Origin of the sequence: Streptomyces sp. NPDC126503 (assembly GCF_040302405.1) — a bacterium.
Taxonomy (GTDB): domain Bacteria; phylum Actinomycetota; class Actinomycetes; order Streptomycetales; family Streptomycetaceae; genus Streptomyces; species Streptomyces gulbargensis.
Genome location: NZ_JBEORS010000006.1, coordinates 113,075 through 224,478 on the forward strand (window position 1 = coordinate 113,075; position 111,404 = coordinate 224,478).

105 protein-coding genes and 1 tRNA gene (1 of these 106 cut by a window edge) are annotated in these 111,404 nt (G+C 74.1%); 45 read left to right on the forward strand and 61 right to left on the reverse strand.

Annotation, left to right across the window (positions count from 1 at the left end):
- The first annotated feature begins 144 nt into the window (after positions 1–144).
- Positions 145–1,119, forward strand: coding sequence for an acyl-ACP desaturase (locus tag ABTY40_RS10570; protein ID WP_352059156.1), 975 nt, complete (start codon positions 145–147; stop codon positions 1,117–1,119).
- Positions 1,120–1,181: 62 nt separating this feature from the next.
- Here ABTY40_RS10570 and ABTY40_RS10575 read toward each other — a convergent pair whose 3' ends face one another.
- Entirely contained in the window at positions 1,182–1,439 is a 258-nt protein-coding gene (locus ABTY40_RS10575) for a WhiB family transcriptional regulator (RefSeq protein ID WP_386333206.1), read from the reverse strand.
- Positions 1,440–1,563: 124 nt separating this feature from the next.
- Here ABTY40_RS10575 and ABTY40_RS10580 point away from each other — a divergent pair, with 124 nt between their 5' ends.
- Positions 1,564–2,211, forward strand: coding sequence for a TetR/AcrR family transcriptional regulator (locus tag ABTY40_RS10580; RefSeq protein ID WP_352059157.1), 648 nt, complete (start codon positions 1,564–1,566; stop codon positions 2,209–2,211).
- A gap of 102 nt (positions 2,212–2,313) precedes the next feature.
- On the opposite strand, the gene ABTY40_RS10585 is transcribed toward ABTY40_RS10580, so the two are convergent.
- Both ABTY40_RS10585 and ligD read right to left on the reverse strand, forming a co-directional pair.
- Complete coding sequence (locus ABTY40_RS10585) at positions 2,314–3,213, reverse strand: alpha/beta hydrolase (protein ID WP_352059158.1); 900 nt, start codon at positions 3,211–3,213, stop codon at positions 2,314–2,316.
- 120 nt (positions 3,214–3,333) lie between these two features.
- Positions 3,334–4,431, reverse strand: coding sequence for a non-homologous end-joining DNA ligase (ligD, locus tag ABTY40_RS10590; RefSeq protein WP_352059159.1), 1,098 nt, complete (start codon positions 4,429–4,431; stop codon positions 3,334–3,336).
- A gap of 52 nt (positions 4,432–4,483) precedes the next feature.
- On the opposite strand from ligD, the gene ABTY40_RS10595 reads away from it, so the two are divergent.
- The 3 genes from ABTY40_RS10595 to ABTY40_RS10605 all read left to right on the forward strand — a co-directional run bounded on the left by ABTY40_RS10595 (position 4,484) and on the right by ABTY40_RS10605 (position 8,439).
- Complete coding sequence (locus tag ABTY40_RS10595; protein WP_352059160.1) at positions 4,484–5,542, forward strand: ATP-dependent DNA ligase; 1,059 nt, start codon at positions 4,484–4,486, stop codon at positions 5,540–5,542.
- Between the two features lie 488 nt (positions 5,543–6,030).
- Positions 6,031–6,225, forward strand: coding sequence for a hypothetical protein (locus ABTY40_RS10600; protein WP_345284144.1), 195 nt, complete (start codon positions 6,031–6,033; stop codon positions 6,223–6,225).
- A gap of 114 nt (positions 6,226–6,339) precedes the next feature.
- Positions 6,340–8,439 carry an MDR family MFS transporter gene (locus ABTY40_RS10605; protein WP_352059161.1) on the forward strand — a complete coding sequence of 700 codons (2,100 nt, stop codon included), beginning with the start codon at positions 6,340–6,342 and terminating at the stop codon, positions 8,437–8,439.
- Between the two features lie 60 nt (positions 8,440–8,499).
- Here ABTY40_RS10605 and ABTY40_RS10610 read toward each other — a convergent pair whose 3' ends face one another.
- The gene (locus tag ABTY40_RS10610) at positions 8,500–8,955 is read right to left on the reverse strand and encodes a YchJ family protein (RefSeq protein ID WP_352059162.1); all 456 of its coding nucleotides are present in this window, start codon (positions 8,953–8,955) and stop codon (positions 8,500–8,502) included.
- Between the two features lie 100 nt (positions 8,956–9,055).
- On the opposite strand from ABTY40_RS10610, the gene ABTY40_RS10615 reads away from it, so the two are divergent.
- Both ABTY40_RS10615 and ABTY40_RS10620 read left to right on the forward strand, forming a co-directional pair.
- Entirely contained in the window at positions 9,056–10,402 is a 1,347-nt protein-coding gene (locus tag ABTY40_RS10615; RefSeq protein WP_352059163.1) for a 6-phospho-beta-glucosidase, read from the forward strand.
- Between the two features lie 105 nt (positions 10,403–10,507).
- On the forward strand, positions 10,508–12,403 hold the full coding sequence (locus ABTY40_RS10620) for a M64 family metallopeptidase (RefSeq protein WP_352059164.1): 1,896 nt from the start codon (positions 10,508–10,510) through the stop codon (positions 12,401–12,403).
- Between the two features lie 60 nt (positions 12,404–12,463).
- On the opposite strand, the gene ABTY40_RS10625 is transcribed toward ABTY40_RS10620, so the two are convergent.
- From ABTY40_RS10625 to ABTY40_RS10635, 3 genes are all read right to left on the reverse strand, one after another.
- On the reverse strand, positions 12,464–13,282 hold the full coding sequence (locus tag ABTY40_RS10625; protein WP_352059165.1) for an SAM-dependent methyltransferase: 819 nt from the start codon (positions 13,280–13,282) through the stop codon (positions 12,464–12,466).
- A gap of 72 nt (positions 13,283–13,354) precedes the next feature.
- A complete protein-coding gene (locus tag ABTY40_RS10630; RefSeq protein WP_352059166.1) occupies positions 13,355–13,591 on the reverse strand; it encodes a DUF397 domain-containing protein in 237 nt (78 codons plus the stop codon).
- A complete protein-coding gene (locus ABTY40_RS10635; protein ID WP_345283957.1) occupies positions 13,592–14,464 on the reverse strand; it encodes a Sco1979 family transcriptional regulator in 873 nt (290 codons plus the stop codon).
- Between the two features lie 262 nt (positions 14,465–14,726).
- On the opposite strand from ABTY40_RS10635, the gene ABTY40_RS10640 reads away from it, so the two are divergent.
- The 3 genes from ABTY40_RS10640 to ABTY40_RS10650 are packed head-to-tail and all read left to right on the forward strand — an operon-like array spanning position 14,727 to position 16,291.
- Positions 14,727–15,158, forward strand: a complete 432-nt coding sequence (locus ABTY40_RS10640) for an ATP-binding protein (protein WP_345284146.1) — start codon at positions 14,727–14,729, stop codon at positions 15,156–15,158.
- Positions 15,152–15,571 carry a hypothetical protein gene (locus ABTY40_RS10645; protein WP_502990546.1) on the forward strand — a complete coding sequence of 140 codons (420 nt, stop codon included), beginning with the start codon at positions 15,152–15,154 and terminating at the stop codon, positions 15,569–15,571. The genes ABTY40_RS10640 and ABTY40_RS10645 overlap by 7 nt, the downstream gene beginning before the upstream one ends.
- A 9-nt stretch (positions 15,572–15,580) precedes the next feature.
- Entirely contained in the window at positions 15,581–16,291 is a 711-nt protein-coding gene (locus ABTY40_RS10650) for a class I SAM-dependent methyltransferase (protein ID WP_352059167.1), read from the forward strand.
- Between the two features lie 13 nt (positions 16,292–16,304).
- Here the strand turns inward: ABTY40_RS10650 and ABTY40_RS10655 are convergent, their stop codons facing one another.
- From ABTY40_RS10655 to ABTY40_RS10675, 5 genes are all read right to left on the reverse strand, one after another.
- On the reverse strand, positions 16,305–16,961 hold the full coding sequence (locus tag ABTY40_RS10655; RefSeq protein WP_352059168.1) for a hypothetical protein: 657 nt from the start codon (positions 16,959–16,961) through the stop codon (positions 16,305–16,307).
- 135 nt (positions 16,962–17,096) lie between these two features.
- Positions 17,097–17,184, reverse strand: a tRNA-Leu gene (locus ABTY40_RS10660).
- Positions 17,185–17,509: 325 nt separating this feature from the next.
- Positions 17,510–18,178: a class F sortase gene (locus tag ABTY40_RS10665; protein WP_352059319.1), complete on the reverse strand. Its 669-nt coding sequence runs from the start codon at positions 18,176–18,178 to the stop codon at positions 17,510–17,512.
- A gap of 139 nt (positions 18,179–18,317) precedes the next feature.
- On the reverse strand, positions 18,318–19,061 hold the full coding sequence (locus ABTY40_RS10670) for a hypothetical protein (RefSeq protein ID WP_352059169.1): 744 nt from the start codon (positions 19,059–19,061) through the stop codon (positions 18,318–18,320).
- Positions 19,062–19,206: 145 nt separating this feature from the next.
- Complete coding sequence (locus ABTY40_RS10675; RefSeq protein WP_352059170.1) at positions 19,207–20,151, reverse strand: beta-ketoacyl-ACP synthase III; 945 nt, start codon at positions 20,149–20,151, stop codon at positions 19,207–19,209.
- A 232-nt stretch (positions 20,152–20,383) separates the two neighbouring features.
- Between ABTY40_RS10675 and fdhD the strand changes: the two genes are divergently transcribed.
- Positions 20,384–21,211, forward strand: a complete 828-nt coding sequence (gene fdhD, locus ABTY40_RS10680; RefSeq protein ID WP_352059171.1) for a formate dehydrogenase accessory sulfurtransferase FdhD — start codon at positions 20,384–20,386, stop codon at positions 21,209–21,211.
- Between the two features lie 144 nt (positions 21,212–21,355).
- Here fdhD and ABTY40_RS10685 read toward each other — a convergent pair whose 3' ends face one another.
- From ABTY40_RS10685 to ABTY40_RS10695, 3 genes are all read right to left on the reverse strand, one after another.
- Complete coding sequence (locus ABTY40_RS10685) at positions 21,356–21,739, reverse strand: (2Fe-2S) ferredoxin domain-containing protein (protein ID WP_352059172.1); 384 nt, start codon at positions 21,737–21,739, stop codon at positions 21,356–21,358.
- Positions 21,736–22,257 carry an isochorismatase family protein gene (locus tag ABTY40_RS10690; protein ID WP_352059173.1) on the reverse strand — a complete coding sequence of 174 codons (522 nt, stop codon included), beginning with the start codon at positions 22,255–22,257 and terminating at the stop codon, positions 21,736–21,738. The genes ABTY40_RS10685 and ABTY40_RS10690 overlap by 4 nt, the downstream gene beginning before the upstream one ends.
- A 124-nt stretch (positions 22,258–22,381) precedes the next feature.
- Positions 22,382–23,362 carry a bile acid:sodium symporter family protein gene (locus ABTY40_RS10695; protein ID WP_352059320.1) on the reverse strand — a complete coding sequence of 327 codons (981 nt, stop codon included), beginning with the start codon at positions 23,360–23,362 and terminating at the stop codon, positions 22,382–22,384.
- 491 nt (positions 23,363–23,853) lie between these two features.
- Here ABTY40_RS10695 and ABTY40_RS10700 point away from each other — a divergent pair, with 491 nt between their 5' ends.
- The 3 genes from ABTY40_RS10700 (at position 23,854) to ABTY40_RS10710 (ending at position 27,309) form a co-directional block, all read left to right on the forward strand.
- A complete protein-coding gene (locus ABTY40_RS10700) occupies positions 23,854–25,683 on the forward strand; it encodes an AMP-dependent synthetase/ligase (RefSeq protein WP_352059174.1) in 1,830 nt (609 codons plus the stop codon).
- Between the two features lie 189 nt (positions 25,684–25,872).
- Positions 25,873–26,667, forward strand: coding sequence for an aldo/keto reductase (locus tag ABTY40_RS10705; RefSeq protein WP_352059321.1), 795 nt, complete (start codon positions 25,873–25,875; stop codon positions 26,665–26,667).
- A 177-nt stretch (positions 26,668–26,844) separates the two neighbouring features.
- A complete protein-coding gene (locus ABTY40_RS10710; protein ID WP_352059322.1) occupies positions 26,845–27,309 on the forward strand; it encodes an RICIN domain-containing protein in 465 nt (154 codons plus the stop codon).
- Positions 27,310–27,335: 26 nt separating this feature from the next.
- Here the strand turns inward: ABTY40_RS10710 and ABTY40_RS10715 are convergent, their stop codons facing one another.
- The 3 genes from ABTY40_RS10715 to ABTY40_RS10725 all read right to left on the reverse strand — a co-directional run bounded on the left by ABTY40_RS10715 (position 27,336) and on the right by ABTY40_RS10725 (position 29,505).
- Positions 27,336–28,265, reverse strand: a complete 930-nt coding sequence (locus ABTY40_RS10715; RefSeq protein WP_352059175.1) for a class I SAM-dependent methyltransferase — start codon at positions 28,263–28,265, stop codon at positions 27,336–27,338.
- Positions 28,266–28,431: 166 nt separating this feature from the next.
- Complete coding sequence (locus ABTY40_RS10720; RefSeq protein WP_352059176.1) at positions 28,432–29,178, reverse strand: class I SAM-dependent methyltransferase; 747 nt, start codon at positions 29,176–29,178, stop codon at positions 28,432–28,434.
- A 21-nt stretch (positions 29,179–29,199) separates the two neighbouring features.
- Positions 29,200–29,505 carry a 4a-hydroxytetrahydrobiopterin dehydratase gene (locus ABTY40_RS10725; protein WP_345283979.1) on the reverse strand — a complete coding sequence of 102 codons (306 nt, stop codon included), beginning with the start codon at positions 29,503–29,505 and terminating at the stop codon, positions 29,200–29,202.
- A gap of 91 nt (positions 29,506–29,596) precedes the next feature.
- On the opposite strand from ABTY40_RS10725, the gene ABTY40_RS10730 reads away from it, so the two are divergent.
- Positions 29,597–30,406: a helix-turn-helix domain-containing protein gene (locus tag ABTY40_RS10730; RefSeq protein ID WP_352059177.1), complete on the forward strand. Its 810-nt coding sequence runs from the start codon at positions 29,597–29,599 to the stop codon at positions 30,404–30,406.
- Here ABTY40_RS10730 and ABTY40_RS10735 read toward each other — a convergent pair.
- The 6 genes from ABTY40_RS10735 to ABTY40_RS10760 form a co-directional block, all read right to left on the reverse strand.
- Positions 30,396–30,812 carry a hypothetical protein gene (locus tag ABTY40_RS10735; protein ID WP_352059178.1) on the reverse strand — a complete coding sequence of 139 codons (417 nt, stop codon included), beginning with the start codon at positions 30,810–30,812 and terminating at the stop codon, positions 30,396–30,398. The genes ABTY40_RS10730 and ABTY40_RS10735 overlap by 11 nt on opposite strands.
- A gap of 160 nt (positions 30,813–30,972) precedes the next feature.
- A complete protein-coding gene (locus ABTY40_RS10740) occupies positions 30,973–31,197 on the reverse strand; it encodes a hypothetical protein (protein WP_352059179.1) in 225 nt (74 codons plus the stop codon).
- A gap of 52 nt (positions 31,198–31,249) precedes the next feature.
- On the reverse strand, positions 31,250–31,645 hold the full coding sequence (locus ABTY40_RS10745; RefSeq protein WP_352059180.1) for a hypothetical protein: 396 nt from the start codon (positions 31,643–31,645) through the stop codon (positions 31,250–31,252).
- A 66-nt stretch (positions 31,646–31,711) separates the two neighbouring features.
- Positions 31,712–33,115, reverse strand: coding sequence for an amino acid permease (locus ABTY40_RS10750; protein ID WP_352059181.1), 1,404 nt, complete (start codon positions 33,113–33,115; stop codon positions 31,712–31,714).
- A gap of 64 nt (positions 33,116–33,179) precedes the next feature.
- Positions 33,180–35,336 (reverse strand): alkaline phosphatase family protein, encoded by a 2,157-nt coding sequence (locus tag ABTY40_RS10755; protein ID WP_352059182.1) that lies wholly within the window; start codon positions 35,334–35,336, stop codon positions 33,180–33,182.
- A gap of 89 nt (positions 35,337–35,425) precedes the next feature.
- Positions 35,426–35,830, reverse strand: a complete 405-nt coding sequence (locus tag ABTY40_RS10760; protein ID WP_345283990.1) for a recombinase family protein — start codon at positions 35,828–35,830, stop codon at positions 35,426–35,428.
- Positions 35,831–36,010: 180 nt separating this feature from the next.
- Here ABTY40_RS10760 and ABTY40_RS10765 point away from each other — a divergent pair, with 180 nt between their 5' ends.
- Together ABTY40_RS10765 and ABTY40_RS10770 are read left to right on the forward strand one after the other, a co-directional pair.
- Complete coding sequence (locus ABTY40_RS10765; RefSeq protein WP_352059183.1) at positions 36,011–36,793, forward strand: MBL fold metallo-hydrolase; 783 nt, start codon at positions 36,011–36,013, stop codon at positions 36,791–36,793.
- Entirely contained in the window at positions 36,790–37,422 is a 633-nt protein-coding gene (locus tag ABTY40_RS10770) for a DedA family protein (RefSeq protein ID WP_352059184.1), read from the forward strand. The genes ABTY40_RS10765 and ABTY40_RS10770 overlap by 4 nt, the downstream gene beginning before the upstream one ends.
- Before the next feature lie 14 nt (positions 37,423–37,436).
- Here ABTY40_RS10770 and ABTY40_RS10775 read toward each other — a convergent pair whose 3' ends face one another.
- Positions 37,437–38,507 (reverse strand): MBL fold metallo-hydrolase, encoded by a 1,071-nt coding sequence (locus ABTY40_RS10775; protein WP_352059185.1) that lies wholly within the window; start codon positions 38,505–38,507, stop codon positions 37,437–37,439.
- Positions 38,508–38,571: 64 nt separating this feature from the next.
- The gene (locus ABTY40_RS10780) at positions 38,572–39,804 is read right to left on the reverse strand and encodes an aminotransferase class I/II-fold pyridoxal phosphate-dependent enzyme (protein WP_352059186.1); all 1,233 of its coding nucleotides are present in this window, start codon (positions 39,802–39,804) and stop codon (positions 38,572–38,574) included.
- Positions 39,805–40,426: 622 nt separating this feature from the next.
- On the opposite strand from ABTY40_RS10780, the gene ABTY40_RS10785 reads away from it, so the two are divergent.
- From ABTY40_RS10785 to ABTY40_RS10800, 4 genes are all read left to right on the forward strand, one after another.
- Positions 40,427–41,209 (forward strand): serine hydrolase domain-containing protein, encoded by a 783-nt coding sequence (locus ABTY40_RS10785; RefSeq protein WP_352059187.1) that lies wholly within the window; start codon positions 40,427–40,429, stop codon positions 41,207–41,209.
- A 73-nt stretch (positions 41,210–41,282) separates the two neighbouring features.
- On the forward strand, positions 41,283–41,801 hold the full coding sequence (locus ABTY40_RS10790) for a GNAT family N-acetyltransferase (protein WP_352059188.1): 519 nt from the start codon (positions 41,283–41,285) through the stop codon (positions 41,799–41,801).
- Between the two features lie 100 nt (positions 41,802–41,901).
- On the forward strand, positions 41,902–42,738 hold the full coding sequence (locus tag ABTY40_RS10795; RefSeq protein ID WP_352059189.1) for a methyltransferase domain-containing protein: 837 nt from the start codon (positions 41,902–41,904) through the stop codon (positions 42,736–42,738).
- 167 nt (positions 42,739–42,905) lie between these two features.
- Entirely contained in the window at positions 42,906–43,238 is a 333-nt protein-coding gene (locus ABTY40_RS10800; RefSeq protein WP_352059190.1) for a DUF6204 family protein, read from the forward strand.
- Here the strand turns inward: ABTY40_RS10800 and ABTY40_RS10805 are convergent.
- Positions 43,222–43,764 (reverse strand): GNAT family N-acetyltransferase, encoded by a 543-nt coding sequence (locus tag ABTY40_RS10805; RefSeq protein ID WP_352059191.1) that lies wholly within the window; start codon positions 43,762–43,764, stop codon positions 43,222–43,224. The two genes, ABTY40_RS10800 and ABTY40_RS10805, sit on opposite strands and share 17 nt — an antisense overlap.
- Before the next feature lie 116 nt (positions 43,765–43,880).
- Between ABTY40_RS10805 and ABTY40_RS10810 the strand changes: the two genes are divergently transcribed.
- Complete coding sequence (locus tag ABTY40_RS10810) at positions 43,881–44,639, forward strand: GntR family transcriptional regulator (RefSeq protein WP_352059192.1); 759 nt, start codon at positions 43,881–43,883, stop codon at positions 44,637–44,639.
- A gap of 113 nt (positions 44,640–44,752) precedes the next feature.
- The gene (locus tag ABTY40_RS10815; protein WP_352059193.1) at positions 44,753–45,841 is read left to right on the forward strand and encodes an adenosine deaminase; all 1,089 of its coding nucleotides are present in this window, start codon (positions 44,753–44,755) and stop codon (positions 45,839–45,841) included.
- Between the two features lie 132 nt (positions 45,842–45,973).
- Here ABTY40_RS10815 and ABTY40_RS10820 read toward each other — a convergent pair whose 3' ends face one another.
- The 6 genes from ABTY40_RS10820 to ABTY40_RS10845 form a co-directional block, all read right to left on the reverse strand.
- Entirely contained in the window at positions 45,974–47,788 is a 1,815-nt protein-coding gene (locus tag ABTY40_RS10820; RefSeq protein ID WP_352059194.1) for a CocE/NonD family hydrolase, read from the reverse strand.
- A gap of 232 nt (positions 47,789–48,020) precedes the next feature.
- Positions 48,021–48,965 carry a S66 peptidase family protein gene (locus tag ABTY40_RS10825; RefSeq protein WP_352059195.1) on the reverse strand — a complete coding sequence of 315 codons (945 nt, stop codon included), beginning with the start codon at positions 48,963–48,965 and terminating at the stop codon, positions 48,021–48,023.
- Positions 48,962–50,980 carry a S9 family peptidase gene (locus tag ABTY40_RS10830; protein WP_352059323.1) on the reverse strand — a complete coding sequence of 673 codons (2,019 nt, stop codon included), beginning with the start codon at positions 50,978–50,980 and terminating at the stop codon, positions 48,962–48,964. Before ABTY40_RS10830 ends, ABTY40_RS10825 begins: the two co-directional genes overlap by 4 nt.
- A 101-nt stretch (positions 50,981–51,081) precedes the next feature.
- Positions 51,082–52,416 (reverse strand): M20/M25/M40 family metallo-hydrolase, encoded by a 1,335-nt coding sequence (locus ABTY40_RS10835; RefSeq protein WP_352059196.1) that lies wholly within the window; start codon positions 52,414–52,416, stop codon positions 51,082–51,084.
- Positions 52,409–53,242: a M55 family metallopeptidase gene (locus ABTY40_RS10840; RefSeq protein WP_352059197.1), complete on the reverse strand. Its 834-nt coding sequence runs from the start codon at positions 53,240–53,242 to the stop codon at positions 52,409–52,411. The genes ABTY40_RS10835 and ABTY40_RS10840 overlap by 8 nt, the downstream gene beginning before the upstream one ends.
- A 102-nt stretch (positions 53,243–53,344) precedes the next feature.
- Positions 53,345–53,737, reverse strand: a complete 393-nt coding sequence (locus ABTY40_RS10845; protein WP_352059198.1) for a hypothetical protein — start codon at positions 53,735–53,737, stop codon at positions 53,345–53,347.
- A gap of 389 nt (positions 53,738–54,126) precedes the next feature.
- Here ABTY40_RS10845 and ABTY40_RS10850 point away from each other — a divergent pair, with 389 nt between their 5' ends.
- Positions 54,127–55,323: a hypothetical protein gene (locus ABTY40_RS10850; RefSeq protein ID WP_352059199.1), complete on the forward strand. Its 1,197-nt coding sequence runs from the start codon at positions 54,127–54,129 to the stop codon at positions 55,321–55,323.
- A 30-nt stretch (positions 55,324–55,353) separates the two neighbouring features.
- Here the strand turns inward: ABTY40_RS10850 and ABTY40_RS10855 are convergent, their stop codons facing one another.
- Both ABTY40_RS10855 and ABTY40_RS10860 read right to left on the reverse strand, forming a co-directional pair.
- On the reverse strand, positions 55,354–57,885 hold the full coding sequence (locus tag ABTY40_RS10855) for an MFS transporter (RefSeq protein WP_352059324.1): 2,532 nt from the start codon (positions 57,883–57,885) through the stop codon (positions 55,354–55,356).
- 281 nt (positions 57,886–58,166) lie between these two features.
- The gene (locus ABTY40_RS10860; protein ID WP_352059200.1) at positions 58,167–58,610 is read right to left on the reverse strand and encodes an SRPBCC family protein; all 444 of its coding nucleotides are present in this window, start codon (positions 58,608–58,610) and stop codon (positions 58,167–58,169) included.
- A gap of 148 nt (positions 58,611–58,758) precedes the next feature.
- On the opposite strand from ABTY40_RS10860, the gene ABTY40_RS10865 reads away from it, so the two are divergent.
- The 3 genes from ABTY40_RS10865 to ABTY40_RS10875 all read left to right on the forward strand — a co-directional run bounded on the left by ABTY40_RS10865 (position 58,759) and on the right by ABTY40_RS10875 (position 62,161).
- Positions 58,759–59,799, forward strand: coding sequence for an Rv2578c family radical SAM protein (locus ABTY40_RS10865; protein ID WP_352059201.1), 1,041 nt, complete (start codon positions 58,759–58,761; stop codon positions 59,797–59,799).
- A gap of 82 nt (positions 59,800–59,881) precedes the next feature.
- Positions 59,882–61,609, forward strand: coding sequence for an alpha/beta hydrolase (locus ABTY40_RS10870; RefSeq protein ID WP_352059202.1), 1,728 nt, complete (start codon positions 59,882–59,884; stop codon positions 61,607–61,609).
- Between the two features lie 99 nt (positions 61,610–61,708).
- Positions 61,709–62,161, forward strand: coding sequence for a RidA family protein (locus ABTY40_RS10875; RefSeq protein WP_352059203.1), 453 nt, complete (start codon positions 61,709–61,711; stop codon positions 62,159–62,161).
- Between the two features lie 19 nt (positions 62,162–62,180).
- On the opposite strand, the gene ABTY40_RS10880 is transcribed toward ABTY40_RS10875, so the two are convergent.
- Positions 62,181–62,777, reverse strand: a complete 597-nt coding sequence (locus ABTY40_RS10880; protein WP_352059204.1) for a HEAT repeat domain-containing protein — start codon at positions 62,775–62,777, stop codon at positions 62,181–62,183.
- Positions 62,778–63,103: 326 nt separating this feature from the next.
- Between ABTY40_RS10880 and ABTY40_RS10885 the strand changes: the two genes are divergently transcribed.
- The 9 genes from ABTY40_RS10885 (at position 63,104) to pssA (ending at position 73,991) form a co-directional block, all read left to right on the forward strand.
- Positions 63,104–64,885: a 3-hydroxyacyl-CoA dehydrogenase family protein gene (locus ABTY40_RS10885; protein ID WP_352059205.1), complete on the forward strand. Its 1,782-nt coding sequence runs from the start codon at positions 63,104–63,106 to the stop codon at positions 64,883–64,885.
- A 112-nt stretch (positions 64,886–64,997) separates the two neighbouring features.
- Entirely contained in the window at positions 64,998–65,822 is an 825-nt protein-coding gene (locus tag ABTY40_RS10890) for a TetR family transcriptional regulator (protein WP_352059206.1), read from the forward strand.
- A 398-nt stretch (positions 65,823–66,220) separates the two neighbouring features.
- Entirely contained in the window at positions 66,221–67,558 is a 1,338-nt protein-coding gene (ccrA, locus tag ABTY40_RS10895; protein WP_352059207.1) for a crotonyl-CoA carboxylase/reductase, read from the forward strand.
- A gap of 10 nt (positions 67,559–67,568) precedes the next feature.
- On the forward strand, positions 67,569–69,596 hold the full coding sequence (locus ABTY40_RS10900) for an ethylmalonyl-CoA mutase (protein WP_352059208.1): 2,028 nt from the start codon (positions 67,569–67,571) through the stop codon (positions 69,594–69,596).
- Entirely contained in the window at positions 69,593–70,567 is a 975-nt protein-coding gene (locus ABTY40_RS10905; RefSeq protein WP_352059209.1) for an HpcH/HpaI aldolase/citrate lyase family protein, read from the forward strand. Before ABTY40_RS10900 ends, ABTY40_RS10905 begins: the two co-directional genes overlap by 4 nt.
- A gap of 5 nt (positions 70,568–70,572) precedes the next feature.
- Positions 70,573–71,085 (forward strand): MaoC family dehydratase, encoded by a 513-nt coding sequence (locus ABTY40_RS10910; RefSeq protein ID WP_086824721.1) that lies wholly within the window; start codon positions 70,573–70,575, stop codon positions 71,083–71,085.
- Between the two features lie 3 nt (positions 71,086–71,088).
- Positions 71,089–72,294 carry an acyl-CoA dehydrogenase family protein gene (locus tag ABTY40_RS10915; protein ID WP_352059210.1) on the forward strand — a complete coding sequence of 402 codons (1,206 nt, stop codon included), beginning with the start codon at positions 71,089–71,091 and terminating at the stop codon, positions 72,292–72,294.
- Between the two features lie 169 nt (positions 72,295–72,463).
- Complete coding sequence (locus ABTY40_RS10920; RefSeq protein ID WP_352059211.1) at positions 72,464–73,120, forward strand: phosphatidylserine decarboxylase; 657 nt, start codon at positions 72,464–72,466, stop codon at positions 73,118–73,120.
- Positions 73,113–73,991 carry a CDP-diacylglycerol--serine O-phosphatidyltransferase gene (gene pssA / locus ABTY40_RS10925; RefSeq protein WP_309049893.1) on the forward strand — a complete coding sequence of 293 codons (879 nt, stop codon included), beginning with the start codon at positions 73,113–73,115 and terminating at the stop codon, positions 73,989–73,991. The genes ABTY40_RS10920 and pssA overlap by 8 nt, the downstream gene beginning before the upstream one ends.
- A 74-nt stretch (positions 73,992–74,065) precedes the next feature.
- Here the strand turns inward: pssA and ABTY40_RS10930 are convergent, their stop codons facing one another.
- Positions 74,066–75,073 carry a GNAT family N-acetyltransferase gene (locus ABTY40_RS10930; protein WP_352059212.1) on the reverse strand — a complete coding sequence of 336 codons (1,008 nt, stop codon included), beginning with the start codon at positions 75,071–75,073 and terminating at the stop codon, positions 74,066–74,068.
- 58 nt (positions 75,074–75,131) lie between these two features.
- Here ABTY40_RS10930 and ABTY40_RS10935 point away from each other — a divergent pair, with 58 nt between their 5' ends.
- On the forward strand, positions 75,132–75,968 hold the full coding sequence (locus ABTY40_RS10935) for an NAD-dependent epimerase/dehydratase family protein (RefSeq protein ID WP_352059213.1): 837 nt from the start codon (positions 75,132–75,134) through the stop codon (positions 75,966–75,968).
- 7 nt (positions 75,969–75,975) lie between these two features.
- On the opposite strand, the gene ABTY40_RS10940 is transcribed toward ABTY40_RS10935, so the two are convergent.
- From ABTY40_RS10940 to ABTY40_RS10960, 5 genes are read right to left on the reverse strand one after another with little or no spacing between them, the layout of a single operon-like run.
- Positions 75,976–77,244: an ABC transporter substrate-binding protein gene (locus tag ABTY40_RS10940; RefSeq protein ID WP_352059214.1), complete on the reverse strand. Its 1,269-nt coding sequence runs from the start codon at positions 77,242–77,244 to the stop codon at positions 75,976–75,978.
- Entirely contained in the window at positions 77,241–78,308 is a 1,068-nt protein-coding gene (locus ABTY40_RS10945; protein WP_345284063.1) for a branched-chain amino acid ABC transporter permease, read from the reverse strand. The genes ABTY40_RS10940 and ABTY40_RS10945 overlap by 4 nt, the downstream gene beginning before the upstream one ends.
- Positions 78,301–79,191 (reverse strand): branched-chain amino acid ABC transporter permease, encoded by an 891-nt coding sequence (locus ABTY40_RS10950; RefSeq protein ID WP_352059215.1) that lies wholly within the window; start codon positions 79,189–79,191, stop codon positions 78,301–78,303. The genes ABTY40_RS10945 and ABTY40_RS10950 overlap by 8 nt, the downstream gene beginning before the upstream one ends.
- On the reverse strand, positions 79,188–80,075 hold the full coding sequence (locus ABTY40_RS10955) for an ABC transporter ATP-binding protein (RefSeq protein ID WP_352059216.1): 888 nt from the start codon (positions 80,073–80,075) through the stop codon (positions 79,188–79,190). Before ABTY40_RS10955 ends, ABTY40_RS10950 begins: the two co-directional genes overlap by 4 nt.
- Positions 80,072–80,929, reverse strand: coding sequence for an ABC transporter ATP-binding protein (locus ABTY40_RS10960; RefSeq protein WP_352059217.1), 858 nt, complete (start codon positions 80,927–80,929; stop codon positions 80,072–80,074). The genes ABTY40_RS10955 and ABTY40_RS10960 overlap by 4 nt, the downstream gene beginning before the upstream one ends.
- Before the next feature lie 208 nt (positions 80,930–81,137).
- On the opposite strand from ABTY40_RS10960, the gene ABTY40_RS10965 reads away from it, so the two are divergent.
- Positions 81,138–82,337 (forward strand): PucR family transcriptional regulator, encoded by a 1,200-nt coding sequence (locus ABTY40_RS10965; protein ID WP_352059218.1) that lies wholly within the window; start codon positions 81,138–81,140, stop codon positions 82,335–82,337.
- 95 nt (positions 82,338–82,432) lie between these two features.
- Entirely contained in the window at positions 82,433–82,825 is a 393-nt protein-coding gene (locus tag ABTY40_RS10970) for a VOC family protein (protein WP_352059219.1), read from the forward strand.
- 60 nt (positions 82,826–82,885) lie between these two features.
- On the opposite strand, the gene ABTY40_RS10975 is transcribed toward ABTY40_RS10970, so the two are convergent.
- Positions 82,886–84,037 (reverse strand): glycerate kinase, encoded by a 1,152-nt coding sequence (locus ABTY40_RS10975; RefSeq protein ID WP_352059220.1) that lies wholly within the window; start codon positions 84,035–84,037, stop codon positions 82,886–82,888.
- Between the two features lie 112 nt (positions 84,038–84,149).
- Between ABTY40_RS10975 and ABTY40_RS10980 the strand changes: the two genes are divergently transcribed.
- Both ABTY40_RS10980 and ABTY40_RS10985 read left to right on the forward strand, forming a co-directional pair.
- The gene (locus tag ABTY40_RS10980) at positions 84,150–85,853 is read left to right on the forward strand and encodes a BCCT family transporter (RefSeq protein ID WP_352059221.1); all 1,704 of its coding nucleotides are present in this window, start codon (positions 84,150–84,152) and stop codon (positions 85,851–85,853) included.
- A gap of 80 nt (positions 85,854–85,933) precedes the next feature.
- On the forward strand, positions 85,934–86,434 hold the full coding sequence (locus ABTY40_RS10985) for an NUDIX domain-containing protein (protein ID WP_352059222.1): 501 nt from the start codon (positions 85,934–85,936) through the stop codon (positions 86,432–86,434).
- 48 nt (positions 86,435–86,482) lie between these two features.
- Here the strand turns inward: ABTY40_RS10985 and ABTY40_RS10990 are convergent, their stop codons facing one another.
- Complete coding sequence (locus tag ABTY40_RS10990; RefSeq protein WP_352059223.1) at positions 86,483–86,686, reverse strand: type II toxin-antitoxin system VapB family antitoxin; 204 nt, start codon at positions 86,684–86,686, stop codon at positions 86,483–86,485.
- A gap of 64 nt (positions 86,687–86,750) precedes the next feature.
- Here ABTY40_RS10990 and ABTY40_RS10995 point away from each other — a divergent pair, with 64 nt between their 5' ends.
- Positions 86,751–87,467 (forward strand): SIR2 family NAD-dependent protein deacylase, encoded by a 717-nt coding sequence (locus ABTY40_RS10995; RefSeq protein WP_352059224.1) that lies wholly within the window; start codon positions 86,751–86,753, stop codon positions 87,465–87,467.
- 61 nt (positions 87,468–87,528) lie between these two features.
- On the opposite strand, the gene ABTY40_RS11000 is transcribed toward ABTY40_RS10995, so the two are convergent.
- The 6 genes from ABTY40_RS11000 to ABTY40_RS11025 form a co-directional block, all read right to left on the reverse strand.
- Complete coding sequence (locus ABTY40_RS11000; protein ID WP_352059225.1) at positions 87,529–88,035, reverse strand: methylated-DNA--[protein]-cysteine S-methyltransferase; 507 nt, start codon at positions 88,033–88,035, stop codon at positions 87,529–87,531.
- Positions 88,036–88,045: 10 nt separating this feature from the next.
- A complete protein-coding gene (locus ABTY40_RS11005) occupies positions 88,046–89,575 on the reverse strand; it encodes an AlkA N-terminal domain-containing protein (protein ID WP_352059226.1) in 1,530 nt (509 codons plus the stop codon).
- Between the two features lie 74 nt (positions 89,576–89,649).
- Positions 89,650–90,447, reverse strand: a complete 798-nt coding sequence (locus ABTY40_RS11010) for a metallophosphoesterase (protein WP_352059227.1) — start codon at positions 90,445–90,447, stop codon at positions 89,650–89,652.
- A 122-nt stretch (positions 90,448–90,569) separates the two neighbouring features.
- Positions 90,570–91,190, reverse strand: a complete 621-nt coding sequence (locus ABTY40_RS11015; protein WP_352059228.1) for an L-threonylcarbamoyladenylate synthase — start codon at positions 91,188–91,190, stop codon at positions 90,570–90,572.
- Positions 91,191–91,199: 9 nt separating this feature from the next.
- A complete protein-coding gene (locus ABTY40_RS11020; protein WP_352059229.1) occupies positions 91,200–92,612 on the reverse strand; it encodes a phytoene desaturase family protein in 1,413 nt (470 codons plus the stop codon).
- A 74-nt stretch (positions 92,613–92,686) separates the two neighbouring features.
- Complete coding sequence (locus tag ABTY40_RS11025) at positions 92,687–93,523, reverse strand: inositol monophosphatase family protein (protein ID WP_352059230.1); 837 nt, start codon at positions 93,521–93,523, stop codon at positions 92,687–92,689.
- A gap of 213 nt (positions 93,524–93,736) precedes the next feature.
- On the opposite strand from ABTY40_RS11025, the gene ABTY40_RS11030 reads away from it, so the two are divergent.
- Entirely contained in the window at positions 93,737–94,513 is a 777-nt protein-coding gene (locus ABTY40_RS11030) for a serine protease (RefSeq protein ID WP_352059231.1), read from the forward strand.
- Positions 94,514–94,549: 36 nt separating this feature from the next.
- Here ABTY40_RS11030 and ABTY40_RS11035 read toward each other — a convergent pair whose 3' ends face one another.
- From ABTY40_RS11035 to ABTY40_RS11075, 9 genes are all read right to left on the reverse strand, one after another.
- A complete protein-coding gene (locus ABTY40_RS11035) occupies positions 94,550–97,795 on the reverse strand; it encodes a tetratricopeptide repeat protein (protein WP_352059232.1) in 3,246 nt (1,081 codons plus the stop codon).
- 16 nt (positions 97,796–97,811) lie between these two features.
- Entirely contained in the window at positions 97,812–98,315 is a 504-nt protein-coding gene (locus tag ABTY40_RS11040) for a hypothetical protein (RefSeq protein ID WP_352059233.1), read from the reverse strand.
- 80 nt (positions 98,316–98,395) lie between these two features.
- On the reverse strand, positions 98,396–99,946 hold the full coding sequence (locus ABTY40_RS11045) for an NCS1 family nucleobase:cation symporter-1 (RefSeq protein WP_352059234.1): 1,551 nt from the start codon (positions 99,944–99,946) through the stop codon (positions 98,396–98,398).
- A 70-nt stretch (positions 99,947–100,016) separates the two neighbouring features.
- On the reverse strand, positions 100,017–101,018 hold the full coding sequence (locus ABTY40_RS11050) for a TIGR03842 family LLM class F420-dependent oxidoreductase (protein WP_352059235.1): 1,002 nt from the start codon (positions 101,016–101,018) through the stop codon (positions 100,017–100,019).
- Between the two features lie 11 nt (positions 101,019–101,029).
- A complete protein-coding gene (hydA, locus tag ABTY40_RS11055) occupies positions 101,030–102,439 on the reverse strand; it encodes a dihydropyrimidinase (protein WP_352059236.1) in 1,410 nt (469 codons plus the stop codon).
- A 132-nt stretch (positions 102,440–102,571) separates the two neighbouring features.
- Positions 102,572–103,852, reverse strand: coding sequence for an aspartate aminotransferase family protein (locus tag ABTY40_RS11060; protein WP_352059237.1), 1,281 nt, complete (start codon positions 103,850–103,852; stop codon positions 102,572–102,574).
- Entirely contained in the window at positions 103,849–104,691 is an 843-nt protein-coding gene (locus tag ABTY40_RS11065; protein WP_352059238.1) for a nitrilase-related carbon-nitrogen hydrolase, read from the reverse strand. The genes ABTY40_RS11060 and ABTY40_RS11065 overlap by 4 nt, the downstream gene beginning before the upstream one ends.
- A gap of 266 nt (positions 104,692–104,957) precedes the next feature.
- Entirely contained in the window at positions 104,958–105,338 is a 381-nt protein-coding gene (locus tag ABTY40_RS11070) for a PPOX class F420-dependent oxidoreductase (protein WP_352059239.1), read from the reverse strand.
- 62 nt (positions 105,339–105,400) lie between these two features.
- The gene (locus ABTY40_RS11075; protein WP_352059240.1) at positions 105,401–105,652 is read right to left on the reverse strand and encodes a helix-turn-helix domain-containing protein; all 252 of its coding nucleotides are present in this window, start codon (positions 105,650–105,652) and stop codon (positions 105,401–105,403) included.
- 32 nt (positions 105,653–105,684) lie between these two features.
- Here ABTY40_RS11075 and map point away from each other — a divergent pair, with 32 nt between their 5' ends.
- Positions 105,685–106,452: a type I methionyl aminopeptidase gene (gene map / locus ABTY40_RS11080; protein WP_352059241.1), complete on the forward strand. Its 768-nt coding sequence runs from the start codon at positions 105,685–105,687 to the stop codon at positions 106,450–106,452.
- Between the two features lie 222 nt (positions 106,453–106,674).
- Here the strand turns inward: map and ggt are convergent, their stop codons facing one another.
- Both ggt and ABTY40_RS11090 read right to left on the reverse strand, forming a co-directional pair.
- Positions 106,675–108,495: a gamma-glutamyltransferase gene (gene ggt / locus ABTY40_RS11085; RefSeq protein ID WP_352059242.1), complete on the reverse strand. Its 1,821-nt coding sequence runs from the start codon at positions 108,493–108,495 to the stop codon at positions 106,675–106,677.
- A gap of 280 nt (positions 108,496–108,775) precedes the next feature.
- On the reverse strand, positions 108,776–110,020 hold the full coding sequence (locus tag ABTY40_RS11090; RefSeq protein ID WP_352059243.1) for a cytochrome P450: 1,245 nt from the start codon (positions 110,018–110,020) through the stop codon (positions 108,776–108,778).
- 323 nt (positions 110,021–110,343) lie between these two features.
- On the opposite strand from ABTY40_RS11090, the gene ABTY40_RS11095 reads away from it, so the two are divergent.
- Positions 110,344–111,404 carry the 5' portion of a CocE/NonD family hydrolase gene (locus ABTY40_RS11095; RefSeq protein WP_352059325.1) on the forward strand. Its footprint extends 451 nt past the window's final position, so only the first 1,061 of its 1,512 coding nucleotides appear in the window; the start codon lies at positions 110,344–110,346; its stop codon lies off the right edge, out of view.

The window sequence follows — 111,404 nt, forward strand, 5'->3', positions numbered from 1 at the left end:
GCCAGCAGCGAACATAACGGAACGTAACCGGACATCGCAGGGACGGGCTTGGCCCGGGCCTTACGGGGCCTTAACCTACGGTTTCGTAACCTACGAAGCCGTAGGTAGTTCCGTATGCCCTCCCCTCCGTCCCCAGGAGTTCCCTTGACGCTCACCTCTCCCCATCTCGGCAGTTCGACAGAGTGGACCGACGCGCGGCTGCTCTACGCCTTGGAGGAGGTGGTGGAGAAGGAGCTCAACCGGCACCTGCAGGTCACGAAGGACTGGATGCCGCACGAGTACGTGCCCTGGTCCGACGCCCGGAACTTCCCCGGTCTCTTCGAGGACGGCGAGGCCTGGGAGCCCGCGCAGTCCAAGGTCACGGACATCGGCCGGATCGCCCTCGTCGTCAACCTGCTGACCGAGGACAACCTGCCCAGCTACCACCACGAGATCGCGACCCTCTTCGGCCGTGACGGCGCCTGGGGCACCTGGGTGCACCGCTGGACCGCGGAGGAGGGCCGGCACGGCATCGTGATGCGCGACTACCTGCTCGCCTCGCGCGCCGTGGACCCGGACAAGCTGGAGCAGTTCCGGATGGCGCACATGAGCGAGGGCTTCGAGTCCGACAACCGGCACTCGATGCTGCACTCGGTGGCGTACGTCGCCTTCCAGGAGCTCGCGACCCGCATCTCGCACCGCAACACCGGACACCAGTCCGGCGACCCGGTCTGCGACCGGATGCTGGCGCGCATCGCCCTCGACGAAAACCTGCACATGATCTTCTACCGCAACCTGCTGGGCGCGGCCTTCGAGATCGCCCCGGACCTGACGATGCAGGCCGTGCGCGACGTCGTGGTCAACTTCCGCATGCCGGGGCACGGCATGCCGGGCTTCGAGCGCGCCGCGGCCCAGATGGCGATCGGCGAGATCTACAACATGCGCATCCACCACGACGACGTGCTCCAGCCCGTCCTGCGCTTCCTCAAGGTGCTGCAGATCGAGGGGCTCGGCCCGGACGGGCTGCGCGCCCAGGAGGAGCTGGGCCTGTACATGGAGGGCCTGGACAGCGAGGCGAGCAAGTTCGACGAGCGGCTGGCCGCCCGCAAGGCCCGCATGGCGGCCCGCGCCGCCGGCTGAGCACGGCCGGCCGGCGCACGGCGCCGGGCGGGTCCGGCGCCGCCGCGCGGGCGGGCGGCGGGTCAGCGGCGCTGCTGCCGCTTGAGCCGTACGCGCTCCTTCTCCGAGAGCCCGCCCCACACCCCGAACCGCTCGTCGTGGGCGAGGGCGTACTCCAGGCACGCGAGGCGCCCCTCGCACGCCCCGCAGAGCTGCTTCGCCTCACGGGTCGACGAACCCGGGGCGGGGAAGAAGAACTCCGGTCCGGCCTGGGCGCACAGGGCGTTCTCGCGCCAGGAGAGGCCGGGGTCCGTCAGCACATCGGTGTCGGTCATCTGCATGCCTTTCACCGTGCCGGACCGCCGTAAACACGCCATCAACGTTCGATCAACGACCCGGCGCGGCAGCCGATTCCGGCGCGTCCGGCAGATGTCCGCACGGTCGTGCGTTCAGTACGATGGGGCCATGAGCGGCACCAAGACGGACGGGCGCGTCGAGCGCGGCAATCAGACGCGGCGCCTGGTGCTGGGCCGCACCATGGACATCGCCTCGGTGGAGGGTCTCGAGGGCCTTTCCCTGGGGCGGATCGCGACCGAGCTGAAGCTGAGCAAGAGCGGGGTCTTCGCTCTCTTCGGCTCCAAGGAGGAGCTGCAGCTCGCCACGGTCAGGGCCGCCGTCGCGGTCTTCGCCGAGCGGGTCGTGAAGCCCCTCGCCGACGTGCCGCCGGGTGCCCGCCGGGTGCGCGAGCTGTGCCGGGCCTGGCTCGCGTACTCCTCGGAGCGGGTCTTCACAGGGGGTTGTTTCTTCTACGCCGCCTCGGCGGAGTTCGACGCGCGCCCCGGGCCCGTCCACGACGCGATCGCGCGGGCCCGGCTCGACTGGTCCGCCTACATGGAGGGCGCGATCGCCGAGGCCCGCGCGGCGGGCGAGTTCGCCGCCGGTACGGACGTGGAGCAGCTCGCCTTCGAGATCATCGCCCTCATGGAGGCGGCCAACGCCCGGTCCGTGCTGCTGAGCGAGACCTCCGCGTACGACCGCGCCGAACGCGGCATCACGGCCCGCCTGCGGTCGGAGGCCACGGCCCTCGGCCGGGCGGCGCTCGACGCTCCGTAGATCCGCGCGGCCCGTACGAACGCCGCGGGCGGGGCCCCACCGGGAGCCCCGCCACGCCGGAACCGGACCGCCTCGGCGTGACGGGCGCCGCACCGCCACCGGTCAGGCGGCGCCCGCGTCCACCGGCGTGGCGGGCCGGGCGTCGGCCGGGGGTTCGCCGCCGGTGAGGAACGCGACCGCCTCGGCGACCACCGCCGGGTCCGTCAGGATGCGGCGGTGACCGAGGCCCCGGGTGATCACGAGCCGTGCCCGGTCGCCGTGGATCCGGGCGAGCAGCCGGGCGTGGGCGAGCGGGACCATGTCGTCGCCCTCGTCGTGGAAGAACAGGGCGGGGCCGTCGAGCGCGGCGGGGGCGCGGTCGGCGCCGAAGCGGTCCCAGACGCCCGGCTCGTCGGGGGCCAGGTGCCGCTCGACGTGCTCGCGCATGCGCAGGATCACCCGCTCGTCCACGCCGAGGCCCTGGCGGAAGCCGTCCGTGAGCAGGTCGAAGGAGCCGACCCCGCCCAGGCCGACGAAGCGGTCGGCACGCAGGCCGTCCCGCAGGGCGAAGAGGGAGGCGAGGACGCCGAAGGAGTGCGCGAGGACCGCGTCGAAACCTCCGTGCCGCTCGTGCAACTCCCGGATGACATCGCGGTATTCGAGGATGTTGCTGGCCCGCCCGGGGGCCGCGCCGTGGCCGGGGACGTCGAAGGTGACCGGGCTGTAGCCGCGCGCGAGCAGTTCCCCGGCGAAGGCGGCGAGCCGGGAGGCACGCGAGGACCAGCCGTGGACGAGGAGGACGGGCCGGCGGCCGTCCCCCCACGCGTAGGTGACGGCTTCCTTGCCGCGCACCCGGATCCGGCCGGTGCGGGCCGCGGCGAACAGGTCCCGTTCGGCGGGGCGCAGGGCCGCACGGCCGAGCGGGCGGACGAAGAGGTGGAAGGCCAAGCGGCCGGCGGGGCCCGGGGCGGCTCGGGCGGCGGTGTTCAGGACGGTACGGACGAGCGGAGCCATCGGGTACATGCCGGATCTCCTCGGTCGGCCTGGATACGTCAAAAATGTTAGCACGACCGTTCGTCTTGTTTTATGACCGAGGGAAGGCGGAGCGGAGCCCTCCCGGAAGGCACCGCCCCGCCGCACACCTCACGCCTCTCCGCCCCCGGAGGGCTCCTTCCGCGCGACCGCCTTCTTCACCGCCGCCTTCTTCGCCGGCGCCTTCTCCACCGGCGCCTTCTTCGCTCGACTCGGCTGCACGCGTTTCGGCTCGCCCGGCATCTTCGGGTACTCCGGTGGATACGGCAGGTCCCCGAGCCCGTGGTCCGCCTCGTCCCGCCGGGCCAGCTCCAGGAGCGATTCCAGGCCGAACCGCTCCGCGTCCATGTCCGCGTGGACGTCGCCGACCTCCGCGTACCGGGCCGGCATCGTCCGGATGTCGAAGTCCTCGGGGGCCACCTCGCCGACCTCCTCCCAGCGCAGCGGCGCCGACACGGGAGCGTGCGCCCGGGGCCGTACGGAGTAGGCGGAGGCGATGGTGCGGTCCCGGGCGGTCTGGTTGTAGTCCACGAAGATCCGCGAGCCCCGCTCCTCCTTCCACCAGCGGGTGGTCACCCGTTCCGGCATCCGCCGTTCCAGCTCACGGCCGCAGGCGATGGCCGCCCTCCGGACCTGGGTGAAGGTCCACCGGGGCGCGATCGGGACGAAGACGTGCAGCCCCCGGCCGCCGGAGGTCTTCGGCCAGCCGCGCAGGCCGTGCTCGTCGAGGACGGCCCGCAGTTCGTGGGCCGCGCGGACCGCGTCGGCGAAGTCCGTGCCGGGCTGGGGGTCGAGGTCCAGGCGCAGCTCGTCGGGATGATCGGTGTCGTCGCGCCGGACCGGCCAGGGGTGGAAGGTGACGGCGCCGAGGTTGGCCGCCCAGATCACGGCCGCCGGTTCGGTCGGGCACAGCTCGTCGGCGGAGCGGCCGCTCGGGAAGGTGATGTGGGCGGTCGGGATCCAGTCGGGCGTGTTCCGGGGCGCGCGCTTCTGGAAGAAGGACTCACCCGTCACCCCGTCGGGGTAGCGCTCCAGGGTCGTCGGCCGGTCCCGCAGGGCACGGGTGATGCCCTCCCCGACGGCCAGGTAGTAACGGACCATGTCCAGCTTGGTGTAGCCGGGTTCGGGGAAGTACACCTTGTCCGGATTGGAGACCCGCACGGTCCGGTCGCCGACTTCGAGTTCCACCGCTGCCGCCTTGCCTGCCATGCGGGCCAGCCTAGGCCGAGCGCACAAGTCACGCATACCGGACAATCGCCTCATGGATCTGCCGGTGATGCCGCCCGTGAAACCGATGCTCGCCAAGTCCGTCAAGAAGATCCCGCCCGGGATGCAGTACGAGGCGAAGTGGGACGGCTTCCGGGCCGTCGTCCACCGCGACGGGCCCGAACTGGTCATCGGCAGCCGCACCGGCAAGCCGCTCACCCGCTACTTCCCCGAACTGGCCGAGGCGCTGGCGGAGCGGCTGCCGGAGCGCTGCGTGGTCGACGGGGAGATCGTGATCGCGCACGACGGCCGGCTGGATTTCGACCGGCTCACGGAGCGCATCCATCCGGCCGCTTCCCGGGTCCGCATGCTCGCCGAGACCACCCCCGCCCGGTTCGTCGCCTTCGACCTGCTCGCCCTCGGGGACGAGTCCCTCCTCGACACCCCGCTGCACGAACGGCGCGCCGCTCTGGAGCGGATGTTCGCCGGGATCGGCGCGCCGGTGCACCTGGCTCCGGCCACGCGGGACGCCGCACTCGCGGCCCACTGGTTCGAACGGTACGAGGGCGCGGGGCTGGACGGAGTGATCGCGAAACCGCTCGACCTGCCGTACCGGCCGGACACCCGCCTGATGTACAAGATCAAGCACGAACGGACCGCCGACGTGGTCGTGGCCGGTTACCGCTTCCACAAGAGCGGCCCGGTGGTCGGCTCGCTGCTGCTCGGTCTGTACGACGACGGCGGCACCCTCCAGCACGTCGGTGTCTGCGCGGCCTTCACCGCCGCCCGGCGCGCCCAGCTCGTGGAGGAGCTGGAACCGCTGCGCATGGATCCGCCGACCGGGCATCCGTGGGCGGCGTGGACCGACGAGGCGGCCCACGAAGGGGCACGCCTGCCGGGGGCGCCGAGCCGCTGGTCGGGCAAGAAGGACCTGTCGTGGGTGGCGCTGCGGCCGGAGCGGGTCTGCGAGGTGGGGTACGACCACATGGAGGGCGACCGGTTCCGGCACACCGCGCAGTTCAAGCGGTGGCGCCCGGACCGCGCGCCGGAGTCCTGCGGCTACGCGCAGCTGGAGGAGCCGGTCTCGTACGACCTGTCGGAGGTCTTCGGATAGGGGCCGGGGCGCCGCTCCCCCGAATCCCGCGTCCGCGCCGGCGCCGGAACGAGGGCTTCGGGCGGCCCCGGACGGCCGGACGGGTGCACGCCGGAGCGTGAGATGCTTCACATTCGCCACCGGGTGCGCATGATCCCCAACAGCCCTGTCACGTACGCGGGTTCGAGGAACAGCCGCCCGGCTCCGGGAACACGTCCGGGCCCGCCCCGGCGCCGTCCCGCCCCGCACCTGCGGGAACGTCCCCGTCCGTGATCACCGCGCCGCCGCGCCCCCTCGGCCGGGGGCGGGCGCAGCGCCTCACCGTGCCCGCCGGAGCGGGGCCGTACCGTCGCGCGCCGGTGACGTCCCCGTACCGGAACCCGGACCGCGATCCGGTACGTATGGAGGTGAGACACCTTCCGTACCGCTCCCGGACCGACTAGGACTGACCCGTGATCGCCACCCCCTCCCCCCTCGTACCCGTCCCGATCCCCGACCGCGTGGCCGCGATGATCGGGTCCTGTCTGCCGCTGCACGTGCTCCAGGCGGAGGTCGACGCGGACTGCGCGGTGCGCGAGGTGTACCGGTTCCGCGGGCCGCTCTGCGCGGAGGACCGGGCCGACCGGGAACACGCCCTCGCCGCCCTGGCCCGCGCGAACAAGATCCTCGCCAAGCACCACCCCCAACTGCCCGTCACCCGCTGAGCGCCCGGCGGGCGCCTGACACCCCGTCGGCCGGCCCGAACCGCCGCCCCGCCGCGTACACCGGTTCGGCCGTCCCCGCATGCACCCGGGCGGGGGCGGTGTGAGGCTGCGAGAGTGACCACGACCAGTGACGCAGCCCCCGCGCCCCCGGCCGCCACCGAACCCCCGGTGCTCGACGGCCGCCGCCGCACCATCGTCTTCGGCACGATCATGCTGGGCGTCCTGCTCGCCGCCCTCGACCAGACCATCGTCGGCACGGCCCTGCCCACGATCGTCTCGGACCTCGGCGGCGCCGCCCACATGTCGTGGGTGGTCACCTCCTACCTCCTCGCCGAGACGGTCGCGACCGTCCTGGTCGGCAAGTTCGGCGATCTCTTCGGCCGCAAGCTGATCTTCCAGATCTCGGCGGTCGTCTTCATCACCGGCTCGTTCCTCTGCGGTCTCGCGACCGACATGACGCTGCTCATCGTCTGGCGGGGCCTCCAGGGCATCGGCGCCGGCGGCCTGATGGTCACCTCCATGGCGCTCATCGCGGATGTGATCCCGCTCCGGGAGCGCGGCAAGTACCAGGGCGCCATCGGGGCCGTCTTCGGGGTCTCCACCGTCATCGGCCCGCTGCTCGGCGGACTCTTCACCGACCACCTCAGCTGGCGCTGGGCGTTCTACGTCAACGTGCCCCTCGCGATCCTGGTGGTCGTGGCCGCCGCGCGGACCATCCCCTCCGTACGCTCCGCCCGGCGCCCGGTGATCGACTACGCGGGCATCGCGTTCGTCGCCGCCGGTTCCAGCGCCCTCATCCTGGCGACGAGCTGGGGCGGCAACGAGTACGCGTGGGGCTCCGGCGTCGTCATCGGGCTCTTCGCCGGGGGCCTGATCGCCCTCGCCCTGTTCTGCCTGGCCGAGATCCGGGCGGCCGAACCGATGCTGCCGATGCGGCTGTTCCGGAACCCCGTCTTCACCGTCTGCTCGGTCCTCAGTTTCGTGGTCGGCTTCGCCATGCTCGGCGCGATGACCTTCCTGCCGACCTACCTCCAGTACGTCGACGGGGACTCCGCCACCACCTCGGGCATCCGCACCCTGCCCATGGTCGTCGGCCTGCTCATCGCCTCCGTCTTCAGCGGAAACGTGGTCAGCCGCACCGGGCGCTACCGGATCTTCCCGATCGCGGGCTGCCTGGTCATGGGCGTCGGGCTCTACCTGCTCTCCCTGATGGGGCCGTCGACGGGCACCTGGCTGGAATCCCTGTACATGTTCGTGCTGGGGGCCGGGATCGGCCTGTGCATGCAGGTGCTGACCATCGCCGTGCAGAACACCGTGGACTACGCCGACCTGGGGACCGCCACCTCCGGTGTGACCTTCTTCCGCACGCTCGGCAGCTCGTTCGGCACCGCCGTCTTCGGCACGCTCTACGCCAACTCCCTCACGACCGATCTGTCGGCGGGCGTCCGGGAGGCCTCCGCCCGCGCGGCGGACGCGGGACTCGACCCGGCTGCCGTCGCACAGGCGGCGCAGAGCCCGGCCGGGGTACACGGGCTGCCCCCGGACGTGGCCGGTCCGGTCGTCGGCGCCTACGCCGACACCCTGCAGACCGTCTTCCTCTGGACGGTGCCGGTCGCCGCCGTCGGCCTCGTGGTCGCGCTGTTCCTCAAGCAGGTGACGCTGCGTGACTCGGTCCGCGCCGCCGCGCCCGACATGGGCGAGGGCTTCGCCTCACCCACCACCAGCGGCGACTCGGCGAAACTCCTCGAACTGGCCGTCGGCCGGATCCTGCGCCGCACCGACCTCGACACCGCCCGCCGGATCGTCGCCGCCTCGGACACCCGGCTCGACTCCGCGGGGGCGTGGGCGGTGATGCAGGTGGAACTCTTCACCCGGACCGTCGGGCACGCGAGCCTCGGGCTCATCGCGGCCGGGCGGCGCGTGCCGCCGGAAGTGCTGCTCCCGGTCTTCGACCGGATGGTCGACGAGGGCTTCCTCACCCGGGACGGCAACCTGCTGTCGCACACCCCGGCCGGCGAGCGGGAAGCGGCCGTCATCACACGGGCGTGGGGCGACTGGCTCGCCGGCCGCCTGGAGAAGGAGCGCGGCCGGCCCAGCGGACCGGAACTGCGGGCGGCGACGGACGCCATCGCCAAGAAGATCGTCGCCGAGGACCTCTCCGCCGGCCTCCCGGCCGGACGCCCCTCCGGCGCGGTCCTCGCCGCCCGGCGCTGACACCCGTCCGGCACGGTCCTCGCCGCCCCGGCGCCGGCCCGCCCCGGTCCCGTCCCCCGGTTACGCCAGGAACTCACCGTCGACGTACACCCACGCCCCGTCGTGGCGCGTGAACCGGCTCCGCTCGTGGAGCGCGCCCGGCTCGCCGTCGTGGACGTACCGGGCCACGAAGGTGACGGTGCCCCGCTGGTGGAAGGCGGTCCCGTCGGTGGTCTCCCGGATCTCCAGACCCGTCCAGCGCAGGGAGGGGTCGAAGTCGACCCCGGCGGGGCGGGTCTCCGGCGCCCAGGTGCGCAGCAGGTAGCCCTCGTCCCGCACCACGAAGGCGCTGTAGCGGGAACGCATGAGCAGCTCGGCGGTGGGCGCCGCGCCCGCCGTACCGTCGTGGAACCGGCCGCAGCACGCGCCGTACGCGGCGCCGCGCCCGCAGGGGCAGGGCGAAGCGGCGGTCACGGCGGGCGCCGAGGGGGCGGCGGGGCCTGTCGTCGGACGGGGACGGGTCTTGCGTCGGGACATGCCGTCATTCTCCCCCACCGGCGGGCGGCGGCCGCGCCCGGCACGGGGACGCGGCCGTGGAGGCCCGGACCGGAAATGAGGGGCCGAGTAGCGTACGGGCATGAGACTGACGATTCTCGGAGGCGGCGGATTCCGGGTGCCGCTGGTGTACGGCGCCCTCCTCGGCGACCACGCCGGGGGGCGGGTCACCCACGTCACCCTGTACGACCTCGACGCGGCGCGGCTCTCGACGATCGCCCGGGTCCTCGCCGAGCAGGGCGCGGGGGTGCCGGACGCGCCGGCCGTGACGGCCACGACCGATCTGGACGAGGCGCTGCGCGGGGCCGACTTCGTGTTCTCCGCGATCCGGGTGGGCGGCCTGGAGGGACGGGCCGCCGACGAGCGGATCGCCCTGGCCGAGGGGGTCCTCGGGCAGGAGACCGTCGGGGCGGGCGGGATCGCGTACGGCCTGCGGACGGTGCCCGTCGCCGTGCGCATCGCCCGGCGGATCGCCGCACTCGCCCCCGACGCCTGGGTCATCAACTTCACCAACCCGGCCGGCCTGGTCACCGAGGCGATGTCCCGGATCCTCGGCGGCCGGGTCGTCGGCATCTGCGACTCCCCCGTCGGGCTGGGCCGCCGGGTCGCCCGGGTGCTCGGCGCCGACCCGGACGAGGCGTGGATCGACTACGTGGGCCTCAACCACCTCGGGTGGCTTCGCGGGCTGCGTGTCGGCGGCCGGGACCAGCTGCCCCGGCTGCTGGCCGACGAGGAGGCCCTGGGCTCCTTCGAGGAGGGGAAGCTGTTCGGGCCCGAGTGGCTTCGCTCGCTCGGCGCGATCCCCAACGAGTACCTGCACTACTACTACTTCAACCGGGAGACGGTACGGGCCTACCGGTCCGCCGAACGCACCCGGGGCGCCTACCTGCAAGACCGGCAGGCGCGCTTCTACGAGGAGGCGGCCCGGCCGGGGACGCCGGCGCTCGAGGCCTGGCACCGTACCCTCGCGGACCGCGAGGCGACGTACATGGCGGCCAACCGGGAGGCCGCCGGGGCCGGCGGGCGGGCCGGGGAGGACCTGGAGTCCGGCGGCTACGAGAAGGTGGCGCTCGCCCTCATGCGGGCCATCGCCCGCGACGAACGCGCCACGCTGATCCTCAACGTGCGCAACGGGTCGACGCTGCCCGGGCTCGACGCGGACGCGGTGATCGAGGTGCCGTGCTTCGTCGACGCCAACGGCGCGCACCCGGTGGCCGTGGCGCCGCTCCCGGACCACGCCGCCGGGCTGGTGACGGCGGTCAAGGCCGTGGAGCGGGAGGTGCTGGCGGCGGCGGAGGCCGGTTCGCGGGCGGCGGCCGTGAAGGCGTTCGCGCTGCATCCCCTGGTCGACTCGGTGGGGGTGGCCCGCCGGCTCCTGGACGGGTACGTGGACGCCCACCCCGGTCTGGCGTACCTGCGGAACGCCTGACGGCGGCCCGCCCCCGTGACCATCCTTCAACGGCCCGGCTCCTTCCCGCCGTACGGCCGGTGAACGTCTTTACGCGGTCGGGGCCGCGCCCTAGGCTCGCGCCCCATGACTGGACTGCGACGCAACGGTGTGCGACGAGGAGTGGCCCGGCTCGCCGTCGGCTGCCTGCTGGTGGCGGGGCTGACGGGGACGGGGGCGGCCGCCGCCCGGACACCGGCGGCCGGCGAGGGGCCCGTCGTCGTCCCCGTGCAGACCACCGGTCCCGCCGAGAAGAGGTTCAACCTCGTCTTCCTCGGAGACGGTTACACCGCCGACGAGCTCCCGGTCTTCCGGGCCGACCTGGAACGGCACCTCAGCACCCTCTGGAGCATCGAGCCGTTCGCCTCCTACCGCTCGTACATCAACGTGTGGGCGGTCGAGTCGCCGTCCAAGGACTCGGGCGTGGACTGCGATCCGCACCTCGGCTCCCCGGACCGGGAGACCGTGCTGGACATGGGGTTCTGGGGCGGCTGCGACCCCGGCAGCGTGCAGCGGCTGCTGACCGTCGACGGCGCCAAGGCGGGGGCGCTCGCCGACCTGGTCCCCGGCACCGGCCGCGCCAACCGGCAGGTCGTGGCCCTCGCCCACAGCTCCACCTACGGCGGCGCGGGCGGCGGTTACGCCACCGCGTCCGGCGGCAACGCGCTGTCGGCGCTCATCACCCCGCACGAGATCGGCCATTCGCTCGGCGGCCTCCAGGACGAGTACGACTACTACGCCCGGGGTGTGCCCGGGGGCGCCTACGACGGTGAGGAGCCCGCCTCCGCCCACCACACGCTGCTGACGGAGGCGCAGATGCGGGAGCGGCGGGCCAAGTGGTGGCGCTGGCTGGGCGAGGAGAGCGAGTCGGGCGGGGTCATCGGCCGGTACGAGGGCGGCCTCTACAGCACGCGCGGGGTGTGGCGCCCGTCCCGCCACTCCCTGATGAAGACCCTCGGGTACGCCTTCGACCAGGTGGAGCGCGAGGTGATGGTGCGGGCGATCTCCGCGAAGGTGAACCTGGTCCAGGACCACACGCCGAACAAGGCCCCGATCGGCGCGGACCGCACCGTGTGGGTCGACACCCTCCACCCGGTGGGCGGCGCCCTCTCGGTGACCTGGCGGCTCGACGGGCGGGCCCTGCCGACCGGGGGCGCGCGCACGGTCGACCTGCGGAAGACGGCCCTCTCCCCCGGCACGCACACGCTGACGGCGACGGTGACGGACCCGACGCCGTTCGTGCGCGACCCGGCGATCCGGGCCTCGGCGGCGCTCACCCGGACGGTCACGTGGACCGTGGACCCCTCGCTCGTCACGGCGCCGGCGGCGGTCGCGCCCGCCTTCACCGGGCACACGCCCACCGGCGCGCCGGTGGGCGCCCGGACGGTCGTCCACGCGGAGACCACCCATCCCGTGGACCGCACGCCGGCGGTGCGCTGGCGGCTCGACGGCCGGCCGGTCCCGACCGGACCCGACGATCGCGCCCTGGACCTGCGGAAACTGGGGCTCGCGCCGGGCACGTACACGCTGACGGCCGCCATACCCGGCACGCGCGAGCACCTGCGCTGGACGGTCGACGCCCGGCCGGCCGCCGCCGCGTACGAGCTCTCGGCGCCGCTGCGTACGGTCCGGCGCCCGGGGAGCCCCGTGGAGTACGTGTACGACGGGCCGTTCACGATGCGGCTGACGGCCCGGGACGACCAGGAGGGCGCGGTCGTCACCCAGTTCCGGGTGAACGGCGACGGCTGGTACACGTACTACGGCTGGCCGACGGACGCGCGGGCGCCGTTCCTCTTCACGCCGGGCGGCACGGTGATCGACGGCCTCGTGTACGGGAAGCTGGGGCGGAGCCGGGCGGTGCCGTGGGACGACGCGACCCCCGACCACGGCACGCACACCGTGGAGTACCGGACCGTCGACGCGGCGGGCAACGTGAGCCGGCCGCGCGCCTTCCGGGTGACGCTGGTGGAGCCGGGGCGGTGAACGACGGGGGCCCGTGGACCGTCCGGGTCCACGGGCCCCGCCGCGCCTGCCGGGCGCCGCTCAGGGCTTGCGGGCGACGCCGGCCCAGCCCGGGATCGGGTCGTCGCCCTGCACCGGGACCGGCTCGCCCAGCTCGGGGTGCCACTCGGCGGTGAGGGAGACGCCGGGCTCGACCAGTTCGAGGCCCTCGAAGAACGCGGCCAGCTCGTCGCGCGAGCGGGGCCGCAGGGTCAGCCCGCGCGCCTTGTACAGGGCGCTGGCCTTCGCCGCGCCCTCGGGGTCGAAGTCCCCGGTGACGTGCGAGAGCACCAGGTAGCTGCCGGGCGCGAGCTTGTCGACGATCTTGGCGACCAGCTCGTACGCGCCGTCCTCGTCGCCCACGAAGTGCAGCAGGGCGAGCATCGACAGGGCGATGGGCCGGTCGAAGTCGAGGACTTTTCCGGCCCGTTCGAGGATGACCTCCGGCTCGCGGGCGTCCGCCTGGATGTACTCGGTGGCCCCCTCGGGGGTCGAGCGCAGCAGGGCGGCCGCGTGCGCCAGCACGATCGGGTCGTTGTCGCAGTAGACGACGCGGGACTCGGGCGCCGCCTCCTGCGCGATCTGGTGCAGGTTGGGCTCGGTGGGGATGCCGGTGCCGATGTCCAGGTACTGGCGGACACCGGCGGCGCTGAGCCAGCGGATGGCACGGTGCATGAAGGCGCGGTTGACCCGGGCCATGTCCCGCCCCCGGGCGTCGACCGTGAGGAGCTGGCGGGCCATCTCCTCGTCGACCGGGTAGTTGTCCTTGCCGCCCAGGAACCAGTCGTACATGCGCGCCGGGTGCGGCTTGCTGGTGTCGATGCGTGTCTCGCTCCGCGACGGTGCGGGGTCCTGGCTCATCGGCTCTCCTGGGGGTACGAACGGGTGGCGCTGCTACAAGAGTTACGCGATGGTAAGGGCGGGACGGAAGGGTCAGGTGAGCAGGAAGTCGGCCTGGCCGGATTTCGCGCCCCGGATGAAGGCCTCGATCTCTCCGTGGGTGTAGATGAGCGCCGGTCCCTCGGGGTCTGCGGACTGTCGCACGGCGATCCTGCCGTCGGCCAGCTTCATGGCCTCCACGCAGTTGCCCCCGTTCCCTCCGCTCCAGGGCTTGTGCCAGCCCTCGGTACCGAGCTCGGCGGCGGGCATGCCGTTGTATATGCGATCCATTCACAGCTCCTTGCGGAGGTCCCGGAGGATCTCCTTCGTGCGTGGTACAGACGCGGCCTGCGCCGCCATACGGTCCATGACCTCCAGGTGGGCCGCCACCTCGGGGCGCGCGTCGAGGTAGACGGCGCCGGTGAGGTACTCGCTGTAGACCATGTCCGGGAGTTCGGGCACGGCGAAGCGGAAGAGGACGAAGGGACCGTACGTGCCGGGGTGGTGGCCGGACGCGAACTCCGCGATCTGCAGGGTGACGTGCGGCCACTCGGAGACGTCGAGCAGCCGGTCGATCTGGTCGCGCATCACCTCGGGCCCGTCACCGACCGGTCGGCGGAACACCGTCTCGTCCATGATCACCCAGAACTTGGGGGCGTCCTCCCTGGTCAACAGGGACTGGCGCTCCATGCGCAGGGCTACGTGGCGTTCGAGCTCCTCGGTGTCCTCGGCGTTCCTCGCGCCGACCGCCCCGCTGCGCAGAATGGCGCGGGCGTACCCCTCGGTCTGCAGCAGACCGGGGACGAACTGGGGTTCGTACTCCCGGATGAGGCTCGCGGCCCCCTCCAGGCTGACGTACATGGAGAACCAGCCGGGCAGCACGTCGTGGAACCGCTGCCACCAGCCGGGGAGGTTGGCCTCCTCCGCGAGGGCGACGAAGCCCTCGGCCTCGGAGTCCGTGATCCCGTACGCCTTCAGCAGGAGCTGGACGTACGGGATCTTCAGCGCGACCTCGGCGGTCTCCATGCGGCGCACGGTGGCCGGGGCCACCCGGAGGATCCTGGCGGCCTCCTCGCGCTTCATGCCGGCCCGCTCCCGCAGATCCTGCAGGCGCCTGCCGAGCACGACCTGCCCGACCGTCGGGGCGGACCGCGGCTCGCTCACTCTCAGACCTCCCCGACGCGCTGTGTGCGACGAGTGTGCCACGAAGCCGGGACAGAGAGAACAGCGCACTCTGCAATTTTCAGAGTGCCACTTGCCAAGTGTCCGCGGCAGGAGGACAGTGTTCCGATGACCCGGTACACGCTGCCGTCCCGCGCCCGCGCGCGCCGGTGTCAGCGTGTACGGCACTCCTGCCCACTGTTGTGAGGAACCGGTCGTGGCTTCTGGTAACGCGCAGCCCTCAGGTCTCATGAGCCCTCGTGTCATGGCCCCGCGCCCGCAGCCACGGACCGACGCCGTCCGCCGCTTCGCCTTCGAACTGCCCGCCCGCACCGCCTCGGTGGCCCGCGCCCGCCGGCTCGCGGAGGAACGGCTGATCCTGTGGGGCTGCGGCCCCGAGATACGCGACACGGTCGCCCTGGTCGTCTCCGAACTCGTCACCAACGCCGTCGTCCACACCGCGAGCGGCCGTGTCGTCTGCGAACTGCGCGAGGGCGAGGAGACCCTGCGGATAGCGGTCCGCGACGAGGGCGGCCCGGCGGGCCCGCGCATCCGCGACTGCGGCGCGGAGGAACGCGGCCGCGGCCTGCTCATCGTCGACGCCCTCGCCACCTCGTGGGGCGCCGAGCGCACCGGACACGGCACCGCCCAGACCGTCTGGGCGGAGCTCGCCCACGGCATGGGGGAACCGTGCTGAGGTCCCTCCTCGTACCCCGCGCACGCAAGTCCGCCGACGCGAACGGCCCCCTCGGCGGCACCCGGCTGACCGTCCCCGACGGGCTGCGCGCCGGGCTCGGCCGCGACGCCGTCGGCGTCCCCGCCCGCTTCGGCTTCAAGATCCTCTCCCGGCTCCCCGCCAAGGGCTGCGTCTACGCGGACAGCGACTGGTGGTGGTGGCTCGTCCCCGCCGGCTCGGACGCGGACCTGGCCTGGCCGCTGCCCGCCTGTTACGCGCCGGGCGCCGAGATCCCCGACCGGCGCCCCCGCCTCATCCACCGGCCCGACGGCGACTCCCCGTACACCCCGCCGATCCCCCTCTACCTGCTGGTCTGCCAGCTCACCGGCATCGCGCCCTCCTGGTCGGCACCCGTACGCGCCGGGAGCGCATAGGCTCGGCCCATGTTCTCCCCGCAGGGTCCCACCCTCCGCGAACTGGCCGTCCAGGCGCTCTCCTCGGTCGAGCACGGCTACGACCTGCTGGCCGGGAAGTTCGACGCCACTCCCTTCCGCACCCCCGACCGGCTCCTGACCGCCGTCACCCGGACCCTGGAGGAGCTCGGCCCCTTCGACACGGGCCTCGACGTCTGCTGCGGCACGGGCGCCGGGCTCCGGGTGCTCCGCTCGGTCTGCGCGGGCCGGGTCGCGGGCGTCGACTTCAGCGCGGGCATGCTCGCCGAGGCCCGCCGCTCCCATCCCGGGGCCGCGCTCGTCCGCGCCGACGCCCTCGCCCTGCCGTTCGGCCCGGCCTTCGACCTCGCCGTCAGCTTCGGCGCCTTCGGTCACTTCCTGCCCGACGAGCAGCGCGCGCTCTTCCGCCAGGTCCACACCGCCCTGCGCCCCGGCGGCACCTTCGCCTTCCCGGTCGGCGCCCCGCCGGCCGTGGGCTCCGGCCTCTACTGGACCCTGTGGGGTTTCGACGCCGTGATGCGGGTGCGGAACGCGCTGTGGCGCCCGCCGTTCGTCATGTACTACCGCACCTTCCGCCTCCCCGACGTACGAGCCCGCCTGGAGGGCGCCGGCTTCGACGTGTCCCTGGTCGCCGTCGAGGACCTCGGGCGGCGCGAGGACGGCAGCCCGCGGTGCCGGCTCGTCGTGGCGCGAAAGAACTGAGCGCGGGCGGCGGTCAGGGAACGGGGCCGCTCCACACGTCGGCCTTCCGGTCGAACCCCACGGTCACCTCGACGTCGAGCACCCCGGTGACCCGGGGCGGCAGGTCGAAGCCGTAGGCGGCGACGGCCCTGCGGCCCGGCAGAAGCGTCCCGGTGAGCCCGGGCCCGAGGTCCGGCTCGGCGTCGAAGACCCGCGACGCCTCCCGACCCGCGCCGTCACGGCCGCTCACCTGTACGGTCGCGAGCTCCAGCCGCGCCTCCGACCCGTTGGTGACCGTGATCTCCACGGTCACCGCCACGTGGCCGGCGGTGTGCCCGGCCGCGGCGGAGGACGGCGTGAACCGGCTGGGCGCCGAGACGGTGACCTCCACCCCGTCCGCGTACCGCTGCGTCCGGCCGAACCCGAGCGCGCCGGCGGCGGTCGTCCGGGTCAGGGGCGCGGACGCGGAAGTACCGCTCGGCGGCGGCGCCCCCGGGGAATCCCGGCCGCCCAGGACGCCGGTCCCGGTGAGCACACCGACCAGGACGACGGCGAGGGCGAGGACCGCGGCGAGAACGGGAAGCAGCGCCGGCCGACGGCGCGGGGGCGGGGCGTTCAGGGGTCCCGAGGGCGGACCGGCCGGAGGGCCGCCGCGGCGGGGCGGCCGCCGTGAGGTGTCGTCGTCGGTCATGCCGTGCCTCCGCCCCTCGTACGGGACGCGTGATCCCCTCAGCGTAGGGCGGCCCGCCGGACCGCGCACGCGGGGCCGTCGCGAGAGGGAATGCCAGAGGCCGGTCGATCAGTGCGATCGACCGGCCTCTTGACCTGGTGTCCGAGGGGGGACTTGAACCCCCACGCCCGATAAAGGGCACTAGCACCTCAAGCTAGCGCGTCTGCCATTCCGCCACCCGGACGAGGTGTCGTGCTGCTCCGGGGTTTCCCCCGCGGCGACATGGATAACTCTACCAGGGGTTCGAGGCGCCTTTCACCAGCGTTTTCCGTGGTCAGGGGGGTGGCCGGAGCGCAGAGGACGATCTGGGTGAATTGCCCCCGAGGGGCGTACCGGACGCGCCCGGGCACGTACGGAATGTGGTGGGCGAGGCGGGAGAACCGCGAGGCGCGCACGTCGGAGGCCTGCCGCGAAGAGAGGAGGGGAGCCCGACGCCCCCCGACGCCGGCTCCGTGCAGCCACCCTGACAACCGGTGTGCGGTCCAGGCCAATGGTCCGGCCGGAATACGTCAGGTCGCCGCCGCGCGGTGGACGGCGGTCAGGCGGGCGGAGACGACGACGTTGCCGGTGTAGCCGGTGCTCGGGCTGAACGTTCCGCCGCAGGTGATCAGGCGGAGTTCCGGGGCGCCGGTGTCCCCGTACACCCGGGCCGCCGGGAAGTCGTCCTTCGGCACCACCTCCACGCCGCGGACGGTGAACACGGCGGTCCGGCCGTCCCGCCGGACGACCTCCACGCGGTGGCCCCTGGTGAGGGCGCCGAGACCGTGGAAGACCGCCCTGCCGTGCGGGGTGTCGACATGGCCGACGACGACGGCGGTGCCGCGCTCGCCCGGGGTGACCGCACCGGTGAACCAGCCGGCCGTCCTCTCCTCCTCCGGGGGCGGCGCCTCGATCCAGCCCTCCGGGTCCAGGCCCACGGCGGTCACCGGCGCGTCGACCCGCAGCGCCGGGACCCGCACGCGGACCGGCGGTGAGGCGGGCAGCGGACCGGCGGCGTACGGGGCGGGGGCGCGGGCCCCGGCGGCGTCCGGCGCCGAGGCGGCGAGGGGCTGCGGAGGGGCGTCGGTCCGCAGCTCCGCCACGCCCCCGCGCACCAGGTGCACCCCGACGAGGAGCGCCACCGCGACCAGACCCCAGGCGCCACGCCGGTGGGCGGCGGCGCCGTGTCCCCGGGGCAGGGCGGCGGCTCCGTCCCGTACCGGTGTGTCCCGCACCCGTCCTCCTCCTCGTACCCGTGGGCGACAGCGGGTGGCGCCCCTCCGCCCCGGACCTCGTCACACCGGGGCGGAGGGGCCGTCCGGCGGCCCGGGCCGTTCCTCAGGCGCCGCCGTCCGCGCCGCGCCGGCGGAGCAGGACGACGGAGGCGGCGAGCGCGCCGGCGATGAGGACGGTTCCGGTGACCAGTTCGATGGCCCCGAGGCCGGTGGAGCGGGCGTCGCCGAAGCCCGCCTTGACGCCCTTGTGGGCTCCGGGGGGCCGGCTCGCGGAGGAGCCGGAGGCGATGGTGAGGGAGGTGGTGCCCCGCTCGCCCTTGCAGTCGAAGGCGATCTCGTACCGCGCACCGGCCTTCGCGCCGGCGTCGACGGTCGCGGTGGCGGGGCCGCCCCCGGTGAGCGTCACGGTGTCGAAGACCCCGGAGGTGACGGTCACCGACGGTGCCGCGCAGCCCTCGGCGGTGAGGGTGACGGTGCCGCCGGGGGCCACCGTGGCCGGGGTGACGGTGAATCCGAAGGAGGTGATGCCGTGCTGCTTCCCGCCGTCGCCGCCGTGGCCGAGCGGGCCCGGGTCCACCGGAGCGGCCGGGTCCACCGGATCGGTCGCGTCCGCGGGAGCGAGGGGGTCGACGGGGGTCGGGGCGTCCAGGGGCGCCGGCGGGTCCACGGGGGGCGCCGGGTCGGCCGGGTGCGCGGGGCCCGGGCCGGCGGTGTCGCCGCCGGTGCCCGCCGTGTCGCCGCCGCTGCTGCCGGGGGGCGTCGCCTCGCCGGTGCCGGCCGTGACGCCGAGGGTGAGGGCGGCGAGCAGGGTGGCGGAAGCGGCCGCACGGACACGTATCGCGCGCATGGGGTCCTCCGGTTCGCGCGGGGGTCGCGGGCGCGGAGCGGTTCCGCGGCCGAGGGGTCCGGTGCGACCCTCGCCGCGATCGAAGCTAGGCCGGGCCCCGGCGAGCCGCCACCGGGCTCCGCCGAACGGGGTGGGGCGCCGGGGGTCAGGGGACGCGGACCACCTGACCGGCGTACGAGAGGTTGCCGCCGAAGCCGAAGAGGAGGACCGGCGAGCCGGAGGGCAGCTCGCCGCGCTCGACGAGCTTGGCGAGGGCGAGCGGGATGGAGGCGGCGGAGGTGTTGCCGGAGTCGACGACGTCACGTGCCACGACCGCGTTGACCGCACCGATCTTGGCGGCGAGCGGCTCGATGATGCGCAGGTTGGCCTGGTGCAGCACGACACCGGCGAGGTCCTCGGGGGCGATGCCGGTGCGGGCGCACACCTCGCGGGCGAGGGCGGGGAGCCGCTGGGTGGCCCACCGGTAGACGGTCTGGCCCTCCTGGGCGAAGCGCGGCGGGGTGCCCTCGATGCGGACGGCGTGGCCCATCTCCGGGACGGAACCCCACAGCACGGGTCCGATCGCGCCCGTGTCGGTGTCGGTCGCCTCGACGACGGCGGCCCCCGCGCCGTCGCCCACGAGCACGCAGGTGGTGCGGTCCGTCCAGTCAGTGACCTCGGTCATCTTGTCGGCGCCGATGACCAGGGCGCGGCGGGCGGCCCCGGCGCGTACGGCGTGGTCGGCGGTGGCGAGGGCGTGGGTGAAGCCGGCGCAGACGACGTTGAGGTCCATGGTGGCCGGGGAGGTCATGCCGAGGCGGGCGGCGACGCGGGCGGCCGTGTTGGGCGAGCGGTCGACGGCGGTGGAGGTGGCGACGAGGACCAGGTCGATGTCGGCGGGGGTGAGACCGGCGTGGGCGAGCGCCTTGCCCGCGGCGTGCGCGGCGAGCTCGTCCACGGGCTCCTCGGGCCCTGCGACGTGCCGGGTGCGGATGCCGACGCGGCTGGTGATCCAGGCGTCGTCGGTGTCGACCAGTTCCGCGAGGTCGTGGTTGGTGAGCACCTTGGCGGGCTGGTAATGCCCGAGCGCGGCGATGCGAGTGCCCGTCATACCGGGGACCCCCTCGGTGAGTCGTTCGTGGGCAGGATCCCCCAGTCTCGCCAGCGACCGGTGGGTAACCGGGCACGTGATCCGCCAAGATTCCTCCGCATCGCTTGGCCGACCGTGACAAGGCCTGCGGTGGGAAGGGGGCTGCGGGAAGAAAGGTTCCGGCGCGGCCGGCCGGGCGGGAGGAGGGAGAATGAGCCGGTCGGGGTCGGCGTGAGCGAAGGGGGTGCGGTGCATGGGACGGGTCACCGAGCGGCGGCGGGTCGTACGGATCCGGGGCGGGGCGGTGAACACCCGGCCGGACACGCTGGTGGCCGAGGAGCCGCTGGAGATCCGCCTGAACGGCCGTCCGATCGCGATCACCATGCGGACGCCGGGCGACGACTTCGCGCTCGCGGTGGGCTTCCTGGTCAGCGAGGGCGTGCTGGCCGCGGCCTCGGACGTGCGGAACGTCGCGTACTGCGCCGGGGCGAGGGACGACGGCGGCAACACGTACAACGTGGTGGACGTGCGGGCGGCTCCCGAGGTCGTGATCCCGGAGATCACCCTGGAGCGGAACGTCTACACGACCTCCTCGTGCGGGCTGTGCGGCAAGGCCAGCCTGGACGCGGTACGGACCACGGCCCGTTTCCCGATCGCGGACGCTCCCCCGCTGCGGCTGACGCCGGAGCTGCTGTCGGCGCTGCCCGGACGGCTGCGGGAGGCACAGCGGGTCTTCGACACGACCGGCGGGCTGCACGCGGCGGCGCTGTTCTCGGAGGAGGGCGAGCTGCTCGACGTACGGGAGGACGTGGGCCGGCACAACGCGGTGGACAAGCTGGTGGGACGGGCGCTGCGGGAGGGGCGGCTGCCGCTGGAGCGCGCGGTGCTGCTGGTGTCGGGGCGGGCCTCGTTCGAACTGGCGCAGAAGGCGGTCATGGCGGGGATCCCGGTGCTGGCCGCGGTGTCGGCGCCCTCGTCGCTGGCCGTGGACCTGGCGGCGGAGGCGGGGATGACCCTGGTGGGCTTCCTGCGCGGGCCGGACATGAACGTGTACGCGGGAGAGCACCGGATCGCCCTGTGAGACCGGGCGCCGGGGGGTGCCGCACCGTGCCGGGGGCGGGGCCCCGCCGGGCGCGGCCACCGGCGCGGGGACGGTGAGGCGGGGAGCGGGGTGGCGCGGCCGCCCGGCGGGTGGTGCCCGGGAGGCCGGCCGCCGCCGGGACCGTCAGTTCTTCGGCGGGTCCACCATCTGGAGGGTGAGCGCGGCCGGGGGCGGGGCGATGCCGGGGCCGCCGGCCTCGGTCCAGGCGAGGATGGCGTCGAGGGAGTCCTCGTCCAGGGTGAAGCCGATCCACGCGGCCCGGCCGCCGCGCCGCCGGCCCTCGGTGGAGGGCTGCACCACCACGATGTTGCCCTGGGCGCAGGGGCCGAGGCAGTCGCTGGTGCGGACGGCGAGCCGGCCGCCGGAGGCCGCGGCCGCCTCGCGGAGCCGGGCCAGCTGTCCGGCGTGGTCGGTGCCGGGGTTCTTGCGGGCGTCGCCGCAGCAACAGCCGCGGCAGACGACAAGGGAGCAGGGGCGGGCCCCGTACCGTATCGGGACGCGGCTCACGGGGTGCCGTCCAGGGTGATCGCGGAGACGGCGGCGACGGTGCCGAGGCGGGGGAAGTCGAGGTCGACGGAGGCCCGGTGCTCGTCGGCGGTGAGGGCGGACATGGCGTCCTCGGCGAAGACGAGGTCGTAGCCGTGGTCGCAGGCGGCGCGGGCGGTGGACTCGACGCCGAGGTTGGTGGCGACGCCGCCGAGGACGAGGGTGGTGGCGCCGAGCCCGGAGAGCAGCTCGTGGAGGCCGGTGTCCTGGAAGCCGCCGATGGTGCGCTTGACGACGACGGGCTCGCCCTCGCGGACGAGCTCGGCCACCAGTCCGCTGCCGGGCGGCTGGCGGTCGACGTTCGGCCGCTCGGCCCGGAGGTGGACCACGGGCGCGCCGGCGGTCCGGAAGGCGTCGGCGAGCCGGCCTGCGGCCGAGACCACCTCCGTACCGGGGCGGGGGGCGAGGGGCAGCGCGACGAGGCGCTCCATCAGGTCGACGAGGACGAGCGCGGTGCGGCCGGGATCGAGTGCGGGCATGGGAGCACCGTAGCGGCCCGGATGATCACCCGGGGGCGGGCGGGGGTGTGATCCGGCCGACGGGAGCGTCCGGGCCTGGGGTGGTCGCTCCCGGTCACGGGCCCCGGGATCACAGGTCCTCGCGTCACGGGTCCTCGCGGTCGGGGTATTCCGGGTCGCGGGAGCGGCGCCGGGCCACGACGGCGCAGACGATCAGCTGCATCTGGTGGTAGAGCATCAGGGGGAGGACGGCGAGCGAGGCCTGCGCGCCGAAGAGGACGGTGGCCATGGGGAGCCCGGCCGCCAGGCTCTTCTTGGATCCGGCGAACTGCACGGCGATCCGGTCGGCCCGCCCGAAGCCGAGCCGCTTCGCGCCGTACCAGGTGAGGGTGAGCATGACCGCCAGCAGCACGGCCTCGGCGGCGAGGAGCAGCCCGACCCGCGCCGGGGTCACGAGCCGCCAGACGCCGGCCACCATTCCTTGGCTGAAAGCGGTGTGGACGACGAGGAGGATCGAACCCCGGTCGACGAGCCCGAGCACCTTCTTGTGCCGCAGGACGAAGCCGCCGATCCAGCGGCGCAGGAGCTGCCCGGCCACGAACGGCGCCAGCAGCTGGAGCACGATCGTGAGCAGGGAGCCGGCCGAGAGACCGCCGGTGCTGCCGCCGAGGAGCGCCGCCGCGAGCAGCGGGGTGAGGACGATGCCGGCGAGGGACGAGAAGGAGCCGGCGCAGATCGCCGCCGGCACGTTTCCCCGGGCGATCGAGGTGAAGGCGATGGAGGACTGGATGGTGGAGGGCACCAGACAGAGGAAGAGGAAACCGGTGTACAGCGGCGGGGTGAGCACCACCGGGACGAGGCCCCGGGCGGCGAGCCCGAGGAGCGGGAAGAGGAGGAAGGTGCAGCCGAGGACGGTGAGGTGGAGCCGCCAGTGGCGGAGGCCGTCGAGCGCCTCCCGGGTGGAGAGACGGGCCCCGTAGAGGAAGAAGAGGAAGGCGACGGCCGCGGAGGAAGCCCCTCCGGCGACGGTGGCGGCGGTGCCGGAGACCGGCAGGAGCGCGGCGAGGGCGACGGTGGCGAGCAGGGCGAGGACGTACCCGTCGACCGGCAGCCAGGAGGGCAGCAGCCCGCGGGTACGGGACGGGGCCGGGGATCCGGCCGCCTCCGGGACGGGGCCCGCCGTACGCGCGGATCCGGCCGTGCCGGGGGCGCCCCCGGTCCCGGGGGCGGTCGGTGCGGTGCTCGGGGTGTCGCGGGTCGTCACGTCCCCCATCCTCCGGTACCGGCGGCCGGACGCGGCTGCCGGGCCGTCCCGCCGGGGCCCGGAGCCGGCTCCGGAGCCGGGCTGCGGCACGGGCGCGGGCGGCCGGCGCGTGCGCGGCCGGTACGGATTTCCGTGGAGATTCCCGGCCGGTGGACGTACCGGGCGGTCGGCAGCCTCCCCGGGCGATCCGAGACGTGTCCCCCTCACCGGTCCTGACCTGGACGAACGGGGAAGGTTCCGGCTTGGTGAAGCCCCTCCCGCGGGGCAGGCCCGTGGGGTACCGTCACCCGCGCCGTACGGAGAGCGACAACGGCCCCTTTCAGCCACCGAGCCGTCGAGGGAGGAGCAGGTCAGTGCGTGAGTTCACCGTGCCGCCCGTCGAGGCGGCCGTACCGGCCGGCGGCCTGGCGGACATCGTTTTCAGCCGCGCCGAGGAGGCTCCCGACCACGTCGTGCTCGCCCGCAAGGGCCCGGACGGGCACTGGCGGGACGTGACGGCGGCGCGGTTCCGCGACGAGGTCCTGGGGCTCGCGAAGGGTCTCATCGCGCAGGGCGTGCGGTTCGGGGACCGGGTGGCGATCATGTCCCGTACCCGCTACGAGTGGACGCTGTTCGACTTCGCGCTGTGGACGCTGGGCGCCCAGCCCGTCCCCGTCTATCCGACCTCCTCCGCCGAGCAGGTCTTCTGGATGCTGCACGACGCCGAGGTCACCGCCTGCGTGGTGGAGCACGAGGACCACGCCATGACGATCGGTTCCGTGGTGGACCGGCTGCCCCGGCTCCAGCGGCTGTGGCAGCTGGACGCGGGCGAGGGCGCGGTCGCGGAGCTGACCGCGGCGGGCGCCGGGATCGACGAGGCCGTGGTGCAGCGTCACCGGCGCGCGGTCACCCCCGAATCGGTGGCCACCGTCATCTACACCTCGGGCACCACGGGGCCGCCCAAGGGCTGCGTCCTCACCCACGCCAACTTCATGGTCGAGTCCGACATGCTCGTCGGCCGCTGGGAGCCGGTCTTCCGCTCCCGGCCGGGCGACCAGGCGTCCACCCTGCTCTTCCTCCCGCTGGCGCACGTCTTCGGCCGGATGGTGGAGGTGGCGGCGGTGCGCGGCGGGGTGAAGCTCGGCCACCAGCCGGTGATGGCCGCCGCCGAGCTGTTGCCGGACCTGGCCGCGTTCCGGCCGAGCTTCGTCCTCGCCGTCCCGTACGTCTTCGAGAAGATCCTCGACGCGGCCCGCCGCAGGGCCGAGCGGGAGGGGAAGGGAGCTCCCTTCGAGAAGGCCGTGGAGGTGGCCGTCCGCCACGCCGAGGCGCTGGAGCACAAGGCCTTCGGCCTCGGTCCCGGGCCGTCGGCCGCGCTGCGCGTGCAGCACCAGTTCTTCGACAGGACGGTGTACGCCAGGGTCCGCGAGGCGCTGGGCGGACGGATCCGGCACGCGATGTCGGGCGGTTCGGCGATGGACCGCCGGACGGGACTGTTCTTCTCCGGCGCGGGGGTCACGGTCTTCGAGGGGTACGGCCTGACGGAGACGACGGCGGCGGCCACCGCGAACCCGCCGGGCCGGGTCAAGTACGGCACGGTCGGGCAGCCGATCCCCGGCACGACGGTGCACATCGCCGAGGACGGGGAGATCTGGGTGCACGGCGGACAGGTCTTCTCCGGTTACCTCAACGCCCCCGGGGAGACGGCCGCCGTGCTGAACGACGGCTGGCTCGCCACCGGTGACCTGGGCGCGCTCGACGAGGACGGCTATCTGACGATCACGGGGCGCAAGAAGGAGATCCTGGTGACCTCGGGCGGCAAGAGCGTCGCCCCCACCGCCCTCGAGGAGCGGGTGCGGTCCCACCCGCTGATCGCCCAGTGCATCGCCGTCGGCAACGACCGCCCGTACATCGCCGCCCTGGTCACGCTCGACCAGGAGGCGGTGGAGCACTGGCTCGCCATGCAGGGCCGGCCGCCGCTGCCGCCGGCCGAGCTGGTGCGCGACCCGGCGCTGGAGACGGAGATCCGCCGTGGGGTGGTGGCCGCGAACACGCTGGTCTCGCAGGCCGAGTCCATCCGGACCTTCCGGATCCTGGCACACCCCTTCAGCGAGGAGCACGGCCTGCTCACGCCCTCCCTCAAGCTGAAGCGCCGGGCGATCGAAACGGCGTACGCGGCGGAGGTCGAGGCGCTCTACCGCTGAGACGGCAGGGCGGGCCCGCCCCGCGCGTCCCCGGTCCGGCGGTGCGGAATGCGGAGGCGGGGATGATCGTTCACGCTGTGGGGGTACGCGTACGCGTACCCCTTCGTACGACCGCGACAACGTAAGGATCCCTCTCACGTGAGCACGGACAGCAAGGTCCCCTCGGTCACCCTGAACAACGGCGTGACGATGCCGCAGCTCGGCTTCGGTGTCTGGCAGGTGCCGGACGACGAGGCGGCGACGGCCGTGTCCACCGCCCTGGAGGCCGGTTACCGGTCGATCGACACGGCCGCGATCTACGAGAACGAGCGGGGCACGGGCCGTGCCCTCGCCTCCTCCGGGATCCCCCGCGAGGAACTCTTCGTCACCACCAAGCTGTGGAACAGCGAGCAGGGCCACGACTCGGCGCTGCGCGCCTTCGACGCCTCCCTGGAGAAGCTGGGGCTGGACTACGTCGACCTGTACCTCATCCACTGGCCGGTGCCGTCGAAGGACGCGTACGTCGACACGTACCGCGCCTTCGAGAAGATCCAGGCCGACGGGCGCGCCAAGGCGATCGGCGTGTCGAACTTCCTCCCGGAGCACCTGGAGCGGCTGATCGCGGAGACCTCGGTCGTGCCCGCCGTGAACCAGATCGAGCTCCACCCTCAGCTGGCCCAGGCCGCCGCGCGGGAGGCGCACGCCCGGCACGGCATCGCGACCGAGGCCTGGTCACCGCTCGGCCAGGGCCGGGGGCTCCTGGAGGTGCCGGCGATCGTGGCCGTCGCCCGGAAGCACGACCGGACCCCGGCCCAGGTGGTGCTGCGCTGGCACCTCCAGCTCGGGAACGTGGTGATCCCGAAGTCGGTGACGCCCTCGCGCATCCGCGAGAACATCGACGTCTTCGACTTCGAGCTGGACGCCGAGGACCTTGCCGCGATCGCGGCGCTGGACGAGGGCCGGCGCCTGGGCCCGGACCCGGCCGTCTTCGACGCCGGCGCCTGAGGCACGGCACAGCGGGACGACCCCGGGGGCGCGCACGGCGCCCCCGGGGTCGGGCGCGTCGGACCGGTCGCGGGAACGGCTCGCCGTACGGTCGCGCCGGTCGTGGCGGCCGGCTCCGGTCGCGCCGGTTCGCGGCCGATTCGTACCTGAGGAGGGGTGGAGAAAGCAGTGGGTACGGTGAACGGCTCCCCGGGGCCGGTCGAGGAGGGGCTCTACCGGGTGCGCAACGTGGCCAGCGGGCTGCTCCTGGAGGTGTACAAGGGGTCGTCGCGCGGCGGCGCCAAGGTGCAGCAGGGCGCCGAGAAGGGCACGCCCGGCCAGCACTGGCACGTCACCCAGGTCCCGAACGGCGGGGGCCTCTACCACCTGGTGAACGCGGCGAGCGGGAAGCGGCTCGACGTCGCCAACGCCTCGACGGAGAACGGCGCCCGCATCCAGCAGTGGCGGGCGAACAACTTCGGCGCCCAGGAGTGGATCATCGAACAGGACCTCCAGTCGCCGGGCACGGTCACGCTGGTGAGCTTCATCAGCGGGCTGCTGCTGGAGGTGGCCGAGGAGTCGGAGGAGGAGGGGGCCGACATCCGGCAGTGGGAGGACACCGACTCCCCCTTCCAGTGGTGGCGGCTGGAGCCGGTGTCCTGACGCGGCGGGGCCGTCCCGTTCGCCGGCTAGCCCTTGCGGGCGGTGTGAACGGTGCGGGCGGTGAGGTGGAAGACGTCCGGGCGGTGGTGGAGGGACCGGTCGTCGGAGGGGTCGAGGAGGCGGTCGAGGGTCGCGCGGTCCTCGGCGTCGAGCCAGGGGCCGAGGGCTTCGCGCAGGCGGGTGAAGGTGGTGACGGCCAGGTCGCGGACGACGGGGGACACAGGGGCCGGGACGTCGGTGAGGAACGTGCGGGTGCCGGCGGGCGTCAGGCCGGCGGCGGTGAGGAGCGCCCGCCAGTCCTCCGTCTCGTCCTTGGCTCCGGGCAGCTCGGCGCGCATCCGGGCGAACCGGTCGGCGCTCAGGGCGTCGAGGCGTGCCTCCAGGCCGGGGCGGCCGAAGCCCAGGTCGCGCGGGAGATGGCGGGGCGGGAGGCCGCCTTCCACCAGGGCGACCAGGCCGCCGGGGCGCAGCAGCCCGGCGAACGCGGTGAGCGCCGCCCGCTGGTCGCCGAGGTGGTGCAGGGAGTTGCCGGCCCAGACCAGGTCGGCCTCACCGAGGCGGGTGAGGTCCTCGGGGAGCTCGGCCCGCAGGGTGCTGACGCGGGCGCCGAGCCCCCGGGCGTCGGCCCGGACACGGGCCCTCTCCAGGAGTTCGGGGCTCGCGTCGACGGCGACGGTCTCGGCGGCGGGGAAGGCCTCGGCGAGCAGGGCGGTGACGACGCCGGGGCCGCTGCCGACGTCGAGGACCCGGCGCACGCCGTGGACGGTGCCGAGCGTGCCCAGCCAGGCGGCCGCGTCGGCGTAGGCCGGGCTCGCGATCTCGGCCTCGGCCTCCAGGAGCGGCGCGAGGGCGTTCCAGTCCGGCTGAGCGCCGTCGTGGCCGTGCCCGTGCGCGTGGTCCGGGGCGGGGGTGCCGGTGGAGGTCTGCGGAGCGTGGGATGCGGAGTGCTGAGTCATGGCTCCAGGGTGCTGGGGGCGGCCCGGGAGCGCGAGAATTCTTGCCGTTACGGCAAACGGACGCCGTGGTTTCGGGGCGCTTGGGGCGTGGAGGCGGCGGCGGGGCATGGCCGTCGGCCCCGCCCGGGAAGCGGGGCCGGGCGGCGGGGTCGCGCCGTGCGGGTGGTCAGCCGCGCCGGACGAAGGCGGCCAGCGGGTAGCGGGGTTCCGGGCGGGGACGGTCCTGGTCCGGGAGGGCGGCGAGGGCGGCCGTGAGCCGCTCGGTGGCCGTGGCGTCGCCGCGGTACCAGGAGGCGTAGTAGCCGCGCCGCAGCCGGTCCGCCGTGCCACGGGGTGTGGCGCCCTGGCCGTGGCCGGTGAAACGGGTGCCGGGGGCGGGGTCGAGGCCGTGGGCGGCGGCGTGGCGGGTGAGGCGTGCGGAGTCGTCGGAGGCGGATCCGCGCGCCCGGTGGGGGCGGAGGAGCGCGTCGATGTCGCTGCCGACGTCGTGGGCGGCGTCCTTGTCGGCGGTCGCCACCAGGACGCCACCGGGGCGGAGCACCCGGGCGGCCTCGGCGACGATCTCCTCGGCGTACGGGACGAGGTGCAGGAGCCAGACGGCGCAGACGGCGTCCAGACGGGCGTCGGGCAGCGGCAGCCGCCGGGCGTCGGCGCGGACGGCCCGTCCCGGCAGGCGCGCCCCGGCCGCCCGCAGCATGGCGTGGGCGGCGTCCGCCCCGTACACGCGCAGTCCGGGGCGGGTGAGGCGCTCGGTGACGAGGCCGGTGCCGCAGGCGAGGTCGAGCAGGGTGCGGGTGCCGGGCGGGAGGAGCCGGAGCACGGCCTTGGCGGCGGCCTCCGCGCGCGGCACCCCGCCGCGCGTCTCGTCGTAGTGTGCCGCCTCGGCCTCGTAGTCCAGCACCGTGTCCCCCATGGGCCGGATCCTAACGGGGGGTCAGGTGGCGCCGTGGCCCGGGGCGATGCCCTCGACGCGCTCGGCGAGGGTGAAGTCCTTCTCGGTGAGGACGCCGCCGGCGGAGTGGGTGTGGACGGAGACGGCGACGGTGTCGTAGCCGAGGGTGAGGTCGGAGTGGTGGTCCAGTTCCTGCTGGATCTGGGCCACGTGGACGACGAGCGCGGTCGCGGCGAAGTGGTCGGCGAGCCGGTAGGTGCGCAGGAGGCGGTCGTCCTCGACGGACCAGCCGGGGAGCTCCCGCAGGCGGTCCTCGATCTCCTTCTGCGACAGCGGCTGTGTGGGCACGGCGGTGCTCCCTCCGGTCGGGTGGCGCGGGCGGCGGACAGCGGTCCCGGGAGGAAGGTACCCGGGACCACCTCTGGGATACCGTCTGCCCATGACAACCGTCGTGAGCGACACGGGAGTGGGGCCGCTGCTGCGCGGATGGCGCGAGCGGCGGCGGTTGAGCCAGCTGGAGCTGGCGCTGCGCGCGGATTCCTCGGCCCGGCACATCTCCTTCGTGGAGACGGGCCGTTCCCGGCCGAGCGAGGAGATGATCCTCAAGCTCGCGGAGCATCTGGAGGTACCGGTACGGGAGCGCAACGCACTGCTCCTGGCGGCGGGTTACGCCCCCCGGTACACGGAGTCGCCGCTCGACGCGCCGCGGCTCGAGACGCTGCGGGAGGGCATCGAACGGCTCCTGGAGGGTTACGACCCGTATCCGGCGCTGGTGGTGGACGGCTCGTACACCGTGGTGGCGGCCAACCGGGGCATCGGTCTGCTCCTCGACGGGCTGCCGGAGCACCTCGTGGCGCAGCCGGCGAACGCCATGCGGATCACCCTCCACCCGGAGGGCCTCGCCCCCCGCATCCGGAACCTGCGGGAGTGGCGCGGTCATCTCCTGGCGCAGATGGAGCGGCAGATCGCGCTGGCCCGTTCGGAGCCGCTGCGCGCGCTGTACGAGGAGGTCGCCGCCTATCCGCTGCCGGAGGGCGCCGGTGACGCGGACGACCGGCCGGATCCGGAGCCGTACCCGTACTTCGCGCTGCCGCTGCGGATCGAGCACGACGGGCGGGTGCTGTCCTTCGTGTCGTCCATCTCGACCTTCAACACGCCGATGGACGTGACGGTCGCCGAGCTGGCCATCGAGACGTTCCTCCCGGCCGACCCGGCGACGGTCGCGTATCTGCGGTCCCTCAGCGGCTGACGGCCCGCAGGGCGGTCCACTGGAGGGCGGCGAAGCCGGCGACGGTGGCCGCCTGGACCGGTGTCCACAGGGCGCCGGCGGTGGTCGGCTCCAGCCAGGCGACGAGGGCGACGAGGCTGAGGACGGCCCAGAGGACGTTGGCGTCGACGACCAGTTTGACGGCGAGCGCCGGGGGTTGCGGGCGGGTCGCGAGCGCGCCGACGGCGGCGGCGAACAGGGTGAGGAACAGGCCGAGTTCGAGCAGCAGCGTCGCGTCCACGCCGAGCAGTGCGCCCAGCGGCCCCGAGGCGGCCACGTAGGCCAGGCCGTTGGCTCCGGTGACCACGGCGTCGAGGGCGAGGAAGCGGCGCACCATCGAGTGCGGCCGGGTGGTGCGGGCGAGACCGGCGAGCAGGGCCTGGGACATGGCGGATCACCCTCCAGAGGAGTGGTTCGCGGGGGCGGTGAGCCGGAGCCCGGGCGGAGTGCGCCGCCCGGGTTCCGGTGTCCTCGAGCATGCCGCGCGGCGGGCGGAGGGTCGATTACGTCAGGGGTCATGGGGACCTCGCGCCCGCGCCGCCGTCCGGTCAGGCGCCGGTGGCGGCTCCGCCTTCGGCCGCGCCCGGTCGGGTGCCCGCCCGCCGGAGGCGTGTCGGCTCGGTGTTCCCCTGCTGGATGCCCGGCGGCCGTTCGGTCGCGGGCCGGGGCGCGGGGGCCGGTTCCGGCAGTCGGTGGTCGTGGTCGGTGCGGCGGCCGCGTGCGGCCTCGGCGCGCAGCAGGGCCTGGAGGACGGCGTACGGATCTGTGGGCATGACGGTGCTCCTCGCGTCGCGGGGGTGAAGGGTGCCGGGAGGTGGGGACCTCTCAGCAGCGCATCACCACGTGCCGGGGCGCAACGCCACGGGGAGCGGGTACGGGACGGGGCCCGCCGGCGGCGGGCCGGTGGCCGCGGGCGGCCCGGGTGCGCCGGTGGGCCGGGCCGGGTGGACGGACCCGCCGGTGGGGGCGGCGGGCGCGGCCGGGCGGTCCGGTGTCGGGGGCCGACGGGTCGTGCGTCTCGCCCCCGTGCTCCGGGGCGGGAGCGGCGGCCGGGCGGGGTTCGGCGCCGGTGGACGGGCCGGGGGCGCCCGTTCCGCAGAGGGTGGCGAGGACGAGGAGGAGGACGATCCAGAGCCGCCCGGACCGGCCGTGGCGCACCCGCCGGCCCGCCGGGGGGGCGGGCGGCGCGGACGCGGTGGTCGGCTCGGGCGCGGGGCTCACGGTGATCCGTACTGCCCCGCGTGGTGTCGAAGCCGGCGGTCCGGCCGCGAGATCCGCCCGGCCGGACTACGGCAGGGGAGCCGGATTCACCGTCCCGGCGGCGGTGGCCGCGCGCCGCTTGCGGGCGGACATGACGGCGTGGACGAGGACGCCGGCGAAGAGGAACAGCACGCCCTGGTAGACGGCGGCGTAGCCGGAGCCCGCGACGAGCCAGAGGGAGAAGCCGAAGGCGGCGAGGGCGAGGACGGCGTCCCGCGCCAGGCGGGCGCGGTGCACCCGGTCGGCCTGCCCGGAGATCAGGAAGTACAGCTGGGCGGCGGTGGAGAGGAGGTAGGGGACGGTGGCGGTGAAGGTGGTGACGAGCACGAGCGTCTCGAAGACGCCCTCGGTGCCGACCGTGTAGTTGTAGACGGTCAGGAGGGAGGCGAGGACCACGGTGACGAGGACGCCGGCGGTCGGGACGCCCCGGCGCTTGACGGTGAAGACCTGGGGGAAGAGCCCGTCGCGGGCGGCGGCGTACGGGGTCTGGGCACTGAGCAGCGTCCAGCCGTTGAGCGCGCCGACCATCGAGACGAGGGCCATGCAGGCGACGGCCGCCCCGCCCCAGGTGCCGCCGAACATGAGGTTGACCGAGTCGGTGAAGGGGGCGCTGGACTCGACGAGCCGCTCGTGCGGGACCGTGCCGAAGACGGAGACCGTCGTGAGCAGGTAGAGGGCGGCGGCGCCGAGGGTGCCGAGGACCGTGGCGCGGCCCACGTTGCGGCGCGGGTCGCGGACCTCGCCGGCGCTGACGGCGGCGGACTCGACGCCGAGGTAGCTGAAGAGGAGGATCGCGGCGGCGGCGGTGACGGCCCCGGCGGCGCTGCCGTCGGCGTCGCCCCGGAAGGGGCCGAGGTTGGCGCTGTCGAAGAAGAAGAACCCTCCGACGGCGACCAGCAGCAGCGGCACGAACTTCAGGACGGTGGCGACGAGCTGGACGGCGCCGACGTAGCGGGTGCCGGCGAGGTTGGCGACGGCGGGCAGCCACTGGATGAGGAGCGCGGCGCCGATGGTGGCGGGCTTCGCGTCGTGCAGGGGCACGAGGACGTCGAGGTAGCCGACGGCGGCGACGGCGAGCGCGGCGTTGGAGACCCAGGCGGTGATCCAGTAGGACCAGGCGGCGAGGAATCCGGCGAAGTCGCCGAAGGCCTCGCGGGCGTAGACGTACGGGCCGCCCGTCCGCGGGTGGCGGTGGGCGAGGCGGCCGAAGACGAGGGCCAGGGCGAGCGCGCCGAGGGTGAGGATGCCGAAGGCGACGAGGCTGATGGTGCCGTGCGGGGCGACGGAGGCCGGCAGCAGGAAGATGCCGCCGCCGATGATGTTGCCCATGACCAGGGCGGTCGCGACGGGGAGCCCGAACCGCCGGGTGTGCCGGTCGGCCGCGGGCGGCTGTTCCGTCGTGCGCCGGGGGGTGGTGGTGGCCGTGCTCATGGGGTGGTGCGCCTTCCGTCGTGCAATCCGGACCATCGTCCGATACGGCGAACAGGCGTCCAAATCACTGGTTTTTGTCCGGCGTGACCACCCCGTCAACCGGAAGAAGTTGCTCCACTTCGGCTCCGGACGATGAATCCTCCACGGGCGCCAGCGGCACCTGCGGCCCCGCGCACTCCCGCAGCCAGCGCCGCAGCACCCGGTGCACCCGCTCCGCGCCCACCAGCTCCTCCCCCTCCGCGACCGGCGGGGACAGCTCGGGCGGCGACAGCAGGAAGGCACGGGACTGCGCGCCGCCGAGGCCGCCGTGGGAGCCGATCTGCTCCTCGAAGGCGTGCACGGCCCCGGTCGCCGGGTCGTACATCGAGTTGACCATGATGTCCGCGACGTGCGGGAAGCCGTCCGTCCGCCGCACCGCCGCGGCCGCGCCCGGCCCGAAGACCGCCAGCGGCCCCTCGTCGGTGAGCTCGGCGACCGGGATCTCGACCCCGTCCCCGGCGAGCACCACCGAACCGTGCTCGGCGCTCGCCACGAGCAGGAAGCCGATGCCCGGGTGGTGCGCGAGGGTGCGCAGCAGCGCCGGATGGCGCCGCTCGATCTCCTCCCGGGTCATCCGGTGCGGCACGTCCGGGAAGGAGACCAGGCCCAGGTTGCCGGAGGCCAGCACCACCGGCTCGGACGGCCGCGCGGGCAGCTCCCGCTCCCGCTCCTTCTCCTCCCCCTCGTCCACCGGCCGGTGCAGGGCGCCGCGCAGCGCCTCCTCGGCCGCGTCCCTCGCCTCGGAGCCGCTGCGGGTGCGCCGGACGCGGCGCGGCACCGGCAGCCCGCACCCGGCCCGTACGAGATCCTTCAGGGTCAGCCCGTACGCCGACTCAAAGGTCTCCCCCGGGCTCTGGCCGTGGTCGGAGAGGAGCACGATCCGGTAGGGGCGGGGCGCGTGCTCGGCGACGGTGGCGATCAGCCCGATCGCCCGGTCGAGACGGCGCAGCACCTGGTCGGTGTCCCGGCCCTGCGGACCGGAGTGGTGCGCCACCTCGTCGTACGCCACGAGATCGGCGTACACGGCGGTGCGCCCGGCCAGCATGTCGCCCATCACGGCCGCGACCACGACGTCCCGCTCGACCACCGTGGCGAAGGCACGCAGGAAGGGGTAGGCGCCGCCGCGCGACACCCTCGGCGTCTCGCGCCGCAGCCGCGCCCGGGCCGACTGGTACATCTCGCGGACGCACTCGGCGGCGAACGAGCCGGCCGTGCGGACGGCGTTGGCCGGATCGGAGAAGTAGGCGAAGTAGCCGGCCCGCGAGCGGTTGCGCGGGCCGCGCCGGGCGGCCGTGGACAGGACCAGGGCGACCTGGTCGGCCCCGCCGCTGAAGAGGTTGCCCCGGGAGGCGCCGTCCAGGGTGAGCAGTCCCCCGTCACCGGTGCGGCGCACGGCCCGGCGCTGGAGCTCCACGGCGCTCGCCGGGCGGTTGGACACCATGAGCCGGCCGGTGTCCTTCTCGTACCAGCGGAAGGCGGGCACGTCGTGGTTGGAGCCGTGCAGGATGCCGAGCTGGCTGGCGCCGGTCTGGCTGGACCAGTCGGTGCGCCAGGGGGTGAGCCGGTGGCCCGCGGCGAGCCAGCCGGCGACGGTCGGCATGAGGCCGTCGGCGACGGCGTCCCGCAGCACGTCGTAGCCCACGCCGTCGAGCTGGAGGAAGACGGTGCCGGCGTCGGGCACCGGGGTGGAGCGCGGGTCCCGGGGGCGGGTGCGGCCGGTGAGGCGGTAGAGCCGCCGCCGGTACGCCTCGTCGTCGCGGACGGCGAGGCCGGTGGCGGTGGCCGAGGCGACCGCGGACATGACGGCGGCGACCACCACCGCCGTCTCCGGGTCGGCGGCGCCGCGCCCGTCGGGGATGAGCCAGAGCGCGACGAGCAGCAGCGAGCCGTTGAGGAAGAAGCCGAGGAGGCCGAGGACCAGGGCGGGCACCAGCAGCAGCGCCCGGACGGCCAGCGGCCAGACGAGCGCCCCGAGCAGGCCGAAGGCGCCGGCGCCCCAGGCCGCCGTGAGCGCGGTCCGGGTGAGGCTGTCGCCGTCGGTGGACTGGAGCTGGAAGTCCGGCAGCAGCCCGGCCAGGAACAGCATGGTGAGGGTCGACACCGCCCACACCACGACGACCCGCACCAGCGCGCGGCCCGCGGTCCGCCAGCGGCCGGCGCCACCCCCTCGCCCGTCACCCACGCCCGGTTCGCCTTTCGCCGGTTCCCTTTCGTCCTGTTCCTGCCCCCCAGCCTGGCACACCACCCGGGGCGGGGGCGGGGAACGGGACGTCAGCAGCCGTCGTACCCGGCCGTGGGCATGGACAGCCGCCGGTGCACCCCGGCCTTGGCCGCCGCGTCGTACACGGGTTCGTCAAGTCCGACAGTCTCAACGCGGACGCCCCGGCGGGCGCACTCGGCGCGGAAGCCCGCCACGGAGGTCAGCGCGCGGGCCAGGACCCGTTCGCTCGCGGCGACGAAGAGATCGACCGCGCCGGACTCCACGTCCGACCAGAGCTCCGCGTGGTCGGGGCGGATGCCGTAGCAGAGCACCTGGCTGGCGAGCACGTATCCCCGGTCGTCGGCCCAGCGGGCGCACATCGCGTGCTGGCTCCGCGTGTCCACCAGGAAGGGGTCGCTGTCCAGCTCCTCGAGCGGGGTGAGGCTGGCGATCGCCGCCACCCGAACGTCGTCCATGACCCGACCCTACTGCGGCGGACGACCCCCGGGACATCCTCCGGACACCGTGCGGCGCGAGCCGGGGCGGGACCGCGGGCGGGGTGGGGGCGGCGCGGCGGCATCCGGTCCCTCTACCCTCGTGACACCAGGCCCGTGGCGCCGCTCGCGGCGGCGGGTCCGCGACGAGGGAAGGGCGGCGTGCCGGTGGAGGTCACCTGGTGGGGCCACGCGACCTGCACGGTCGAGGACTCCGGGGTCCGCTTCCTCACCGATCCGCTGTTCGCGCGGCGCCTCGCGCACCTGCGGCGGCGGCGCGGGGCGCTGCCGCCGCCCGAGGCCGCTGCCGCCGAGGCCGTCCTCGTCTCGCACCTGCACGCGGACCATCTGCACCTGCCGTCGCTCGCCCGGCTCGCGCCCGGGACCCGGCTCGTCGTGCCGCGCGGCGCGCCCGCCGCCGTACCCGGTCTGCGCCGGCTCGCCCGGTCGGGCGGGCTGCGCCTGACGGAGGTCGCGGCCGGGGACGAGGTGGTGGTGGAGGGCGTGACGGTACGGGCGGTGCCGGCGCTCCACGACGGGCGGCGGCTGCCGTTCGGGCCGCACCGCTCCCCCGCGCTCGGGTACGTGGTGGAGGGCGAGGCCCGCACGTACTTCGCGGGGGACACCGGCCTGTTCGACGGCATGGCGGAGGCGGTGGGCCCGGTGGACGTGGCGCTGCTGCCCGTGGGCGGCTGGGGCCCGTACCTCGGCCACGGCCATCTGGACGCGGGGCGGGCGGCCGAGGCACTCGCCGCGCTGTCCCCGGCCGCGGCGGTGCCCGTGCACTACGGCACGTACTGGCCGATCGGGCTCGACGGGCTGCGGCCGCACGAGTTCCACGCGCCCGGCGGGGAGTTCGTCCGGCTGGCGGCGCGCCGGGCGCCGAAGGTGACGGTGCATCTGCCGGACCACGGCGAGCGGGTGCGGCCGGAGGTCGCCCGGTGATCGACGGGCTGGTGACGGCGGTGGGCGAGCTGCCGCCGGAGTCGACGCAGCAGGCGGTCGGCTACCCCACCCTCTTCCTGCTGGTGGCGCTCGGCGCGCTGGTGCCGGTGGTGCCGACGGGTGCGCTGGTCAGCTCGGCGGCGGTGGTGGCCTTCCACCAGACGTCTCCCTTCTCGCCGCTGTTCGTCTTCCTGGTGGCCTCCCTCGCCGCCTGTCTCGGGGACGCGGCGCTGTACTGGCTCGGGCAGCGCGGGGTCCGTTCCCGCAACGGCTCCCGGTGGCTGGCCTCGCTGCGCGGGCGGGTCACCCCGGAGCGGCTGGCGCGGGCCCAGGAGCGGCTCGACACCCACCAGGTGCCGGTGCTCGTGCTGTCCCGGCTGGTGCCGGCCGGGCGGATCCCGGTGATGCTGGCGTGCCTGCTGGGCGGGATGCCGCTGCGCCGGTTCGTCCGGGGCGACGCGGCGGCCTGTCTGGCGTGGGCGGCGACGTACCAGCTGATCGGGGTCCTGGGCGGGTCCCTCTTCCCCGAGCCGTGGCAGGGCGTGGTGGCGGTGGTCGCCCTGACCCTGCTGATCAGCGGGGCCCCCGCGGTGTGGCGCCGGGTGCGGGGGGCGCGGGGCGACGCCTGAGGGCGGGGTGACGGTCACGGAACGAGGACGCGGGAGCCGCCGACCGGCAGGTCCCAGAGGTCCTCGCGGGGCAGTCCGGCGCGTTCCCAGGCGGCCCTGACGCGGGTGAGCGGTTCGAGGACGGGTTCGGAGGAGAGCACGAAGGTGGCCCAGTGCATGGGGGCCATCCGGCGGGCGCCGAGGTCCTGGTGGGCGCGGACGGCCTCCTCGGGGTCGGTGTGCACGTCGCTGAGCCACCAGCGCGGGTCGTAGGCGCCGATCGGGAGGAGAGCCAGGTCGATCCCGGGGTGGCGGCGGCCGATCTCGGCGAACCAGTGGCCGTATCCGGTGTCGCCCGCGAAGTACACGCGGTGGCCGGCCCGGTCGGTCAGGACCCAGCCGCCCCACAGGGAGCGGCAGGTGTCGAGGAGCGTCCGCTTGGACCAGTGATGGGCGGGGACGAAGTCGAAGCGTACGCCGCCGAGTTCGGCCGCCTCCCACCAGTCGAGCTCGGTGACGCGGACGAAGCCCCGGCGGGTGAACCAGCGGCCGAGGCCGGCCGGGACGAAGACGGGGGTGTCGCGGGGCAGCCGTTTCAGGGTGGGCGCGTCGAGGTGGTCGAAGTGGTTGTGGCTGATGACGACGGCGTCGACGGGCGGCAGGTCCTCCCAGCGGACGCCGACGGGGGTGATCCGGGCGGGGGTGCCGAGGATCCGGCGGGACCAGACGGGGTCGGTGAGGACGGTCAGGCCGCCGACGCGGACGACCCAGCTGGCGTGACCCGCCCAGGTGACGGCGACGGTGCCGGGCCCGGCCCCGGGCAGCGGGCCCGGCGCGAAGGGGAGCAGCGGGATGTCGCGGAGCCCTTCGGGGCGCGGCCGGACGGCGCCCTCGCGGGCGAGGCGCGCGAAGGCGCGGACGCCGGGCAGGGGGGCGGTGAGCCGGTCGGCGAAGGTGCGGGGCCAGTCCTGGCGGAGCCGCCCCACCGGCTGGAGCGCGCCCTCTCCTGCGGGGGCGGCGACCCCCGGGCCGGCGGGGTCGGGCGCGGGGGTGGGGCCGTACGGGGCCTCGGTGTCCCGGGCGGGGCGTGCCGTCCGTTCGGTCATCGGCGGGGCTCCGTTCTGCGCGGCTGCGGGGTGGGAGGGGCGGGCGGGGGGCCGGGGCGGCGGGTCAGCGGAGTTCCTCCAGGGCGGTGCGGAAATCCGCGAGGGCGCGGGCCACGTGGGGTACGGCGACGGGGTCCGGCGACGCGAAGGTCTCGTCCCGCTCGTTTCCCGTGGCGCCCAGGAACATGCCGGTGTCGCACCGCACGCGCAGGGCGCCGAGGTCGTCGCCGAAGCGGTGGCCGCCGGGGACGGCGGTGCCGAGGCGGGCGGTGAGGTGGTCCTCCAGTTCCGGGGAGTCGGTGACGCCCCGGGCGGCGAGGCCGGTCCGCAGGGGCCCGAGGTCGGCGTAGAGGTGGCGGCCGGCCTGCGGGGGCCGGGAGAGGGCGCCGGCGGCGAGGACGGCGCGGTGCGCGGCCGCGGCGAGCAGGCCGTGGACGGTGGCGGCCCGCCGGACGCGGTCGGTGACCTCCGCGGGTTCGTCGAGGGCGTGCGCGGCGGCGGGGGCGACGGGGCCGGGGACGACGGCGCCGAGGGCGGTGAGGACGTCGAGGACGCGGGCCCTGCGGTCGGCCCAGCGGTCGGCGCGGGAGGGGTCGGTGGGCGGGAAGCGGGCCACCGCGCAGGGCCAGGCGGCCGGGGTGAGGGCGCCGCCGAGGTCGGTGAGGACGGTGACGTCGTCGGGGCACATCTCGGCGGGGCTGAGGAGCACCGTCCCGTGAGGCTGGTGGACGGTGTCGCGCCAGGTCTCGTCGCTGACGACGTGCAGCCCCTCGGCGACGGCCGCCTCACACGCCTCGCGGACCAGTTCGGGCGGGGCGACGGTGGCGGTGGGGTCGTCGGCGACCGAGAGGAGCAGGAGGCGCGGGTCGCCGCCCTCGGCGCGGACCCGGCGGACCGTCTCCAGGAGGGCGTACGGGTCGGGGACGCCACCGCATTCGGCGGAGATGGGCACGTGGTAGGCGGGCCGCCCGAGGAGCCGGGCCTGCGGGGTCCACCAGGCGGGGCAGGGCCGGGGCAGCAGCAGGTCGCCACCGTGGGCGGCGAGCAGGGCCAGGAGGAGGACCGGGGCGCCGGGGGCGGCGACGACGTCCTCGGCGTGGGTCCGCAGGCCGCGCCGCCACCAGTATCCGGCCGCGGCCTCGCGCAGGACGGGCCCGCCGCCGGGCGGTTCGGGGGCGGACCGGCCGGCGGCCGCGGCCACGAGGGAGGCCAGAGCGGGGAGGACGGGCAGGCCGGTGCCGGGCGCGGGGGGCCCGTACCGCACCGGCCCGCGGTCCTCCGGAGCCGTCCGCCCCATGTCCCGTACCTCCTGAGCGCGCACGGGGGCGCCGGACAGGCACCCCCGTGCCCTTTATACGGAGGTTCGAACGGGTTCGCCGCTCCAGGAGGGGCCGGGGAGGGACGCGCGCGGGCATCCCGGGCCCGAAATCCCCTTCTCAAGCCGCCTTCTAGAAGGGTTCTCTAGAAAGGGCGGGCGGCACGGACACGGAAGCCGGGCCGCCTCCGTACGCGTACCTCCCCGCCCTTTCCGCCTCTCCCCCGGAGCCTCCGATGTCCTTACGCAAGCCGGGTCTCGCCCTCGTCCTCGCCCTCGCGGGCGCCCTGCTCGCCGCCGCGCCCACGGCGGCCCACGCCCAGCCCCGCGCCGGGGTGGCCGGCGACCACGCGGCCACCCTCGCCGCGCTCAAGGAGCTGAACACGGCCGGCGGCCCGGGTGCGGGCGTCCTCGCGGGCGGACCCGCCGGTTCCTGGCACCTCTCCTCGGGCACGGCGACCCTGAACACCGCCGACTCCCTCGCGCCGGACGAGCACTTCCGGGTCGGCAGCCAGTCGAAGACCTTCCTCGCCGTCGCCGTGCTGAAGCTCGCCGAGCGGGCGCCCTCGCGCTCGACGACCCGATCGAGCGGCACCTGCCCGGCGTGGTCACGGGCAACGGCCACGACGGCACCCGGATCACCGTGCGGCACCTGCTCCAGCACACCAGCGGCATCCCCCGCGACGGCGTCCTCACGCCGCAGGCGGGCCCCGACGGCACGTACACGCTCGCCGCGCTGGTGAAGGAGGCGCTGCGGGAGCCGTCGGTGGCCGCGCCGGGCACCACCTGGGCCTACTCGAACGGCAACTACGAGATCCTGGGCATGCTGGTGGAGAAGCTCACCGGGGCGCCCCTGCACCGGGCCGTCACCGACCTGGTGATCACGCCGCTCGGCCTGGGCGACACCGTCTTCCCGGCCCCCGGCGACCGGGTCGTGCCGGCGCCGCTGATCCACGGGCACGCGGGCGTGCGGGTGGGCGGCTTCTTCTGGTGGACGGACGTCACGCGGTCCCACGAGCCGTCGCTGTTCCACGGTTCGGGCGCGATCATCTCCACCACGCGCGACCTCGGCGCGTTCTACCGGGCCCTCTTCGACGGCCGCGCGCTTTCGGCCGCGAGCCTCGCGGAGATGACCCGGACCGTCGCGCTGACGCCGGGCGGCACCCCGGCGGACCCCGGCTACGGCCTGGGGCTCCTGAGGCTGCCCCTGCCCTGCGGGGGCGCCGCCTGGGGTCACGACGGCGGCGTACCGGGCTACTACTCGGAGACCCTGGTGACCGAGGACGGGCGGTACGCCTCCGGCATCACGAACGCGCAGCTCAACGGCGCCCCGGCGACGGCCATGTACAAGACCCTCACCACGGCCCTCTGCGAGGACCGGGCGTAGGGACCGCCGGCTCCGCCCGTCCCGCCGCCGTCGTTTCCCCGCGGGGGCGGGACGGGCCGGGCCACAATGCCGCATGACGATACGTGAGGCGTCCCCCGAGGACGCGGCGGCCGTCGCCGCCGTGCACGTCGGCTCGTGGCGCGCCGCCTACGCGGAGCTGCTGCCCCCGGAGTTCCTGGCCTCCCTGAGCGTGCCGGAGCGGGCCGCGCGGTGGGAGGCGCGGCTGGCGGCGCCGGACGGGCCGACCGTCCTGGTCGCCACGGGTCCGGGCGGGCGGCTCGTGGGGTTCTCCTGCCTGCGGCCGTGGCCGGACGGGGACTTCGACCCGGCGACGACGGCCGAGCTCGCCGCCCTGTACACCCTGCCGGAGATGTGGGGGACGGGCCTCGGGCGGCGGCTGGCGGAGGCCTCCGTGGAAAGGCTCCTCCACGACGGCTTCCGTACGGCCCTGCTGTGGGTGCTCGCCGGGAACGAGCGGGCCCGGCGGTTCTACGAGGCCGCCGGCTGGCGGGCCGACGGGACCGTGGTCCAGGAGGAGACGGGAGGCGTGATCCTCGACGAACTCCGCTACGCGCGGGCCCTGTCGGGGTGAACCCTCACTCTCGGTCGTCCCGCATGGCAAGACGGGGGTCTCACCATACGGCTGTCCTGCGTACGGTGAGGGCACCACCGCGCCCGAGGGAGTCGCTTCCATGCCGCACGCCTCCGAGCCGTCCGCACCCCGCGAGACGGCCGTCTACACCCACGGTCATCACGAATCGGTCCTGCGCTCGCACACCTGGCGGACCGCCGCCAACTCCGCCGCCCACCTGCTGCCCGAGCTGCGCGCCGGACTGGACGTCCTCGACGTGGGCTGCGGGCCGGGCACCATCACCGCCGACCTGGCCGCGCTGGTGGCCCCCGGACGGGTCACGGCCGTCGACGCGGCCGAGGACGTCCTCGTCAAGGCCCGCACCACCGCCGCCGAACGGGGCCTGGACAACGTGGACTTCGCCGTCGCCGACGTCCACGCCCTGGACTTCCCCGACGACTCCTTCGACGTCGTCCACGCCCATCAGGTGCTCCAGCACGTGGGCGATCCGGTACGGGCCCTGAGCGAGATGCGCCGGGTCTGCCGGCCGGGCGGTGTGGTCGCCGCCCGGGACAGCGACTACCGGTCCTTCGCCTGGTACCCCGAACTTCCCGGCCTGGACGACTGGCTGGACCTCTACCGCCGGGTCGCGCGCGCCAACGGCGGTGAGCCCGACGCCGGACGGCGCCTGGTCTCCTGGGCCCGGCGGGCCGGCTTCACCGAGGTGACCGCCACCGCCACCGCCTGGTGCTTCGGCACGCCCGGGGAGCGGGAGTGGTGGAGCGGCCTGTGGGCCGACCGTACGACCTCCTCGGGCTACGCCGACCTGGCGGTGCGCGGCGGTCACGCCACGGCAGGCGACCTGGCCGCCGTCGCCGGGGCCTGGCGCGAATGGGGCGCCGCCGAGGACGCCTGGTTCATGGTGCCGCACGGCGAGATCCTCTGCCGCGTCTCCTGAACGGGACCGGAGGCAGGGGGCTGTCGGGCTCGGTGGCGGGCTCCCGGCCGAGGCCGGGGGCCGGGGCCGGAATATTGCCGGGCGGGGCGGCGGAGGGCGCCGTAGGGTGGCCGGTCGGCGCGCCGTGACGGCGCCCACCGCCCCCACCACCACAGGGAGTACGAGGCATGGGCACCCAGCACACCTACCGGGTCATCGTGCGCGGCACGTTCGACGGTCTGTCCGAGGAGGGCCGGGCCCGGCTGCTCGCCGAGGCGGACGCGCACGGGCTGAGCGCGATGCGGTTCACCGAGGAGGGATCGCTCGCCTACGACCGGACGCTCAAGCACTTCTCGTACCGGGTCGTCGTGGTCTCGGACGCGGAGGACGGCGAGGAGATGGCGGGCGCCCTCGCGGAGGAGCGCGTGGAACGGGCCCTGCGGGAGCTGGGGCACGGGTACAAGGGGCTGCGGTCGACGGTGACCGACCTCGACACGATGAAGATCAACTACAAGCGGTGACCGCCCAGCGCTCGTGGTCCCGCCAGGCCCCGTCGATGAACAGCATCGCCGGCGAAAACCCTTCGAGGCGGAAGCCGGCCCGGCGGACCAGGGCGCGCGAGGCGGCGTTGCCGGGCTGGATGTTGGCCTCCAGGCGGTGCAGCTCCATCGGCCCGAAGGCGTACGCGAGGACCAGCCCGAGCGCCTCGGTGAGCAGGCCGCGCCCGGCGGCGTGCGCGAAGGCGCCGTAACCCAGGGCTCCGCTGCGGAAGGCGCCCCGCACGATGTTGTTGATGTTGACGAACCCGGCGATGGCACCGCCCTCGGCGTGCTCGCACACCAGGAACCCGGCCCGGGCGGGGTCGTCGGTCAGCGCCCCCGCGTAGGCGGCGTACGCCTCCGTGGTGCGGGGCGGGAACAGCCACGGGCGGTGCAGCTCCCGGCTCTGCTCCGCCCGGGCGGTGAACTCCCCGGCGTCCTCGGCCGTGAAGGGGCGCAGGCCCACCCGGGGTCCCGAGGTCAGATAGCGCTCAAGATCGTCGGACATGGACCCAGGTTAACGAGGGGACGCCCGGCGCGCGGGGCGTGCCGCATGACTTGTCAGACAGCGCGCGCCGACTACGGTGGTCCCGGACGGACGGGATCAGGAGTCGAGGAGGAGCCGTGGCGGGCAGCGGGCAGCGGCGGCGGCCGGTCGTGGCGCTCTACGAGCGGATCGCGGACGCGGTGCACGACGGCACCTACCCGCCCGGTTCCACGCTCCCGTCCGAGCCGAAGCTCGCCGCCGAACTGGGGGTGAGCCGGCCCGCCCTGCGCGAGGCGCTGCTGCTGCTCCAGGAGGACGGGCTGCTCACGGTACGGCGCGGGGTCGGCCGCACGGTCAACGCCCGGCCGCCCCGGCGCGGCTTCGAGCAGCTCCAGCCGCTGGAGGGGCTGATCGGGGCGGGTGAGCCGCTGCGCGTGCGGGCCCTGCTGCGAACGGTCGAGGAGCCCACCGACTTCACCACCCAGCACCTGCACGCCCCGGCGCGGGCGGAGCTGCGGTTCTGGGAGTCCGTCCTGACCGGGGAGGGCGCGGCGGCGGCGCTGAGTCACGAGTGGGCGGCCGCCGACGAGGTGCTCGACGCGGTCCACCCCGCGTTCGCGCGGGCTCTGCGGGGGCTCGACGGGGAGCCGGGCGCGGCGGCCGTCTCCATGCTGGCGGTCCTGGTCGAGGCCTCCCGCGAGACGGACCTGAGCGCGCACAGCGGCGTCACGGCCACCCTGCTCGGCCGCCGGCGCGGGGAGCAGCTGGGGCGTCCGGCCGACACCCCCGCGGTGCTGGTCACCCAGGTCGTACGGGTCGGGGAGACGCCCGTCCTCGCGGCCAAGCACATGCTGCCGACCGGTGCGCCCGCGCTGCCGGTGCTGCACTCCCACTGACCGCGCCGCCGCGGCGGGCCGGAGGCGCCGATGAGCCGCCGGACACCCCTCGGTGGACCGCTGTCGCCGGTGTCACAGCGGCCGCCCGCCCCCGTGCCGTACACTTCCCGGCCATGCACTTGTCTGACAACCCTGCCACGCCTGCCGGCGCCTCCGTCTCCGAGTGGATCCGGCGCGCCCCCAAGGCCGTCCTCCACGACCACCTCGACGGCGGGCTGCGTCCCGCCACCATCGTCGAACTGGCCCGCGCCTGCGGTTACACCGCGCTGCCCACCGAGGACCCGGCCGAGCTGGCGGTCTGGTTCCGGGACGCCGCGGACTCCGGTTCGCTGGAGCGCTACCTGGAGACGTTCGCCCACACCTGCGCGGTGATGCAGACCCGCGAGGCGCTGTTCCGCGTCGCGGCCGAGTGCGCCGAGGACCTGGCGGCCGACGGGGTCGTCTACGCCGAGGTCCGTTACGCCCCCGAGCAGCACCTGGAGGGCGGTCTGACCCTGGACGAGGTCGTCGAGGCGGTCAACGAGGGCTTCCGCGAGGGCGAGCGCCGCGCCGGCGGCCGGATCACCGTCCGCACGCTGCTCACCGGCATGCGCCACACCGACCGCTCCCTGGAGATCGCCCGGCTCACGGTCGCCCACCGGGACAACGGCGTGGCCGGGTTCGACATCGCCGGTGGCGAGATCGGCAACCCGCCGGCCCGCCACCTGCCCGCCTTCCAGCACCTGAAGCGGGAGAACTGCCACTACACGATCCACGCCGGCGAGGCCGTCGGCGCCGAGTCGATCCACGAGGCCGTGCAGGTCTGCGGCTCCGAGCGGATCGGCCACGGAGTGCGGATCACCGACGACATCGCCGAGGACGGCACCCTGGGCCGGCTCGCCGCGTACGTGCGCGACAACCGGATCGCCCTGGAGGTCTGCCCGACCTCCAACCTCCAGACGGGCGCGGCGAAGGACTACGCCTCGCACCCCATCGACGAACTGCGCCGCCTCGGTTTCCGGATCACCCTGAACACCGACAACCGGCTCGTCTCCGGCACCACCATGAGCGAGGAGTTCCAGCACATGGTGGACGCCTTCGGCTACGGCCCGGAGGTCTTCGAGGAGTTCACGGTCGCCGCGCTGGAGGCCGCGTTCCTGCCGCTGCCGGAGCGGCAGCGCCTGATCGACGAGGTCGTGCGCCCGGGGTACGCGGCGCTGTAGGAGCCCCGGGGCGCCGACGCCCCACCCCCGCGCTGCGCGCCCCCGTCCACCGTGCCGCCCGGTCCCTCGTGGCCGGGCGGCACGGTGCGTCCGGGCGGCGGAGTGCGTCCCAGGCGGCAGTGTGCGGCCGGATCAGCCGACCCGGCCGCCGGCCAGCGGGAGGCTCAGGGTGCCGGTGTCCTCGGGAGCGCTGACGATCGTCACCGGCTTGATGCCCCGGTTGCCGGTGTAGGCGGTGTCACTGGCCGCGACGACGAACCGCAGCCGGTGCCCGGCCTCGTACCGGTGGGCGACGGCGGGCAGCTCGACGGTGAAGGGGCGGGTGACGTCCGGCACCCTGACCGGGGCGACCAGCCGGTTGACCAGGGTGGTCGTACCGTCGGGGGCCACGTCGTAGAGCTTGGCGAAGAGGACCAGCTTGTCGGCGGCGTCGCCGGAGTGCTGGACGCGTTCGGCCGCCGGGGAGACGACCTTCAGGGTGGCACGGGGTGCGCCGACGAGGTCGACGGGCGCGGCGAGCGGGGCGCTGGTCCAGCCGAGGTGGGTGCCCGGCAGGTCGTAGGGCCGGGGGTCGGGCAGCCCGATGAGGCCGGCGAGCGAGGACTCCGAGTGGCTCGTGGGCAGGAGCCCGTTCACGTACTGGCGTGCGCCGCGCGTGACCTTCGCCCGGCTGTCCACCAGCGTGCCGTCACCGGAGAGATACAGCTCCTGGCCGGGGGCCGGGAGCCGGTCGGCGGTCCCGTATCCGCTCGCCCAGGCGCGGTGGTAGGCGAAGGCCGGGCCGGGGCCGGCGGCGGGATCGCGACGCAGGTGCCGGTCGAACCAGGCGAGGATGCGCCGTCCGACGTACGAGTTCTCCGGCGCCCCCAGGTCGAGCTCCCCGGGCGCGGCCCCACCGCTGTGCCCTGTGGACTGCCAGATCATCCGGGTCTCGACGCCGCGCTTCCTGAGCCGCTCGTAGGTGGCCGTGGCCTCGTTGAGGGTGAAGAGGCTGTCGGCCTTGCCCTGGACGAGGAGGGTCGGGGCGTGCACGCGGTCGAGGTACGACACCGGGGAGACGCTCCGGGCGAAGGCGAGCATCTTCCGGGTCTCCGCCGCCGGGTAGCGGCCGGAGTTGAGGAGCCGTACGGTCTCGCAGGCCTCGGTGACGAAGTGGAGGCAGCCGAGCGTGTTGATCCTGCTGGGGTCGAGCGAGGGCGCGAGGAGCGGCTGGCCCTCGCCGATGAGGTAGAAGCCGTTGGCCCACTGCCATTTGAAGACGCCGGGGGTGTCGCGGTCGGCGGCGTTCGGGGCGAGGGAGTGGGCGAGGTCGTGCCAGGTGATGAGCGGGACGAGGGCGTCGAGGCGGTGGTCGACGGAGGCGGCGGCGAGCTGGACGGCGCCGCCGTAGGAGCCGCCGACCATGCCGACGCGCGGGTCGTCCGCGCCGTCCTTGAGGACGTAGTCGACGCGGGTGCCGTCGTCGGCGGCGCGGGTGCCGGCGAGGAAGTCGACGAGGCGGGCGGCCGCGCGGCCGTCGATCTCGGGATCGTCGAGGGAGATGAGGCAGCCGGAGGCACCGAATCCGAGCCCTGAGTAGACGAGGCTCACGTAGCCGCGCGTGGCGAAGGCCTTGCCGATGGCGTCGGTGGAGCCGTCGCGTTTGTCGCCGCCGAACCCGTTGGTGGCGAGCACGGCGGGCGCGGGACGGGTGGCGTCCACGCCGGCGGGCCGGTAGAGGTCGGCGTCGACCGAGCAATTCCGGTCCCCCGCGCGGACGGTGAAGCGGAGGGGGGTGACGGTGTACGGGGCCGGCTCGACCGCCGCCGTGCCCGAGGCACCGGTGGCGGCGCGGCTGCCGGGCGCTGCCCCGCTCGCGGGGGCGGCGAGGGCGAGGGGCGCGGCGAGGGCGGTCGCGGCGGCCACCCACGCGAGGGCCTTGCGGGATCGGGGGACGGCACGGCGCACGGAGACCTCCACACTGAGGACGGCACCCGGGAGGCCGATCGGCGTACCGACCGGTAGGTACCGAGTCGGCGCCCATGGTGTGGCACGGGCCAGGAGGCCGTCAACGCTTCTGACGAAGGTTGTTGACGCCGTTTCAGCAGCGGTGCGCGCCATACGGCGGTTCGCGGAGAAGCCCGTCCGCCCGGGCCGGCCCGCCCGGGGACGGAGGCTCGGGGCCGGCCCGCCGGGTCCGTCAGACGAGGGCCGGGGCGTCCAGGGTGAGCGTCCCCGCCCCCGCGTCGAGCACCGCCGGAACGCCGAGCGGCACGGTGAGCGCCGTCCCGCTGTGTCCGAAGCCCATCTCCTCCACCACGGGGACGCCGAGACCGCCGAGCCGGTCGGCCAGCACCGCCCGCACCTCCTCGTAGGGGCCGCACTCCTCCCAGGACCCGAGCCCGATGCCGGCCACGCCGTCGAGCCGGCCCGAGCGGAGCAGTTGGGTGAGGATCCGGTCGAGCCGGTACGGCTCCTCCCCGATGTCCTCCAGGAGCAGCAGCCCGCCGCGCGCGGAGGCCCGGCCGTCGGGGGTGCCGAGGCCGGAGGCGAGGAGGCTCACGCAGCCGCCGAGCGTCACGCCCCGCGCGCGGCCCGGCGCCAGGGCGCGGGCCGTCTCCAGGCCGAGGACCCGCACGGTCTCCGGATCGAACAGGGTGGCGCGCAGCGACTCCCGGGTGCGCGGGTCCTCCAGGAAGGCGGCGGCGGCGACCATGGGGCCGTGCAGAGTGGCGAATCCGGCGCGGACGGCGAAGGCCTCGTGCAGGGCGGTGACGTCGCTGTACCCGACGAAGACCTTGGGCCCGGCGTCGCGGATCGCCCGCCAGTCGAGCAGATCGACCATGCGCTGGGCGCCGTAGCCGCCGCGGGCGCAGAACACCCCGGCGACGGACGGGTCGCGGTACGCCTCCGTCAGGTCACGGGCACGGTCCCGGTCGGCGCCGGCCAGATAGCGCAGGATCGGGTGGGTGTCGAGGACGTGCGGGGCGACGACGGGCTCCAGGTCCCAGCCGCGCAGGACGGCGAGGCCCGCGTGGAGACGCTCCTCTGGGACCGGCCCGCAGGGGGCGACGACGGCCACCCGGTCGCCCGCCCGCAGGCGGGCGGGCCGGGCGAGCGGGGTCACCGGGGCAGGGGCGGTCATGTGCGCAGCTCCAGGTCCGGCACGTCGGTCCGGCTGAAGCCGAAGGTCCGGGCGTAGAGGGCCAGTTCGGCCTCCACTGCGCGGACCAGCGTGTCGGCGTCGCGGAAACCGTGGCCCTCTCCCTCGAAGGCGAGGTAGGCGTGCGGGACGCCCCGGCCGGCCGTGCGGGCGAGGAAGCGCTCGGCCTGCGCGGGCGGGCAGATGACGTCGTCGAGCCCCTGGAGCAGCAGGAAAGGGCTGGTGAGGCGGTCGACGTGCGCGACCGGGGAGCGGGCGTCGTATCGTTCGGGCACCTGGTCCAGCGGGCCGACCAGACCGTGGAGGTACTGGGACTCGAAGTCGTGCGTCTCGCCGGTGGCCCAGCCGCGCAGGTCGAGGATGGGGAAGAGGATGGTGCCGCAGGCGTAGACGTCGGTGAAGACGAGGGAGGCGGCCGTCGTCCAGCCGCCTGCGCTGCCGCCACGGATGGCGAGCCGGGCGGGGTCGGCGGCGCCCTCGTCGGCGAGGGCCGTGGCGACGGCGGCGCAGTCCTCGACGTCCACGACGCCCCACTCTTCCCGCAGCCGTTCCCGGTACTCCCGGCCGTAGCCGGTGGAGCCGCCGTAGTTGACCTCGGCGACGCCGATGCCGCGTGAGGTGAAGTAGGTGATCTCCAGGTCCAGGACGAGCGGGGCGTGCCCGCTGGGCCCGCCGTGGGCCCAGATCACGTACGGCGGCGGGGTGCCGGCCGGCCCTGTGCACCCGGGGTGGTGCGGCGGGTGGAGCTGGGCGTGGATCTCGCGGCCGTCGGGGCCGGTGAAGGTGCGGACGGACGGTTCGGAGAGGTAGGCGGGGTCGACGGCGTCGGTGTGGGCGGCTCCGACCACCCGGGAGCGGCCGGTGCAGGTGTCGAGTTCGACGATCTCGTAGGAGCGGCGCGGTCCGGCGGCGACGCCGGTGACCCGGGTGCCGTGGGCGGTGAGGGTGGAGGCCCACTCGGTCCAGGGGCCGGCGGCGTCGACCAGGGTGCCGGTCTCCGGGTCGAGTATGCCGAGGGCGGTGGTGCCCTTGCCGTGGACGACGGCGATCAGGCCGTTGTCCAGGGGCTGGAACCAGTTCAGCCCGATCTTCCAGAGCGGTCCGGCGAACTCCTCCTCCCGCGGGCAGAGCGGTTCCGGTGTGCCGAGGGTCCCGTCGGGGCGGGGCGCCGCCCGGTACAGGTTCCACCAGCCGGTGCGGTCACCGGCGAGGAGCAGCCGGCCCGAGGCGTCCCAGTCGATCTGGGCGATCGACTCCCCCGGTCCGCCGGCGACGGTCCTGGCTCCGCCGAAGGTTCCGTCGGGGGTGACCTCGGCCAGCAGGACCTCGGTGCCGTCCCAGGGCATCCGGGGGTGGTCCCAGGCGAGCCAGGCCGCTCTGCGCCCGTCGGGCGAGAGACGGGGTCCGGTGACGAAACGGTGGCGCCCGTCGGACAGTTCGCGCACGGCCCGGCGGTCCTCCGCGGCCGAGCCGTCCAGGGGAACGGCCGCGATCACCCGGCGGACGTCGGTCGGGGCGGGTCCCGTGAACTCCTCCAGGACGCACCACACCTCACCCCGCTCGGGACGCAGGACGGGGTCGACCCAGCGCAGCCCGCCGCCGACGGCGGAGACGGGGGTGAGCGGCCGGGGCGGCGCACCGGTGCCGGAGTCCGGCTCGTACGCGTACAGGCGCTGGTCGGGGAAGTGGCTGAAGACCACGAGCGGTCCCCCGCGGGGCCGGTCGGCGGCGGCCCAGGGCCGTCCGCCGTACTCGATCACCCGGCTGCGGACGTTCCAGGGGGCGGGCAGCACGCTTTCCTCGGTGCCGTCGGCCCGGCGCCGGACGAGGGCCCGCCGGCCGGCCTCGGCGGGACGGGGCGCCGTCCACCACAGCTCCTCGCCCACGGTTCCGAGGTACTCGGGCCGCCCGTCGCGCGCGGCGGCCAGCGCCGCCCCGACCGGAGAGGGCCACGTCCCGTACGGCGCCTCGGTCTTCGCCGGGCCGCCCCCGCTCACCGGTCCGCCTCCGGCGCGGCCGTCCGTGTCCGTCGCTCCGCCGCTCACGCCGTTCCCTCCCCCGGTCATGGTCCTCATCGCCTGCTTCCCCGCTTCCCGGCCTAGGCCGACGTCAGATAGTGGTCGAGCACGCGGACACCGAAGTGCAGGGCGTCCACCGGGACCCGTTCGTCGACGCCGTGGAACAGGGCTCCGTAGTCGAGGTCCGGCGGGAGCCTCAGCGGTGAGAAGCCGTAGCCGGTGATGCCGAGCCGGGAGAACTGCTTGGCGTCGGTGCCGCCGGACATGGTGAAGGGCACCACGTGCCCGTCGGGGTCGAAGCGCTCCACGGCGGCCCGGAGGTTGGCGAAGGTCGGCGAGTCCACCGGCGCCTCCAGGGGCACCTCCCGGTGGTGGAACTCCCAGCGGACGCCGGGCCCGGTGAGCCGGTCCATCGTCGTGGTGAACTCCTCCTCTCCGCCCGGCAGCATCCGCCCGTCCACGTAGGCCACGGCCTGGCCCGGGATGACGTTGACCTTGTACCCGGCCTCCAGCATCGTCGGGTTGGCGCTGTTGCGGACGGTCGCCTCCACGAGGGCCGCCGCAGGCCCCAGCTTGTCGAGCAGCAGGTCGACGTCGAGGTCCGGGTCGGTCGTGTCGACGTCGATGCCGTACAGGGCGGCGAGCTCGGTGAGGGCGGCGCGGACGGTCGTGGTGAGCCGGACCGGCCAGGTGTGCGCGCCGATCCGGGCGACGGCGGCGGCGAGCCGGGTCACCGCGTTCTCCCCGTTCACCTTGGAGCCGTGGCCCGCCCGCCCCTCGGCGGTCAGCTTGAGCCAGGCGGTGCCCCGCTCCCCCGCCGCGATCGGGTAGAGGGTCGTGCCCGGCTGCGGGTGGAAGCTGAACGCCCCGGATTCGCTGATGCCCTCGGTGCAGCCCTCGAAGAGGGCGGCGTGGCGGTCGGCGAGGAAGCCGGAACCGTCCTCGGCGCTGGCCTCCTCGTCGGCCGTGTAGGCGAGGACGATGTCCCGGCGGGGGCGCACGCCCCGCCGGGCCCAGGAGCGGACGACGGCCAGCACCATCGCGTCCATGTTCTTCATGTCGACGGCGCCGCGCCCCCACACCACTCCGTCGCGGATCTCCCCCGAGAAGGGGTGGACGGTCCAGTCGGCGGGCTCGGCGGGGACGACGTCCAGGTGGCCGTGGACGAGCAGCGCCTCGGCGGAGGGGTCGGTGCCGGGGATGCGGGCGACCACGTTGGTGCGGCCGGGGGTCCGCTCCAGGAGGGTGGGTTCGATGCCGGCCGCGGCGAGCCGCTCGGCCACGTACTCGGCGGCGGGACGCTCGCGGCAGTCACCGCCGCCCCGGTTGGTGGTGTCGATGCGGATCAGCTCGGAGGTGAAGGTGACCACCTCGTCGAGCGCCGCCGCGTCCGGTCCTCGGAGCTGCTCAGCCATACTGCTCCTCCACCGCGGCCGAGACGATGGTCGTGACCGCCTTGAACGTGCGAATTGCCTCGTACATCGTCCCCCCGGTGTAGGCGACGCGCCGCTCGCCGCTCCGCACCACGCCGGGAACCACCGTGGCGGCGGCACCGAGGTGCTCGGCGTCGAACTCCACCTCCACCGTGAACGGCCCGCCTTCCACGGGTTCGTGCCGCACGGCGAGTGCGGTGGCCTCCTTCGCCGCGGCCCGGATGTCGGCGGCCGTGCGCGCCGGCGTGCGGCACACCGCCGCGTACCGCGAGACGTGGTCCTTGACGGCGACCTTGCGGGCCTCCGGCGCGTACCCGAGGGCGTCCTCGCAGGTCAGGTCGTCGCCGGTGACGAGGACGACCGGCACGCCGAACTCGGCGACCACGCGCGCGTTGAGCAGGCCCTCGCTCGCCCGCTCGCCGTCGAGCCAGACCCCGGTGATCGAATTGGCGAGGTAGGTGTGGGCGAGGACGCCCTCGGTGCCGGCGCCCATGTGGTAGCCGACGAAGGCGATGCCGTCGACGTCCCCGCGCTGCACGCCCTCCACCATGGAGAGGGCCTTGTGCCGTCCGGTGAGCATCTCGACCCGCTCGTCGAGCCGCTCCAGGAGCAGGTTGCGCATGGTCCAGTGCGCCTCGTTGACGAGGACCTCGTCGGCGCCGCCGTCGAAGAAGCCGAGCGCGGCCGCGTTGACGTCGGAGGTGAACATCGACCGGCAGCGCTCCCACTGGGGCGTGCCGGGCAGCACGTCGGCGGGCCAGGTCACGCCGGTCGCGCCCTCCATGTCGGCGCTGATGAGGATCTTCATGCCTGGCACCGTACGCGTCGCCCGGCACGCCCACCACCCCTGTGGAAAACCGTCGTTGGCCTGGACCTGTGGTGTTCACCGGGACGGCGGTACGGTGGCCCGTCAGGGGTCGGCGAGGGTGCGGGGATCGGTCCCGGCGAGGCCTCGCAGCGCCCCGGCGGCCCGTTCCTCCGGCGGTGTCCCGTCGTCGGGCAGCCGCCACAGGAACTGCCGTGACTCCGGGCCGCCGGGCGCGGCCGGAGGGGCGGTGAGCGGCGGTCCGGTGAAGGTGACGAGGGTGGTGTCCGGCGCGGAGAAGTCGGTGCCGGTCCAGCCCGGCTCCAGGCCCCAGCGGGTGAGGAGTCCGGGCCGGTCGCGCAGTCCCGCCGCGATCAGGCGGGCGGTGCGCCGGGAGAGGGCGCTCCGCTCGCGAACACCGGTCGCGAGCAGCGCGCGCTCCGTCGCCGCGACGGCGGTGGGCGCCGCCCGGGACGCGGTGAGGTGGTCGAGGAGCACGCCGGTCACCGCGGCGCGGGCCTCGCGGTGGCGGAGTCCGGGTCGGCGCGGGGCGTCCGGGGGGCGGGCGGTGGGGGGCAGCGGGTGGCCGCCCGGCGGCGGCAGGGGGCCGGCGGCGCGGAGGCGCTCGGCGTGGTCGTACAGGGCGGGAGGCGGTACGGCCCGGGGGCCGCCGCAGCGGAGGCGAGCGCGGGGCGCTCGTGCGGGGCGCTCACCGCGCGGGGCGGGACTCGTTTCCGTAGGTCATGGCGCCATTGTGTCCGCCGCCCGCCGGACGCGCCGGCGGTTTTCACGACGAGGGATGGCTCGAATCGGATGAAAGACCTGCAAGAGGTACGTATAGGCTGTCCGCCGCAGTTGTCGTACCCGACCCTTCCGGAGCGCTCTCGGTGACCCTCGCCCTCGACCCGTCCGACGCCGGCCCCACGGCTCCGTCCCCCGACCTCGCCCCCGACTCCGCCGCCGTGGCGGAGGAGCCGGAGTTCTGGGTGCCGAAGGCCCCGGACGACGAAGCCGCGACGACCGCAGGCCCGGAAACCGGCCCAGGGGCGGACGCCGTCCCCGGGGACTCCTCCGGGGCCGCGGCCGACGCCGACCCCGTCGTCGTCCGGGACGCCCGCGACTTCGGTGTCTACGCCAGGACCGGTGGCTGGACCTTCGCGCTCAAGGTGGCCCGGAGTGTGCGGCCGGGCGGGCAGCCCGCCGAGGGCACCGCGCGGGCGAAGGTGTCGGCGAAGGCCTTCGCCGCCCTCGCCGGCTGCTCGCCGGAGCGGGTCATGCGCCACTACAAGGCCTGGGACATGGCGGCCGACGACGGCCTGGTGCCGCAGTTCGAGGTCCTGGTGCCCGGCGAGGACGTGGAACTGCCCGACGCGGACGTCTGGCTGTCGTACTACACCTCCCGCAACAGCGCCTCCTCGGTGCGCGGCCAGGCGATCAGCGCGGCGGCCGAGGCGGAGGGCATCCGGCCGACCAAGGCCCTGGAGGTCGCGGAGAACCCGACCGCGCTGCGGGCCGCGATCCTGGCCGACCCCGGGACGGCCGAGGCCGCGCGCGGTGCCCTGCTCGACCGCGTGAAGGAGGACCCGGCCCTCCAGACCGAGCTGGCCCGCGCCATCGCCTCCACCGGGGACCTGAAGAAGGCGGTCGCGCAGGAGGCGAAGGCGGCCGACCGCATCGCCTACGTCCGCCAGATCGCGGAGAACGGCCGGGTCAGGACCCCCGCCGGGCAGACGGTGGAGGCTCCGGCGGAGCTGCGCGCCGAGGCCGAGCGGCACCTGACCCTCCTGGATGAGCTGGACGACTCCGAGGAGGCCGGCGAGTGGGCCGGCGAGGCGTACGAGGCGGTCCGGGGCCTGGTGGCGAAGGCGGTCGAGGAGGACCCGGCGCTGCGGGTCCAGGAGCGCAGGACCCGCTTCTACAACAGTCTCCAGAAGGCGACGAAGGTCTTCGAGGAGCTGACCCTGGACGAGGTGATGGAGGAGGACATCTACGAGGACGACATGCTCCAGCGCCTCGAAGCCCTCCAGGAGGCGATCGGCTCCTGCATCAGCGCGCTGCGCAGGGCGACGACCGCCTCCTCCTGACCCGGTGTCCCTGTCCCGGGCCGCCCGGGCTCAGTCGTGGTGGCCGAGCTGCAGGTCGCGCTCGGTGCGGCCGCCGCCGGCCACCTGGAGGACGGTGGCGACCGGCGGGTAGCCGGCGGCGATGACCGTGTACTCGCCCGAGGACAGGTCCACGAAGCGGAAGGTGCCGTCGGGGCCGGTGGTGAGGGTGTCGACCACGTTCCCCGCCGCGTCGAGCAGGGTCACCCGGGCGTCCTCGACGGGACGTCCGCCGCCGGCCCGCACCGTGCCGCGCAGCACCGCCCCGCCGGCCAGTTCGATGTCCTGGCGGGTCTCCCGGGAGGACTGCACGCTCACCGGGAGGGCGGCGGGCCGGAAGGCGGGGGCGCTGGCGGCGAGGGTGTACTCGCCGGCGACCAGTTCGCCGATGACGTACCCGCCCTCGCGTCCGCTGCGGGTGGAGGCGACGACCTCCCCGCGGACGTCGGTGAGGGTGACGGCCGCGTCGCGTACGGGGGTGCCGTCGGCGGTGAGGACGCTGCCGGCGAGCCGGCCCGCGCCGCCGAGGACCACGTCGAGCTCCACCGGCCGGTCGCCGACGGTCACGGAGACGGCCTGCGGCTGGTGGCCGCCGGCGGCGGCGATCAGCACGTACGGGCCGGGGCCGGGGACGCTCAGCGCGTACCGGCCGTCCTCCCCGCTCGCCCCGCGCCCGACCTGGCGGCCCTGCACGTCGATGAGGGTGAGCGCGGCCCTCGGCACGCGGCTGCCGTCGTGGTGCTGGACGGCGCCGCAGACGGGGACGCCGGAGTGCGGGGGCACGGTGGCGTGGCCGGCGGGGGACGCGGCGTGCCGGGCGGGCGGGACCGCCTGGGCCGGGGCGTCGGCGAAGGAGTCGGTGCGGGCCTCGGTGGCGGGGCTGTGGTGGGACACCAGCGGTTTCTCCTTGAGGAAGAAGGCGAGGACGAGGCCGAGCACGAGGACCGGCACGAGGTAGAGGAAGATCCGCGGCATCGCCTCCGCGTACGCCTGGATGTAGGCGTCGCGCAGGGCGGGCGGAAGGGTGTGGACCGTCTGCGGGGTGATCGACTCGGCGGGCGGGAGTCCGGCGGCGCCGGCCGGCGCGGGGAGGGCGGCGAGGCGGTCGCCGAGGGCGTCGTCGAGCCGGGACGCGAAGAGGGTGCCGAAGACGGCGGCGCCGACGCTGCCGCCGATCTGGCGGAAGTAGTTGTGGGCGCTGGTGGCGGTGCCGAGGTCGGTGGGGCGGACGGAGTTCTGGACGGCGAGGATCAGCACCGGCATGACCAGGCCGATGCCGGTGCCGAGGACGGCCTGCCACAGGCTGTGCGTGAGGCGCGGGGTGTCCGCGTCCATGCGGGAGAGCAGCCACATGCCGAGGACGGAGACGGCGCCGCCGGCGAGCGGGTAGATCTTGTAGTGGCCGGTACGGGTGATCAGCTGGCCCGAGACGACGGAGGCGATGACGATGCCGCCCATCAGGGGGAGCATCAGCAGCCCGGACTCGGTGGCGGTGGCGCCCTCGACCATCTGCAGGAACGTGGGCAGGTAGCTGGCGGCGCCGAAGAGGGCGATGCCGACGACGGCGCCGACGAGGCTCGTGACGGTGAAGACGGAGTCGCGGAACAGCCGCAGGGGGATGAGGGGTTCGGGCGCGAAGTGCTCGACGACCAGGAAGAGGAGGGCGGTTCCGGCGGCGCCGCAGCCGAGGCCGATGATGACGCGGGAGTCCCAGGCGTACTCGGTCCCGCCCCAACTGGTCAGCAGGACGAGGCAGGTGGAGGCGGCGGCGAGCAGCAGGGTGCCGAGGACGTCGAAGCGGGCGCGCACGGCCGGTTTCGGCAGCTTGAGGACGGTGGCGACGACGGCCAGGGTGAGGAGCCCGAAGGGCACGTTGAAGTAGAAGCACCACCGCCAGGAGACGTGGTCGGTGAAGAAGCCGCCGAGCAGCGGGCCGGCGACGGAGGCGAGGCCGAAGGCGGCACCGATGAGCCCCATGTACCGGCCGCGCTCCCGGGCGGGGACGATGTCGGCGATGATCGCCTGGACGCCGATCATCAGGCCGCCGGCCCCGACGCCCTGCAGGGCGCGGAAGGCGATCAGCTCGTCCATGGTGCGGGACCAGCCGGCCAGGCCGGAGCCGATGACGAAGACGACGATGGCGAAGAGGAAGACGCTCTTGCGGCCGAGCAGGTCACCGAGCTTCCCGTAGACCGGCAGACCGATGGTGGAGGTCAGCAGGTAGGCGGTGATCGCCCAGGACATCCGGTCCAGGCCCTGGAGTTCACCGACGATGCGGGGCAGGGCGGTGGCGACGATCATCTGCTCCAGCGCGGCGAGGAGCAGCGCGAGCATGAGGCCGCAGAAGACGAGCCGGACCCGGCGCGGGTCGAGGGCGGGCTCGGGGCCGGCGGGGTGCGGCGGGCCGTCGGGCGGACCACCGGCGGGGCCGCCCGTGTCATCGCCGGCGGGGCGGTCGGCGGGCCCGCCCGTGAGGAGCGGGGCCGTGTCCGCGAGCGCGGTGGGCCCGGCCGGCTCCCCCGTGCCCCCGGCGTTCTTCGCCATCGTGATCCCGCCCACGCGCTGCTCCCCTCGTCACGGCCTGCGGCCGTCACGGTCCCTGCGCGTCACGGCCTCTGCGCCGGGCCATTCTTCGCATCGGGCGCGAAGCGGGAGCAAGTCGGGCGGGAACGGCGGGCGGTGGGGAGCGGCGGGGCGAACGCCCTTGCGCCCCGGCGCACTTGGGCGCTCATCAGCACGTTTGCCGTGCGCCCCGCGCCCCCTGCGCGCGTACGGCGCGAGCACGGGGACGCGGGAATCCACTCGAATAGGGGAACGCGCGGGCGTTACTTCTCGGTCTCCTCGGCGAGGCGGGCGAGCACGGCGTCGTAGATCCGGGCCAGCCCCTTGGGAGCGAAGGTCCGCTCGAAGAAACCGCCGATGCCGCCGGCGCCGTTCCAGACGGTGGTGACCACGACGCGGGACCTGCCCTCCCCGGCGGGGGTGACGACCCAGGTGGTGACCATGGAGGAGTTGCGGTCCTTCTCGACGAGCTGGCCTTCGGTGGGCTCGGTGACCTCCAGGAGGCAGTCGCGGACGCGCTTGCTCGTGGCCTGGAGCTTCCAGTGGACGAGCGTGCCCGCGCCGTCACCGCCCTCCCGCACCTCGTACTCGCTGAAGTGCTCGGGGAGCAGCTTCGCGCGCGTGCCGCTGTAGTCGGCCAGCGCGTCGAACACCGTCTCCGCGTCGGCGGCGACGATCCGTTCCGTGGTGGCTTCGACCTGCGCCATCGCATTTCCTCCAGCTCGTGGTTCCTCGGGGACGTGGCCCAAGGGAACCACGTGGCCTCCGGGGCGCGAAATCCGGGTCGCGGCGATCAAGGGAACATGTGTTCTATTCTGAGCGCACGACCGGCCCGTACCCCCCGAGGAGGCGTCCATGCGCTGGGACCACCTGGGCGACACCCCCGCCGCTCCCGCCGACACCGCCCTGTTCGGTACGGACGCGGTCACCACCCGTACGTTCGACACGCCGGAGTTCCGCGGCATCACCTTCCACGAGGTGCGGGCCCGCTCGATCCTGAACCGGGTGCCCGGGGCCTCCCGCATGCCGTTCGAATGGACGGTCAACCCGTACCGCGGTTGCAGTCACGCGTGCGTCTACTGTTTCGCGCGCAAGACGCACAGCTATCTCGACCTCGACACCGGCCTCGGCTTCGACTCGCAGATCGTGGTGAAGGTGAACGCCCCCGAGCTCCTCGCCCGGCAGCTCGCCTCGCCGCGCTGGCAGGGGGCGCACATCGCGATGGGCACGAACGTCGACTGCTACCAGCGGGCGGAGGGCCGGTACCGCCTGATGCCGGGCATCCTCACGGCCCTGCGCGACCGGGCCAACCCCTTCTCCATCCTCACCAAGGGCACCATGATCCTGCGGGACCTGGACCTGCTGGTGGAGGCGGCCCGGGTCACCGAGGTCGGCGTCTCCGTCTCGGTCGGCTTCACCGACCAGGAGCTGTGGCGGACGATCGAGCCGGGCACCCCCTCGCCGCAGCGCCGCCTCGACGTGGTCCGCGCCCTCGGCGACCACGGCATCGGCTGCGGCGTCCTCATGGCCCCCGTGGTGCCCTTCCTCGGCGACGGACCCGAGCAGCTGCGGGAGACCGTCCGCGCCATCGCCGCGTCCGGCGCGACCTCCGTCACGCCCCTCGTGCTCCATCTGCGCCCCGGCGCGCGCGAGTGGTTCATGGAGTGGCTCGGCCGGCACCACCCCGGCCTGGTCCGGCGGTACGAGCGGATGTACGGGGACGGGGCCTACGCGCCGACCTGGTACCAGCGCCGGATCACCCGTCAGGTGCACGAGTTCGCCGCCGAGTTCGGCATCGGCCCGGCGGGCCGGGGCGCCTCCCGGCGGATCTCCGGGCCGCGGGACGCTCCGGAGGCGGCGCCGACGCCGGTGCCCGAGCAGCTGACACTGCTCTGAACCCCCCGCCTGCCGCCCCCCTTTCGGGTCAACTCTCGGCCGGCCGGGTCCTGTCGCGGCCCGCGCGGGGCACGCACGCCCTATGACCTCACGCGCAGGAATGCTGATCGCCGCTGGAGCGCTGGTCGCCGGGACGGTGACCGTCCTGCCCGCCTCCGCCGCCGGCCCCGCCGGGCCGGCTCCCCGGCCGGTGCCGCCGCTCGTCTGGACCGACTGCGGCACCAAGGCCTCTCCGAAGCTCCAGTGCGCCTCCCTGAAAGTGCCGCTGAACCACGACGACCCGGCGGGGCGCACCGTCACCCTCGCCCTGTCCCGCGTCCCGCACACGGCGAAGACCTTCCAGGGTCCGCTCCTGGTCAACCCGGGCGGGCCCGGTGGCAGCGGCCTCGGGATGGCCGGTTACGTGGCGTCCTCGCTGCCCCCGGACGTCGCCGCCCAGTACGACGTGATCGGCTTCGATCCGCGCGGCGTCGGCCGGAGCGAGCCGGCCCTCGACTGCCGGCCCGGCCACTTCGCGCCCGTACGGCCCGACTCGGTGCCGCGCGGGGCGGCGGCCGAACGGGCCTCGGTCGAGCGGGCCCAGGAGTTCGCCGCGGCCTGCGGGAAGAAGTACGCCGACGTCCTGCCGTACATCGACACCGTCAGCACCGCCCGTGACCTGGACCGCATCCGGCACGCGCTCGGCGCCCCGGCCCTGAACTACCTCGGCTACTCGTACGGCAGCTACCTGGGCGCAGTCTACGCCCGGCTGTACCCGGACCGGGTGCGGCGGATGGCCCTCGACTCCGTGGTCGACCCGCGGGGGGTCTGGTACGAGGACAACCTCGCGCAGGACGTCGCCTTCGACTCCCGCCACAAGGCCTTCCTGGCCTGGGTGGCGCGGCACGACGCGGTGTACCGGCTGGGCACCGACCCGCACGCGGTCGAGGCGGCCTGGTACCGGATGCGGGAGGACCTGGCCGCGCGCCCGGCCGGCGGCACGGTGGGCCCGGGCGAGCTGGAGGACACCTTCCTGCCGGGCGGCTACTACGACGGCTACTGGCCCCGGCTGGCGAGCGCCTTCTCCGCGTACGTCAACGACGGCGACGCGGGGGCTCTCGTGGCGGCGTACGAGCGGTACGGGGAGGCCGACGCCACCGCCGACAACGGCTACTCGGTCTACACGAGCGTGCAGTGCCGGGACGCGGCCTGGCCGCGCGACTGGAGCGTGTGGCGCAAGGACAACTGGGACGTGCACGCCAAGGCACCGTTCTCCACCTGGAACAACGCCTGGTACAACGCTCCCTGCGCGTTCTGGCCGGTGGAGCCGCTCAGCCCGCCGGACGTCCGCAACGACGAGGTGCCGCCGGTCCTCATCCTCCAGGCGACGGACGACGCGGCGACCCCGTACGGGGGCGCGGCGGCCCTGCACCGGCTGCTGCGCGGTTCGAGCCTGGTGGTGGAGGACGGCGGCGGGAACCACGGCGTGACGCTCGCCGGCAACGCGTGCGTGGACGGGCACCTGGCCGCCTTCCTGGCCACGGGCGCGGTGCCGCGCGGCAAGGCCGGCGCGGAGGCGGACGCGGTCTGCGCGGCGCTGCCCGAGCCGGAGGCCGCCTTCGTCCCCACGACCGGGAGGGCCCCGGGGAAGGCGCCGGAGAAGCAGGCGCGGGGCGTGAGCCCGGAGCGGGCCTCCGAAAGGTCACGGGAAACGGCGGCGGCGCGCGGCACCGGCGCCGGCGTCGCGGAGAACGGCGGGGCCGCGGGGACCGCCCGGGCCGGCGAGGCCGCGGGGGCCACGCTCCACGAGCTCCTCGGCCACGTGCGCTGATCCCCCGCCCGGGCTCCTCGCCGTGGTCTTCGCCACAGACGGCGCCCGCACCCCCTCGGGTGGCGGGCGCTGTCAGTGGCGTACGCGAGGATGTCCGGCATGACCAGTCACCTCACCCACGTCCCCGCCCCCGAGGGCCTCGCCGCCAGCCCCCAGTACAGCCACGTGGTCTGGGGCACCGGCCGGTTCGTCGCGATATCGGGGCAGTGCGCCCTGGACGCGTCCGGGGCCGTGGTGGGCGAGGGGGACGCGGTGGCCCAGGCGCGTCAGGTCTTCGCCAACCTGGAGCGCTGTCTGGCGGCGGCCGGCGCCGGTTTCGGGGACGTGGTGAAGCTGACCTACTACGTCACGGACGTGGCCCACCTGCCCGCGGTACGCCAGGCGCGGGACGCCCACTTCGCCGGGGCGCCGCTGCCGGCGAGTTCGGCGGTGCAGGTCTCCGCGCTGGTCCGGCCCGAACTGCTGGTGGAGATCGAGGCGTTCGCGCTGGTGCCCGTGGGCCCCGCCGCGGTGCCGGACGGCACGGGGGCGGAGCTCCGCCTGGTGCGCTGAGCCGTGCGCCCGGCCGTCCTCAGGGAGCGAGCCGGGCCAGTGACCGTTCGGCCTCGCGGCCGAGGCGGGGGTGCGGCAGGGCGGCCTCGAGGGCGGGGCGGGCCCGGGGGTCGCCGAGGGCGCCGAGGCCCTCGACGCAGGCGAGGCCGACCCGCCAGTGCGGGTCGTCGGGAGCGAGCCGCCGGCCGAGGACGGTGATCAGGGCCGGTACGGACTCGGGGGCGCGCAGCCCCGCGAGGAGCCGGACCGGCACGAGGGCGTAGGCGGCGCGGAGTTCGTTGGTGGCGAGCGCGGCGGCCGCGCGGGCGGTGCGCGGGTCGCCGAGCCGGGCGAGGGCGTGGGCGGCGGTCACACAGCGCTCGGGGTCCCGGTGGTTCAGGAAGAGGATCAGCGACTCGAAGGCGCGCGGGTCCCCGGAGAGACCGAGGGTGACGGCGGCGATCTCGCGGGCCCAGAGGGGTTCGCCGGGGGCGGTGAGGACGCGGTGGAGTTCTTCGGGATCGCGGGCGGCGGCGAGTTCCGCGAATGCCGGCGGGAGTTCTCCGGAGTCGTTCTCGATCTCGTCGCGCAATCGATCGATCATCGAGCAGAATTCCGGATCCTCGGCGATTTCCATGAATGGGAGCCTATCCGCGATCCAGATCACACTTTCTCAACTTCCCGGGACTGGCGCGCTCGTTACCGGCCGGTTAGTCTCAGGTGAGCGGGGCACCCCCCGCACTTCCCGCAACGGCCTGGTGACGCAGCCGTGGTGGGAGGTTCCGTGCCGCGAGGTGCGGGACTGTTCGTCGGTTCGGCAGTTTTCGACGTGACTCCGGGACAGAGTCCGTCGCTTTTCACCGGGGGCTCCGCCCCCGTTCTCCGGGCGCTGCCCGTGTGCTTTCCGCGCCCTCTCGCGCGCCACTGCCTTCAGTCGTCACTCTTCCTCCCTGGAGTCCCCTGATGGACACCCCTCTCTCCACCATCGCCGTCGTCGGTCTCGGCACCATGGGCTCGGGCATCGCCGACGTCCTCGCCCGGGCCGGCCGCGAGGTCATCGGCATCGACATCAGCGACACCGCCGCCGCCCGTGCCGTCGCCGCCCTGGAGGCGTCCACGGCCCGCGCGGTGGCCCGCGAGCGGATCACGGAGGAGGAGCGGCAGGACGTCCTGGCCCGCTTCCGCACCTTCTCCGACCTCCAGGCGGCGGCCGGCGCGGACCTCGTGATCGAGGTCGTGCCGGAGTCGTACGAGACGAAGTTGGAGGTCGTCCGGGCCCTGGACGGCATCATCCGGCCGGACGCGATCCTGGCCACCGGCACCAACGCGCTGTCGGTGACCCGGCTCGCCGCCGACTCGGCCCACCCGGAGCGGGTGCTCGGCCTGCACTTCTTCACCCCGGTCCAGGCGATGAAGCTGGTCGAGGTGGTCTCGTCGGTCCTGACCGACCCGAGGGCCGTCGAGGCCGTCACCCGGCTCGCCGAGGACCTCGGCAAGGAGCCGGTCGCCGTGGGCGACCGGGCCGGGTTCATCGCGGACGGGCTGCTGTTCGGCTACCTGAACCAGGCGGCCGCCATGTACGAGGCGAAGTACGCCTCCCGCGAGGACATCGACGCGGCCATGAAGCTCGGCTGCGGTCTGCCGATGGGCCCGCTGGAGCTGCTCGACCTGGTCGGCATCGACACGGCCCGTACCGTCCTGGAGGCCATGTACGCCTCCTCGCACGACCGGCTGCACGCCCCGGCGCCCATCCTCCGGCAGCTCTCCGAGGCCGGTCTGACCGGCCGCAAGGCGGGCCGCGGCTTCTACTCGTACGCGGCGCCGGGCTCCGCCGAGGTGGTGCCCGACGTGCTCACCCCGGCGGCCTCCGGGGCCACCGCGGCCGGCCGCGAGGTCCGCTCGGTCGGCGTGGCCGGCTCGGGCACCATGGCCTCCGGGATCGCCGAGGTCTTCGCCAAGGCCGGGTACGGAGTCGTCCTCGCGGCCCGTTCCCAGGAGAAGGCGGACACCGCCAAGGCGCGGATCGCCAAGTCCCTGGCCCGGTCGGTCGACAAGGGCCGGATGTCGGCGGAGGTCCGGGACGAGACGCTGGCCCGGATCACCCCGGTGGGCTCGCTCGACGCCTTCGCCGAGGTCGACCTGGCCGTCGAGGCGGTCGCCGAGGACCTGGAGGTCAAGCAGGAGCTGTTCGCCCGGCTCGACAAGATCTGCAAGCCGGGCGCGGTGCTGGCCACCACGACCTCCTCGCTTCCGGTCGTGGCCTGCGCCCGTGCCACCTCCCGTCCGCAGGACGTCATCGGCATGCACTTCTTCAACCCGGCCCCGGCGATGAAGCTGGTCGAGATCGTCCGGACCGTCCTGACCTCCGACGAGGTGCACGCGACCGTCCGCGAGGTCACCGCGAAGATCCGCAAGCACCCGGTGGACTGCGGCGACCGGGCCGGTTTCATCGTGAACGCGCTGCTGTTCCCGTACCTGAACAACGCGGTCAAGATGGTCCAGGACCACTACGCGACCCTGGACGACATCGACGCCGCGATGAAGCTCGGCGGCGGGTACCCGATGGGCCCGTTCGAGCTGCTCGACGTGGTCGGCCTGGACGTGTCGCTGGCGATCGAGCGGGTGCTGCACCGCGAGTTCCGCGAGCCGGGCCTCGCCCCCGCCCCGCTCCTGGAGCACCTGGTGGCCGCCGGCTGCCTCGGCCGCAAGACCGGGCGCGGCTTCCGCGAATATGCCCGACGCTGAGCCGTACGGGCACTGGGGAGGGTTGCTGAGCTCCCCGGGCACCACCGGTGCTCCGGGGGGTTCCCCGCCCCCACCTGGGCACACGGTCCGTCCGATGCAGTACGTTCGGGACATGTCCAAGGCCGTGAAGTCACCCCGTGCCACCTCTCCGTCCGACGCCCAGGAGAGCGCGGCGGGCACCCGTGCCGCCGCGCAGCGGCTCAAGATGCGCCGGGAGCTGGCGGCCGCGGCGATGGAACTCTTCGCCACGAAGGGGTACGAGGCCACCACGGTCGACGAGATCGCGGCGGCGGCCGGGGTGGCGCGCCGGACCTTCTTCCGCCACTTCCGTTCCAAGGAAGAGGCGATCTTCCCCGACCACGACGACACGCTGGTGCGGGCGGAGGCGGTCCTGAACGCGGCGCCGCCGCACGAGCACCCGCTCGACACGGTGTGCCGGGGCATCAAGGAAGTCATGAAGATGTACGCCGCGTCCCCGGCGGTCTCCGTGGAGCGCTACCGGCTGACCCGCGAGGTGCCGACGCTGCGCGAACGGGAGATCGCCTCGGTGGCCCGCTACGAGCGGCTGTTCACCCGCTATCTGCTGGGGCACTTCGACGAGCGCGACCACCACGACGGGAACGACGACCCGCTCCTGGCGGAGGTGGCGGCCTCGGCGGTGGTCACGGCCCACAACCACGTGCTGCGGCGCTGGCTGCGGGCGGGCGGCCAGGGGGACGTGGAGGCGCAGCTCGACCACGCCTTCGCGATCGTCCGGGAGACCTTCGGCAGCGGCATAGGCGCGGGCCGGCCGGCCCCGTCCTCCGCGCAGAGCGAGTCGCAGGCCCCGGCGGCGCGCGCCTCGGCCACGGGTGACGTGGTCGTCGCCGTGGCCCGTACGGACGCCCCGCTCGACGAGGTGATGCGCACCATCCAGGACGCCCTCCGCAAGGGCTGAACACCGTTCCACGACGTGGGCCGCACCCGGTTTCCGGGTGCGGCCCACGTCGTATATGCGCAGCTCAGGGCGATTTTCGATCGATCATCGCTCATCCGTGACCGTCGGATCGCATCTGAGTGAAAATGTTGGCACGCAGTGCCTTGCCACGTGACACGGCGTGCCATACGTTGAGGTTGTCCGGGCGGCCGGCGCGCAGAGATCACCTCGTGCGCCGGCTGTCCCCACCGGCCACCGGCCCGTGCGCCCGGACGCCTGCGTCACAGGCACCCTCGCGCTCCACACCAGCGCCGCCACACCGCACCACCCAGCCGAACCGACGGCACACCTCCATCGCAGCACCCCTCGTCGTAACCCCTCAGGCGTCCTCCCCCGGACGCTCACCGCCGGAGGCAACCGTGAAGGAAATCCTGGACGCGATCCAGTCGCCGGACTCCACGTCCGCCGATTTCGCGAACATCAAGCTCCCCGAGTCGTACCGGGGCGTGACCGTCCACAAGGACGAGGCGGAGATGTTCGCCGGCGTCGCCAGTCGGGACAAGGACCCCCGCAAGTCGCTCCACCTCGACGACGTCCCGCTCCCCGAGCTCGGCCCGGGTGAGGCGCTCGTCGCCGTCATGGCCAGCTCCGTGAACTACAACTCGGTCTGGACCTCGATCTTCGAGCCGGTCTCGACCTTCGGCTTCCTGGAGCGCTACGGCCGGCTCTCCGAGCTCACCAAGCGCCACGACCTGCCGTACCACGTCATCGGCTCCGACCTCGCGGGCGTCGTCCTGCGCACGGGCCCGGGCGTCAACGCCTGGCAGCCCGGTGACGAGGTCGTCGCGCACTGCCTCTCCGTCGAGCTGGAGTCCTCGGACGGCCACAACGACACGATGCTCGACCCCGAGCAGCGCATCTGGGGCTTCGAGACCAACTTCGGCGGCCTCGCCGAGATCGCGCTCGTCAAGTCCAACCAGCTGATGCCGAAGCCCGACCACCTGAGCTGGGAGGAGGCGGCGGCGCCGGGTCTGGTCAACTCCACCGCCTACCGCCAGCTGGTCTCCCGCAACGGCGCCGGCATGAAGCAGGGCGACAACGTCCTCATCTGGGGCGCGAGCGGCGGCCTCGGCTCGTACGCCACCCAGTTCGCCCTGGCCGGCGGCGCCACCCCGATCTGCGTGGTCTCCTCCCCCGAGAAGGCCGAGATCTGCCGGTCCATGGGCGCCGAGGCGGTCATCGACCGCACCGCCGAGGGCTACAAGTTCTGGAAGGACGAGAACACCCAGGACCCGCGCGAGTGGAAGCGGTTCGGTTCCAAGATCCGCGAGCTGACCGGCGGCGAGGACATCGACATCGTCTTCGAGCACCCGGGCCGCGAGACCTTCGGCGCCTCCGTGTACGTCACCCGCAAGGGCGGCACCATCACCACCTGTGCCTCGACCTCGGGCTACATGCACCAGTACGACAACCGCTACCTGTGGATGTCGCTCAAGCGGATCATCGGCTCGCACTTCGCCAACTACCGCGAGGCGTGGGAGGCCAACCGCCTGATCGCCAAGGGCAAGATCCACCCCACCCTCTCCAAGGTCTACTCCCTGGAGGAGACCGGCCAGGCCGCCTACGACGTGCACCGCAACCTGCACCAGGGCAAGGTCGGCGTGCTCGCGCTCGCGCCCCGCGAGGGCCTGGGCGTGCGCGACGAGGAACTGCGGGCCCAGCACATCGACGCCATCAACCGCTTCCGGAACATCTGAGGTCACGTAGATGACTGAGCGCCAGAAGGACCGGCCGTGGCTCATGCGGACGTACGCCGGTCACTCGACCGCCGAGGCGTCCAACGAGCTGTACCGGCGCAACCTGGAGAAGGGCCAGACCGGTCTGTCGGTCGCCTTCGACCTGCCGACGCAGACGGGCTACGACCCCGACCACGTCCTCGCCCGCGGCGAGGTCGGCCGGGTCGGCGTCCCCGTCTCGCACCTCGGTGACATGCGCCGGCTGTTCCAGGACATCCCCCTGGAGCAGATGAACACCTCGATGACCATCAACGCCACCGCCATGTGGCTGCTGGCGCTCTATCAGGTGGTCGCCGAGGAGCAGGGTGCGGACGTCACCAAGCTCCAGGGCACCACCCAGAACGACATCGTCAAGGAGTACCTGTCCCGGGGGACGCACGTCTTCCCGCCGGGACCCTCGCTCCGCCTGACGACGGACATGATCGTGTACACGGTCAACCACATCCCCAAGTGGAACCCGATCAACATCTGCAGCTACCACCTGCAGGAGGCGGGGGCCACTCCGGTCCAGGAGATCGCCTACGCGATGTCCACCGCGATCGCCGTGCTCGACGCGGTCTTCGCGTCCGGCCAGATCCCCGAGGACCGCAAGGGCGACGTCGTCGCCCGCATCTCCTTCTTCGTCAACGCGGGTGTCCGGTTCATCGAGGAAATGTGCAAGATGCGCGCCTTCGGCCGCATCTGGGACCGCATCACCCGCGAGCGGTACGGCATCGAGGACCCCAAGCAGCGCCGGTTCCGCTACGGCGTCCAGGTGAACTCGCTCGGCCTGACCGAGGCGCAGCCGGAGAACAACGTCCAGCGGATCGTCCTGGAGATGCTGGCCGTCACCCTCTCCAAGGACGCCCGCGCCCGCGCCGTCCAGCTCCCGGCGTGGAACGAGGCCCTGGGCCTCCCCCGGCCCTGGGACCAGCAGTGGTCCCTGCGCATCCAGCAGGTGCTCGCCCACGAGTCCGACCTGCTGGAGTACGACGACATCTTCGCCGGCTCGCACGTCATCGAGGCGAAGGTGGACTCCCTGGTCGAGGAGTGCATGGCCGAGATCGACCGGATCCAGGAGATGGGCGGCGCGATGGCGGCCGTCGAGTCCGGCTACCTCAAGTCGCAGCTGGTCTCCTCGCACGCCGAGCGGCGAGCCCGGATCGAGGCCGGCGAGGAGAAGATCGTCGGCGTGAACATCTTCCGGTCGACCGAGCCCAACCCGCTCACCGCCGACCTGGACACGGCGATCATGACGGTCGACCCGGCGGTCGAGGCCCGGGTCGTCGCCTCCCTCGGGGAGTGGCGCGACAACCGCTACCAGCCGCCGTTCAACCACCCCCGGCCCTGCAAGGCGCTGGAGCGCCTGAAGGAGGCGGCGCGGGGCACCGAGAACCTCATGGAGGCCACCCTGGAGTGCGCCCGCGCCGGGGTGACCACCGGCGAGTGGGCCGGGGCCCTGCGCGAGGTCTTCGGCGAGTACCGGGCGCCCACCGGCGTCTCCTCCGCCCCGGTCGCGGTGACGGCCGAGGAGGGCACCCCGATGGCCCTGGTGCGCGAGAAGGTGACGCGGACCGCCGGGGAGCTGGGGGCCGGGCGGCTGCGGCTGCTCGTCGGCAAGCCGGGGCTCGACGGGCACTCCAACGGGGCCGAGCAGATCGCGGTGCGCGCGCGGGACGCCGGCTTCGAGGTGGTCTACCAGGGGATCCGCCTGACCCCCGAGCAGATCGTGAGCGCCGCCCTGGCCGAGGACGTGCACTGCGTCGGGCTCTCGATCCTGTCCGGCTCGCACGCCGAGCTGGTCCCGGACGTCCTCGACCGCCTCCGGGAGGCCGGCGCCCCGGACATCCCGGTCATCGTCGGCGGCATCATCCCCAACAGCGACGCCGACGACCTGAAGCGGGCGGGTGTGGCCGCCGTCTTCACGCCGAAGGACTTCGGCATCACGGAGATCATCGGCCGTATCGTCGACGAGATCCGGAAAGCGAACAAGCTCGACCCCCTGGAGGTCCCCGCATGACCAGCAGTCTCTCCCCCGTGAACCGGCTGCGCCCCCGCCGTTCCTGTCTCGCGGTCCCCGGCTCCAACCCGCGCTTCCTGGAGAAGGCCCAGGGCCTGGCCGCCGACCAGGTCTTCCTGGACCTGGAGGACGCCTGCGCCCCGCTGGCCAAGCCCGAGGCGCGCCACACCATCGTGAAGTTCCTGAACGAGGGCGACTGGACCGGCAAGACCCGGGTGGTCCGCGTCAACGACTGGACGACCCACTGGACGTACCGCGACGTGGTGACCGTCGTGGAGGGCGCCGGCCAGAACCTCGACTGCATCATGCTGCCGAAGGTCCAGGACGCCCAGCAGATCGTGGCGCTCGACCTGCTGCTCACCCAGATCGAGAAGACGATGGGCTTCGAGGTCGGCAAGATCGGCATCGAGGCGCAGATCGAGAACGCCCAGGGCCTCATCAACGTCAACGCGATCGCCCAGGCCTCGCAGCGGGTCGAGACGATCATCTTCGGCCCGGCCGACTTCATGGCCTCCATCAACATGAAGTCCCTGGTCGTCGGCGAGCAGCCGCCCGGCTACCCGGCGGACGCCTACCACCACATCCTGATGAGCATCCTGATGGCCGCCCGGGCCAACAACCTCCAGGCGATCGACGGCCCCTACCTCCAGATCCGCAACCAGGAGGGCTACAAGGCCGTGGCGCGGCGCGCCGCCGCCCTGGGCTTCGACGGCAAGTGGGTGCTCCACCCGGACCAGGTCGCCGCCGCGAACGAGATCTTCTCGCCCTCGCAGGAGGACTACGACCACGCCGAGCTGATCCTCGACGCGTACGACTACTACACCTCCGAGGCGGGCGGCAAGAAGGGCTCCGCGATGCTCGGCGACGAGATGATCGACGAGGCCTCCCGCAAGATGGCCCTGGTCATCTCCGGCAAGGGCCGCGCCGCCGGCATGCAGCGCACCAGCACGTTCGAGATCCCGGAGGCCTGAGCCCCATGCAGTTCGGACGTACCTATGAGGAGTTCGAGGTCGGTGCGGTCTACAAGCACTGGCCGGGGAAGACGGTCACCGAGTACGACGACCATCTCTTCTGTCTGCTGACGATGAACCACCATCCGCTGCACATGGACGTGAACTACGCGGAGAACACGACCGACTTCAAGCGGAACGTCGTCGTCGGCAACTACATCTACTCGCTGCTGCTCGGCATGTCCGTGCCGGACGTCTCGGGCAAGGCCATCGCCAACCTGGAGATCGAGTCGCTGCGCCACGTGGCGCCGACCTTCCACGGCGACACCATCTACGGCGAGACCACGGTCCTGGACAAGACCCCGTCGAAGTCCAAGTCCGACCGCGGGATCGTGTACGTGGAGACCAAGGGCTACAAGCAGGACGGCACCCTCGTGTGCGTCTTCCGCCGCAAGGTCATGGTTCCGACCGCCGAGTACATCGACGCGCGCGGCGGCGAGCAGCCGGGCCGCCCCGAGCTCAAGGAACAGGGGAAGTAAGTCATGGCGCGACTCGCCCAGACCCACGGTCTGACCGACGTGCAGCAGGAGATCCTCTCCACCGTCCGGGACTTCGTCGACAAGGAGATCATCCCGGTCGCGACGGAGCTGGAGCACCGCGACGAGTACCCGCAGCAGATCGTCGACGGGCTCAAGGAGCTCGGCGTCTTCGGTCTGATGATCCCCGAGGAGTACGGGGGCCTCGGCGAGTCGCTGCTCACCTACGCGCTCTGCGTGGAGGAGATCGCCCGCGGCTGGATGTCGGTCTCCGGCATCATCAACACCCACTTCATCGTCGCGTACATGCTGAAGCAGCACGGCACCCAGGAGCAGAAGGACCACTTCCTTCCGCGGATGGCGGGCGGCGAGGTGCGGGGCGCGTTCTCGATGTCGGAGCCGGGGCTCGGCTCGGACGTGTCGGCCATCACGTCCAAGGCGGTCAGGGACGGCGACGAGTACGTCCTGAACGGCCAGAAGATGTGGCTGACGAACGGCGGTACGTCCACGCTGGTGGCCGTTCTCGTCCGGAGTGACGAAGGACACCCGGAGGGCACCGCCCCCCACAAGTCGATGACGACCTTCCTCGTGGAGAAGGAGCCGGGCTTCGGCGAGGTCCGTCCGGGCCTCACCATCCCCGGGAAGATCGACAAGATGGGGTACAAGGGGGTCGACACCACCGAGCTCATCATGGACGGGCTGCGTATTCCGGCCAATCGCGTGCTGGGCGGGGTCACCGGCCGGGGCTTCTATCAGATGATGGACGGGGTCGAGGTCGGGCGGGTGAATGTGGCGGCGCGTGGCTGTGGCGTCGCACAGCGTGCGTTCGAGCTGGGTGTTCAGTACGCGCAGCAGCGCCAGACCTTCGGCAAGCCGATCGCGCAGCACCAGGCGATCCAGTTCAAACTGGCCGAAATGGCTACCAAGGTCGAGGCCGCTCATGCCATGATGGTGAACGCAGCTCGCAAAAAGGACTCCGGGGAGCGAAACGACCTCGAAGCAGGGATGGCGAAGTACCTCGCCTCCGAGTACTGCAAAGAGGTCGTGGAGGACGCCTTCCGCATTCACGGCGGTTACGGCTTCTCGAAGGAGTACGAGATCGAGCGCCTCTACCGCGAGGCGCCGATGCTGCTCATCGGTGAAGGTACCGCCGAGATCCAGAAAATGATCATTGGTCGTCGGCTCCTCGAGGAGTACCGGTTCCAGGGCTGAATGTCGCTTTTGAGTCGGTTCGGCCGCGAAGAAGATCACACCCTGTGTTCGTCTTCCGGCCGCCGACTCTGTTCCTGGCTTGCCCAGTTGCGCCCCGCAACCGATAGCATCGCCGGAAAGCCGCCGTCCCCCGTTGCCCGTGCGGCATCATCCGCTACGAAGGTCATCCATGCCCCACAGCCAAACCTCTGCACACCGCGACAGCCTCAAGGGCGTACGCCTCGCGCGCGGAGCATCGCCGTGGCTTCTGCCGACCGTCGCCACCGCGGCGCTCAGCCTCGTGCGCGCGCGCAAGTCGAGGCGGGCCGCGGCCATCGCCGTGCCGACCACCGCTCTCGCGGCCGGCATGCTGTGGTTCTTCCGCGACCCCGAGCGCGAGATCGCGCAGGGCAGGGTCATCTCCCCCGCCGACGGTGTGGTGCAGAGCATCATGCCGTGGAAGGACGGACGGACCCGGGTCGCCATCTTCATGAGCCCGCTGAACGTCCATGTCAACCGCGCGCCGCTGTCCGGCACGGTGACGTCCGTGGAGCACGTGCCCGGCGGTTACGTGCCGGCGTTCAACAAGGAGAGCGAGAACAACGAGCGCGTTGTCTGGCACTTCGACACCGAGCTCGGCGACATCGAGATGGTGCAGATCGCGGGAGCCGTGGCCCGGCGCATCGTGCCGTACGTCCCGCAGGGGACGAAGGTCGAGCAGGGTGACCGGATCGGCCTGATCCGCTTCGGCTCGCGGGTCGACATCTACCTCCCGGAGGGTGTCGAGGTCGCCGTCGAGGTGGGTCAGACCACGACCGCGGGGGTGACTCGCATTGACCGTGATTGATCCCGACACACGCGCCGCCGAGTGGGTGGCCGACGCCGAGGCGGCGGAGGCCGAAGAGGCCGAGGAGATGCCGCTGTCGCTGAGGCTGTCCATCGCGGACGCCCTCACGCTCGGTAACGCCACCTGCGGTTTCATGGCGGTCTACTTCACGACGACCGGCATCCTGATCCCGCACCTCACCGGCAGCGGTGTCGAGACCGGCATGGCGCGGCACTCCGCCGCGACGGCCGTGATCCTGATGCTCTGCGCGGCGGTCTTCGACCTCTTCGACGGGCTCGTGGCACGCAAGCTGCGCAGCTCGCCGATGGGCGCCGAGCTCGACAACCTGTCGGACCTGATCAGCTTCGGTCTGGCGCCGGCGTACTTCGTGCTCGTGTACGGCATGGTCGCGGACGACGCGCACCAGAAGGTCTCGGCGGTGGCCGCGATCGTGGTGCTGCTCGCGGTCGTGCTCCGGCTCGCGCGGTTCTCGTGCGTGACGATGAAGGACGGCATGTTCCAGGGCATGCCGAGCCCCTTCGGCGCGCTGACGGTGGTCTCCATCGTGCTGCTCGAGCTGCCGTTCATCCCGACCCTGCTGGCGATCATCGGCACGGCGTGGCTGATGGTGAGCCGGGTCGAGTACCCGAAGCCGCGGGGTGTCCTCGCGGTGGCGATGCTCAGCTGGATCGTGGGCGCCATGGCGCTCCTGGCCGCCTGGGCGTTCGACGCCCCGGGCGGGGCGTTCCTGCTGCAGGCCGGCTGCGCCCTCCAGGTGGTGCTGGGCGCCGTGATCCCCCTCTTCGCGACGGCCCGCAGGGTGAACACCTTCCGCGACAACCGGCGCGAGAGCCGGGAGGCGCGGCAGGCGGAGGCCGCACAGCTGCCGTAGCACGGCACAGGCGTGACGAAGGGCCCCGGCAGGCGAGAAGCCTCCCGGGGCCCTTTCGCGCGTCCTGGGGACCGTCAGGTCAGCCGCTTGTGGAAGAGCGTGGTGGGACGCAGGACGCCGGCAGGGTCGGCGGCGTAGTCGGGGATCGTGCCGGTCTCGGTCCAGCCGGCGCTCCGGTAGAGCCGTTCGGCCGGGCTGCCCGTCCGGGTGTCGAGCACCAGCAGGGTGAGGCCGGTGGCGGCCGCGTGGGCCTCCGCGGCGGCGAGGAGACGGCGGCCGAGGCCCCGGCCGCGTGCGGCGCGGTGGACCAGGAGCCGGGCGATCTCGCCCCGGTGCCGGCCGTTGGCCGTGGTGCTACGGACGAGGGTCACGGCGCCGGTCAGGCGCCCCTGCCCGTCGTGGGCCGCCCAGACGTCCCGTACGCCCCCGGCCGTCTCCTCGGCCGCGCGGGTCCACCAGGCGGCCGCCTCGGCCGGGTCCAGAGGCGCCGGGAAGCCGACGGAGGCGCCCCCGTCCACGGCGTCCACGAGGAGCGCGGCGAGCCCGGTGGCGCGGGCGCGGACCGCGTCCGCGGCGAGCCGCTCGATCCGGTCGCCCGGCGTGAGCCGCTTCTCCAGGCAGATCAGGCCCGGCCGGGGGTCCCAGGACGGCACGGCGGCGAAACCGAGGGCCTCGTACAGGGCCAGCGGTTCCTTCCGCCAGTCCCAGACCGTGAGGCGGACGGCGGACGCGCCGGAGGCGGTGGCCCGGCGCAGCGCCTCGTCCATCAGGGCCCGGGCGAGGCCCTTGCGGCGGGCGCCCGGGGCGACCCAGAGCCGCTTGATCTCGGGCGGCCGGCCCTCCCGGGGGGCCTTCAGGACGACGCAGCCGCCGGGGACCCCGTCACCGGCCGGGGTGGCGAGCAGCACCGTGTCCGCCGCGAAGGCGGCGGCCGGGTCCTCGGCCTCGGCGCGGTAGACCTCCGGCAGCCCGGCGACCGTGGTGACGGCGATGCCCTTCTCGGCCTCACTGGCCAGGTGGTAGGCGGCCAGCAGGCCCGGGAGGTGCGGGTGGGAGCGGTTCTCCTCGATCGTCGCGTTCATGTCCCCGAGGATCACACCGCGTTGTTACCGGAAGATGACGGTCTTTAGGCTGGGGTCCATGAGGATCTTGGTCGCGGGCGCCACGGGCGCCGTGGGGCGCGCGCTCGTGCCCCGGCTGGAGGCAGCGGGGCACGAGGTCGTGCCGGTGGCCCGGCGCGCGGCGCGGCCGGTGGACGTCCTGGACACGGCGGCGCTCCGGCGGGCGGTCGAGCGGGCCGCGCCGGATGTGGTCGTGCATCAGCTGACCGGCCTGGCCGGGGCGGACGGGGCCGCCAACAACCGGATACGGACCGAGGGCACGCGGAACCTGGTGGACGCGGCGCTCGCGGCCGGGGTGCGCCGGATCGTGGCCCAGTCGATCGCCTGGGCGTACGCGCCGGGCGAGGACCCCGCCGACGAGTCGGTGCCGCTGGACCCGGCGGAGGAGCCGCCGCGGGCCCGGGTCGTCGCCGGGGTGCGGGCCCTGGAGTCGGCCGTCGCGGAGGTCCCGGAGGCGGTGGTGCTGCGCTACGGGGTGCTGTACGGGCCCGGCACCTGGTACGCGCCGGGCGGCGAGGTCGCGGCGGCGCTCGCCGGGGACCGGGGGGCCCGGTTCCTGGGCGGTACGGCGGCCGACGGGTCGGTGACCTCCTTCCTGCACGTGGCCGACGCCGCCGGGGCGGCCGTACAGGCGCTGGCGTGGCCCCCGGGGACGTACAACGTGGTGGACGACGAGCCGGCCGCCGGGCACGACTGGGTGCCGGTCCTGGCGGGGGCGCTGGGAGTGCCGGCACCGGAGCGGTCGGGGGGCCGGGAGCCCTGGGCCCGGGGTGCCCGGAACGACCGGGCTCGGGGGCTCGGCTGGTCGCCGGAGCGCCCGTCCTGGCGGACGGGCTTCGCGGACCAGGGGCTCTGAGGGGTGGTCAGGGGGTGTAGGCGCGGGCGGCCTCGGAGACGAAGGGCTGCCGGACGGCGCGCATGCCGCCGGGGACGGCCGGGTCGGGCTGGATGATCACGGACTCCCGGGAGGAGGGGGCCTTGGGGTCGGTGAAGTCGTGCGCGATGCCGAATCCGGCGTCGTGGTCCTTCAGGGTCAGCAGGGCCTTCCCGATGCCGTCCCGGGTCAGGTCCTTCGCCGCGCAGGCCTTCTTCAGGGCCTCGCCGAAGACGCTCGCGGCGGTCCAGCCGGCGACGACGCCGTTGTCCAGGCCCTCCTTGGGGTGGGCGGCCCGGTAGTCGGCGGCGAGTTTCCGCGCGGCCGGGGTGTCGGCGCCGATGGGCAGGCTCGGCGAGGCGAACCAGTACATCGACCGCAGGGCGCGGCCGGCCTGGGTGCCGAGGAGCTGGGGGGCGAAGGCGGAGTTGTTGCCGATGACCGGGACGCGCAGGCCGGTCGCGGCGGCGACGCCGACGAGGGAGGCGGCCTGGCGGGGGCCGGCGCTGGTGACGACGGCCTTCACGCCGGCCTGCTTGAGCGCCGCGACCTGCGCCGACATGTCGTTGTCGGTGGGCTTGATCTTCTGTTCGACGACGGTGAGCCCGGCCTTTTCCGCGGCGAACTTGGCGCCCTTGAGGGCGTTCTCGCCGTAGTCGCCCTCGAAGTAGACGTGGCCGAGCCGGTCACCCGCCTTCAGGCCCTTCTCGGTGACCAGGAAGTCGACGGCGTTGATCGTCTCGACGTCGTAGGTGGCGCCGATGGTGCGGATGGACGGGGAGCCCAGGAGCGAGGCCGACCAGGCCTGCGGCAGGATGACGGCGCGGTCCATGGTGTCGACGCGCGGCTTGACGGCGGCGACGAAGGGCGAGCCGATGAACTGGGCGTAGCCGGCGACCTTCGGTTCCAGTTCGGTGTAGGCGGCGAGCGCCTTCTGCGGGTCGTAACCGTGGTCGCGGACGGCCAGCTCCAGCTGCCGGCCGCAGATGCCGCCGGCGGCGTTGACCTGCTTCACGTACAGCTGCTGGGCCTGGGTGACGCTCTTGCCGAGGGTGGCGTACACGCCGGTCATGTCGGTGAGCGCGCCGACCGTGATGGTGGTGTCGGTGACGCCCTCGCCGGTCCTCACCCCTCCCGCGCCGGTGCGCTTCCCGTCGTCGGTCTTCGCCTTCGAGCTGCAGCCGCTCGCGGCGGTGAGGGCGATCAGTGCGGTGAGCGCGGCGGCCAGGCCCCGCACGGCCGGTCGTCTGAGGTTCATCGTGTCTCCCCTGAGGGTTCGGTGGACTTCCGGGCGGCGAGCCGGACCAGGCCCCCGGGCAGAAAGAGCACCACCGCGACGACGGCGGCGCCGTACAGATAGCGGGCGGCCTCCCCCGGTGCGATCCCGCCCGTCCCGGGGGCGGAGACCAGGGGGAGGGCGTCGCTGTACCGGTTGAGGAGCTGCGGCAGCAGGGAGACGAAGACGCCTCCCGCGACCGCGCCGGCGACCGACCCGAGACCGCCGATGACGATCATGGCCAGGTATTCGAGGGAGAGCGCCATGCCGAAGTACTCGGGCACGGTGCGCTGGAAGACGAGGGCGAGCAGGACGCCGGCGAGGCCCGCGTACATGGAGGAGAGGACGAAGACGGCGGCGCGGTGGCGGGCGACGGGGATGCCGAGGACGCCGGCGGCGATCCGGTGGTCGCGGATGGCGTTCATGGCACGCCCGGGTCGGCCGCGGAGGACGCCGCGGGCGAAGAGAACGCCGCCGAGGAGCAGGGCCAGGCCGAGGTACCAGAGCTTCTCGACGGCGCCGAAGGGGATCTGGGCGATCAGGAGCTCGGTGTCGTCGAAGGTGAGGCCGAAGAGGGAGAGCGGGGGGACGGCCCGGCCGTTGTAGCCGCCGGTGAGGTCGTGGGCGTTGAACAGGACGTGCTGTCCGATGAAGATCAGGGCGAGGGTCGCGATGCCCAGGTAGGCACCGTGCAGCCGGCCGGCGATGGGGCTGAAGAGGCCACCGGCGAGGCCCGCGAGGGCGACGGCGAGGACGGCGGCGAGCCAGCCGGGCAGACCGAGGCCGGCGAGTCCGTCGGCGCCGTCCCCGGCCAGGGCGCAGTAACCGTAGGCGCCGACCGCGAGGAAGAAGGCGTGGCCCATGGAGAGCTGGCCGGTGGCGCCGGTGAGCAGGTTGATGCCGACGGCGCCGAGGGCGGCGGCCATGGCGAAGAGTCCGGCCTGGAGCCAGAACCGGTCCAGGTAGAAGGGCAGGGCGAGGAGGACGAGGACGGCGGCGGCCCCCGCGTACACCGTGGCCGGGAGGTTCCGGAGGCGGTCAGACACGGGCGAGCTCCTTCGTGCCGAGGAGTCCGGCGGGGCGGATCAGCAGCACCACGACCATCACGAGGTACGGGACGAGATCGCCGATGCCGCGGCCGAGGAAGGCCAGGTCGCTCTGGTAGCCGGTGGCGAGGGACTCGGTGACGCCGACGAGGAGGCCGCCGACGAGCGCGCCGGTGGTGGAGTCGAGGCCGCCGAGGATGGCGGCGGGGAAGGCCTTGAGGGCGGCGAGCGCGGTGCCCCGCTCCAGGCCGGGGGTGGGAAAGACGGTGAGGAAGAGGGCGGCGACGGCGGCGAGCGCCCCGGCGACGGCCCAGGCGCCGAGCGAGACCCGGCCGAGGCGGATGCCCATGAGGGCGGCGGTCTCCTGGTTCTCGGCGGCGGCCCGCATGGCGACGCCCCAGGAGGTGTACCGGAAGGCGAGGAGGAAGGCGGTGATGAGCAGGGCGGCGGCGAGGAGCGCGGCGATGCGGGTCTGGGCGACGGTGACCGGCCCGAGCGTGACGACGCCGTCGCCCCAGGGGTCGCCCAGGGCGAGGATGTCGGTGCCGATCCGCCGGGTGAGCTCGGTGGCGAGGAGGATGTCGACGCCGATCGTGACGATGGCGAGGACGCTGTGGTCACCGCCCCGGTGGCGGCGCATGACGAGGAATTCGACGGCCGCGCCGACGAGGGCCGCGCCCGCGATGCCGGCGAGGAGCGCGAACCAGAAGCCGAGGTCGTCGTGGAGGACGGCGGTGACGTAGCCGCCGGCCAGGAGCAGCGAGGCGTGGGCGAAGTTGACGACCTCGGTGGCGCGGAAGATGACCACGAAGCCGAGGGCGATGAGGGCGTAGATCGAGCCCAGTGAGACGCCGTTGATCAGGAATTCGGCGAAGGTGCTCACGCGGCGGTCTCCTCTCCGAGGTAGGCGCGGACGACCGCCGGGTCGTTCTGGACGTCGGCGGGGGATCCGTCGGCGATGCGGCGGCCGAAGTCGAGGACGGTGACGGAGTCGGCGAGCCGCATCACCAGGCCCATGTCGTGCTCCACGAGCAGCACCGAGATGCCGAGGCTGTCGCGGACGCCGGCGATGACGGCGGCGGTGCGGACGCGTTCGTCGGCGGTCATGCCGGCGACGGGTTCGTCCAGGAGCAGCAGCTTCGGTTCCATGCAGAGCGCGCGGGCGAGTTCGGCGAGTTTCTGCTGTCCGTACGGGAGCGAGCCGGCGGGCCGGTCCAGTTGGCCGGCCAGGCCGACGAAGGCGGCGATCTCGCGGACTCGGGCGCGGTGCCGGGCCTCCTCCCGGACGGCGGAGGGCAGCCGGAGCCCGGCGGCGAGGAAGCCGGTGCGGGTGAGGCGGTGGCGGCCGAGCATCAGGCTGTCCTCGACGGTGGCCCGTGGCGGCAGGGCCAGGTTCTGGAAGATCCGGCCCACGCCGAGGCCGGCGATGCGGTGCGGGGGCAGGCCGGTCAGCTCGTGCGGGCCGAGGCGGACGGAGCCGGCGGTGGCCCGGTAGACGCCGGACAGGACGTTGAAGCAGGTGGACTTACCGGCGCCGTTGGGGCCGATGAGGGCGTGGACGGTGCCGGGGCGGACGGTGAAGCCGACGCCGTCGAGGGCGGTGAGTCCGGCGAAGCGGACGGTGACGCCCTCGACGACGAGGGCGGGGACGCCGGGGTCGTGGTGTCCCGGGTCCCGCGGACCGGGGTCCTCGTGGCCCGGGCTCTCGTGGGCGGCGGCCTGCTCCGGGTCCTGCCGGCCGGGGTCCGGCGGTGGGGTGGTGCTCATGGGGTCTCCTGGCGGCGGTCGCGGGGGCGGGGGCCGGGGGCGGCGGGGTCCCAGCGGGAGAGGGCCGGGTGGTCGGTGCGGGCCCGGGCGGCGTCGGCGGCGGCGTCCTCGTCGACCACGCCCAGGTAGCGGCGGCGGACCTCGTCGGACGCGGCCAGGTCGGCGGCCGGCCCCGAGAGGGTGACCTCGCCGACCTCCAGGACGTACGCGCGGGAGGCCAGCCGCAGGGCGAGCGCCGCGTTCTGCTCGACCAGGAGGACCGCCGTGCCCTGGCCGTTGATCTCCCGGATCGCGTCCGCGATCCGGGCGGCCATCAGCGGGGCCAGCCCGAGCGAGGGCTCGTCGAGCAGCAGCAGCTCCGGCCGGGCCATGAGCGCGCGGCCGACCGCGAGCATCTGCTGTTCACCGCCGGAGAGCAGTCCGGCGGGCTGCCGGGCGCGGTCGGCGAGGACGGGGAAGAGGGCGTGGACCCGCCGCAGGGCCGCGGCCCGCTCGGCCCGGTCGGCGCGGCGGCCGAGCGCACCGGCCCGCAGGTTGTCCTCGACCGTCATCCGGGCGAAGACCTGACGGCCCTCGGGCACCTGGGAGACGCCCGCGGCCACCACCCGGTCGGGCGGGAGCCCGTCGAGCGGCCGGCCGCCGCAGCTCACGGTGCCGGAGACCACGGCGCCGCCGTGGAACCGCAGGGTGCGCGAGACGGCCCGCAGCAGTGTGGACTTCCCGGCCCCGTTGCCGCCGAGGACCGTGACGACGGCCCCCGCGGGCACGGTCAGCGACACCCGGCGCAGCGCGTGCACGGGTCCGTATCCCGCCGTGAGGTCCGTGACCTCGAGGGCGGGTTCGGTGCCTTGCATGGTTCCCCTTTCCCCGGCCGTCCTGTCGCTGGGGCGATTCCCGGCCGCTTCGGTGGCGCTCACCCCAGCACCGGCCCGGACCGCCCGTCCACGTCCGGCGGCCGAAACGCTGCCGGTGACCAGCGGGCGGGCCGACGGGCTGTGCACCGGCACAACGCTGCGCGTCAGGGGCGTGCGGGGAGGGCCGGGGCGGTGGCATCCTCCGGGCATGGGACGGCGCAGACGGCGGACCGGCGACGACTGGAAGGTGCTCGCGCAGGCGTGCACGGAGCTTCTGGAGCGGGTGCCTGAACTGGTGGACGAGCATCTGAGGGAGCTGCACGCGTACGAGCCCGCCTACGGGCGGATCCTCCCGTACGACCGGCACTGGCAGGAGGCGCACGAGGCGATGCGGATCGGGATCGAGATGATCTCGGCGCCGCGGAACTCGCCCCGGCGCGACCTGGAGCACGCGGAGGAGATGGGCCGACGGCGGGCCGAGCAGGGCATGCCGCTGGAGCTGGTGGTGCACGCCTACCGGCACGCCGGCCATCTGGTGTGGGACGCGCTGATCGAGGGCGCCGGGGCCGACGCGGCACGGCTCGCGGCGCTGATGCAGTCGGCGACGACGGTGTGGTCGGCGGTGGACGCGCAGGCGGACACGGCGTCGGAGGCGTACCGGGCGACCGAGGCGGAGCTGCGGCGTCGTACCGACGAGCAGTTGCAGGCGCTCCTGGACGCCCTGCTGCAGGGCCAGCGTTCCCCGGAGGTGGTCTCGCGGGCGGCGGCCGGGCTGGACCTGCCGGAGCAGGGGCGGTACGCGGTGGTGGTGCTGCGCTACGACCGGCGGGAGGAGCGGGAGCCGTTCCACCGGCAGGTGCAGGGGGACGGGGTGCGGTTCCTGTGGCGGATGCGGGCCGACTGCGAGCTGGGCGTGGTGGCGTTCGCGGACGGCACGGGGCTGGACGCGCTGTCGGAGCTGCTCGACGGGCGGTGCCCGGGGCCGGGCGGGATCAGCCCCGTGGTGACGGGCCTGACCGAGCTCGGCCGGGCCCGGCGGCTGGCCGAACTGGCCCTGCGGACCTGTCCGTCGGGCAGCCGTGAGGTGGTCCGCCTGGACCGCCGGATGGCGGGGGCGCTGGTGGTGGGCCAGCCGGAGATGGCGCAGCTGCTGGTCACGGAGGTGCTGGGCGGACTGCTCGAACTGGACCCGGCCGACCGGGCGGTGCTCCTGGAGACGCTGGACGCGTGGCTGGACTGCGAGGGGTCGGCGGGGCGGGCGGCGGGCCGTCTGTACTGCCACCGGAACACGGTCTTCAACCGCCTGCGGCGTCTGGAGCAGCTGACGTCGAGGTCGCTGTCCCGGCCGCGGGACCTGACGGAGATGACGCTGGCCCTGGACGCGTTCCGCCTGACGGCACAGGGCTGAGCGGGCCGCCGCGCGGGCCGGGCCCTTGACCGCCGGGCGCCCGGTGACCATGATCACCGGGTCCTGCCGTGATCCACTCCCCCGAGGTGATGCCCATGCGCGTCAAGGCCTTCGACCACCTGGTGCTCAACGTGACCGACGTCGAGCGTTCGCTCGCGTTCTACACCGGACCCCTGGGCCTCGCGCCCGAGCGGGTGGAGGAATGGCGGGCCAGCAAGGTGCCCTTCCCGTCGGTGCGCATCGACGACAGCACGGTCATCGATCTGTTCTCCCGCCCGCGCGGGGAGTCCAACGTGGACCACATCTGCCTGGTGGTGGACCCCCTGGACTGGCAGGAGGTCATCGGCTCCGGCACCTTCGACGTGATCGAGGGCCCCGTCCCGCGCTGGGGTGCCCGCGGTTCGGCGCAGTCGGTGTACGTCAGGGACCCCGACGGCAACACGGTGGAACTGCGCTGGTACCCGCAGGACGCCGACGCGGAGGCGTAGGGGCGGCTTCCGGTCCGTACCCGTGACCCGAGGGGGCGGCGGGTACGGACCGGCCGGGTGCTACAGCAGGAAGTCGCGGGCGATCGCCGCCGCCACGTCCTCCAGGAGCGGGCCGGCGTTCGCCATGGAGGTGGCGGGGTCGGGCTCCAGGTCCGCGAGGGGGTAGGCGCGGCGGATACCGGCCGCGCCGAGGGTCTCGGGGGCGAGGGCGAGCCGCCCGCAGACCGCGACGACCTCCTTGCCGGCGGCGCGGGCCGCCGCGGCGACGCCCGCCGGGGCCTTGCCGTGGAGGGTCTGCTCGTCGAGGGATCCCTCGCCGGTGATGACCAGGGTGGCCTTCTCCAGGGCGGGCGCGAAGCCGAGGACCTCCAGCATGAGCTCGATGCCGGGGCGGAAGCTCGCCCCGAGGATGAGGGCGCCGTAACCGATGCCGCCCGCGCCGCCGGCGCCGGGGGCGACGGCCGCCTCGGCCGCCCGGGCGCCGATCGCCTTCTCCAGGACGGTCGCGTAGTGGGCGAGGGCCGCGTCGAGGGTGCGGACGTCCTCCGGGGAGGCGCCCTTCTGCGGGCCGTAGACGGCGGGGGCGCCCTTCGGCCCGGTCAGCGGGTTGTCGACGTCGCTGGCGAGGATCAGGTCGACCTCGGCGAAGCGGGGGTCGAGACCGGAGAGGTCGGCGGTGGCCAGGTCGGCGAGCGGCGCGCCGCCGGGCCCGACCGGTTCGCCGGAGGCGTCGAGGAAGCGCGCGCCGAGGGCGGCGAGCATGCCGGCGCCGCCGTCGGTGGTGGCGCTGCCGCCGACACCGAAGACGAGGGTGGTCGCCCCGGCGTCGAGGGCGGCGCGGAGGAGTTCGCCGGAACCGTAGGTGGTGGCGGTCAGCGGGGCGAACACGCCGGACGGGAGGAGCTGGAGGCCGGAGGCCTCCGCCATCTCGACCACGGCGGTCGTGCCGCGCAGCGCGAAGGCCGCGGTGACGGGCTCGCCGAGGGGCCCGGTCACGGTCGTCTCCCGGCGCTCGAAGCCCGCCGCGACCGCCGCCGCGACCGTACCGTCGCCGCCGTCCGCCACGGGCAGGGTCACCACGTCGAGGTCGGGGACGACCCTCCGCAGTCCCGCCGTGACCCGCTCCGCGACCTGCACGGCCGTGAGCGAGCCCTTGAACTTGTCGGCCGCCACGAGCACGTGAGCGACCTGAGTTGCTGCTCCGTCCGTCACCTTGCATCCCTTGCTTTCGAACAGGCAGTCGCGCCGACGCCGACCCTATCCGTACCGCCAGACGGCGTGCCACCCCCGGATATCGCGATATTCCGGACCATAGTGGGGTCGCATGAGCACGGAACGGATCGAGCCGGCCCCGGACGGGCCGGAGGGTCGGCGGGGACGGCCCGCGCCCGACCGGAAGGTCATCGGGATCGGGGTCGCGGCGGTCGTGGCGGCGGTCGCCTGGGCCGCGCTCGGCGAGCGGTCCTTCGACAGCGCCTCGGCCACCGCCCTCGGCTGGGTCCTGGACAATTTCGCCTGGCTGTTCGTGGTCGCGGCGGACCTGTTCCTCGTCCTGTGCGTGGTGATCGCGCTGAGCCGCTTCGGCCGGATCCGGCTGGGCGCGGACGACTCGGAGCCGGAGTTCACGAACCTGGCGTGGATCGCGATGATGTTCAGCGCCGGCATGGGCATCGGCCTGATGTTCTACGGGGTCGGGGAGCCGCTCCAGCACTTCCTCGACCCGCCGCCGGCGAGTGGCGCCACCGCCGGGACGGGGACCGCAGCGCTCAGCGCCATGGAGTACGCCTTCTTCCACTGGACGCTGACGCCCTGGGCGATCTACGGCATCGCGGGGCTCGCGCTCGCGTACGCGGGCTTCCGCAAGGGCCGCGGCCAGCAGTTGAGTTCGGCGTTCGTGCCGCTGATCGGCGCGCGCCGGGCGGCCTCGTGGCCGGGCCGGGCGATCGACCTGCTGGCGGTCTTCGCCACCGTCTTCGGCACGGCGACGAGCCTCGGCCTGGGCGCGCTGCAGGTGGCGGAGGGCCTGAACCTGACGACGGGCGTGGCGGCGACCACCACGACCGAACTGATCATCATCGCGGCCCTGTCGGCGGCCTTCGTCCTGTCGGCCTTCTCCGGCCTGCACAAGGGCGTGAAGTGGCTGTCCACGCTCAACATCGTGCTCGCGGGCGGGCTGATGCTGTTCGTCTTCCTGCTGGGCCCGACCGTCCACATCCTGGACACGATCCCGGCCTCCGTCGGCGGCTACCTGCACCAACTGCTGCCCATGGCGAGCCGGACGGGCGCCTTCACCGACCGCGAGTGGCTGGGCGCGTGGACGATCTTCTACTGGGCGTGGTGGCTCTCCTGGGCGCCGTTCGTCGGCACCTTCATCGCCCGGATCTCGCGGGGGCGGACCGTCCGGGAGTTCCTCATGGGCGTGCTGCTCGTCCCCTCGGGGGCGACGGTGATCTGGTTCTGCGTGATGGGCGGTACGGCGATCCGCCTGGAGTCGACGGGCGCGGCCGATCTGGCGGCGGCCGTGAAGGACGGGGCGGAGGCCTCCCTGTTCGCCATGCTGGAGGCCCTGCCGATCGGTACGGTCACCTCCGTCCTGGCGATGGTGCTCGTGATGACGTACTTCGTCACGAGCGCGGACTCGGCCTCGCTGGTGATGGGGTCGCTGACGAGCCGGGGCTCGCTCCATCCCCCGACCTGGCTGGTCGTGACCTGGGGCGTGCTGATGGCCGCCGTGGCGGCGGTGCTGCTGGTGGTGGGCGGGCTCGACTCGCTGCAGACGGCGACGATCCTGGTGGCGCTGCCGTTCGTGCTGGTGATGCTCGGGCTGTGCGTGGCGCTGCTGAAGGAGCTGCGGGAGGACCCGGGCGCCGGACCGGCGCGGCACCACGCCCTGCACGGTCTGCGGGACGCGGTACGGACGCTGGTCGGCGAGGCGATGACCGAGCAGGGCCCGCCCGCCCGGCACCACCGCCTGCGCCGCCTGGCCCGGGGACGCCGCGAGGACGAACCGCCGGAGGGCGAGGGCTGAGCCGCCCGCCGCCGCGGGGGCCGCGGCGCCGTGACGGCGAACCGGCGCGGGCGCACGCCGTCCTTGGCTAACCTGACGGGGTGACCACCACCGACCGCGCCGCGTATCTCGCGGGTCTCCCCCGCGTCCTGGCCGCCGCGGCGGTCCTCCTCCGGGACGCGGCGGGCCGTGTCCTGGTGGTGGAGCCGAACTACCGCCCGCACTGGAGCCTGCCCGGAGGCACGATCGAGTCCGACGCCGGGGAGACGCCCCGGCAGGCGGCGCGCCGGGAGACGGCGGAGGAGATCGGCCTGGACGTGGAGCCGGGGGCGCTCCTCGCCGTCGACTGGGTGCCCGGCGCCGACCGCCCGCCGATCGTGGCGTACGTCTACGACGGCGGGGTGCTGTCCGGGGAGCGGCTCGCGCGGATCCGGGTCCAGGAGGAGGAACTGCTCTCCTGGAAGCTGATCGGGCGCGACGAGATCCCGGCGCACCTGCCGGGCGGCCGGGGCCTGCGGGTGCTCGCCGCCCTGGACGTCCTGGAGTCGGGCCGCGGCGGCCCGGTGGAGCTGGTGGACGGGCGCCCTGCCGGGGCCGCCTGAGCCCGCGGGCCTCGGCCCCGGCTCGCCGTACGCGCCCGTCTGCCCGCGTCAGCCCTGCGGGGGCTCGGGCGGCAGGAGGTCACCGGTGCGGTAGGCCTCGTCGCGGGTGGCGGTACGGGCCTCGGTGCGGTGACCGCGGGCGACGTAGTCGCGCACCACCGCCTCGACCGCGTCCTGGGGGTTGCCGACGCCCGCCAGGACCATGACGTCCACGACGAGTTCGGCGTCGAGCGCGATGTTCACCTTGGCCATGCGGGGAACGTAGCACCGGGAAACCCGCTCGCGGCAGGGGCGGGACCTTCTTAGGGTCGGTGGTATGACGATGGTCGCGATCCTCACCGGCGCCGGTGTCTCCACGGACTCCGGCATCCCCGACTACCGGGGTCCCCAGGGGCTGTGGCGCAAGGACCCGGAGGCGGAACGGCTCGTGACGTACGGGCCGTACATGGCCGATCCGGAGATCCGGCGCCGTTCCTGGCGGATGCGGCTGGACGGGCCGGTCCTGAGGGCCCGGCCGAACGCGGCGCACCTCGCGATCGCCGCGTTCGAGCGCGGCGGCCACGCGGTGCGGGTGATCACGCAGAACGTCGACGGCCTGCACCAGGCGGCGGGGGTGCCCGACCGCAAGGTGCTGGAACTGCACGGTTCGGCCCGGTCGGTGGTGTGCACGGCCTGCCACGCCCGGTCCTCCATGGAGGAGGCGCTGGACCGGGTGCGGGCGGGCGAGGCGGACCCGCCGTGCCGGACCTGCGGCGGGATCCTGAAGTCCGCCACGGTGATGTTCGGGCAGCGCCTCGACCCGGTGCTGCTCGCCCGGGCCGTGTCCGTCGCGAAGGCGGCGGAGGTCTTCCTCGCGGTCGGTACGAGCCTCCAGGTCCAGCCGGCCGCCTCCCTCGCGGGGATGGCGGCCGAGCACGGCGCCCGGTTGATCGTGGTGAACGCCGAGCCCACCCCGTACGACCCGCTCGCCGCCGAGGTGATCCGCGAGCCGATCGGGACGGCGCTGCCGGCGCTCCTGGAGCGGCTGCGCTAGGGGGGTCTTGTCGATCAGGCCGGATCACGCCGCGAGCCCGGCGACATGGGCGAGACACCCCCTAGAACAGGGCGTCCGGCGGCGCCGGGAGGGTGCCGGATTCGAAGGCCAGGAGGCGGCGCTTGCGGTCCAGGCCGCCGCCGTAGCCGGTGAGGCCGCCGCCCGCGCCGATCACGCGGTGGCAGGGGACGATGATGCTCACCGGGTTCTTGCCGTTGGCGAGGCCGACGGCCCGGGAGGCGGTGGGCGCGCCGAGCGCCTCGGCGAGTTGGCCGTACGTCCGGGTCTCCCCGTACGGGATGCGGAGGAGCTCGTTCCAGACACGCCGCTGGAACGGGGTGCCCTCCAGGTGGAGCGGCAGGTCGAAGGCGGTGAGATCGCCCGCGAAGTAGGCGTCGAGCTGGCGGACGGCCTCCTTGAAGGGGCGCGGGTCGGGCTCGCCGAAGGTCTCCTCGGGCGGGCGGTGGCGCTGGCCGGTCATGTGCACGCGGCTGAGGACGCCGTCGACGGCGACGAGGGTCAGCGGCTCGTAGGGGCTGTCCACGACGGTGTGCTGCACGGTGGGCATGGCGGGGTCCTCAGGCGGGTGTCGCGGGCGCGGGGGACGCCGGCAGGTGGTTGATCGGGTGGTCGTCGGTGGCCCAGAGGTACTGGACGGCGTAGGCGCGCCAGGGCCGCCAGTGGGCGGCGCGGGCGGTGAGCGCGGCGGGGGTGGCGGGCAGGCCGAGGCCGGCGGCGGCGCGGCGGACGCCGAGGTCGCCGGCGAGGAAGGCGTCGGGATCGCCGAGCGCCCGCATGGCGATGATCTCGGTGGTCCAGGGGCCGAAGCCGGGGAGGGCGAGGAGCCGGGCGCGGGCCTCCTCGCGGTCGTCGGCCGGCCCGAGCGGGAGGCTGCCGTCGGCGAGGGCCCGCACCAGGGTGAGGAGCGTGGCCCGGCGGCTTCGGGGCAGGGCCAGGGCCTCGGGGTCGAGGGCGGCCAGCGCCTCGGGGGCCGGGAAGAGGTGGGTGAGCCCGCCCTCGGGGTCCTCGACGGGCACGCCGTGGGCGGTGACGAGCCGGGCGGCGTGGGTGCGGGCGGCGGCCGTGGAGACCTGCTGGCCGAGGACGGCCCGGACGGCGAACTCGGCGGGGTCGACGGTGCCGGGGACGCGGCGGCCGGGCGCCGCGTCCACGAGCGGGGCGAGCAGGGGGTCGGCGCGGAGCCGGTCGTCGACGGCGACCGGGTCGGCGTCGAGGTCGAGGAGGCGGCGGCAGCGGCTGATGGCGTGGGTGAGGTCGCGCGGGTCGGTGAGGGACAGCCGGCAGGCGATGTGACCGGGGCGCGGGGCCAGGGCGGCGATGCCGTGCCCGTACGGCAGGCGGAGGGTGCGCCGGTAGGCGCCGTCGCGCCACTCCTCCACGCCGGGAACGGCGGTCGCGGCGAGGTGGCCGAAGAGGTTGGAAGGTTCGAGCGGGGCGCGGAACGGCAGGCGGAGGCTGATGACGCCGGGCGCCGGCGGGGTGGTACCGGCGGGCCCCGGGGCGTCCTGGGGGTCGGCGGGCCGGCGGGCGGCGCGGGCGCGGAGCTCGCCGGGGGTGAGGGCGAAGACCTCGCGCACCGTGTCGTTGAAGGAGCGGATGGAGGCGAACCCGGCGGCGAAGGCGATCTCGCCCAGGGGCAGGGAGGTGGTCTCGATGAGCACGCGGGCCGTCTGGGCCCGCTGGGCGCGGGCGAGGGCGAGGGGTCCCGCGCCGAGTTCGGCGAGGAGCTGGCGTTCGATCTGGCGGGTGGACCAGCCGAGCCGGCGGGCGAGGCCGGGGACGCCCTCCCGGTCGACCACGCCGTCCTGGATGAGCCGCATGGCGCGGGCGACGGCGTCGGCGCGGACGTTCCACTCCGGGGAGCCGGGGCTGGTGTCGGGCCGGCAGCGCTTGCAGGCCCGGAAGCCGGCGCGCTGGCAGGAGGCGGCGCTCGGGTGGAACTCCATGTTCTCGGGCTTGGGGGGCACGACCGGGCAGCTGGGCCGGCAGTAGACGCGGGTGGTGCGGACGGCGGTGAAGAACACGCCGTCGAAGCGGGCGTCCTTCGACTGGACGGCCCGGACGCAGCGCTCGGTGTCGGTGTGCATGGATCCAGGATCGTGGACCGGCGGCGTCCGGGCTGGCAGAAAAACGACAGGGACGTCCGCCGGCCGGGAGGGCGTCAGACCGGGACGGTCCGGTAGTGGGTGGTCAGCCGGCCGTCCTCGCCGAGGACGTGGAAGGCGAGGGCGGGCGGCAGGCCGAGGTGGAGGTGCGGGTCGGCCGGGTCGGGGTGCTCCCAGGGCAGCCGGATCGCCGAGTGGACGCCGGGCGCGACGAGGAGGGGGCGTCCGGCGAAGGTGGTGGCCGCGGCGGTGTGGGCGTGGCCGGCGAGGAAGGCGGTGAGGTGGGGATGGCGGTCGGCGAGGGCGGCCAGCCGCTCCTCGCCGAACTGGCGGATCTCGTCCACGTACGGCGTGTGGAGCGGTACGGGCGGGTGGTGGAAGGCGACGAGGACGGGGGTCTCGCGGGGCGTGGCGGTGAGGACGCCGTCCAGCCAGGTGAGGGTCTCGTCCTCCAGGAGGCCGTGGTGCTCGCCGGGGACCGAGCTGTCGCAGAGGGCGACGACGAAGCCGTCACCGCGCACGGCCTGGTTCACGGGCGCGTACGGGTTCCGGGGCTCGGCGGCGGGGATCGCGCCGGCCTCGGCCCCCGGGGCGGGGACGGGCAGCACGGCGCGGAAGGCGGCACGGTCGTCGTGGTTGCCGGGGCAGAGGACCACGGGGTGGCGTGAGCGCAGCAGCTCGCGGGCGATCGCGTACTCGGCGGGGGTGCCGTTGTCGGTGATGTCGCCGGTGACGAGGACGGCCGCCAGGTCGTACGGCAGCTCCTCCAGGTACCGGAGCACGGCGCGGGTACGGGCGGCGCTCCGCTCCCCCTCGTCGATGTGGACGTCGCTGACGTGGGCGATGACGATCACGGTGCCGGCCTCCGGTGGTCACTTCCTGATACCGGTCCGACCGTACGATGATCATGGCCCGTTCCGTAAGGGCCGGCCGGCGGCCGGTGGCCCGGAGCACCGGCGCCGCGCGTGCCGGCGGGCTACTCGAAGCGGGTGGGGTCGCCCGCGCCGACGCGCAGGATCTCGGGTTCTCCGGCGGAGAAGTCGACCACGGTGGTGGGGACGGTGCCGCAGTCCCCCGAGTCGAGCACCACGTCCACCTGGTGGTCGAGGCGCTCCTTGATCTCCCAGCCCTGCGTCAGCGGTTCCTCTTCGTCGGGCAGCAGGAGGGTGCTGGAGAGCAGCGGTTCGCCGAGCGCGGCGAGCAGGGTCTGGGTGACGACGTGGTCCGGGATGCGCACCCCGACGGTCTTCTTCCTGGGGTGGAGGAGCTGGCGCGGCACCTCCTTGGTCGCGGGCAGGATGAAGGTGTAGGCGCCGGGGGTGGCGGACTTGACGGCCCGGAAGACGTTGTTGTCGACGTGCACGAGCTGGCCCAGCTGGGAGAAGTTCGCGCACATGAGGGTGAAGTGGTGCCGGTCGTCGAGGCGGCGGATCTCACGGATGCGGGTGATGCCGTCGTGGCTGCCGACCCGGCTGCCGAGGGCGTAGCAGGAGTCCGTCGGGTAGGCGAGGAGCCCGTCCTTCCGAATGGTGTCGACGACGGAGTCGATGATGCGCGGCTGGGGGTTCTCGGGGTGGACGTCGAGGTACTTGGCCATGGGCGCAGTCTATTTTCGCAGTCGGCGCCAGACCGCCTTCGCCGCGTTGTGCCCGGACATGCCATGCACGCCGGGGCCGGGCGGCGTGGCGGAGGAGCAGAGGAAGACCGCCGGGTGCGGGGTGCTGTAAGGGCGGAGCGACAGGGTGGGGCGCAGGAGGAGCTGGAGGCCGCCGGCCGCGCCGCAGGCGATGTCGCCGCCGACGTAATTGGCGTTGTGGGCGGCGAGTTCGGCCGGGCCGGCGACGGCGCGGGCGAGGACGCGGTCGCGGAAGCCGGGGGCGAAGCGCTCGATCTGGCGCTCGATCGCCCCGGTGAGGTCGCCGCGCCAGCCGTTCGGGACGTGTCCGTACGCCCAGAAGACGTGCTTGCCCGCGGGCGCGCGGCCGGGGTCGACCAGGGTGGGCTGCGCGGTGATGAGGAAGGGGGTGGCGGGGGCGGTTCCGGAGGAGGCCTGGCGCAGGGCGGTGCCGATCTCGCCCGCGGTGGGGCCGATCTGGACCGTGCCGGCGCGGCGCGGGGCCTCGGCTGTCCAGGGCACGGGGCCGTCGAGCGCGTAGTCGATCTTGAAGGCGGCGGCGCCGTAGCGGTAGCGGTCGTAGTATCCGCCGAGTCCGGCGATCCGGGCGAGGGCGGTGGGCGAGGTGTCGAAGACGTAGGCGCGGGCGGGCGGCAGGTCGTCGAGGCGCTTGACCTCGAAGTCGGTGTGGACGGCGCCGCCCAGGTCCTTCAGATACGCGGTGAGGGCGTCGGAGATGGCCTGCGAGCCGCCCCGGGGCAGGGGCCAGCCGCCCGCGTGGGCGGCGAGCGCGAAGACCAGCCCGACGGCTCCGGTGGCGATGCCGCCGAGCGGGGCCATGACGTGGCCGACGAGTCCGGCGAACAGCGCGCGGGCCTTCTCGTCGCGGAAGCGGCGCATCAGCCAGGTGGACGGCGGCAGTCCGGCGAGACCGAAGCGGGCGAGGGCGACCGGGTCACGGGGCAGCGCGGTCAGCGGCAGCTGCATGAAGTCCCGTACGAGGGTGTCCCAGTGGGCGAGGAAGGGGGTGACGAGCCGCCGGTAGGCGCCCGCGTCGCGGGGTCCGAGGGAGGCGGCGGTCTCGGCGACGGAGCGGGCGAGGACCGCGGCGGTACCGTCGTCCCAGGGGTGGGCCATGGGCAGCTCGGGGTGCAGCCACTCCAGGCCGTACCGGTCCAGCGGCATCGTCCGGAAGACGGGCGATCCGGCGCCCAGCGGGTGCACGGCGGCGCAGGGGTCGTGGCGGAAGCCGGGCAGGGTGAGCTCCTCGGTCCGGCAGCCGCCGCCGACGGTGGACTTCGCCTCGAAGACGGCCACCGAGTGGCCCCGGCGGGCGAGTTCGACGGCGGCGGTCAGTCCGTTGGGCCCCGCCCCCACGACGACGGCATCGAGCATCGACGGCACCTTCGGGCTCCTTCGTCAGCCGGCGGCCAGGGTTCTCAGGATAGGACGGCGGGCTCCCGGGACTCGCGCGCCCCTCAGGCAGCCCTGAGGAGCCCTCCGATCCGCTCGGCGGTGGCGGCGTCCCGGGCGGCGGTGAACGGCAGGGCGTTTCCTCCGGCGATCCGGAAGGGCTCACCGGTGAGCGTCGCGTGCGCGCCGCCCGCCTCGGCGACGAGCAGCAGCCCGGCCGCGTGGTCCCACGCGTACTCCCAGGAGAAGGCGACCGCGTCGAGCGAGCCCCGGGCCACCGCCAGGTACTCGAGCCCGGCGGAGCCGCAGGGGCGCGGGCGCACCCCCTCGGTGTCGAGTCCGAGGAGGGCCCGCTTCTGGTCCGGGGTGGTGTAGTCGGGGTGCGAGGTGGCGACCTCCAGGACGGCCGCGGGGGCCGGCGACCCGGCGCTCATCCGCTGCCCGTTGAGGGTGGCGCCGCGCCCGCGCACGGCGACCGCGAACTCGTCCAGGGCCGGGGCGAAGGTCCAGGAGGCGAGGATCTCGCCGCGCCGGGCGAGGGCGACGAGGGTGCAGAAGGCGGGGTCGCCGTGGACGAACTGGCGGGTGCCGTCCACGGGGTCCACGATCCAGACGGGGGCGTCGCCGCCGAGCGCCCCGTAGACCTCCGGGTCGGCGTGGACGGCCTCCTCCCCGACGACGACGGAGCCCGGCAGGAGGGCGGTGAGCGAGACGGTCAGGTCGGCCTCGGCGGCCCGGTCCGCGACCGTGACGAGGTCGTGCGGGCCGTTCTTCTCGATGATCTCGTGGGTGGCGAGCTGCCGGAAGCGCGGCATGATCTCGGCGGCGGCCGCCTTGCGGACCGCCTCCTCCACCTCGGTCGTACCGCCGGCGAGGACGTGCTCCAGGAAGTCTTCGATCATGCGTCCAGCTAAGCACGGGCCTCCGACAACCGGAATGCCGCCCTTGCCGGGCCCGGCCTCCCGGCCTCCCAGGCCGCGGTCGCCCCGGGCGCGCGACGCCCCGGACACCAGTCCGGAACCACGGACGGGTGACCCCCTCCCCGGCGTCTCGTTGACGTCATGAACATGCGGCGCCGACCGGAGGGAGATCTCGTGCGAGGGGCGGGACGGCTCATGGCCTCACTCCTGGGGGCGGTCCTCACCGTCACCCCGCTCGGTGCGGCACCGGCGGGGGCCGTCGTCGGCGGCCGGGAGGCCGGGCCGCACGCGTACCCCTACGTCGCGGCGCTGGTGGACGTCGAGGAGCGCCGGGGGTTCTGCGGCGCGGTGCTCGTCGACGACCGCCACCTCCTGACCGCCGCGCACTGCCTGACCGGTTCGTACGGCGACACCCGGCGGGTCGCGGTGCTGCTCGGCGACCACGACCTGACGACCGGGACGGAGTCCCCGTACGCGGTGCTCGCCCGGCCCTCCCGGTTCACGCGCCACCCGGCGTACGACCCGGGCACCCAGCGCGACGACATCGCCGTGATCACACTGTCCCGCCCGGTCCGCCACGACCGGGGCGTCCGGCCGGTACGGCTGCCCGCGCACACGGCGCCGGACGCCTTCGACCGGACACGGGTCGAGATCGCCGGATGGGGAGCGACCTCGTTCGGCGGGGCCCCCTCCCCCGTGCTGCGGACCGTGACCCTGGAGACGATGGACAACCGGACGTGCGCCGCGCGGGGTGTCACGGGCCTGACACCGGCCCAGATCTGCACCTACGCACCGGGCCGTGACGCCTGCGTGTACGACTCCGGCGGCCCGCTGGTCCACCGGGACCGCGACGGCCGCCCGACCCTCGTCGGCCTCGTCTCGTACGGGCGCGGCTGCGCCACCAGCACCCCCGCCGTGAACACCCGCGTCGGCGCGCACCTCGGCTGGATCGCGCGCGCGACGAGCGCCTGAGGCCCCCGGCCGGACCTGGCGCGCGGCGTCGACCCTTTAGGGGGTGCGCCGGCTCCGCCCGGCCTTCCTGGCGGCCACCCTGTGCGCGTACACGCGGCGCGTGAGGGGGTGCTTGGCTCCGTACGTGCGCAGACACGTCGTCAGGATGTCCTGGTACAGCCGGCGGGATTCCCGCTTCATCCCGGCCTCCAGGAAGACTTCCGCCATGCTCAGGCCGGTGGTGATCGTGTCGGGGTGGGCCGGGCCCAGCACCCTCTCCTTCTGGTCGAGGGTCTGCAGGAGCAGGGGGACGGCCCGGTGGAAGTCGCCCGCCCCGGCGTGGGCGGTGGCCAGGTTGTGGCGGGCGGTGAGTGTGTCGGCGTGATCGTCGCCGAGGGCCCGCGCGCACGCGGTGGCGTTCTCCTCGTAGAGCTGTACGGCCCGGCGGAGATCGCCCGTGTCGCCGTACGATCCGGCGAGGCTGTTGCGGACGGTGAGGGTGTCGGGGTGGTCGGGGCCCTGGACCTGTTCCCGGCCGTGGAGTGCCCGCTCGAAGAGGGGCACGGCCTGCTCCGGCCGGCCCGCCAGCCGGAGCGTGTACGCGAGCATGCCGAGAACGGCGAGGGTCTCCGGGTGGTGGGGGCCGAGGTCCCGCGTCCGCGCGTGGAGCGTCTGTTCGTAGAGGGGGACGGCCTGGTCGAAGGCGCCCGCCTCGCGGTGCGCGTCGGCGAGGTGACGGCGGCTGGTGAGGGTGTCGGGATGGTCCGCGCCGAGAGTTCTCTCCCGGGCCCGGAGGACCTCCCGGAAGAGGGGGAGGGCCCGGTCGGGGGCGCCGGCCATGAGGTGGGAGACGGCCAGGTTGTGGCGGACGGTGAGGGAGCGGGGGTGGTCCTCGCCCAGCCGCTCGCGGTCGTCGGCGTCGGCCTGTTCGAACAGCGGGACGGCCCGCTCCGGGTCACCTGCGGCCAGGAAGCCGTACCCGATGTCGGCGCCGCGGCTGTCGGGGGGGTCGTCGCCGGGGACGCCCGAGTGCACGGCGTCGGGGTGCACGGCGTCGGGCGGCCCCGGTGCGTCGCCGGGCGCGGCGAGGCGCGTGGCCCGCTCGAGCTCGCCGGCCGCCCGGAGGGTGAGGGCGAGGGCGACACGGGTGGCGCGGGTGGTGGCGTGGCCCGGACCGAGGACGCGTTCCATGGCGGGCAGCGCCCGTTCGAACTGGGCGACGGCCCGGTCGGTGTCCCCCGCGCCCCGGTGGGCCCCCGCCAGGTTGGCGCGGGCGAGAAGGGTGTCGGGGTGGTCCTCGCCGAGGACCCGCTCCATGTCCTGGAGGGTCCGCTCGAAGAGGGGGACGGCTGCGGCCGGGTCCTGGGGTGCCGTGCGGGTGGCGGTCAGGTTGTTCCGCGTCACGAGGGTGAGGGGGTGGTCCTCGCCGAGGATGCGCCGGCACGCGTCGAGGTTCTCCTCGTACAGGCGGACGGCACCGGTGCGGTCACCCGCCTGCCGCCGGGTGTGGGCGAGGGTGTTGCGCAGGCTGAGGGCGTGGTGGGCGTCCTCGTCGCCCTCGGCGGGGAGCGCCACGTCCTCGGGGTGGCGGCCGAGCAGGGCGAGGGCCTTGTCCGGTTCGCCCGTCGCCCGGTAGGCGTCGGCCAGGTTGTTGCGGCCGGCGACGGTGAGCGGGTGGTCGGGCCCGAGGACGCGTTCCTCGTCGGCGAGGGCCCGCTCGTACAGGGGGACGGCCTTGTCCGGCCGCCCCGACGCCTCAAGGGCGTGCGCGAGGTTGTGCCGGCCGGTGAGCGTGTGGATGTCGTCCTCTCCCAGTTCGCCCTCGTGGTGCTCCAGGGCACGGCGCAGGTGTCTGGCGGCCCGGGTGCCGAGCCCCTGGCTCAGGAGGAAGACCCCGGCATGGGTGAGGAGGCGTGCCGTGGTGCCGGTGTCGGCGGACACGGGGGTGTGGGTGGCGAGGGCGTCCATGTGCGGGAGCAGGGCGCGCCCGGTGGGCCAGTTCGCGGGGTCCTGCCAGTCGGTCGACCGGACGGCGGAGAAGAGGGCCGAGGTGGCACGGTCCCGGGCCTCCGCGACGAGTTCGGCCGTGCGGTGGGGGTCGGCGGCGTCGGGGGTGCGGGCGACGGACTGGACCAGCCGGTGGAGGGAGAGGGTGTGGCTCGCGGGGTCCACGGTGATCAGGCTGTAGGCGTTCAGCACTCCGACCGCGCCGGCGATCTCCGCCGGTGCCGCGGTGCCGTCGAGGAGGCCGGCGGGGATGCGGTCGGGGGCGTACCAGGCCAGGGTGCGCAGCACGTCGGTGGCGCCCGGCCGCCGTAATGCCACCTGGTCCAGGGAGACCCGCCAGACGCGGGCGATGGTGCGCTCGGGGTCGGTGACGCCGACGCCGCCCTGATGGTAGAGCGGGGCGGGGTCCTGTCCGAGCAGGTCCAGGTAGCCGAGGGGGGTCAGGAGCGGGTTCTGGGCGAGGAACGCGGCGGCCTGCTCGACGGCGAGCGGCAGATGGCCGAGTTCGGCGCAGAGGGCGGCCGCTCCGGTCAGGTCACGGGGGCCGCCGGCCGTGACGACGCGGGTGAGCAGGGCCAGGGACTCGCCCGGTTGCAGGGTGTCGAGCCGGATGACGGTGGTCGCGTCGTGCCACACGGTGGCGAGCCTGCTGGTGATCAGGAAGCGGCCGTGCGGCGCCCGGGCGAGGAGGGGGGCGATGTGGGCGGGGTCGGTGACGTTGTCCAGGACGAGCAGCCAGCCGTCGTGCGCGGCGAGCCACTGCGTCCCGTTCTCGGCCAGCGCCTCCGTCGTCAGCGCCTTGGAGGTGGCGGGCTGCAGGGCGGTGGCGAGGGCGGCCAGGCCCTGCTCGACCGCCGCGGGGCTGTCGGCGGTGATCCACCGGACGGGGGTGAGGCCGTGCGTACGGGCGCGGGTGGCCGCCCAGTGCACGGCCAGCGCGCTCTTGCCGACGCCGCCGAGCCCGTGCACGGCCTGGAGCCACACGCCGCCGGGGTCGGCCAGGGCCGCGTCGAGGCGGTCGAGTTCGGCCGTGCGGCCCACGAAGCGCCCGGACCGGTACGGCAGGTTGTCCAGTCCCGGTCTCGCGCCCACCTCCGCCACGGGCCGCACGGCCTCGGGCGGCAGCACCACGCGGGTGTGGTCGTTGTAGATGCCCGTGACGGCGATGCCGCCGTTCGTCGCGAACGCGTTCCCGCTGCCCGTCACCCACTGCCCGGCGGGTTCCGCGTCGGCCGTGCGCCCGGCCGGGGTGCGCCCGCCCGGGTCGTGCCGTCTGCCCCACCGCCACTTGGCCACGTCGCCGCCCGGCCGGCTACTCGGTGACGACGCCGCTGACGGCCGTGGACCCGGCGCCGGTGGCCTCCGCGTTTCCGGTGCGGACCGCCCGGGCGGCCTGACCGCCGCCCGTCCGCCGGACGCCGGTCACCGCGCTGCCTCCGTCGCGCGCCACCGCGTCGCCCGTGGCGAGGGCCACGTCGCCCGCGGCCTCGGCGACGAAGGCGGGCAGGGCGCGCAGGCCACGGGCCGCTCGCTCCTGGTCCGCACCGTGCAGGGCGGCCAGCAGGGTCTCGAACCGCTCCTGCCACACCCCCTCCTGGCGTGCGAGTTCCTGGCCCCGGTCCACGGCACGGTCGGCCTCCAGGGCCTCGGCGGTCCGGTCCAGGCGCTCCAGGGCGGCCCGCTCCCGCTGCTCGTCGCCGCGCCCGAGGAGCGCGGCGACCCGGTCCCGTACCCCGTGCCAGGCGTCGGTCCCGGCGGCCTGCACGACCGCCGCCCCGCCCGCCGCGGCCACCGCGGTCAAGGTCTCGACCAGCACACCCGCCACCCGCCCTCGTATCGGTTCGACCACTCTGCCCGCACCGTACAGCCGTTCGCCCGAGCACGGGCGAGAACCGGTCAGCCGGTCGCCGGCCGGTCGCCGCGTGCCACCCGACCCTTCATCAGCGCGGTGTGGAGGAGCAGCGAGGTGACGAGGCCGACGGCCCAGCCGTAGTCGGCGAGCGGCCGCAGGAACGGAACGAGACCGTCGGCCGGGAAGGGTCCCTTGCCGGGCTCCGAGTGGGAACCGCCGACCGCGAGGAGCCCGCCGGCCGCGAAGGCGAGGACGGCCGCCGGGTTCCAGCCCGCGCGGTACCAGTAGGGGCCGTCGGCGCGGTAGAGACCTTGGAGGTCGAGGACGGTGCGGCGGACCAGCCAGTAGTCGGCGATGAGGATGCCGGCGACGGTGCCGAGGAGTCCGCCGACGAGGCCGAGCCAGGTGAAGATGTACAGCTCGGGGGTGGAGGTCAGCTTCCAGGGCATGACGAGGACGCCGACGACCCCGGTGAGGAGCGCGCCCCGGCGGAAGTTCACGAGCTTCGGGGCGAGGTTGGCCAGGTCGTAGGCCGGGGACACGACGTTCGCCGCGATGTTGACGGAGACGGTCGCCACCAGGACGGTGACGAGGGCGAAGAGAAGCCCGAAGACGTTGTCGGTCTTCGCGGCGAGCGCCACCGGGTCCCAGACCGCCACCCCGTACACGGCCTGGGCGCCGGAGGTGACGAGGACCGAGAGCAGCGCGAAGAGGGTCATGGTGGTGGGCAGGCCGAGGGTCTGCCCGCGGACCTGGGCGCGCTGGCCGGCGCCGAAGCGGGTGAAGTCCGGGATGTTCAGGCTGAGGGTCGCCCAGAAGGCGATCATGCCCATGAGGGACGGGAAGAAGACGGGCCAGAAGTCGGCGCCCCAGCCCAGCTTCGAGGGCTGGTCGAGCAGTGGTCCGAATCCGCCGGCCTTGACCGCGATCCAGACGAGCAGGACCAGCGCGCCGACGATGACGAACGGGGCGGCCCAGTTCTCGAAGCGGCGCAGGGCCTCCATTCCACGGTGGATGATGGCCAGTTCGAGCGCCCAGAAGAGGACGAAGCAGAGCCACAGGGTCCAGGGCTGTCCCCCGATCCTCCCGGCCGCGGCCCAGTCGCCGCCGAAGGCCTTGTCGAGCAGGACGAAGACGCCCTGGCCTCCGATCCAGGTCTGGATGCCGAACCAGGCGCAGGCGACGGCTGCCCGGACGAGGGCCGGCAGGTTGGCGCCCCGCAGTCCGAACGAGGCGCGGGCGAGGACCGGGAACGGGATGCCGTACTTGGGTCCGGCGTGCCCGGTCAGCAGCATGGGGACCAGCACGATCACATTGGCCAGGGCGATGGTGAGGACGGCCTGTTTCCAGTCCATGCCGAGGGCGATCAGGCCGGACGCGAGCAGCCAGGACGGGATGTTGTGGGCCATGCCGACCCAGAGGGCGGCGAAGTTGTACGTGGTCCAGTGGCGCTGGGCGACGGGGACGGGGAGCAGGTCGTCGTTGACGAACCGGGGGTCGGTGAGGGCCGTGCCGGGCGGCAGTTCGACACGCCCGTCGGGTATGCCGGGTCTGCCCGCGGGATCGGTGGCGCCGGGAGCGCCGGTGGTGGTCATGGCGGCGGAACCCTTCGGTCGGGGACGGGGCGGAAGGGCCGTGCGGGGAGGTGGGGTCCGGCGGACCGGGTCAGGTGGTGAGGGCGGGGATGACCTCGGAGCCGTACGCGTCGATCGTGCCCTCGCGGTCGTCGTGCATCGCGTACACGGCGAACTGGTCGACCCCCAGGTCCCTCAGGTGCCGGAGTTTGTCGATGTGGGCCGCGGCGGGCCCGAGGAGGCAGAAGCGGTCGACGATCTCGTCGGGGACGAAGTCGGTGGAGGGGTTTCCGGCACGGCCGTGGTGGCTGTAGTCGTAGCCCTGCCGGTTCTTGATGTACGCGGTCAGCTCCTCGGGGACCAGGTCCGAGTGCTCCCCGTACCTGGCGACCAGGTCGGCCACGTGGTTGCCGACCATGCCGCCGAACCAGCGGCACTGGTCCCGGGCGTGCGCGAGGTCGTTCCCGACGTACGCGGGGGCGGCGACGCAGACGGTGATCGAGGCGGGGTCACGGCCCGCGTCCGCGGCGGCCTTCCGCACCGCCTTCACCATCCACTCGGTCAGGAACGGGTCCGCGAGCTGGAGGATGAAACCGTCCGCCTTCTGCCCGGCCAGCGCCAGCGCCTTCGGGCCGTACGCGGCCATCCAGACGGGCAGCCTGCCGTCCTTCACCCACGGGATGCGGACCGGGTTGCCGTCGACCTCGGCCTCCCGGCCCTCCGCCAGGTCACGGATGACGTCGATGGCCTCACCCAGGCGGGCGAGGGTGTTCGGCTTGCGGCCGGCCACGCGCATGGCGGAGTCGCCGCGGCCGATGCCGCAGACGGTCCGGTTGCCGAACATGTCGTTCAGGGTGGCGAAGGTGGAGGCGGTGACCTCCCAGGTGCGGGTGCCGGGGTTGGTCACCATCGGGCCGACGCGGAGTTTGGCGGTGTGTTCGAGGATCTGGCTGTAGATGACGAAGGGTTCCTGCCACAGCACGGCGGAGTCGAAGGTCCAGCCGTAGCGGAAGCCGTTGCGTTCCGCCCGGCGCATCAGGCCGACGACCTGCGAGGCGGGCGGGTCGGTCTGCAGGACGAGTCCGAAGTCCACGGGTCGGCCTCCTAGTTCAGGTACTGGCAGGTGGAGCGGGGAATGAAGGCGCCGTGCCCGGCCCGGCCGGTGAACTCGCCGTGGTCGATGACGACATCGCCGCGCGAGAGGACCGTCTCGACCCGTCCGGTGACCGTCCTGCCCTCGTACGCCGAGTAGTCGACGTGCATGTGGTGGGTGGCGGCGGAGAGCGTCCGGGTGGTGTGCGGGTCGTACAGGACGATGTCGGCGTCCGCGCCCGGCGCGATGGTGCCCTTCTGCGGGTACAGGCCGAACATGCGGGCCGGGGTCGCGCAGGCGATCTCGATCCAGCGGCGGCGGGAGATGTGCCCGTCGACCACGGCCTGGTGGAGGAGGTCCATGCGGTGCTCCACGCCCGGCAGCCCGTTGGGGATCTTGGAGAAGTCGCCGAGGCCCAGGTCCTTCTGGCCCTTGAAGCAGAACGGGCAGTGGTCGGTGGAGACGACCTGGAGGTCGTTGGTGCGCAGGCCGCGCCAGAGCGCCGCCTGGTGTTCCTTGGGGCGCAGCGGCGTGGAGCACACGTACTTGGCGCCCTCGAAGCCGGGCTCGGCGAGGTTGTCGGTGGACAGGAAGAGGTACTGGGGGCAGGTCTCGCCGAAGACGGGAAGGCCCTTGTCGCGGGCGGCGGCCAGTTCGGCGACGGCCTCCTGGGCCGAGACGTGGACGACGTAGAGGGGACTGCCCGCGACCCGGGAGAGCTGGATCGCGCGGTGGGTGGCCTCGGCCTCCAGCAGGGCCTTGCGGACCTCTCCGTGGTAGCGGGGGTCGGTCTCGCCGCGGGCGAGGGCCTGTTCCACGAGCACGTCGATCGCGATGCCGTTCTCCGCGTGCATCATGATCAGTCCGCCGTTGTCGGCGGAGCGCTGCATGGCGCGCAGGATCCGGCCGTCGTCGCTGTAGAAGACGCCGGGGTAGGCCATGAACAGCTTGAAGGAGGTGACGCCCTCCTCGACGAGCAGGTCCATCTCCTTGAGCGTGTGCTCGTTCACGTCGGAGAGGATCATGTGGAAGGCGTAGTCGATCGCGCAGTTGCCGTCGGCCTTGGCGTACCAGGTGTCGAGCCCTTCGCGCAGCGGACGGCCGGCGGACTGGACGGCGAAGTCCACGATGGTGGTGGTGCCGCCCCAGGCGGCGGCGCGGGTGCCGGTCGCGAAGGTGTCGGAGGCGAAGGTGCCGCCGAAGGGGAGTTCCATGTGAGTGTGGACGTCGACGCCGCCCGGGACGACGTAGCGGTCGGTGGCGTCGAGGACCCGGTCGGCGGTCCAGCCGGCGGCGGTGTCGGAGCCGTGGGCGGCGAGGGCGGCGACGCGGCCGTCCTCGATCAGGACGTCGGCGTGGAGCTCGTCGGCGGCGGTGAGGACGAGTCCGCCGCGGATGAGGGTGCGGGTACGGGTGCTCACGGGCTTCTCCTCGGCTGGAGGTGTCCTGCCGGTCGGGACGGACCGGGGAGCGGGGGCGCGACACGGGGTGCTCGGGGCGGCGGCGTCCGGACCGTGCCCGGGGCGGGCCGGGCACGGTCCGGGCGGGATCGTCTACAGGGAGCGCAGGGCCTGTTCGAGGATGCCGGCGCCTTCCTCGGCCTCGGCGACGGTGAGGGAGAGCGGCGGGGCGACGCGCAGGGCGCTGGTGTCGTGGCCGCCGCCCTTGCCGATGAGCAGGCCGTTCTCGCGGGTGGCCTCCAGGACGGCGGCGGCCGCGTCGGGGTCGGCCCGGCCCGTGACGGGGTCGGCGAGTTCGATGCCGATCATGAGGCCGCGGCCGCGCACCTCGCGTACGGCGTCGACGCCGGCAGTGGCGGCCCGCAGCCGTTCGATGAGGAGGCCGCCGACGCGGCGGGCGTTGCCCTGGAGGTCGTGTTCGAGGAGATGCGAGAGGTTGGCCAGGCCGGCGGCCATGGTGACGGGTGAACCGCCGAAGGTGGAGATGGAGTGGGCGTCGAGGCAGTTCATGATCTCGGCGCGGGCGACGACGCCGCCGATGGACATGCCGTTGCCGATGCCCTTGGCGAAGGTGAGGATGTCGGGCGGTCCGGCCTGGCCGTGCGCCTGCCAGCCCCAGAAGTGGTCGCCGGTGCGGCCCCAGCCGGTCTGCACCTCGTCGGAGATCCACAGGATGCCGTGCCGGTCGAGGACCCTGCGGAAGGCGGCGTAGAGGCCGTCGGGCGGGGACGTGAAGCCGCCGACGCCCTGGACGGGTTCGGCGATGAGGGCGGCGACGTCGCGGGTGTGGCCGAGGAGGTCCTCGAGGTCGGCGACACAGGCGTCGGTGAACCGCTCGTCGGTGTACTGGGCGTACGGGCCGCGCGTGCGGACGCCGCCGTGCACGTACAGGGTCTGGAGGGGGGACAGGCTCGTGGGCGACCAGGAACGGTTGCCGGTGATGCCGACGGTGGAGAAGGAGCGGCCGTGGTAGCTGTTGCGCATCGCCAGGATCTGGTTCGACCGGCGGTACGTGGTCGCGAGGAGGAGGGCCGTGTCGTTGGCCTCGGTGCCGGACGTGGTGAAGAAGACGCGGGCGTCGGGGATGCCGGAGAGGCCGGCGATCCGCTCGGCGAGCTCCACCATGGGGCGGTTGAGGTAGAGGGTGGAGGAGTGGATGATCCGTCCGGCCTGCTCGGCGACGGCCTTGGTGACCTCGGGGAGGGCGTGGGCGGTCATGGTGGTGAGGATGCCGCCGAAGAAGTCGAGGTATTTGCGGCCTTCGGCGTCCCAGACGTGGCGGCCCTCGCCGTGGGTGATCTCCAGCGGCTCGCGGTAGTAGAGGGAGAGCCAGTCGGGGGCGACGGCGCGGTGCCGTTCGTACAGGCCGCTCACGGCTTCACCAGCCCGTCGTACGCGTCGGGGCGGCGGTCCCGGTAGAAGGCCCACTGGCGGCGGACCTCCCCGATGAGGCCGAAGTCCAGGTCGCGGACCACCAGTTCCTCCTCCTTGTCGGAGGCGACGTCCCCGACGAACCGGCCGCGCGGGTCGACGAAGTAGCTGGTGCCGTAGAAGTCGTTGTCGCCGTACTCCTCGACGCCGACGCGGTTGATGGCGGCGACGAAGTACTCGTTGGCGACGGCCGCCGCGGGCTGCTCCAGCTGCCAGAGGTGGGCGGAGAGGCCGCGGTGGGTGGCGGACGGGTTGTAGACCAGCTGGGCTCCGTTGAGGCCGAGTTGGCGCCAGCCCTCGGGGAAGTGGCGGTCGTAGCAGATGTAGACGCCGACCTTGCCGACGGCGGTGTCGAAGACAGGCCAGCCGGCGTTTCCCGGGCGGAAGTAGTACTTCTCCCAGAAGCCCTTGACCTGCGGGATGTGGTGCTTGCGGTACTTGCCGAGGTACGTGCCGTCGGCGTCGATCACGGCCGCCGTGTTGTAGTGGAAACCCTCGCTCTCGACCTCGAAGACCGGGACCACGATCACCATGCCGGTCTCCCGCGCGAGTTCCCGCATCCGGCGGACGGTCGGGCCGTCGGGGACGGGCTCGGCCCAGCGGTAGTGCTCCGGCTCCTGGACCTGGCAGAAGTAGGGGGCGTTGAACACCTCCTGGAAGCCGATCACCCGGGCTCCGCGCCGGGCCGCCTCCCGGGCGTGCTCCTCATGTTTGGCGATCATGGATTCGGTGTCGCCGGTCCAGGTCGCCTGGACGAGCGCGGCGCGTACGACGTCGGACATGAGCTGCTCCTTCGGCACGGCGTCGATGAGCCTCTACGCACGTAGACGCGATGCGTAGGAAGAGAACGTAAGCCCCGTCACACCCCGGAGCAAGACCACTGCCGTGAAGCAGTCGAGTCGATCATGTTTCATACCCGAGTGGTCCACAACGGACACGCATCGGCACGGAGCGATACCCGTCCGGTACGGAGCGTTCAGCGGGCCCGTGCGCGGGAAGGCCCTGCGCCGGCCTCCGGCGCCCCGGAAGCCCCGAAGCGTCAGGCGCGTCAGAAGCTCACGACGATCCCGGTGTGCGGGCGCCGGCCGAGCCGGACGGCCGTCGCCGGCAGGTCCACGAGCCAGAACTGCCAGGTGTACTTGCGGCCCAGGAGCCTGCGGACCCGGCGCAGCTCCTCCCCCGTCACGAGCCGTGCAGTCCCCCGCACCCGCGCGGCCCCCTCGGAGACGTTGCCGCGTACGTCGCAGACGGCCACCTCGACCGCCGGATCGTTGCGCAGGCGCTTGACCTTCCAGGAGTCGGTGCGGGTCCAGGCGTACAGCTCCTCACCGTCGACGGCGTACCAGACGGGCGTCGCGACCCCCGTCCCGTTCTTCCGGAAGGTGGTCAGGCTGACGTAGCGGCCGCGCCGCAGCTCCTCGGGCATCATGCCGGGAGCCTATGCGGCGCACCGCTAGGGGAGCGACGGTCCGGGGGGCGCAGAGGGGCGGTTCAGGCGGGCAGCGGGGAGCAGTGCACCACGAGATCGTCCAGGGAGAGTGCGAGGACGCCGGCGAGGGCGGCGACGGTGAAGAAGGCGGGGGTGGGGGCCCGGCCGGTCTCGATCTTGCGGAGGGTCTCGGCGGAGAGGCCGGCGGCCGCGGCGATCTCGGCCATCGACCGCTCGCCGCGCGCCTCGCGCAGCAGGAGGCCGAGGCGCTCGCCGCGCTCGCGTTCTTCGGGGGTGAGAGGGGTGCGCACCATGACACCATTCTAATACCGGTATAGTAATTGGCATGGTGGAGCTCAAGACGAACGCGAATCTGCAGGCCATGCGCGAGGCGGGACGGGTGGTGGCGCAGGCTCTCGCCGCCGCGCGGGAGAAGGCCGCGCCGGGCGTGACGCCCGAGGAGCTGGACCGGGCGGCACGCGCGGTCCTGGACGGAGCGGGGGCCGGGTCGCCGTTCCTCGGCTACCGCCCGGAGTGGGCGCCGACGCCCTTCCCGGCCGTGCTCTGCGTGTCGGTCAACGACGCGATCGTGCACGGCATCCCGGACGGCACCCCGCTCGCCGACGGGGACCTGGTGTCCGTCGACTGCGGGGCGCTGCTCGGCGGCTGGGCGGGCGACGCGGCGGTGAGCTTCACGGTCGGCCGGGCGCGGCCCGAGGACACCCGGCTGATCGCCACGGCCGAGGAGGCCCTGGAGGCGGGCATCGCGGCGGCCGTCGTGGGCAACCGGATCGGGGACATCGCCCACGCCATCGGCCGGGTCTGCCGCCGCGCGGGCTACGGCATCCCGGACGGCTTCGGCGGCCACGGCATCGGCCGGACCATGCACGAGGACCCGGGCGTCCCCAACGAAGGGCGCCCGGGACGGGGCATGCCGCTGCGCCACGGGATGGTGCTGGCGATCGAACCGATGCTGATCGGCGGCGGGGGTGACGACCACTGGACGGCGCGGGACGGCTGGACGATACGTACGGTCGACGGCTCCCGCGCCGCGCACGCCGAGCACACGGTCGCCGTCACGGACGACGGCCCCCGGATCCTGACGGCGCCGTAGGGGTCGCCCGGCCGATCCTGTCGGGGGGCACGGGGCCGCGCTGCCGACGCTGGGGTGCGTGGGACCCGGCACGGCCGGCGAGGCACCCGCTAGCCGAGGACCCGCTCGATGTGGTGGTCGAGGAGATGTGCGGCGGCTTCCGGGGTGCCCGCCAGAGGGCCGGCAGCTGACGCGGCGCGAGATCTCCCCGCCCCGGGCCGCCGGCCCCGTACCGCCCCGCTCCTACCGGCCCGGCGCCGGGCGGACGACCATCGCCGAGCCGCCGCCCCTGCGGACGGTCTCGGCGGCGGCCAGCCAGCGGCCGTCCGGGAGGCGCTGGACGCCGGTGGCGGCGCCGATCTCCGGGTTCTGCCGGAAGGCGTGGCCGATGCGCTCCAGCTCGGCCCTCAACGGGCTGTTCCAGAGGGCCGGTTCGAGCTCCGTGGTGGCCTGGTTGCGCTGGCTGGCGCGCGGCGCGGCGATGGCGTCGACGAGCGGCAGCCCCCGGTCCACGACCCCGGTGAGGGTCTGCAGGACGGTGGTGATGATGGTGGCGCCACCCGGCGAGCCGAGGGCCAGGACGGGCCGGTCGTGCCGGTCGAGGACGATCGTCGGGGAGATCGAGGAGCGGGGACGCTTCCCCGGACCGGGCAGGTTCGGATCGTGCACGGCGGGCGACGCGGGCGCGAAGGAGAAGTCGGTCAGCTCGTTGTTGAGCAGGAAACCGCGGCCGGGCACGGTGATGCCGCTGCCGCCGGTGGACTCGATGGTGAGGGTGTACGCGACGACGTTGCCCCACTTGTCGGCGACCGTCAGGTGGGTGGTGTTCTCGCCCTCGTACGTCGTGGGCGCCGCCGGACCGCCGGTCGCGCAGGGCACCGGATTGTGAGGGTCGCCGGGGGCGAGCGGGCTGGTCAGGGCGGCGTCGTCGCGGATCAGGCAGGCCCGGGAGTCGGCGTACCGCTGGGAGAGCAGCTCCTTGGTCGGAACCCGCTCGAAGGCGGGGTCGCCGACCCAGCGGCCCCGGTCCGCGAAGGCGATGCGGCTGGCCTCGATGAACCGGTGGAGGTAGCGGGCCTGCGAGGCGCCGGAGAGGTCGGTGCCCTCCAGGATGTTGAGCGCCTCGCCGACGCCGGTGCCGCCGGACGAGGAGGGCGCCATGCCGTACACGTCGAGGCCGCGGTAACCGATCCGGGTCGGCTCGCGGAACTCGGTGCGGTACGCGGCGAGGTCACGCTCCGTCAGGTCGCCGGACCGCACCTTGCGGGTGGCTCCCTCGCGGACGGGGGGTGTGCGGACGGTGTTCACGATGTCCCGGGCGAGCGGCCCCCGGTAGAGCGCGCCGACGCCGTGGCGGCCGAGCGTGTCGTACGTACGGGCCAGGTCCGGGTTCTTGAAGACGCTGCCGACCACCGGTAGTTGCCCGCCGGGGAGGAAGAGGTCGGCGGAGGCCGGGAAGTCGCGGAAGCGGGCCTCGTTGGCGGCGGTCTGGGCGCGGAAGGTCGCGTCGACGGTGAACCCGTCGCGGGCGAGGCGCTCGGCGGGTTCGAGGAGGGTGGAGAGCGGCTTGCTGCCCCAGGCGTCGAGTACGGTCCGCCAGGTGGCGGGGGTGCCGGGGGTGCCGACGCCCAGGCCGCTGGTCATGCCCTCCTCGAAGGGGATGGGCCGGCCGTTCTCGGTGAAGAGGCCCGCGTCGGCGGAGAGCGGGGCGGTCTCGCGTCCGTCGACGGTGTGGACGGTGCGGGTCCTCGCGTCGTAGTGGACGAAGTAGCCGCCGCCTCCGATGCCGGCCGAGTACGGCTCCGTGACGCCGAGCGCGGCGGCCACGGCGACGGCCGCGTCGACGGCGTTGCCGCCCTTGCGCAGGACCTCGATGCCGGCGGCGGAGGCGTCCGCGTCGACGCTGGCGACGGCTCCGCCGTACCCGGTGGCGACGGGTGTCTTGACCGGTGCCGGCCGTGGTGGGGCGCCGGCGGGCGCGGCGGGTGGGGCGGCGGCCCCCGTCGAGAGCGCCGTCGTGACGACGGCGAGCGCGGAGAGCCATCCTGCGGCGGAGCGGCGCATTCCTACCTCCTGTCAGCCGGTCGGCGACCGTCCGCGCACTGTAACTTCCGCCGCCCTCCGCCGTCAGGACCGCCTCGAACACGGGAGCGGCGCGCCGCGGGGGCCGGGGCGCCCGGAGCCTGGCCCCGCCCGCGCGCGAGACACCCCCGGCATGTACGAGTGCCCCCTGGTGGTGAACAGGGGGGCGGGCACGGACCGTTCGGTGGGCCGGTACGACGTGTTCGCCTGCTGGAGCGGGCGGCACCGATCGAGGACCGGGTGGTGGAGCGGGTGGCGGGCGTCACGCGGGAGGTGACGACGGCGCCCGCAGCCGCACCGGCAGCGACGTGACGCCGTTGATGAAGTTGGAGACCAGGCGGCCGGGCGGCCCGTCGAGCTCCAGGCCCGCGCAGCGCTCCCGTACCGCCTCGTAGAGCACCCCGAGCTGGAGCCGGGCGAAGTGCGCGCCGAGGCAGACGTGGGGGCCGTCGCCGAAGGACACGTGGGGGTTGGGGGTGCGGCCGAGGTCGAGCCGGTGGGGGTCGGGAAAGACGCGCTCGTCGTGGTTGGCGGAGGGGTGGAGGACGACGACCTTGTCGCCCGCGGTGATCCGGACGCCGGCGAGATCGGTGTCCCGGGTGGCGGTGCGGCGGAAGGAGAGCACCGGCGGGTGCACGCGGAGGAGTTCCTCGACGGCCGTGTCGAGGGAGACCTCGCCGTTCCACAGGCGGCCCTGTTCGCGGGGGTTCCGGGCGAGGGCGAGCAGCCCGCCGGGGGCGGCGCTGCGGACGGTGTCGTTGCCCGCGACGGTGAGCAGGAAGAAGAACATCTCCAGTTCGGCGTCGGCGAGGGCGGAGGTGGCGAGGGAGGTCATGACGTCGTCGGCGGGGTGCCGCCTCTTGTACGCGGCGAGGTCCTGCGCGTAGGCGAACATGTCGGCCAGCTGTGCGGGCGACCGGGGGTTGACGGGCCGGCCGGACGCGTCGAGGACGGGTGGCTCGTCCGGGTCCTGGTAGGCGATGACCCGTTCGGTCCAGGTGTGGAGGAGTCCGCGGTCGTCCGCGGGGACGCCGAGCAGGTCGGTCAGGTTGAGCAGCGCGTAGTCGTCGGTGACGGTACGGACGAGGTCGGCCGGGCCGCCGGCGGCGAGGGCCGTGTCGAGCAGGCGGTGGGCGCGTGCGCGGGCCGTGGCGGTGAAGCGCCCGATGCGGCCGGGGGTGAAGGCGCGGCTGACGAGCCGGCGCAGCCGCCCGTGGGCGGGCGGGTCCTGGTTGAGCATCATGCGCCGGATGAAGGGCAGGTCCGCGGGGTCGGGGTCGCGGATCTGGGTGGCACCGAGGTGGGAGGAGTACGTGCCGGCGTCCTTGAGGACCCGGACGACGTCGGCGTGCCGGCTGACGGCCCAGAAGCCGGGCCCCGCGGGCCAGCCGAGAACTTCGTACTCCTCCTGCCACGCGACGGGCGCGTGGTCGCGCAGGGTGCGGTAGGCGTCGTGCGGGAGGCCTTGGGCGTAGCGGCGCGGGTCGAAGACGTCGGTGTGCTCCACGGGCCAAGCCTGGGGCGGCCGGCGGGATCGCGCAATCGTTACCCTCGCGTAACTTGCCGACTGGTTACCTGCGGTAAGCGGTCACGGTTACCGTCGGGTCACTTCGCACCGCCCCCACCGGTGACACCAGCGAGGAGTGCTCCGTGAACGACCCCCGCAACGACCCCGCCGCCACCCCCGGACCGAACACCACCCCCGAGACCGCGACCGCCCCGGGCGCAGGCGCCCGTCCCGCCGCCGGACGCCGCACGGCGGGCCCCCGCGCCACCGCCGCGCGCCGGGCGCTCCGTACCGCCTCCGCCGGCGCCGCCACCGCCGCCCTCCTGGCCGGAACGGCCCTCACAGCCGCCCCGGCCGCCCACGCCGAGGACGGCGTCTCCGTGCGTTTCGTCGACATCGCGGGCGACGGGGGCACCGTCCTCAAGGCGAACGTCGTCACCCCGGCCGGCTCCGGCGGCGGCGCGCGGCACCCCGTGATCGTGCTCCCCACCAGCTGGGCCATGCCGCAGATCGAGTACCTGGCCCAGGCGCGTGCGCTCGCCGACTCCGGTTACGTCGTGGTGAGTTACAACTCCCGCGGCTTCTGGCAGTCCGGCGGCGAGATCGAGACGGCCGGCCCCAAGGACGTCGCCGACGCCTCCCGGGTCATCGACTGGGCACTCGCCCACACCCCCGCCGATCCTGCCAAGGTCGGTATGGCGGGCGTGAGTTACGGCGCCGGCATCAGCCTGCTCGCCGCCGCCCACGACCCCCGGGTCAAGGCCGTCGCGGCGCTCAGCGGCTGGGCCGACCTCATCGACTCCATCTACAGCGGGCGCACACAGCACCTCCAGGCCGCCGCCCTCCTCGGCGGCGCCGGACACCTGACCGGCCGGCCCGGCCCCGAACTCCGGCAGGTGCTGGGCGACTTCCTCTCCTCCAACCTGGCCAAGGAGGAGGACATGATCGCCTGGGGCCGCGAGCGCTCCGCCGTCACCCACCTCGACCGGCTCAACGCGAACCGCACCGCGGTCATGCTCGGCAACGCCTGGGGCGACACGATCTTCCCGCCCAACCAGTACGCGAGCTTCTTCGAGAAGCTCACCGGACCCAAGCGCCTGGAATTCCGCCCGGGTGACCACGCCACCGCCGAGGCCACCGGGCTCCTGGGCCTGCCGAACGACACCTGGACCAGCGCCCACCGCTGGTTCGACCACCACCTGAAGGGCGCCGCGAACGGCGTCGACCGGGAACAGCCCGTCCAGCTCGCCTCCCGCTCCGCCGGCGGCTACGAGGGCTACCCGGACTGGAAGTCGGTCCACGCGCACCGGGAGCGGATCGCCCTCGGCGACACCGAACACGTGTGGGCGAACGTGGACTCCGGGGCCTCGGGCGGCATCGTCCT

Coding starts and splice junctions, on each gene's coding strand:
- ABTY40_RS10575 (WP_386333206.1), bottom strand. CDS start 1,439: ATGCAGATGACCGACACCGATGTGCTGACGGACCCCGGCCTCTCCTGG.
- ABTY40_RS10580 (WP_352059157.1), top strand. CDS start 1,564: ATGAGCGGCACCAAGACGGACGGGCGCGTCGAGCGCGGCAATCAGACG.
- ABTY40_RS10585 (WP_352059158.1), bottom strand. CDS start 3,213: ATGTACCCGATGGCTCCGCTCGTCCGTACCGTCCTGAACACCGCCGCC.
- ligD (WP_352059159.1), bottom strand. CDS start 4,431: ATGGCAGGCAAGGCGGCAGCGGTGGAACTCGAAGTCGGCGACCGGACC.
- ABTY40_RS10595 (WP_352059160.1), top strand. CDS start 4,484: ATGGATCTGCCGGTGATGCCGCCCGTGAAACCGATGCTCGCCAAGTCC.
- ABTY40_RS10600 (WP_345284144.1), top strand. CDS start 6,031: ATGATCGGGTCCTGTCTGCCGCTGCACGTGCTCCAGGCGGAGGTCGAC.
- ABTY40_RS10610 (WP_352059162.1), bottom strand. CDS start 8,955: ATGTCCCGACGCAAGACCCGTCCCCGTCCGACGACAGGCCCCGCCGCC.
- ABTY40_RS10615 (WP_352059163.1), top strand. CDS start 9,056: ATGAGACTGACGATTCTCGGAGGCGGCGGATTCCGGGTGCCGCTGGTG.
- ABTY40_RS10620 (WP_352059164.1), top strand. CDS start 10,508: ATGACTGGACTGCGACGCAACGGTGTGCGACGAGGAGTGGCCCGGCTC.
- ABTY40_RS10625 (WP_352059165.1), bottom strand. CDS start 13,282: ATGAGCCAGGACCCCGCACCGTCGCGGAGCGAGACACGCATCGACACC.
- ABTY40_RS10630 (WP_352059166.1), bottom strand. CDS start 13,591: ATGGATCGCATATACAACGGCATGCCCGCCGCCGAGCTCGGTACCGAG.
- ABTY40_RS10640 (WP_345284146.1), top strand. CDS start 14,727: ATGGCCCCGCGCCCGCAGCCACGGACCGACGCCGTCCGCCGCTTCGCC.
- ABTY40_RS10650 (WP_352059167.1), top strand. CDS start 15,581: ATGTTCTCCCCGCAGGGTCCCACCCTCCGCGAACTGGCCGTCCAGGCG.
- ABTY40_RS10655 (WP_352059168.1), bottom strand. CDS start 16,961: ATGACCGACGACGACACCTCACGGCGGCCGCCCCGCCGCGGCGGCCCT.
- ABTY40_RS10670 (WP_352059169.1), bottom strand. CDS start 19,061: ATGCGCGCGATACGTGTCCGTGCGGCCGCTTCCGCCACCCTGCTCGCC.
- ABTY40_RS10675 (WP_352059170.1), bottom strand. CDS start 20,151: ATGACGGGCACTCGCATCGCCGCGCTCGGGCATTACCAGCCCGCCAAG.
- fdhD (WP_352059171.1), top strand. CDS start 20,384: ATGGGACGGGTCACCGAGCGGCGGCGGGTCGTACGGATCCGGGGCGGG.
- ABTY40_RS10690 (WP_352059173.1), bottom strand. CDS start 22,257: ATGCCCGCACTCGATCCCGGCCGCACCGCGCTCGTCCTCGTCGACCTG.
- ABTY40_RS10705 (WP_352059321.1), top strand. CDS start 25,873: ATGCCGCAGCTCGGCTTCGGTGTCTGGCAGGTGCCGGACGACGAGGCG.
- ABTY40_RS10715 (WP_352059175.1), bottom strand. CDS start 28,265: ATGACTCAGCACTCCGCATCCCACGCTCCGCAGACCTCCACCGGCACC.
- ABTY40_RS10720 (WP_352059176.1), bottom strand. CDS start 29,178: ATGGGGGACACGGTGCTGGACTACGAGGCCGAGGCGGCACACTACGAC.
- ABTY40_RS10730 (WP_352059177.1), top strand. CDS start 29,597: ATGACAACCGTCGTGAGCGACACGGGAGTGGGGCCGCTGCTGCGCGGA.
- ABTY40_RS10735 (WP_352059178.1), bottom strand. CDS start 30,812: ATGTCCCAGGCCCTGCTCGCCGGTCTCGCCCGCACCACCCGGCCGCAC.
- ABTY40_RS10740 (WP_352059179.1), bottom strand. CDS start 31,197: ATGCCCACAGATCCGTACGCCGTCCTCCAGGCCCTGCTGCGCGCCGAG.
- ABTY40_RS10750 (WP_352059181.1), bottom strand. CDS start 33,115: ATGAGCACGGCCACCACCACCCCCCGGCGCACGACGGAACAGCCGCCC.
- ABTY40_RS10760 (WP_345283990.1), bottom strand. CDS start 35,830: ATGGACGACGTTCGGGTGGCGGCGATCGCCAGCCTCACCCCGCTCGAG.
- ABTY40_RS10775 (WP_352059185.1), bottom strand. CDS start 38,507: ATGACCGAACGGACGGCACGCCCCGCCCGGGACACCGAGGCCCCGTAC.
- ABTY40_RS10780 (WP_352059186.1), bottom strand. CDS start 39,804: ATGGGGCGGACGGCTCCGGAGGACCGCGGGCCGGTGCGGTACGGGCCC.
- ABTY40_RS10790 (WP_352059188.1), top strand. CDS start 41,283: ATGACGATACGTGAGGCGTCCCCCGAGGACGCGGCGGCCGTCGCCGCC.
- ABTY40_RS10795 (WP_352059189.1), top strand. CDS start 41,902: ATGCCGCACGCCTCCGAGCCGTCCGCACCCCGCGAGACGGCCGTCTAC.
- ABTY40_RS10800 (WP_352059190.1), top strand. CDS start 42,906: ATGGGCACCCAGCACACCTACCGGGTCATCGTGCGCGGCACGTTCGAC.
- ABTY40_RS10805 (WP_352059191.1), bottom strand. CDS start 43,764: ATGTCCGACGATCTTGAGCGCTATCTGACCTCGGGACCCCGGGTGGGC.
- ABTY40_RS10815 (WP_352059193.1), top strand. CDS start 44,753: ATGCACTTGTCTGACAACCCTGCCACGCCTGCCGGCGCCTCCGTCTCC.
- ABTY40_RS10825 (WP_352059195.1), bottom strand. CDS start 48,965: ATGACCGCCCCTGCCCCGGTGACCCCGCTCGCCCGGCCCGCCCGCCTG.
- ABTY40_RS10835 (WP_352059196.1), bottom strand. CDS start 52,416: ATGGCTGAGCAGCTCCGAGGACCGGACGCGGCGGCGCTCGACGAGGTG.
- ABTY40_RS10840 (WP_352059197.1), bottom strand. CDS start 53,242: ATGAAGATCCTCATCAGCGCCGACATGGAGGGCGCGACCGGCGTGACC.
- ABTY40_RS10855 (WP_352059324.1), bottom strand. CDS start 57,885: ATGGCGAAGAACGCCGGGGGCACGGGGGAGCCGGCCGGGCCCACCGCG.
- ABTY40_RS10860 (WP_352059200.1), bottom strand. CDS start 58,610: ATGGCGCAGGTCGAAGCCACCACGGAACGGATCGTCGCCGCCGACGCG.
- ABTY40_RS10865 (WP_352059201.1), top strand. CDS start 58,759: ATGCGCTGGGACCACCTGGGCGACACCCCCGCCGCTCCCGCCGACACC.
- ABTY40_RS10870 (WP_352059202.1), top strand. CDS start 59,882: ATGACCTCACGCGCAGGAATGCTGATCGCCGCTGGAGCGCTGGTCGCC.
- ABTY40_RS10875 (WP_352059203.1), top strand. CDS start 61,709: ATGACCAGTCACCTCACCCACGTCCCCGCCCCCGAGGGCCTCGCCGCC.
- ABTY40_RS10880 (WP_352059204.1), bottom strand. CDS start 62,777: ATGGAAATCGCCGAGGATCCGGAATTCTGCTCGATGATCGATCGATTG.
- ABTY40_RS10885 (WP_352059205.1), top strand. CDS start 63,104: ATGGACACCCCTCTCTCCACCATCGCCGTCGTCGGTCTCGGCACCATG.
- ABTY40_RS10890 (WP_352059206.1), top strand. CDS start 64,998: ATGTCCAAGGCCGTGAAGTCACCCCGTGCCACCTCTCCGTCCGACGCC.
- ABTY40_RS10900 (WP_352059208.1), top strand. CDS start 67,569: ATGACTGAGCGCCAGAAGGACCGGCCGTGGCTCATGCGGACGTACGCC.
- ABTY40_RS10905 (WP_352059209.1), top strand. CDS start 69,593: ATGACCAGCAGTCTCTCCCCCGTGAACCGGCTGCGCCCCCGCCGTTCC.
- ABTY40_RS10910 (WP_086824721.1), top strand. CDS start 70,573: ATGCAGTTCGGACGTACCTATGAGGAGTTCGAGGTCGGTGCGGTCTAC.
- ABTY40_RS10915 (WP_352059210.1), top strand. CDS start 71,089: ATGGCGCGACTCGCCCAGACCCACGGTCTGACCGACGTGCAGCAGGAG.
- ABTY40_RS10920 (WP_352059211.1), top strand. CDS start 72,464: ATGCCCCACAGCCAAACCTCTGCACACCGCGACAGCCTCAAGGGCGTA.
- ABTY40_RS10930 (WP_352059212.1), bottom strand. CDS start 75,073: ATGAACGCGACGATCGAGGAGAACCGCTCCCACCCGCACCTCCCGGGC.
- ABTY40_RS10935 (WP_352059213.1), top strand. CDS start 75,132: ATGAGGATCTTGGTCGCGGGCGCCACGGGCGCCGTGGGGCGCGCGCTC.
- ABTY40_RS10940 (WP_352059214.1), bottom strand. CDS start 77,244: ATGAACCTCAGACGACCGGCCGTGCGGGGCCTGGCCGCCGCGCTCACC.
- ABTY40_RS10955 (WP_352059216.1), bottom strand. CDS start 80,075: ATGAGCACCACCCCACCGCCGGACCCCGGCCGGCAGGACCCGGAGCAG.
- ABTY40_RS10960 (WP_352059217.1), bottom strand. CDS start 80,929: ATGCAAGGCACCGAACCCGCCCTCGAGGTCACGGACCTCACGGCGGGA.
- ABTY40_RS10965 (WP_352059218.1), top strand. CDS start 81,138: ATGGGACGGCGCAGACGGCGGACCGGCGACGACTGGAAGGTGCTCGCG.
- ABTY40_RS10970 (WP_352059219.1), top strand. CDS start 82,433: ATGCGCGTCAAGGCCTTCGACCACCTGGTGCTCAACGTGACCGACGTC.
- ABTY40_RS10980 (WP_352059221.1), top strand. CDS start 84,150: ATGAGCACGGAACGGATCGAGCCGGCCCCGGACGGGCCGGAGGGTCGG.
- ABTY40_RS10990 (WP_352059223.1), bottom strand. CDS start 86,686: ATGGCCAAGGTGAACATCGCGCTCGACGCCGAACTCGTCGTGGACGTC.
- ABTY40_RS10995 (WP_352059224.1), top strand. CDS start 86,751: ATGACGATGGTCGCGATCCTCACCGGCGCCGGTGTCTCCACGGACTCC.
- ABTY40_RS11000 (WP_352059225.1), bottom strand. CDS start 88,035: ATGCCCACCGTGCAGCACACCGTCGTGGACAGCCCCTACGAGCCGCTG.
- ABTY40_RS11005 (WP_352059226.1), bottom strand. CDS start 89,575: ATGCACACCGACACCGAGCGCTGCGTCCGGGCCGTCCAGTCGAAGGAC.
- ABTY40_RS11015 (WP_352059228.1), bottom strand. CDS start 91,190: ATGGCCAAGTACCTCGACGTCCACCCCGAGAACCCCCAGCCGCGCATC.
- ABTY40_RS11025 (WP_352059230.1), bottom strand. CDS start 93,523: ATGATCGAAGACTTCCTGGAGCACGTCCTCGCCGGCGGTACGACCGAG.
- ABTY40_RS11030 (WP_352059231.1), top strand. CDS start 93,737: ATGGCCTCACTCCTGGGGGCGGTCCTCACCGTCACCCCGCTCGGTGCG.
- ABTY40_RS11045 (WP_352059234.1), bottom strand. CDS start 99,946: ATGACCACCACCGGCGCTCCCGGCGCCACCGATCCCGCGGGCAGACCC.
- ABTY40_RS11065 (WP_352059238.1), bottom strand. CDS start 104,691: ATGTCCGACGTCGTACGCGCCGCGCTCGTCCAGGCGACCTGGACCGGC.
- ABTY40_RS11070 (WP_352059239.1), bottom strand. CDS start 105,338: ATGATGCCCGAGGAGCTGCGGCGCGGCCGCTACGTCAGCCTGACCACC.
- ABTY40_RS11075 (WP_352059240.1), bottom strand. CDS start 105,652: ATGGTGCGCACCCCTCTCACCCCCGAAGAACGCGAGCGCGGCGAGCGC.
- map (WP_352059241.1), top strand. CDS start 105,685: ATGGTGGAGCTCAAGACGAACGCGAATCTGCAGGCCATGCGCGAGGCG.
- ggt (WP_352059242.1), bottom strand. CDS start 108,495: ATGCGCCGCTCCGCCGCAGGATGGCTCTCCGCGCTCGCCGTCGTCACG.